The 115,343-nt window shown below is 40.4% G+C and carries 89 protein-coding genes, 6 tRNA genes and 1 pseudogene (1 of these 96 running past the window's edge); 32 read left to right on the top strand and 64 right to left on the bottom strand.

The features are described from left to right. Positions 1–346: 346 nt before the first annotated feature. From PAUR_RS07980 to PAUR_RS07970, 3 genes are all read left to right on the top strand, one after another. Positions 347–1,633 (top strand): citrate synthase, encoded by a 1,287-nt coding sequence (locus PAUR_RS07980; RefSeq protein ID WP_192507245.1) that lies wholly within the window; start codon positions 347–349, stop codon positions 1,631–1,633. A 102-nt stretch (positions 1,634–1,735) separates the two neighbouring features. Further along, on the top strand, positions 1,736–2,953 hold the full coding sequence (locus tag PAUR_RS07975; RefSeq protein WP_192507244.1) for an aminotransferase class V-fold PLP-dependent enzyme: 1,218 nt from the start codon (positions 1,736–1,738) through the stop codon (positions 2,951–2,953). Between the two features lie 3 nt (positions 2,954–2,956). Beyond that, the gene (locus PAUR_RS07970) at positions 2,957–3,361 is read left to right on the top strand and encodes a SufE family protein (RefSeq protein WP_192507243.1); all 405 of its coding nucleotides are present in this window, start codon (positions 2,957–2,959) and stop codon (positions 3,359–3,361) included. A 21-nt stretch (positions 3,362–3,382) separates the two neighbouring features. Here the strand turns inward: PAUR_RS07970 and tcdA are convergent, their stop codons facing one another. The 7 genes from tcdA to PAUR_RS07935 form a co-directional block, all read right to left on the bottom strand. Next, positions 3,383–4,183: a tRNA cyclic N6-threonylcarbamoyladenosine(37) synthase TcdA gene (gene tcdA / locus PAUR_RS07965; RefSeq protein WP_192507242.1), complete on the bottom strand. Its 801-nt coding sequence runs from the start codon at positions 4,181–4,183 to the stop codon at positions 3,383–3,385. A 1-nt stretch (position 4,184) separates the two neighbouring features. After that, positions 4,185–4,850, bottom strand: coding sequence for a TIGR01621 family pseudouridine synthase (locus tag PAUR_RS07960; RefSeq protein ID WP_192507241.1), 666 nt, complete (start codon positions 4,848–4,850; stop codon positions 4,185–4,187). Beyond that, positions 4,843–5,598, bottom strand: coding sequence for a 3-deoxy-manno-octulosonate cytidylyltransferase (kdsB, locus tag PAUR_RS07955; RefSeq protein WP_192507240.1), 756 nt, complete (start codon positions 5,596–5,598; stop codon positions 4,843–4,845). The genes PAUR_RS07960 and kdsB overlap by 8 nt, the downstream gene beginning before the upstream one ends. After that, a complete protein-coding gene (locus PAUR_RS07950) occupies positions 5,586–5,783 on the bottom strand; it encodes a Trm112 family protein (protein WP_192507239.1) in 198 nt (65 codons plus the stop codon). The genes kdsB and PAUR_RS07950 overlap by 13 nt, the downstream gene beginning before the upstream one ends. Next, the gene (lpxK, locus tag PAUR_RS07945) at positions 5,773–6,753 is read right to left on the bottom strand and encodes a tetraacyldisaccharide 4'-kinase (protein ID WP_192507238.1); all 981 of its coding nucleotides are present in this window, start codon (positions 6,751–6,753) and stop codon (positions 5,773–5,775) included. Before lpxK ends, PAUR_RS07950 begins: the two co-directional genes overlap by 11 nt. Before the next feature lie 3 nt (positions 6,754–6,756). After that, the gene (gene msbA, locus PAUR_RS07940) at positions 6,757–8,493 is read right to left on the bottom strand and encodes a lipid A export permease/ATP-binding protein MsbA (protein WP_192507237.1); all 1,737 of its coding nucleotides are present in this window, start codon (positions 8,491–8,493) and stop codon (positions 6,757–6,759) included. 115 nt (positions 8,494–8,608) lie between these two features. Then, a complete protein-coding gene (locus PAUR_RS07935) occupies positions 8,609–10,834 on the bottom strand; it encodes a DNA internalization-related competence protein ComEC/Rec2 (RefSeq protein ID WP_192507236.1) in 2,226 nt (741 codons plus the stop codon). A gap of 63 nt (positions 10,835–10,897) precedes the next feature. On the opposite strand from PAUR_RS07935, the gene PAUR_RS07930 reads away from it, so the two are divergent. Further along, on the top strand, positions 10,898–11,404 hold the full coding sequence (locus PAUR_RS07930) for a DUF2062 domain-containing protein (RefSeq protein ID WP_192507235.1): 507 nt from the start codon (positions 10,898–10,900) through the stop codon (positions 11,402–11,404). Between the two features lie 80 nt (positions 11,405–11,484). On the opposite strand, the gene PAUR_RS07925 is transcribed toward PAUR_RS07930, so the two are convergent. The 23 genes from PAUR_RS07925 to PAUR_RS07815 all read right to left on the bottom strand — a co-directional run bounded on the left by PAUR_RS07925 (position 11,485) and on the right by PAUR_RS07815 (position 40,631). Further along, complete coding sequence (locus tag PAUR_RS07925; protein ID WP_192507234.1) at positions 11,485–13,242, bottom strand: DUF3466 family protein; 1,758 nt, start codon at positions 13,240–13,242, stop codon at positions 11,485–11,487. Between the two features lie 11 nt (positions 13,243–13,253). Further along, positions 13,254–15,179 carry an ATP-binding cassette ATPase Uup gene (uup, locus tag PAUR_RS07920; RefSeq protein ID WP_192507233.1) on the bottom strand — a complete coding sequence of 642 codons (1,926 nt, stop codon included), beginning with the start codon at positions 15,177–15,179 and terminating at the stop codon, positions 13,254–13,256. 1 nt (position 15,180) lies between these two features. Next, positions 15,181–15,411: a glutaredoxin family protein gene (locus PAUR_RS07915; protein ID WP_192507232.1), complete on the bottom strand. Its 231-nt coding sequence runs from the start codon at positions 15,409–15,411 to the stop codon at positions 15,181–15,183. Continuing rightward, positions 15,404–17,515 (bottom strand): bifunctional 23S rRNA (guanine(2069)-N(7))-methyltransferase RlmK/23S rRNA (guanine(2445)-N(2))-methyltransferase RlmL, encoded by a 2,112-nt coding sequence (gene rlmKL, locus PAUR_RS07910; protein WP_192507231.1) that lies wholly within the window; start codon positions 17,513–17,515, stop codon positions 15,404–15,406. Before rlmKL ends, PAUR_RS07915 begins: the two co-directional genes overlap by 8 nt. Positions 17,516–17,583: 68 nt before the next feature. Then, positions 17,584–18,114, bottom strand: coding sequence for a cell division protein ZapC domain-containing protein (locus tag PAUR_RS07905; protein WP_192508534.1), 531 nt, complete (start codon positions 18,112–18,114; stop codon positions 17,584–17,586). A gap of 122 nt (positions 18,115–18,236) precedes the next feature. Next, positions 18,237–19,247, bottom strand: coding sequence for a quinone-dependent dihydroorotate dehydrogenase (pyrD, locus tag PAUR_RS07900; protein WP_192507230.1), 1,011 nt, complete (start codon positions 19,245–19,247; stop codon positions 18,237–18,239). A 98-nt stretch (positions 19,248–19,345) separates the two neighbouring features. Continuing rightward, on the bottom strand, positions 19,346–24,184 hold the full coding sequence (locus tag PAUR_RS07895) for an NAD-glutamate dehydrogenase (RefSeq protein WP_192507229.1): 4,839 nt from the start codon (positions 24,182–24,184) through the stop codon (positions 19,346–19,348). 202 nt (positions 24,185–24,386) lie between these two features. Next, the gene (locus tag PAUR_RS07890; protein WP_192507228.1) at positions 24,387–26,717 is read right to left on the bottom strand and encodes an efflux RND transporter permease subunit; all 2,331 of its coding nucleotides are present in this window, start codon (positions 26,715–26,717) and stop codon (positions 24,387–24,389) included. Then, positions 26,717–27,712, bottom strand: a complete 996-nt coding sequence (locus tag PAUR_RS07885) for a WD40/YVTN/BNR-like repeat-containing protein (protein ID WP_192507227.1) — start codon at positions 27,710–27,712, stop codon at positions 26,717–26,719. The genes PAUR_RS07890 and PAUR_RS07885 overlap by 1 nt, the downstream gene beginning before the upstream one ends. A 96-nt stretch (positions 27,713–27,808) precedes the next feature. Continuing rightward, positions 27,809–29,176, bottom strand: a complete 1,368-nt coding sequence (locus tag PAUR_RS07880; protein ID WP_192507226.1) for a DUF1329 domain-containing protein — start codon at positions 29,174–29,176, stop codon at positions 27,809–27,811. 11 nt (positions 29,177–29,187) lie between these two features. Beyond that, positions 29,188–31,305: a DUF1302 domain-containing protein gene (locus PAUR_RS07875; protein WP_192507225.1), complete on the bottom strand. Its 2,118-nt coding sequence runs from the start codon at positions 31,303–31,305 to the stop codon at positions 29,188–29,190. Between the two features lie 237 nt (positions 31,306–31,542). Beyond that, positions 31,543–31,764, bottom strand: a complete 222-nt coding sequence (locus tag PAUR_RS07870; RefSeq protein WP_192507224.1) for a DUF2835 family protein — start codon at positions 31,762–31,764, stop codon at positions 31,543–31,545. Positions 31,765–31,769: 5 nt separating this feature from the next. Beyond that, positions 31,770–34,364 (bottom strand): aminopeptidase N, encoded by a 2,595-nt coding sequence (gene pepN / locus PAUR_RS07865; protein ID WP_192507223.1) that lies wholly within the window; start codon positions 34,362–34,364, stop codon positions 31,770–31,772. A 52-nt stretch (positions 34,365–34,416) separates the two neighbouring features. After that, complete coding sequence (gene nhaC, locus PAUR_RS07860) at positions 34,417–35,865, bottom strand: Na+/H+ antiporter NhaC (RefSeq protein WP_192507222.1); 1,449 nt, start codon at positions 35,863–35,865, stop codon at positions 34,417–34,419. A 179-nt stretch (positions 35,866–36,044) separates the two neighbouring features. Beyond that, entirely contained in the window at positions 36,045–38,075 is a 2,031-nt protein-coding gene (gene prc / locus PAUR_RS07855; RefSeq protein ID WP_192507221.1) for a carboxy terminal-processing peptidase, read from the bottom strand. Between the two features lie 10 nt (positions 38,076–38,085). Continuing rightward, the gene (gene proQ / locus PAUR_RS07850) at positions 38,086–38,736 is read right to left on the bottom strand and encodes an RNA chaperone ProQ (RefSeq protein WP_192507220.1); all 651 of its coding nucleotides are present in this window, start codon (positions 38,734–38,736) and stop codon (positions 38,086–38,088) included. Positions 38,737–38,751: 15 nt separating this feature from the next. Further along, the gene (locus tag PAUR_RS07845; protein ID WP_010363951.1) at positions 38,752–39,030 is read right to left on the bottom strand and encodes a hypothetical protein; all 279 of its coding nucleotides are present in this window, start codon (positions 39,028–39,030) and stop codon (positions 38,752–38,754) included. After that, complete coding sequence (locus tag PAUR_RS07840; RefSeq protein ID WP_192507219.1) at positions 39,027–39,488, bottom strand: GAF domain-containing protein; 462 nt, start codon at positions 39,486–39,488, stop codon at positions 39,027–39,029. The genes PAUR_RS07845 and PAUR_RS07840 overlap by 4 nt, the downstream gene beginning before the upstream one ends. Before the next feature lie 133 nt (positions 39,489–39,621). Beyond that, the gene (locus PAUR_RS07835) at positions 39,622–39,996 is read right to left on the bottom strand and encodes a hypothetical protein (protein ID WP_192507218.1); all 375 of its coding nucleotides are present in this window, start codon (positions 39,994–39,996) and stop codon (positions 39,622–39,624) included. A gap of 145 nt (positions 39,997–40,141) precedes the next feature. Continuing rightward, positions 40,142–40,232, bottom strand: a tRNA-Ser gene (locus PAUR_RS07830). A 35-nt stretch (positions 40,233–40,267) separates the two neighbouring features. Continuing rightward, positions 40,268–40,358 (bottom strand) — tRNA-Ser (locus PAUR_RS07825). Positions 40,359–40,393: 35 nt separating this feature from the next. Then, a tRNA-Ser gene (locus PAUR_RS07820) sits at positions 40,394–40,484 on the bottom strand. Positions 40,485–40,540: 56 nt separating this feature from the next. Continuing rightward, positions 40,541–40,631 (bottom strand) — tRNA-Ser (locus PAUR_RS07815). Between the two features lie 238 nt (positions 40,632–40,869). On the opposite strand from PAUR_RS07815, the gene PAUR_RS07810 reads away from it, so the two are divergent. The 5 genes from PAUR_RS07810 to PAUR_RS07790 are packed head-to-tail and all read left to right on the top strand — an operon-like array spanning position 40,870 to position 42,898. Continuing rightward, positions 40,870–41,535 (top strand): Bax inhibitor-1/YccA family protein, encoded by a 666-nt coding sequence (locus PAUR_RS07810; RefSeq protein WP_192507217.1) that lies wholly within the window; start codon positions 40,870–40,872, stop codon positions 41,533–41,535. Positions 41,536–41,590: 55 nt separating this feature from the next. Next, on the top strand, positions 41,591–41,944 hold the full coding sequence (tusD, locus tag PAUR_RS07805; protein ID WP_192507216.1) for a sulfurtransferase complex subunit TusD: 354 nt from the start codon (positions 41,591–41,593) through the stop codon (positions 41,942–41,944). Beyond that, positions 41,941–42,297, top strand: a complete 357-nt coding sequence (tusC, locus tag PAUR_RS07800) for a sulfurtransferase complex subunit TusC (RefSeq protein WP_192507215.1) — start codon at positions 41,941–41,943, stop codon at positions 42,295–42,297. Before tusD ends, tusC begins: the two co-directional genes overlap by 4 nt. Then, a complete protein-coding gene (locus PAUR_RS07795; RefSeq protein WP_192507214.1) occupies positions 42,297–42,566 on the top strand; it encodes a hypothetical protein in 270 nt (89 codons plus the stop codon). Before tusC ends, PAUR_RS07795 begins: the two co-directional genes overlap by 1 nt. Before the next feature lie 2 nt (positions 42,567–42,568). Then, positions 42,569–42,898 (top strand): TusE/DsrC/DsvC family sulfur relay protein, encoded by a 330-nt coding sequence (locus PAUR_RS07790; RefSeq protein ID WP_192507213.1) that lies wholly within the window; start codon positions 42,569–42,571, stop codon positions 42,896–42,898. A 118-nt stretch (positions 42,899–43,016) separates the two neighbouring features. Here PAUR_RS07790 and PAUR_RS07785 read toward each other — a convergent pair whose 3' ends face one another. From PAUR_RS07785 to PAUR_RS07775, 3 genes are all read right to left on the bottom strand, one after another. Continuing rightward, entirely contained in the window at positions 43,017–44,252 is a 1,236-nt protein-coding gene (locus PAUR_RS07785; RefSeq protein ID WP_192507212.1) for an amidohydrolase family protein, read from the bottom strand. 11 nt (positions 44,253–44,263) lie between these two features. Continuing rightward, the gene (locus tag PAUR_RS07780; RefSeq protein ID WP_192507211.1) at positions 44,264–45,646 is read right to left on the bottom strand and encodes an amidohydrolase; all 1,383 of its coding nucleotides are present in this window, start codon (positions 45,644–45,646) and stop codon (positions 44,264–44,266) included. 101 nt (positions 45,647–45,747) lie between these two features. Continuing rightward, a complete protein-coding gene (locus tag PAUR_RS07775; protein ID WP_192507210.1) occupies positions 45,748–46,551 on the bottom strand; it encodes a hypothetical protein in 804 nt (267 codons plus the stop codon). A gap of 269 nt (positions 46,552–46,820) precedes the next feature. Between PAUR_RS07775 and PAUR_RS07770 the strand changes: the two genes are divergently transcribed. Next, positions 46,821–47,177: a DUF3718 domain-containing protein gene (locus tag PAUR_RS07770; RefSeq protein ID WP_192507209.1), complete on the top strand. Its 357-nt coding sequence runs from the start codon at positions 46,821–46,823 to the stop codon at positions 47,175–47,177. A 69-nt stretch (positions 47,178–47,246) separates the two neighbouring features. Here PAUR_RS07770 and PAUR_RS07765 read toward each other — a convergent pair whose 3' ends face one another. After that, complete coding sequence (locus PAUR_RS07765) at positions 47,247–47,945, bottom strand: DUF445 domain-containing protein (RefSeq protein ID WP_192507208.1); 699 nt, start codon at positions 47,943–47,945, stop codon at positions 47,247–47,249. A gap of 221 nt (positions 47,946–48,166) precedes the next feature. On the opposite strand from PAUR_RS07765, the gene PAUR_RS07760 reads away from it, so the two are divergent. Both PAUR_RS07760 and PAUR_RS07755 read left to right on the top strand, forming a co-directional pair. Next, positions 48,167–49,021, top strand: coding sequence for a fructosamine kinase family protein (locus PAUR_RS07760; RefSeq protein ID WP_192507207.1), 855 nt, complete (start codon positions 48,167–48,169; stop codon positions 49,019–49,021). A gap of 85 nt (positions 49,022–49,106) precedes the next feature. Further along, positions 49,107–49,310, top strand: coding sequence for a CPXCG motif-containing cysteine-rich protein (locus tag PAUR_RS07755; RefSeq protein WP_119860407.1), 204 nt, complete (start codon positions 49,107–49,109; stop codon positions 49,308–49,310). Positions 49,311–49,336: 26 nt separating this feature from the next. Here the strand turns inward: PAUR_RS07755 and PAUR_RS07750 are convergent, their stop codons facing one another. After that, entirely contained in the window at positions 49,337–49,975 is a 639-nt protein-coding gene (locus PAUR_RS07750; RefSeq protein WP_192507206.1) for a riboflavin synthase subunit alpha, read from the bottom strand. A gap of 381 nt (positions 49,976–50,356) precedes the next feature. On the opposite strand from PAUR_RS07750, the gene PAUR_RS07745 reads away from it, so the two are divergent. The 6 genes from PAUR_RS07745 (at position 50,357) to PAUR_RS07720 (ending at position 55,405) form a co-directional block, all read left to right on the top strand. Then, the gene (locus PAUR_RS07745) at positions 50,357–51,706 is read left to right on the top strand and encodes an MATE family efflux transporter (RefSeq protein ID WP_192507205.1); all 1,350 of its coding nucleotides are present in this window, start codon (positions 50,357–50,359) and stop codon (positions 51,704–51,706) included. Further along, a complete protein-coding gene (locus tag PAUR_RS07740; RefSeq protein WP_192507204.1) occupies positions 51,684–52,694 on the top strand; it encodes a DUF3080 family protein in 1,011 nt (336 codons plus the stop codon). The genes PAUR_RS07745 and PAUR_RS07740 overlap by 23 nt, the downstream gene beginning before the upstream one ends. 114 nt (positions 52,695–52,808) lie before the next feature. Further along, positions 52,809–52,885: transfer RNA gene (locus tag PAUR_RS07735), tRNA-Val, on the top strand. 27 nt (positions 52,886–52,912) lie between these two features. Continuing rightward, positions 52,913–52,989 (top strand) — tRNA-Val (locus PAUR_RS07730). Between the two features lie 441 nt (positions 52,990–53,430). After that, on the top strand, positions 53,431–53,886 hold the full coding sequence (locus tag PAUR_RS07725; protein WP_192507203.1) for a hypothetical protein: 456 nt from the start codon (positions 53,431–53,433) through the stop codon (positions 53,884–53,886). A 343-nt stretch (positions 53,887–54,229) separates the two neighbouring features. Next, positions 54,230–55,405, top strand: a complete 1,176-nt coding sequence (locus PAUR_RS07720) for an aspartyl protease family protein (protein WP_192507202.1) — start codon at positions 54,230–54,232, stop codon at positions 55,403–55,405. Positions 55,406–55,495: 90 nt separating this feature from the next. Here the strand turns inward: PAUR_RS07720 and PAUR_RS07715 are convergent, their stop codons facing one another. After that, positions 55,496–57,172: a nucleoside recognition domain-containing protein gene (locus PAUR_RS07715; protein ID WP_192507201.1), complete on the bottom strand. Its 1,677-nt coding sequence runs from the start codon at positions 57,170–57,172 to the stop codon at positions 55,496–55,498. Next, positions 57,169–58,290 (bottom strand): NAD(P)/FAD-dependent oxidoreductase, encoded by a 1,122-nt coding sequence (locus PAUR_RS07710; RefSeq protein ID WP_192507200.1) that lies wholly within the window; start codon positions 58,288–58,290, stop codon positions 57,169–57,171. The genes PAUR_RS07715 and PAUR_RS07710 overlap by 4 nt, the downstream gene beginning before the upstream one ends. A 1,122-nt stretch (positions 58,291–59,412) precedes the next feature. Between PAUR_RS07710 and PAUR_RS07705 the strand changes: the two genes are divergently transcribed. From PAUR_RS07705 to PAUR_RS07695, 3 genes are all read left to right on the top strand, one after another. Then, positions 59,413–60,795 carry a zinc metalloprotease gene (locus PAUR_RS07705; protein WP_192507199.1) on the top strand — a complete coding sequence of 461 codons (1,383 nt, stop codon included), beginning with the start codon at positions 59,413–59,415 and terminating at the stop codon, positions 60,793–60,795. A gap of 394 nt (positions 60,796–61,189) precedes the next feature. Beyond that, entirely contained in the window at positions 61,190–64,597 is a 3,408-nt protein-coding gene (locus PAUR_RS07700) for a hypothetical protein (protein WP_192507198.1), read from the top strand. 14 nt (positions 64,598–64,611) lie between these two features. Next, positions 64,612–65,544, top strand: a complete 933-nt coding sequence (locus tag PAUR_RS07695; RefSeq protein WP_192507197.1) for an ADP-ribosyltransferase — start codon at positions 64,612–64,614, stop codon at positions 65,542–65,544. Positions 65,545–65,730: 186 nt separating this feature from the next. On the opposite strand, the gene PAUR_RS07690 is transcribed toward PAUR_RS07695, so the two are convergent. Both PAUR_RS07690 and PAUR_RS07685 read right to left on the bottom strand, forming a co-directional pair. Next, positions 65,731–66,597 (bottom strand): hypothetical protein, encoded by an 867-nt coding sequence (locus PAUR_RS07690; RefSeq protein WP_192507196.1) that lies wholly within the window; start codon positions 66,595–66,597, stop codon positions 65,731–65,733. Positions 66,598–66,762: 165 nt separating this feature from the next. Further along, positions 66,763–67,653, bottom strand: a complete 891-nt coding sequence (locus PAUR_RS07685; RefSeq protein WP_192507195.1) for a PD40 domain-containing protein — start codon at positions 67,651–67,653, stop codon at positions 66,763–66,765. 589 nt (positions 67,654–68,242) lie between these two features. Here PAUR_RS07685 and PAUR_RS07680 point away from each other — a divergent pair. From PAUR_RS07680 to PAUR_RS07670, 3 genes are all read left to right on the top strand, one after another. Further along, positions 68,243–68,743 carry a hypothetical protein gene (locus PAUR_RS07680; protein WP_192507194.1) on the top strand — a complete coding sequence of 167 codons (501 nt, stop codon included), beginning with the start codon at positions 68,243–68,245 and terminating at the stop codon, positions 68,741–68,743. Beyond that, positions 68,736–68,957 (top strand): helix-turn-helix transcriptional regulator, encoded by a 222-nt coding sequence (locus tag PAUR_RS07675; protein WP_192507193.1) that lies wholly within the window; start codon positions 68,736–68,738, stop codon positions 68,955–68,957. The genes PAUR_RS07680 and PAUR_RS07675 overlap by 8 nt, the downstream gene beginning before the upstream one ends. 664 nt (positions 68,958–69,621) lie before the next feature. After that, a complete protein-coding gene (locus PAUR_RS07670) occupies positions 69,622–69,963 on the top strand; it encodes a hypothetical protein (protein ID WP_192507192.1) in 342 nt (113 codons plus the stop codon). A 387-nt stretch (positions 69,964–70,350) separates the two neighbouring features. Here PAUR_RS07670 and PAUR_RS07665 read toward each other — a convergent pair whose 3' ends face one another. After that, positions 70,351–71,184 carry a DUF6279 family lipoprotein gene (locus PAUR_RS07665; RefSeq protein ID WP_192507191.1) on the bottom strand — a complete coding sequence of 278 codons (834 nt, stop codon included), beginning with the start codon at positions 71,182–71,184 and terminating at the stop codon, positions 70,351–70,353. A 340-nt stretch (positions 71,185–71,524) separates the two neighbouring features. On the opposite strand from PAUR_RS07665, the gene PAUR_RS07660 reads away from it, so the two are divergent. After that, positions 71,525–72,385: a hypothetical protein gene (locus PAUR_RS07660; RefSeq protein WP_192507190.1), complete on the top strand. Its 861-nt coding sequence runs from the start codon at positions 71,525–71,527 to the stop codon at positions 72,383–72,385. 121 nt (positions 72,386–72,506) lie between these two features. On the opposite strand, the gene PAUR_RS07655 is transcribed toward PAUR_RS07660, so the two are convergent. The 18 genes and pseudogenes from PAUR_RS07655 to PAUR_RS07575 form a co-directional block, all read right to left on the bottom strand. After that, on the bottom strand, positions 72,507–72,971 hold the full coding sequence (locus PAUR_RS07655; protein ID WP_192507189.1) for a hypothetical protein: 465 nt from the start codon (positions 72,969–72,971) through the stop codon (positions 72,507–72,509). A 222-nt stretch (positions 72,972–73,193) separates the two neighbouring features. Beyond that, positions 73,194–74,465, bottom strand: coding sequence for an amidohydrolase family protein (locus tag PAUR_RS07650; RefSeq protein ID WP_192507188.1), 1,272 nt, complete (start codon positions 74,463–74,465; stop codon positions 73,194–73,196). 378 nt (positions 74,466–74,843) lie between these two features. Next, entirely contained in the window at positions 74,844–76,904 is a 2,061-nt protein-coding gene (locus tag PAUR_RS07645) for an ATP-binding protein (protein WP_192507187.1), read from the bottom strand. Between the two features lie 840 nt (positions 76,905–77,744). Beyond that, positions 77,745–78,152, bottom strand: a complete 408-nt coding sequence (locus PAUR_RS07640) for a VOC family protein (protein WP_192507186.1) — start codon at positions 78,150–78,152, stop codon at positions 77,745–77,747. A 70-nt stretch (positions 78,153–78,222) separates the two neighbouring features. Next, positions 78,223–78,642, bottom strand: a complete 420-nt coding sequence (locus tag PAUR_RS07635; protein ID WP_192507185.1) for a helix-turn-helix domain-containing protein — start codon at positions 78,640–78,642, stop codon at positions 78,223–78,225. A gap of 436 nt (positions 78,643–79,078) precedes the next feature. After that, entirely contained in the window at positions 79,079–79,465 is a 387-nt protein-coding gene (locus PAUR_RS07630) for a hypothetical protein (protein WP_192507184.1), read from the bottom strand. Positions 79,466–79,591: 126 nt separating this feature from the next. Continuing rightward, the gene (locus PAUR_RS07625; RefSeq protein ID WP_192507183.1) at positions 79,592–80,377 is read right to left on the bottom strand and encodes a DUF2071 domain-containing protein; all 786 of its coding nucleotides are present in this window, start codon (positions 80,375–80,377) and stop codon (positions 79,592–79,594) included. 678 nt (positions 80,378–81,055) lie between these two features. After that, entirely contained in the window at positions 81,056–81,433 is a 378-nt protein-coding gene (locus PAUR_RS07620; protein ID WP_192507182.1) for a hypothetical protein, read from the bottom strand. 336 nt (positions 81,434–81,769) lie between these two features. Then, positions 81,770–81,898 (bottom strand): annotated as a pseudogene (locus PAUR_RS24025) (IS91 family transposase); the annotation flags it as partial. Between the two features lie 146 nt (positions 81,899–82,044). Then, a complete protein-coding gene (locus tag PAUR_RS07615; RefSeq protein WP_192507181.1) occupies positions 82,045–82,326 on the bottom strand; it encodes a hypothetical protein in 282 nt (93 codons plus the stop codon). Between the two features lie 436 nt (positions 82,327–82,762). Then, positions 82,763–84,721, bottom strand: coding sequence for a M6 family metalloprotease domain-containing protein (locus PAUR_RS07610; RefSeq protein ID WP_192507180.1), 1,959 nt, complete (start codon positions 84,719–84,721; stop codon positions 82,763–82,765). 85 nt (positions 84,722–84,806) lie between these two features. Then, entirely contained in the window at positions 84,807–85,847 is a 1,041-nt protein-coding gene (locus tag PAUR_RS07605; RefSeq protein ID WP_192507179.1) for a cupin-like domain-containing protein, read from the bottom strand. A gap of 9 nt (positions 85,848–85,856) precedes the next feature. After that, on the bottom strand, positions 85,857–86,606 hold the full coding sequence (locus PAUR_RS07600) for a SapC family protein (RefSeq protein ID WP_192507178.1): 750 nt from the start codon (positions 86,604–86,606) through the stop codon (positions 85,857–85,859). A 12-nt stretch (positions 86,607–86,618) separates the two neighbouring features. Further along, positions 86,619–88,238, bottom strand: coding sequence for a tryptophan halogenase family protein (locus tag PAUR_RS07595; protein WP_225738312.1), 1,620 nt, complete (start codon positions 88,236–88,238; stop codon positions 86,619–86,621). Positions 88,239–88,378: 140 nt separating this feature from the next. Continuing rightward, positions 88,379–91,336: a TonB-dependent receptor gene (locus PAUR_RS07590; RefSeq protein WP_192507177.1), complete on the bottom strand. Its 2,958-nt coding sequence runs from the start codon at positions 91,334–91,336 to the stop codon at positions 88,379–88,381. Between the two features lie 276 nt (positions 91,337–91,612). After that, entirely contained in the window at positions 91,613–92,614 is a 1,002-nt protein-coding gene (locus tag PAUR_RS07585; protein ID WP_192507176.1) for a LacI family DNA-binding transcriptional regulator, read from the bottom strand. A gap of 58 nt (positions 92,615–92,672) precedes the next feature. Beyond that, positions 92,673–94,004, bottom strand: coding sequence for a glycoside-pentoside-hexuronide (GPH):cation symporter (locus PAUR_RS07580; protein ID WP_192508532.1), 1,332 nt, complete (start codon positions 94,002–94,004; stop codon positions 92,673–92,675). A gap of 25 nt (positions 94,005–94,029) precedes the next feature. Beyond that, positions 94,030–95,361 (bottom strand): GH1 family beta-glucosidase, encoded by a 1,332-nt coding sequence (locus PAUR_RS07575; RefSeq protein WP_192507175.1) that lies wholly within the window; start codon positions 95,359–95,361, stop codon positions 94,030–94,032. A gap of 225 nt (positions 95,362–95,586) precedes the next feature. Here PAUR_RS07575 and PAUR_RS07570 point away from each other — a divergent pair, with 225 nt between their 5' ends. From PAUR_RS07570 to PAUR_RS07555, 4 genes are all read left to right on the top strand, one after another. Then, positions 95,587–96,870: a sugar MFS transporter gene (locus PAUR_RS07570; protein WP_404821693.1), complete on the top strand. Its 1,284-nt coding sequence runs from the start codon at positions 95,587–95,589 to the stop codon at positions 96,868–96,870. Positions 96,871–96,875: 5 nt separating this feature from the next. Continuing rightward, on the top strand, positions 96,876–99,395 hold the full coding sequence (locus tag PAUR_RS07565) for a glycoside hydrolase family 3 protein (RefSeq protein ID WP_404821678.1): 2,520 nt from the start codon (positions 96,876–96,878) through the stop codon (positions 99,393–99,395). Positions 99,396–99,574: 179 nt separating this feature from the next. Next, positions 99,575–102,463, top strand: coding sequence for a family 16 glycosylhydrolase (locus tag PAUR_RS07560; protein ID WP_192507172.1), 2,889 nt, complete (start codon positions 99,575–99,577; stop codon positions 102,461–102,463). Positions 102,464–102,821: 358 nt separating this feature from the next. Next, positions 102,822–104,381, top strand: coding sequence for a basic secretory protein-like protein (locus PAUR_RS07555; RefSeq protein WP_225738310.1), 1,560 nt, complete (start codon positions 102,822–102,824; stop codon positions 104,379–104,381). A 145-nt stretch (positions 104,382–104,526) separates the two neighbouring features. On the opposite strand, the gene PAUR_RS23780 is transcribed toward PAUR_RS07555, so the two are convergent. Next, positions 104,527–106,689, bottom strand: coding sequence for a winged helix-turn-helix domain-containing protein (locus PAUR_RS23780; protein WP_192507171.1), 2,163 nt, complete (start codon positions 106,687–106,689; stop codon positions 104,527–104,529). Positions 106,690–107,191: 502 nt separating this feature from the next. Between PAUR_RS23780 and PAUR_RS07545 the strand changes: the two genes are divergently transcribed. Continuing rightward, positions 107,192–108,547 carry a zinc metalloprotease gene (locus PAUR_RS07545; protein WP_192507170.1) on the top strand — a complete coding sequence of 452 codons (1,356 nt, stop codon included), beginning with the start codon at positions 107,192–107,194 and terminating at the stop codon, positions 108,545–108,547. 205 nt (positions 108,548–108,752) lie between these two features. Here the strand turns inward: PAUR_RS07545 and PAUR_RS07540 are convergent, their stop codons facing one another. Further along, positions 108,753–109,181: an organic hydroperoxide resistance protein gene (locus tag PAUR_RS07540; RefSeq protein WP_192507169.1), complete on the bottom strand. Its 429-nt coding sequence runs from the start codon at positions 109,179–109,181 to the stop codon at positions 108,753–108,755. Positions 109,182–109,311: 130 nt separating this feature from the next. Between PAUR_RS07540 and PAUR_RS07535 the strand changes: the two genes are divergently transcribed. Then, positions 109,312–109,743, top strand: coding sequence for a MarR family winged helix-turn-helix transcriptional regulator (locus PAUR_RS07535; RefSeq protein ID WP_192507168.1), 432 nt, complete (start codon positions 109,312–109,314; stop codon positions 109,741–109,743). A 191-nt stretch (positions 109,744–109,934) separates the two neighbouring features. Here the strand turns inward: PAUR_RS07535 and PAUR_RS07530 are convergent, their stop codons facing one another. Then, a complete protein-coding gene (locus PAUR_RS07530) occupies positions 109,935–110,333 on the bottom strand; it encodes a hypothetical protein (protein ID WP_192507167.1) in 399 nt (132 codons plus the stop codon). A gap of 176 nt (positions 110,334–110,509) precedes the next feature. After that, positions 110,510–111,499, bottom strand: a complete 990-nt coding sequence (locus PAUR_RS07525) for a hypothetical protein (protein WP_192507166.1) — start codon at positions 111,497–111,499, stop codon at positions 110,510–110,512. A gap of 327 nt (positions 111,500–111,826) precedes the next feature. On the opposite strand from PAUR_RS07525, the gene PAUR_RS07520 reads away from it, so the two are divergent. Next, on the top strand, positions 111,827–113,440 hold the full coding sequence (locus PAUR_RS07520; protein ID WP_192507165.1) for an ABC-F family ATPase: 1,614 nt from the start codon (positions 111,827–111,829) through the stop codon (positions 113,438–113,440). A gap of 129 nt (positions 113,441–113,569) precedes the next feature. Here PAUR_RS07520 and PAUR_RS07515 read toward each other — a convergent pair whose 3' ends face one another. Continuing rightward, positions 113,570–114,448 carry an ABC transporter six-transmembrane domain-containing protein gene (locus PAUR_RS07515; protein WP_192507164.1) on the bottom strand — a complete coding sequence of 293 codons (879 nt, stop codon included), beginning with the start codon at positions 114,446–114,448 and terminating at the stop codon, positions 113,570–113,572. A gap of 80 nt (positions 114,449–114,528) precedes the next feature. Next, a protein-coding gene (locus PAUR_RS07510; protein ID WP_192507163.1) for an efflux RND transporter permease subunit crosses the window boundary here: on the bottom strand, positions 114,529–115,343 show its final stretch. Its footprint extends 2,311 nt past the window's final position; the window shows 815 of its 3,126 coding nt (coding positions 2,312–3,126); its start codon lies beyond the right edge, outside the window; it ends in the stop codon at positions 114,529–114,531.

The raw sequence follows: 115,343 nt of genomic DNA, 5'->3' as shown, positions 1-115,343 counted from the left end.
GACATGCACAAATGGCACACTCTAGGTATACCTGCTTTTTCAACGAACCGATCTTAATTCATTCTGTTTGTTGTAAAAAAAGGTTTACCCACAGACGATACGGTGTAAAACCTATCACAGTATATAAGGCCGTGCGCGCTTTTACAATTCTTGTTTAGATTGAGACGCTTGCGAATTAGCCAATGGTATAATATTTAATCTCTACAGAATATTTATTATACATCTTTGCATAATTACAAGAAAAATTGACTTTATACCCTAGTTTTACGTTAAAATGATCTGAATTTGCTTAACATTAGTATCACAACATAACAATCAGAATTGTTATTCCATAGGAGATAAATAGATGGCAGATAAAAAAGCCACTGTCCATATTGATGGTCACGACCCAATCGAGCTACCAATTTATTCGGGTACCGCTGGTCAAGATGTAATTGATGTTCGTACTTTAGGTGCTCACGGCCACTTCACTTATGACCCAGGTTTTATGTCTACCGGTTCTTGTGAATCATCTATCACCTACATCGACGGTGGAAAAGGTGTACTGCTACACCGCGGTTACCCAATTGAGCAGTTAGCTGAGCATTCAAATTACATTGAATTATGTTATTTATTGCTAAACGGTGAGTTACCGACAGCTGAGCAACATGCTGAATTTTCAGATGAAATCACACGTAACACCATGATGCACGAGAAAATCGCTGCATTCTTCCAAGGTTTTCGCGTTGACTCTCACCCAATGGCTATGCTTTGTGGTGTTGTTGGTGCATTATCATCGTTCTATCATGATGATTTAGATATCTCAGATGCAGACCAACGTCAGCGCAGTGCTATCAAATTAGTTGCTAAGTTGCCTACCATTGCGGCAATGGCGTACAAATATAACGTTGGTCAACCATTCGTTTACCCACGCAACGATTTAAGCTATGCAGAAAACTTTTTGCATATGATGTTCTCTGTCCCAGCTGAGGATTACACGGTTAACCCTGTTGTAGCTAAAGCTATGGATCGTATTTTTATGCTGCACGCTGATCACGAACAAAATGCTTCAACGTCTACAGTACGTTTAGCGGGTTCATCAGGTGCTAATCCTTACGCATGTATTGCTGCTGGTATCGCCTCACTGTGGGGACCTGCTCATGGTGGTGCAAACGAAGCTTGTCTTAACATGCTTGAAGAGATTGGTTCGCTCGACCGTATCGACGAGTATGTAGCAAAAGCAAAAGATAAGAGCGATCCATTCCGTTTAATGGGCTTTGGTCACCGCGTATACAAAAACTTCGACCCGCGTGCTACAGTAATGCGTCAGACATGTCATGAAGTTTTGAAAGAGTTAAACATTCAAGATCCACTACTCGACGTTGCTATGCGTTTAGAGCAAATCGCGCTTGAAGACCCATACTTCATCGAGAAAAAGCTATATCCGAATGTAGATTTTTACTCAGGTATCATCTTGAAAGCAATTGGTATTCCAACGAGTATGTTCACTGTTATCTTCGCAATGTCACGTACTGTTGGTTGGATCTCGCATTGGGATGAAATGCTATCTCAAGCAGGACACAAAATTGGTCGTCCGCGTCAGCTTTATACTGGCTACGCACAACGCGACTATGCAGACTCTTCAAAACGATAACGTAAAGTCTTAAAAAAAGGCCGCTATTAGCGGCCTTTTTTATTGCATCTTACACAGATCAAATTACAATCCCTTCGTTATATTTGCCGGAATAATATTGAAATGAACATAATTGCTGAGTTGCGCCATGACTTTCCTGTACTCTCTCAATCTATTGAAGGTCAGCCTTTAATCTACCTTGACTCTGGTGCGACCAGCCAAAAGCCTCAGTGTGTGATCGATGAGATAAACGATTTTTATAGTAAAAACAACTCAAACGTACATAGAGGTTTACACTCACTCAGTGAAAATGCAACATCGAAATACGAATATGTGCGGACACAACTGGCTAAATTTTTATCCGTTAATTCCAAAGAAGTGGTTTGGACCAGTGGTGCAACTGAAAGCCTTAACATTATTGCTTCTGGTGTAACATGTGATCTAAATTCACAGGATATTATTCTAATTAGTGCATTAGAGCACCATGCTAATATTGTTCCATGGCAACAAGCAGCGCAAGAAAGCGGTGCAAAAATAGCTATCATGCCCATAAATAAACAAGGGATTTTGGATATACCAGCTGCAATCGCTATGATTGAAGACTTAAAACCCAAAGTTATGGCATGCACACATGCATCTAATACGCTTGGTAATATTAATCCCATCGCCAAGCTAATTGATGCAGCGAAGAAAGTTAATGCCATAACCGTAATTGACGGCGCACAAGCTTTTCTTCATTTAAGGCCTAATCTGTCACAGTTAGATTGCGATTTCTATGTTGGCTCTGCCCACAAAGCATTAGGTCCTACAGGGCTTGGATTCTTATATGGGAAATTTGACAAGCTCAACGCACTAAGCGTTTTCAAAACAGGCGGCGAAATGATTGACAAGGTAACATACGAATCGTCAAGTTACCGAGAGGCCCCAGCTAAATTTGAACCAGGGACACCAAACATATCAGGTGTATTAGGGTTTGGAGCAGCCATCAATTATTTAAATAAGCTTGACCCTATCGTACTTCATCAATATGAACAAACCTTATATTCGTACTGTCTTAATCAATTACAAGCAATCGATGGCATCATTATTTATGGCGACACGCAAAATAATATAGGTACAATTAGCTTTAATTATCGCGACGAGCACCATTATGACATTGCAATGTTACTCAATAGCTATGGCATTGCTTTGCGAAGCGGCCACCATTGTACGCAACCACTTATTGCTGAACTAGGTATTCAGGGTACATTAAGAGTAAGCCTCGCCTTTTATAATTCACACAATGACATAGATACATTTATTACTGCTCTAAAAAGCAGTATTAAATTAATTGCAGGATAAGATTTGAACTATCAAGAAATACAAAACCAATTAAAAAAGACCCAAAGTTGGCAACAATGTTATCGAGAAATAATGCTATTTGGCAAACAACTGCCCGTTATACCCGACTGCTTAAAGAGTGATGATGCCCTTATACAAGGCTGTGAGAGCAAAGTCTGGTTGCATATTGATTTAGATGAAAGCCGGGGAACAATTCTATTAATTGGTGACTCTGACACCCGTATCGTCAAAGGGCTATTCGCGATTATTTCAAGTATGTATAACGACATAACCCTTACCGAAGCTAAAAATATTGATGCTTACGCTGAGTTTGAGTCTCTCGGACTAATAAAGCACCTGAGCCCGTCACGCGGTAATGGCATTCAAGCCATTATTAAGGCCATACAAGAAAAGCTTTCTCAGTGGTAAATCAGCGAGAAAGTTTCATACTCATTGGTTTTCAGCTTTGAGTTTTTTTTGTAAATACTTTTTAATTGCTCGTGAAGCCGCGAAAAAACCAAAGGTGCCTGTCACCATGGTGACAGAACCAAACCCAGTTGCGCAGTCCATGTTTTTTGCTCCCTCAGCTTGCTGCTTAGCTAGGCAAACTTCACCACTGGCTGTTGGATAAACAAGTTGCTCAGTTGAATAAACACAATCAACAGCAAATTTACGCTTTGGATTTGAGGAAAAATTATAGTTCTTACGCAATAAATAACGTACTTTCGCAAGTAAAGGGTCTTGTGTTGTTTTCGCAACATCGCCAAATAAAATTTGACTGGGATCTGTCTGTCCACCAGCACCACCGGTGGCAATGATTGGGATTTTTCGACGTTTGCAATGCGCAATTAGCGCGGCCTTTTCTTTGACCGCATCAATACAGTCAATGACATAGTCATAATTAATGATATATTCTGCAATGTTATCGACGGTGATAAAGTCATCGATCAAATTCACTGTACAATACGGGTTTATATCTAATAAACGCGCTTTCATTGCTTCAATTTTTTGCTCACCTACACTACTTGATAACGCATGAATTTGACGGTTGATATTTGTAACACAAATATCATCTAAGTCGATCAATGTTATATGGCCTACACCCGTTCGTACTAACGCTTCCGCCACCCAGCTGCCAACGCCACCAATACCAACTACACAAAAATTTGCTTGCTGCAACCACGTATGCTGCTGTGTACCATAAAGGCGTGAAATACCGCCAAATCTCAATTCAGTTTGCTGCTCAGTCATGTTACCACTCTAACTGCCAAGGGTTTCGCCAATTAGCAAAATCCTCATGATTAATTAATTTTATAAATTCATCACCATCTTTTGGTGTTGCATAATAGCATTGCTGCTGTCCATCCCAAGAAAACCTTAGTGCATAAGCATGCAAATATACCCGTGCTGCTGGCACTCCCCCGTACAATTCATCTCCCACTATTGCCGCGGATAAACTTTTCATAGCAACTCTTAATTGATGTGTTTTACCTGTAAAAGGCTTCAAAATTACACCACGTAATCCAGCAGCAATACTTTTTGAATAAAAGCGGGTAACGGCAGGGCTTTCTTGTGATTTGAGTAGCTTGTGTGCCCCCCGTCGGGATTTGACCATATCACCTTTGATCCACCCTTGCTTTTTATTGGGCTTTTTCGAAATTAACGCCAAATAAATTTTCTCTACCTCTCTTCCTACAAACTTCTGAGTAAAGAGGTTGGCTGCTTTACTTGACTTCGCTAAGATTAATAGTCCCGAAGTGACTTTGTCTAAACGATGAACCGAGAATAATTTATAGCCAACTTGTTTCTCTAATTGAACAACAAACCCAGCCCCGTCTTCGCTATGAAAACTCACTCCTGCAGGTTTTAATGCGATAATATAATCAACTTCGTCTGCGATCACTTCAAATTCACGCATTTAACAACTCAACTACTCGCGCTAAATCCTCTGGTGTATCGACCCCCGCATGGACGGGCATTATCGCCTTAGCTATCTTAATTTGCTTACCATGATACAAAACTCTCAGTTGTTCAAGTGATTCTTGCACTTCTAATGGCGATACTGGTAACTCTAAGTATTCTTGAATAAACCCTGCGCGGTAGGCGTAAATGCCAACATGGCGTTGAAAATTATGTAAAGGAATTGAGTTTTTATCTAGCGTTAACATGCTATTTCGTTGAAATGGAATTGAAGCGCGAGAAAAGTATAGAGCGTTGTTATGTGCATCTTGTACTACTTTAACCGCATTAGGGTTTAGCACTTCTTCAACATTCTCTATATCCACACTAAGGGTCGCCATAGGGGCACTTGAATTAGCCAACAACTGAGCAACTTGATCTATATTTTCAGGTTCTAGCAATGGCTCATCACCTTGTACATTAACCACAATTGTTTCAGCACCTAAATTTAGCTTTTCTACCACTTCCGCGAGCCGTTCAGTGCCTGATTGATGGTCAATTCTGGTCATGAGAACATTTTTTGTAAAGCCCATCGCGACATCAAAGACAGCTTGATGATCAGTCGCAATATAAACAGCATTCGCTCCTGAGCGAGACGCTTGCTCAAAAACATGTTGAATCATCGGTTTTCCGCAGATATCCGCAAGCGGTTTACCCGGTAAACGACTCGACGCATAGCGTGCTGGAATAACAACTACGAATGCCACTGTTCAACCTCTTCTAAACTCAACTCTCGCGCCTCGTTTTCCAGTAGTACAGGAATATCATCTCTAATTGGATACGCCAATTTTGCCGCTGTACTAATAAGCTCACTTTGTTCTTTATCGTACTGCAGCTTACCTTTACACACAGGGCAAGCTAAGATTTCTAATAATTTTTTATCAAAGGCCATGATAGATCTCTTTTTTCTTTAAAATATTCAATAACCGCTCAATCAACATCTTGCTTGGTTGAGCGTCAACTCGTAAGTAGTACCAATTTTCTAACGCAAAGCTCTTACATTTTACCGCATCTTTTTCCGTCATAAAAACGGCTGTGTGACCAAATCTATCAAAATCACCGTTTTGATAAGCATGATGATCTCGAAAGTGTGCGGTCTCTATAATATCGATCCCTAACTCACTCAATGATTTCTCAAACCGAGCAGGGTTTCCTATTGCACTTACGGCGATGCCCATATCTGGATATGATTCACATTTTTCGCCACTTCCAACACGATATATACCGGTGCTTTCGAGTTGATAATTGCAAGGTGCGCCAATACCATTTGTAACAACTAGATCCACACTGCGAAGTCGACTCGGCAACTCCCTTAATGGTCCAGCCGGCAGGAGACACCCATTTCCAAACCCACGAGTACTATCTACAATACAAAACTCAACAGCACGATTCATTTTATAATGTTGTAAACCGTCATCTGAAATAATCAAATCGACATTGTATTCACGCTTGATATACTCACAACTAGCCTGACGGTCTGGGCCGATAACAACTGGACATTGCAAACGTGAATGAAGTAAAAAAGGTTCATCTCCGGCCTCTAATACCGAGCTACTGGTCGTCACTTCATAAGGGTAATGGGGTGCATTTGATCCATATCCTCGACTGATCACTGCGACTTTTAACCCAATATTTTGTAGGTAGTTAACTAGCCATAATGCAAATGGCGTTTTACCATTACCGCCTATACTAATATTACCTATAACCAATATGGGGACATGTGCATTAAAACGTTTAATAAACCCCAATGAAAAAAGTATCCGTCTTACTATCGCAGCACACCAAAATATAGCACTGAGCGGCAGTAGTAAGTAAGTTATGAAGGATTTTGGTCTATACCAGCTATTTTCTATACTTTTCAATGTCTAATCACCATACTGCATTTTACATAAAGCAGCATAAGCCCCATGCTGTTCTAACAAGGTTGTATGTGTTCCTTGCTCAACTATTCTACCCTGCTCTAATACATATATTCGGTCTGATTTTTCTATTGTCGATAACCTATGTGCAATCACTATCGAAGTCTTGTCTTTCATCAAATTATCTAGCGCTTGCTGTATCAACCTTTCTGACTCCGTATCCAATGCGGAGGTTGCCTCGTCTAAAATCAGTATCGGCGCATCTTTTACAATCGCTCTTGCAATGGCCAAACGTTGCCGTTGTCCACCTGACAACATTACCCCATTTTCACCCACCATAGTATGTAAGCCATCAGGTAATCCCTCTATGAACTCCCAAGCATGTGCTTGTTTTGTAACTGCAATTAAAGCGTCATCTGATAACGGCGTTTCCAGCCCATACATAATATTATTCGCTATAGTATCGTTAAACAAAACCACTTGCTGTGAAACAACCGCAAATTGCCGTCTCAAGTCCTGCAAAGAGTATTCCTGAATATTGACGCCATCGAGCTCGATGCTACCATGTTGAATATCATAAAATCTTGGCAGTAAATTTGATAATGTCGACTTACCAGATCCAGAGCGGCCAACCAGCGCGATGCTCTCGCCTGCATTAACCTTTAAATCAAGTGATTGAATTACTGGGTTTTCTTTAGTCGGATAGCAAAATGTAACCGATTTAACACTTATTAACCCTTTCGCTGTCACTAACGGCGTGGTGCCTTGGTCCCCTTCTTTCTCTGTATCTAATATTGCAAATATACTTTGCGCAGCCGAAATACCTCTTTGCAGATCACTATTTACATTTGCTAACTGCTTTAATGGTCGCAACATCATCATCATTGATGTCAATAGCGCTACAAACGCACCTGAAGTAATCGTATTTATCATAGAAGGCATGGCTATAATTGCCAATATTAACGCCATCGCACTGGCGGCTAAAATTTGAATCACGGATACACTTAATGCCCGAGTCGCATCCATTTTGACCCGTTGCTGCCTATTCTTATTATTGACTGTTGCAAACTTGTCGATTTCTCTTTGTTGACCACCAAAGTTATGAATTACTTTATGCCCCGCAAGCATTTGTTCAGAACCACGGGTCACTTCCCCCATCGCATCTTGAATATTTTTCGAAATCTTACGAAACCGTTTTGATACCACTGAAACGATCAGCGCGACAATAGGAATAATAATTAAAAATACCGAGGACAACTGCCAACTCGCACCAAACATAACAAATAATAAAAAAACAACAAACGCACCTTCACGCACTATGACTTGTAATGCTCGGGTAATGGCTTGCTGCACTTGTTCTGTATCAAAAGTAATTTTAGAGATCATTTCACCATTCGAATGTTTGTCATGAAATGAGACGGGTAAAAATAACATGTGCTCAAACAGCTCTTGCCGTAATGCCCTAACAACTTGGGATCCAACATATGTCAGACAATATGATGCCATATAATTGAAGACACCACGCCCTATCACTAATACAATAACCACAATAGGGGCCCACGACAAAACATCGACGTTTCTGTCGTTTAACCCATCATCAATAAACGGTTGCATTAAGCGCACAAACAGCGCATCCATCGCTGCGTAACCTAACATACCAATGACGGCACATATCGCAACGCCCCGGTAATCTAATGTATAAGCTAGTAAACGTTTGTATATCTGCTTCGCGCTCATTTGCATGTACTTTCTCTTCCACTAACCCATTCTAAAAAAACAGTGTATTGTACTTGCCATACCTATAAAACAAAATGGGCTACTTTAAATTAATCAAACGAAAACCAAATAACTCCCCCCTTTATTGGGGTAAAAACCAATATTTCATTACTTCTCTCGCCTTTTCAGTGATTAGTCCATCAGGTGTTACTTTTATCCTAATATGACCATCTAGTGCCGTATCTAATTGTAACGTGCCCAATCGGGTGAATCGCTCTCGAACATCGGTATGAGGAAGTCCCCATTGTGATGCATAATTACGCGAATATATCGCGATGTCGGCATTTACAGCTTGTAAAAAAGCCATTGTTGACGATGTTTTACTGCCATGATGTGGGACCAATAATATATCATTCTTTAATTGTTCAGCTGAGAGTACATTTACCAACTGCCGTTCTGCATGAGCTTCTATATCCCCCGTTAATAAAGCTGAGTAATTGCCTCCACTGACTTTCACAACACAAGAATTGTTGTTTTTAGAGGCTCGCCCAGCTCGAGGCCACAGTGTTTCAATAGTGACTTCACCCATCTTGACTGTTCGCAAATTACAATCACTATTTGGTATGCCATTATGAAACGATTTAAAGGACTGTATTCCATCAAATGCAAGCAATTCCTTAACTCCACCAACATGGTCTTTATCTTGATGACTTAAAATTGTGTGTGTTAATACGATATGATTATCCTCTATGTAGGGTTGTACAACATGCTCAAATAGGGAATATCGGTTAAAATATTTAGCTCCAAGGTCATACAATATAGCTTCTCGGTTACTCGATATAAGCACTGCGGTTCCGTGCCCTACATCCAAAACATCCAATTGCCATAATACCTCCTCACTCGACAGCCTATGCACCGCATAAATCGCGGCTGGAAGCCAAACCAGTTTTCTAAAAGGCGCTAACACTATAAATAGTAGAGAGAGATATATAAACATGGTTATTGATAAAGATGAAGAACCCGTATGCAACCAGCCGTGATCAGCACTGATCATTGAGGCTCCTTGCAATAGGAAATGAAAGCAACCGTCTAGACTCGTGAGTACAAAACTAGCTCCCCATGATGCATAGCCTATTACAAAACTCAATGTGAGCGCCAATATCATAAATGGGAAAACAATCATGCTTAACACCGGAATAGCCAGTAAATTTATCAATAATCCAGCTAAGCTAACTCCTTTAAAGAAATAAATACTGAGTGGCGCCAAGCAAACGAAAAGACAAATTTGTATCTTTATCAATAAAATAATCTTAAAAAGGAAGTTTATTTTGTAACTATGCTGTGTGTGCTCAGAGCTCATTACAAAAAATATCACTGCAACAGCTATAAATGAAAAATATAGCCCCGGATTAAGTAATAAGAAAGGATCAAGAAGTAAAATAAGGCTCAGTGCGGTGACCAATATTCTCACGCTACTTACCTTTTTACATGCAATGTACGCGGTAATCGCAAGTAATAACATGCTATATGCTCTTAGCGCTGATACACTAAAACCGCTTAGATAAACATATATAAATGCGATTATTCCCGAGAGACACATATAAAATGTCGTTAAATTGTACTTTTGAAAGCGAGGGTTGGTATGCAATAGCAAATAAGCTGATACAACCGCTTTAACAAACCAATATGAAATCCCAAATATAATACCGATATGTAACCCAGAAATAGCCATAATATGGCTTAATCCAAGCCTACGCATCATGATACGGGTATCATGACTTATCTGGCTTGTATCTCCCGTCATTAAAGTATGATAGAGCCAGCCTAACTTTAAACCTCCAAACACTTGCCATGAAAATTGTCTATATGGTTCATAATATGCGTCATTTTGCTGGGCCGCGATGGTAGCCTCTAGAACACGCCCTTTATATGCAATTTGATTTCTAAATGCATAAAGCTCACTATCAAAACCGGAAAAGTTTTTTCGCCCTCTAAATGGACGAATTTTGGCCATACCCGTAATGATACTACCAGCCTTTATCTTTAATCCATTCTGAGAAATAGCCAAGTTCGCTTTGGGGTTCATCCAAGGTAAATAGGTATGTTCACCAACATCACTGAGGCTCACCTGAAAATAATCTGCTGGCTCTTCTCCAAATACCTTTACAACTTGACCTCTGAAATAAATTTCATCGTCAAATTGTGGGTTTTCTATACTAAATGAATAAAACAAATGATATTGAGTGATAACGACAAAAATAGCGAAAATAAAACCTAACAATACAGGTCGAAACGGCTTAAAATAGGGGAACAAAATAGTGAGGAAGAAAAGACTGCTATAGAACTGCCAAGTTTTGAATAAAAACACGGTAATGATACAGCCGAATAGAAATCCCCAACATATAAAAATTGAAGTAAACGGTTGCATGCTATGGCTAAAAAAACGATTCAACGCTTTTTACCCGATCACAATAAAATAAAACAGCAAAAGTCTTTAAAAATTTTTGGCCGATGGTTGCATGATGCCAACCTGTGGCACCTAAACCGCCGTTCTGCGCGTGGCGCTTTTTCAGTTGGTTTGTTCTTTGCTTTCATCCCAGTTCCTTTTCAGATGATATTAGCTGCCGCATTTGCGATTCCGTTTCGCGTAAACTTACCTTTATCAGTGGCTTTGGTGTGGTTAACAAACCCACTAACTATGCCACCTATTTTTTACTGTTCTTATTTAGTTGGTGTGCTTGCTTTAGGCCAAGAAACACAACCTTTTCATTTCGAAGCCAGTTGGGAGTGGCTCGTTCAAAGTATTACCACAATCGGTCCTGCGTTTATGATTGGCTCACTAATTTGTGCATCGTTCGCCGCTATTATTGGGTACTTTGGGGTTGATTACTTATGGCGACGTTCGGTAAATAAAGCATGGCATGCGCGCAATAAATAATACTTCCTCTATATTATAGATAATAAAAAAGCCCTTAAGGGCTTTTTTATTATCACGTCAAAATGCAACAACTTAGGTGCTTAAGCAATCTTTAATTTTCGACGTCTTAACCAAACCAATGGTAACGTAAGAAGTGCAAACACAGAAAAGCTGCCTGATTGACGTTCATACGTTTCAACCTCTGGCGCAGCACACTGCTCTACTTCACCATTCGTTGGTGTTAACAGTACAGGTAAAGAAGCTGATTCATACTCAATCTCACCTTTGCTGTTTTTCTCTACTACACCAAGTCTGTCTCTACGCTCTACCGTTTTTACCGCAATAGCGTAAATCTTATTCGATTCAGTGATTTTTACAGCTTCTGCAATTGTATAAGGGAATGCCTGACCACTGGCATCTTTACAAGGTAATAAAGAATTAATATTAACGATGTTTTCATCTCCTAGCTTATAGATGAAACCTTCTCTACGTTTGTTGTTACCGTTCTTCTCAATTTCACCTTGCCCGACAACATATCCCGCATCATTAATATCATTAATGACCATTTCAGAACCATTAAAGTAGGTGGGAATATCTGCGAATTTGTCAGCATTAATATCGTAATAAAACCCCACGGCTTTTTGTATAGTGCTCCGGCTTACTTCTGCTCGGTGGCCCACAACAACATTATTGTTATTAATATCGACGGCTTTACCTGTTTTGTACCATGCATCACGCTCTCCAATTTCACTAAATTGACCATCTTTAAAGTACCCAGGTACAACACGTGCATTAATATCATTGTCAAATCGAGTTATTGAATACCCAGCCGCAATATCTGAGTTATTTATGGCCATTGCAGCACTATAAATAGTATTATCTTCATTGTCTTTTCTGACAGCTCCGACACCTAATTCTTTTGCACTTACCACAGCAAAATTATCATCTAAGGTCCATTGATATGCGCGTAGGTCATAAAACGTTGGTAGTCCATCTAAGTTAGCCACTCGGCGCTCTTCCAACCACACACATGCTTGTAATGGTCTATCTTCACCTTTACAACGATCATCATAACCTTCTTGGCGCTGTGTCGTAATACCAACACTGGCATAACCAACTACAACATAGCCACCTGTTTCTAAACGCTCAATGTCAGTTGCAATACTGGCGCCACCATGTTCGGTAAATGCGGGTTCAAGAGTAAACTTTTCACCCGCTGTATTAATTACAATACCCCGATAATTCCAATCTCTTACAAAGAAGGTCTTTGCTTCATTTTCGTCTTTAGGTGTAAATTCTGTTTTTGAAAAAGGTGCTGAACCCCAGCCAACCATCACCCCATCATCACTGATTGCTGCCAAGTTATTTCCCACGGAGCGGGTCAATGAATTGAGCTCTGAGCTCTGTACATCAAATAAGACTTTTTCATCCGCAAATGTGGGACTAACTGTCAAAGCAATGCGATCTGTCAACTTTTGATATTCAGCTGAATTACTTTGACGACTCAAAAAACCTAACATGAAGTTGTTAGCATCTGCATTTGTCGACGCCGCACCGTTTTTTACATCTTCAAGCGTAAATGTAATCGTTTCATCAATCAGTTCATATCTACTTTTTTCTTGATCATATGCTGCTTTTATCGCTGTACCATCTTTATCAAAGTCGATATAGCTAACATCTATCGGCAAATTAAAAAGACGAGTCGCAGCCCCAATGATCTGACCATTTTCATTCGCATCCGAGACAATTGAATGAACTGCACCTTCGTGTCTTGGTAACTCTGTAAGTTGATATGTGGCGGCCAAAGCCTGGCCACTCAAGCCAGCAAAAATACTCGCTGCAATTAAAGTATGCTTCATTTTATTCCTTACTACTGATTCTGTAACGCTTCTAATTCTTCCCAACGCTCAAATGAGGTTTCAAGCTTCGACTCAAGGTCCGCCAAATGGTTCAACGCTGCTTGAGTAGTCTCTGCATCTTGTTTAAAGAAGTCTGCCGCATTCACGATTTCTTGTTGAGCCTCTAATGCAAGCTCTAGTGCCTCTACTTTACTTGGCAGTTCTTCTAATTCAAGTTTTAATTTGTAACTTAACTTAGTACTTTTGTTATTGGCCTGAGTAACTTGTTTCGGAGTTTGTTTATCCGATTTCTGTGTTTTTTGCTTGTCTACCTTTTCAAGTGCTTTAGCTTGAGCCACTCTATGAGCAACATACTGTTCATAGTCAGTATATCCACCCACAATCTCCGTGACCAAGCCTTCTCCTTCAAAAGCCCAAACGCTATTACATGTATTATCAATAAATTCTCTATCGTGACTTACGATCAAGATAGTTCCTTGATATTGATTAATTATTTCTTCTAATAGTTCAAGGGTTTCAATATCTAAGTCATTGGTTGGCTCATCCAACACCAAGATGTTTGAAGGTTTTAAGAAAAGTTTTGCTAGAAGTAACCTATTTTTCTCACCTCCTGACAAAGCTTTAACAGGGGTTCTCGCTCTGGCTGGTGGAAACAAAAAGTCCTGTAAATAACCTAATACGTGGCGACTGCGACCACCCATCATAACTTCTTGCTTTCCTTCTGCCACATTATCTTGAACTGTGGCATTTTCATCTAACTTTTCTCGGTATTGGTCAAAATACGCAACTTCTAAGTTAACTCCTTGTTTGATCTTACCCACATCTGCATCCAGATTACCAAAAAGCAGTTTGAGAAGTGTGGTTTTGCCTACTCCATTTGGACCAACAAGCCCAACTCTATCGCCCCTCATTACTAGGGTAGAGAAATCTTTTGTGATCACTTTGTCTTTAAACGCATGGTTAACATGTTGCGCTTCAAATACTAATTTACCTGAGCGATCGGCGGTTTCAATATTAAAGTCTGTTTTACCAACCTGCTCTACACGTTGCTTTCGTTCATTGCGTAAAGACTTCAGCGCTCTCACTCGGCCTTCATTACGCGTTCTTCGTGCTTTAATACCTTGCCTGATCCACGCTTCTTCTTCTGCTAATTTCTTATCAAAAAGTGCATTTTGCGTTTCTTCAACTTTTAAGTCATGTGCTTTTTGTTCAAGATACGTCGCATAATCTCCTGGGTATGAGATCAACTGTCCACGATCTAAATCTAAAATTCGCGTAGCAACGGCGCGAATGAATGCTCTATCATGTGAAATAAAGACTATACCGCCTTTAAACTCCTTTAAGAACTGCTCTAACCAAATAACGCTGTTCATATCTAAATGGTTCGTTGGCTCATCTAAAAGCAGTAAATCAGGTTCACTTACTAGTGCTTTTGCTAACGCGACTTTACGCAGCCAACCTCCTGATAACTTCTCCAAGCGCATATCTGCCGTTAATTCTAACTGGCTTAATACTGTTTGAATTCGACTTTCAAATCGCCATGCATCGGCGGCTTCTATTTGAGTCGATAATCGTTCAAGTTTATTTAACTGTGCCTGTGATTGGTCAGTTTGTAGCGCCTCATTAACATGATTAAATTCAATTAATAAATTGGCTATATCAGGTAACCCACTTGCGACGTAATCAAATACAGCACCTTCAACCCCCTTAGGAGGGTCTTGTTCTAGTCTCGATATTTTAAGCTCGCCAACGCGATTAATCTCTCCGTCATCAAGTAATACTTCACCATCAAGTACCTTTAGCAGTGTCGATTTGCCAGCCCCATTACGGCCGACAATACATACTCTTTCGCCTGCCTCGATAATTGCATCTGCGTTATCAAGCAAAGGGTGAGTTCCAAACGCAAGCTGCGCTTTAGCTATTCTAATTAGATCCATATTATTCTACGAGTTGTTGAATTTGTGTTAGTCCAAATGGCCACGTTAATTGTTGGTGGTCACTTTTACGCTCTAATACTGGAATGGTCGTTTGAAAGCGCTGCATTAGCTCTTCGCTACCAGTGATATCAACGTGCTTAATATCGCTGGCGTGAATCGCGTGCAACGCAAGTTCGTAAGCCTGTTCGCAAAGGTGGCACCCATCCGTATGATATAAAACATATTTAGCCATGTGTTATTAACCAACTATTATGTATTTGCTTATTTCTCTTAAAATCAGGAGAGAGTGTTTTGTCAGAAATATTTTCAGCTTTAAGTCCTAATCCAATAAGCGCAACTTCATCTATTTTAAAGCCACGCTTATTATTTGAGAAAAACAAGGTACCATTAGGGCTCAAAATCCTCTTTATCCAAGTCAATAATTGAATATGATCACGTTGTACATCAAATGCTTCTTTCATACGTTTTGAGTTAGAAAACGTTGGCGGATCTAAGAAGATAAGATCATATTGACCTTGAGCATGCTCTAGCCATTTTAAACAATCAGCTTGTTCAAACCTGAAGCGAGTATTTTTCAACTCATTAAGCGCAAAGTTTTCTTCTGCCCATTTTAAATACGTTTTTGACATATCAACAGTTGTGACCGCTTTAGCACCACCCAAAGCAGCATGAACCGACACAGAGCCGGTATATGCAAATAAGTTAAGCACACGTTTACTATTAGCGTTTTCTTGAATATAACGACGTGCTAAGCGATGATCTAAAAATAATCCAGTATCAAGGTAATCAAACAAGTTTACTTTAAATTTTGCACCAAACTCCTCAATGGTTTCAAAGCGATTTTGCTTATCCATTGAAGTATATTGAGATTCACCTTTTTGTCTTTTTCTTACTTTTACTGCAATATTTTCAGGATCGATTTCTAGCTGCTGCGCAGTCAATGTAATAACATCTTGCAAACGCTTCTGTGCGACATCATCTTCGATTTCTTTTGGTGCCGCATATTCAAAAATAACAGCACAGTCGTTGTATATGTCTACCGCTACATTATATTCAGGAATATCAGCATCATATACTCGGTAAGCATTGATCTGCTCTTTCTTGACCCAAGATTTTAATGCGTGTTTATTCTTTTTCAAACGATTTGCAAACGCACTCGAGCCTTCATAATTCAAGCTTGTTGCACGTTCGTTTTGATTCACTTGACGTTCGTTTAATTCATATAAATTAAACTCAGCATCTAATGGACCATTCTTAAATTTATAACGTTTTTCTCGCGACAATTTCAATAGTTTAAACAAACTATCGTCTGTTCCTAATAAAGCCAGCTTCCAGTTAGGAAAGTACTTTTTAAATGCCACACCCATATTACGATGTAAACTCACCAGCTCTGCCATAGACCCAATACGTTCACCATAAGGTAAATTACTAATAACAACTCCAGGACGTTTTGCAATACTTTTAAGCTGGTTTGCGTCACCTTGCTTAAATTTTATCGTGCTTCCTACCCCAGCCCTATCAGCATTTTGCTCCGCAACCTCAACTAACTTTCGATCTATATCAGAGCCAATAAGCCATAAATTGTTATCTTGTTGCTGTTCTTTGAGCTCAGCTTTTACCATATCAAATTTTGCTTTTCGAAAGCTTGGTAAACGCTTAAACGCAAATTCCCGCTCTGTATTTGTTGGTGCGTTATTTGCCATGCCAGCCGCTTCAATAAGCAAAGTACCTGAACCGCAACAAGGATCAAACAATGGCTGAGTAATATCGTCTAACCAACCGCTACGCTTTACAAGTGCTGCTGCTAAATGCTCTCGGATAGGTGCTTTACCCTGTTTAGTTCTGTAACCTCGATCTGATAATCTAGGTCCTGAGTAATCAATATACAACGCACATTTATCGCGGTTCAACTTTGCTATTATGCGAATGTTTGGTTCTGATTTATCAACATTAGGACGCTGCTCATACAAGTCATTAAAATAATCTACGACGCCATCTTTTATCACTAAGCCTGAAAACTGAGTATTTTTCAACTCAGTATTTGTTCCGTTGAATTCAATTGCAAACGTTTGAGTTGGGCCAAACCAATCTTGCCACGCTTGGAAGCGTGCGAATTTATAGAGCGCATCTTTATTGGTAATTTCTTCACTTTCATCAATTAAAAGCATGATACGCGTCGCAAAACGCGTCATCATACATATGCGTTGTGCTGTGCTGTTATCCGTTTCAAATCGGACCGAACCGACACTTTGTTTACCCAGTGTCACGCCTGCTTGTTCTAGTTCTTCAGCTAATAAGTGTTCTATGCCGATAGATGTAAGTGCGATAAATTGCAATGTGCTAACCCTATGTATTCAATTGAAGGCGAGTATACCATAGGTTCGGCTGAGGAGGTGTAGCGGGATTAAGCTGATTTGATAATTTTATCGGCAATAACCAGAGGATGAATACGATCATTGAGTACTTTGATTGCTTGAAACTGTTCAAGTGTTAAATGGTCATCAAGCTTAAAACTGTCAGTTAAATTAATGCAGAGTGACGACTCGGCACAATATTCAACAATAAAAAACTCACCGACTTGATTTTTTGAATGCAAACTAATGATGGCTTCTGTACAAGGCTCACCACCTACATATGTTTGAAAGAACCAACTTTTAGCCTGTACTGGTAATAAATAAAATTTTGCAGCGGTTGCATTCAGTGCAATTTGGCAACATTGCGCTTCACTCCACACAGCAAATTTGCATAGGTAGGCAAACACGTTTTGGTAATAGCCAGCTTCATTTAGGCTAAAGTTTGGGCTGTAAGTAATATCTTGAGTTAGCTGTCGCTGTCTGAATGGGGTACATAAACTAAGATCTTCACCAAGGTCTACGAGCAAGCGATTTCGTTGGCTACATAACTGCCATTGCCATTCTTTAGATGCCTGCACAATACTACTCCCATCAACTATTTATAATTATTTAATAGTAGATGGGAGTATAACTAAAAAACCTAAACTGTAAAATTTTTTATAATAACAATTTATTTAGGATCATTTTGTTATATAACGGATCCTTATAACCCGTCAACGATCCTTTTTACCAGCCCTGGGCCTTCGTATATAAAGCCCGTATATACTTGAACCAAGTCTGCACCAGCAGAAAGTTTCTCTTTTGCAGATTCTGCTGAATCAATGCCACCAACGCCAATTATTGGTAATTTACCATCAGTAATACGTCTCAACTCATCAACAACAAACGTCGACTTTTCTCGAACTGGACGACCTGATAACCCACCAGCTTCTTCGGCATACTGCATACCTTGAACAGCTGTGCGTTCCAGTGTCGTATTGGTCGCAATCACACCATCGATGCGATTTTTTGTAAGTGATTCAGCGATTTGAGCAACTTGGACCGCGTCAATATCAGGCGCTATTTTAACAAGCATAGGCACTGATTTATTATGCTTTGCAATAAGATCCATTTGCTCGCATTTTAAACTTTCTAACAAATCATCCAAAGCATCACCATACTGAAGATCACGTAACCCAGGTGTATTCGGTGAAGAAATATTCACTGTAATATAAGACGCATATTCAAACACTTTACGCATACTATGAATATAATCGTCTTTGCCTTGTTCATTCGGAGTATCTTTATTTTTACCAATATTGATCCCCAAGATCCCAGAATAGCGAGATGCTTTAACATTACTTACTAAGTTATCTACACCTTTATTGTTGAACCCCATACGGTTGATAACCGCATGTGCATCAGGAAGACGAAAAATACGTGGTTTGTCATTTCCTGCTTGCGGTCTAGGTGTCACAGTACCGACTTCAATAAAACCAAAACCCATTTGTGCAAATGCATCTATACATTCCGCATTTTTGTCTAATCCTGCTGCAAGTCCAACAGGGTTTTTAAAATCAAGTCCTAAGAAGTTCACAGGCTTGTCTGCCACTGTTTGAGACCACGCTGCACTCAGTGGTGTATTTGCAAAACGACGTAAATTATTTAATGCAAAGTCGTGGGCCCATTCTGCATCGCGGCTAAACATATAACGTCGTGCAATATCGTAAAACATGAAAACTCCTAAAAGATCCTAAGTAACACACATCTACTGAATAAACAGCAGATAAAAAAATACCCCAGCAAGGCCGGGGTATTTTAACGAATTATAATTTATTTGGAAGTATCACAGTTATGACTTAATAACATCAATTCTCGTAATGCAACCGAGAACTTCGCAAAATCATGACTTTGCGAAGTCTTAAACTCTAATAACATCTGTTGCCAGCGGTGTAACAACGATGATTGACTATCCATCCACTGCTCCACTAAAGCATTTACATCATGATCATCACCTTCGAAGCTATTTAATACAACTTCTGATAACGAACGCTGCTGCCAATCGAGTTCTTCACGATACGAAGCACGAGCAAGTGCTTGCCAATGGTTCGCAACTGGCTGAGCCGTAATTTGGTCTAAGAACCAATGAAGACCCATGCTTGAACCAAGCTTGAAGTAGGTATTTGATACCACCTCAATCTTACGTTTAGAGTTATCCGCTACTTCAGCTAAATCCATAACCGAGAATAGACTAGATAATGACACAATACGTAATGCAATATCTGCCGGTACGCCTTGCGCTTCGAGCTCAGCAGCCTTAGCTGAAATAGTATCTTTCTCTTCTTCAATCATGTAGCTGTTTAAGTTGACACTCACATCTTTAAACGTCGGAGTGAAGAACTCTATTGTTTGCTCAATGGTCATTGCTTTATTACGATGACGTAAGAACCAACGTGTTGCTCTGCGAACCGTTCTACGTAATTGATACAGCATCTCAGTTTGAACCGCAGCTGGGATCTTATTATCCAGCGCCGCAATTGACGACCAAGTTGTACTCATTTCAAAGATAGCACTAGCAATTGAGTAACATAACGCGATTTCGCTATCTGTTGCGCCAGTTTCTTCATTCATACGTACCATAAAGTTCAGGCCCATATCATTGACGATATTATTGGCCAACTTTGTTGCAATAATTTCTTTGCGTAGTGGATGGTTATCCATTGCAGCATTAAATTTATCACGAAGTGGTGCCGGGAACGAAGTTACTAGCAACTGACGGTAATATGGATTTTCCGATACTTCATCAACGACTAATGACTCTTTAAGTACCATTTTTGAATAAGAAACCAACACAGACAATTCTGGACGCGTCAGGTCTTTACCAGCTGCTGCACGCTCAGCTAACTCTTCATCCGTCGGTAAGAATTCAATGTTACGGTCAAGCTTACCATCTTTTTCTAACGCATGAATAAAGCGTACTTTTTCTTTCAGCGTTGCCGGGCCTTTAGACTTAGTAATAGACAACGTATGAGTTTGGCGATAACAATCTGCAAGCACCAACTCAGACACTTCATCGGTCATTGAATAAAGTAATTCATCACGTTGTTTCTGGGTTAAATCACCTTCAGCAACCAAGCCATTCAGTAAAATTTTAATGTTTACTTCGTTATCTGAACACGCAACACCACCTACGTTATCAATAAAGTCCGTATTAATACGGCCGCCTTTTGCTGCAAACTCAATACGCCCAAGTTGCGTCGCACCTAAGTTACCACCCTCACCAAATACTTTAGTACCAAGTTCAGAGCCATTAATGCGAAGTGCGTCATTGGCACGGTCACCTACGTCAGCGCTTGTTTCGCTGGTGTGCTTAATGTAAGTACCAATACCACCATTCCAAAGTAGATCTGATGGCATCATTAGCAATGCTTTGATCAGTTCATTTGGTGTCATACTGGCTTTTTTCGTGCCCACCATTTTCTTCATTTCTGGTGTTAACGTAATTGACTTTGCCGCACGAGAGAAAATACCACCACCAGCAGAAATTAACGATTTATCATAATCTTCCCAAGAAGATCGTGGTAGTGCAAACAATCGCTCACGTTCTATATATGAAGATGCGGCATCCGGTGTTGGGTCAATAAAGATATGCATATGGTTAAATGCGGCTTGTAAACGAATGTGCTTTGAAGCAAGCATACCATTACCGAATACATCACCCGCCATATCACCAATTGCTACCGCTGTGAAATCGGTTGTTTGACAATCTATCCCCATTTCACGGAAGTGGCGTTTTACTGACTCCCATGCACCTTTGGCTGTGATCCCCATTTTCTTGTGGTCATAACCAATTGAGCCACCAGAGGCAAAGGCATCTCCTAGCCAGAAGTTATAATCATCGGCAATTCCATTAGCAATATCAGAGAATGTCGCTGTGCCTTTATCAGCTGCAACCACCAAATATGGGTCATCTTCATCATGACGTACAACATCAGCCGGTGGCACAATATCACCATGAATAATGTTATCGGTAATATCTAATAAACCACGGATAAAGATTTTGTAACAAGCTTGCCCTTCTTTGAAGAATGCTTCACGTTCACTTGGTAGTTGCTTACAAACAAAACCACCTTTCGAACCAACTGGAACAATCACTGTATTTTTAACTTGTTGCGCTTTTACCAAACCAAGTACTTCGGTACGGAAGTCTTCACGGCGGTCAGACCAACGTAAGCCACCACGCGCAACTTTTCCACCGCGTAAGTGAACACCTTCAATACGTGGTGAGTATACAAAAATCTCAAACGCAGGAAGTGGCAAAGGCATATCAGGAATACCACTTGACTTGATCTTGAATGATACATACGACTTATTTACACCATTCGCTTCTTTTTGGAAGAAGTTAGTACGTAACGTGGCATTGATCATGTCGACGTACAAACGAATGATTCTGTCATCATCTAAGTTAGCAACGTTTTCCAGTTCTTCATAAATACCCGCAATCAGTTTATCGAGGGTTTTTTCTGCTGCTGGTTTTACAGGTGTGAACTTTTTAGTAAAGAGTTCTACAATTTTTGCCGCAATATTTGGGTAATTATCAAATGTGCTTTCAATATATGTTTGTGAGAATGTAACACCAATCTGACGCATATACTTTGCGTAGGCTCTTAAAATTGACGCTTCACGACCTGTTAAACCACCTAATAAAACTAAACGGTTAAAGCCATCATTTTCAAGGGTATTGTTCCACACATTTGTAAGCGCAGCTCTAAAGCGCGCTGATACTTTATCAAACTCAGCAATACCTTTGCTGTCTAACAACATTGAAAAATCCATGATCCAATTGACGCGACCATCGTTCGTCTTCACTGCATATGGTGTTTCACCAATAACACGTAAGCCAAAGTTTTCCAGCATTGGCATTACATCAGAAAGATGAATAGGCTCGTCTTTATGGAACAAACTTAAACGGACTATTTGTGAGTTAGCTTCTTCTTGCGGACGATAGAACAGCATTTCTAGCTTATGTTCTTCGTCTAACTGCTCTAGTTTTTCGATATCTACAACAGCTGCACTTGGTAAAACCTGATCTTTATAGGCATGTGGAAAAGCACTTGCATATTTACGATTCAGTTCATTACCCCGAGACTCACCGGCACTTTCTAATAGTGCACCTTGTAGTTTGTCTTCCCAGGTACGAGCGGCTTCAACTAAGTTATTTTCGATGTCTTTCACGTTATATTCAATGTTGTTGTCAGCTACGCGCACGGTGTAATGCGTTCGTGCAAGCGTAGATTCGGAGAAATAAGTTGTGAACTCAACTTTTTCAGAAGACTGAAACGCATTTGCTAACAATTGCTGAGTTTCACGACGAAGCGCAGTGTTATACCGCTCACGAGGAACGTATACCATGCAAGACAAGAAGCGACCGTAAATGTCCTTACGAACAAACAAACGACACATGTCACGCTCTTGAATTTGTAACACACCCATCGCGACTTCTAGCAATTCTGCTTCGCGAGCCTGCACAAGCTCATCACGAGGGTACGTTTCCAAAATATTTAAAACTGCTTTATACGCATGCGTGCCTTGGGCAAAGTCACACATTTGCATAATGCGATTTATCTTAGATTTTAAAACAGGAACATCTGCGGCACTATTATTATAGAAACTTGACGAGAACAAGCCAATGAAACGATCTTCACCAACCACATTGCCTTTGTCGTCAAATCGCTTGATGCCGACATAATCAACATAGGCTGGGCGGTGAACACGTGATAATGAATTCGTTTTTGTTAGAATCAATAAATTTTTACTACGCGCTTCTTTACGCGCAACTTCTGGCAATTCAGATAGAAGACGACTGCCTTCTGAAGAAGAGTTCTTCATCAATCCCAGACTTGTTCCTGCAACTGGTTTTAATTCATGGTCCCCTTGCACTGGGCATAAATCATATTGGCGATAACCCATAAAAGTAAAATTATCACTAACTAACCAATCTAGAAACTCAACCGTTTCATTAATTTCAGCCTTGCTGCAATCAGAATCTCGAGTTGGCAGCTCTTTGCTAACTGAAACTAGTCTATCTCTAATTGCCAACCAATCTGCAACAGCAACAGATACATCTTTCAATACAGATTCTAACTCTGTCTTAAAAGATTCAATAATTGCTTCATCAGTTTGATGATCTATTTCTATAAAGAAAACGGTTTTAGTTGACGTAAGTTCTTGTTCTGTTTTTAAATTCGTAAGGTCGCTGATTTGACCATTTTCACTGCGTTTAATTTTTAATGGGCAATGCAGTAAAAGGTGAGATGCAATGTTTTCGCGACTCAATGCCATTCGCACTGAGTCAACTAAAAATGGCATATCTTTGGCGATGATCTCGACTATCGTGTGAGACGACTGCCATCCATCTTTTGCGACTTCTGGATTAAAAACACGAATGACAGCATCATCCGAAGTATTTTGTTCTAGAGAGTTCCAAAGACTAAGCGCCGCACCGTATAGGTCACTGTCGTTACGATTGGCCAAATCCTCTTTAGACATATTGCTGTACAAGGCTTTGGCGAATGTTTCAACGAGTGACACGTTTTCGGCATGAACTTTCTTATGAATCAACTTGCAGACGTTATCGAGAATAACTGATGCTGAACCTTCATTTTGTGTCATTATGTGTTCCTTAATCTATACCACCTTTGAACGGTAGATTATTTGTACAGCCATTTATTAGCGTGGAGTCAAATGAATTTTAACCTTTCTGGCGCTAATAAACAGCTTTTTCGATGAAAACATTTTAAGCTTTTCAGCTATTTGCTCATCTATTCACAAAATATAGATATAAATGGCCAATCATGGCCATTCTAAAGCACATTTATTCACAGTTTTTTTTCTGGTCGGTCCACAGTAGCGTGCCTATAGCAGGTAACAACAGTACTGCACCCAGCATATTCACTAAAAACATAAACGTTAAGAGTATGCCCATATCAACTTGAAACTTCAGCGCAGAGAATATCCAGGTACTTACACCAATTGCCAAGGTTATTCCGGTAAACAGTACAGCACTTCCGCGCTCTGCTAATGCATTACGATACGCCGCCGATAAAGGGACTCCTTGCTTCAGTTGCCCCATCATCGAAGACAAAATATAAATGCCGTAATCCACACCAATACCGACACCTAACGCAATAACGGGTAATGTGGAAACGGTTAATCCAATCTCCAATTTCACCATTAATGCTTGAGCTAATGTCGACACAATATACAGAGGTAATACAACTGCAATCGTTGCTTTAACACTTCTGAAGCTGATTAAGCACAAGATAATTACCGCACCATAAACGTAAATCATCATTGGTAATTGTGCTGACGATACCGATTCATTGGTCGCTGCCATAACGCCAATTGGCCCTGATGCCAATTTAAATGCAACTTTATCTGTACCCTCATCATCTGCAAATTGTTTTATATTTGAAATGACATGATCTATTGTTTCTGCTTTATGATCCTTCATAAATATAATGACAGGCATAACAGAGCAATCACCATTGAGTAAGCCTGTACTGGTTTCAACTCGTGATGTGGCTTGTACCAAAGATGCACTATTTCTTGGTAGTGTTTGCCATTTTAAATTGCCTTCGTTATAGCCAGCATTAACTGCTTGGGCAACCGACGATAGCGACACCACCGACTGTACACCTGTTAAATTTTCTACTCGCCATTGAAAACGACTGATCCGCTCCATTGTGTCGTGTTCTGTACATGCAGCGGGGTATGCTTCAACGATAACCTTCAAAATATCAGATGAAATCGCATAACGATCTGAAATCAAGAATGTATCTAGGTTATACCTTGCATCTTGGTGTAACGCTGGTGCGCCAGCATGCAAGTCGCCTATTCGCATACTTTGTGATTGCCAATAACCAAACGCAAATAAAATAGCGGACACCAACAATATAATCCGTGCCCACTTCTTATCTGTTGCTTTTACCAACCCTTCTCTGACTTTTGTGAATACTGTATTTGAGGAACTATTTCCATCATCTAAGCGTCTAATTTTACTTGAGCTAAAATACGATGCCAAAATAGGCAACAAGACCAAGTTCGTAAATATAATAACGGCAACACCTAAACTGGCCGTAATTGCTAGTTCACGAATAATACCGATATCGATCGCCAATAATGTCAGAAAACCCACGGTATCAGATAATAATGCAATACCACCAGGGATTAATAGCGCTTTAAAACTGGCTTGAGCCGCGACTTTACTTGAGACTCCCTCAGCGACTTTCTTCCCAATCGCATTGATCATTTGCACCCCATGGCTTACACCAATCGCAAAAACCAAAAACGGTACCAAAATTGACATCGGATCGAGACCAAAACCCAAGCTTGATAGTAGTCCTAGTTGCCATACAACAGCAATAAAGGAACAAGCTATTGGCAATAGTGTCAACTTAAAACTTTTGCAAAATAGCCAAACCATGATGAAAGTAAATCCGATTGCCAATGCAAAAAAGAACACCACGCCTTTTGCACCATCTGCTATATCACCAGCCATCTTTGCAAAACCAATAATATGGATAGTAACAGTATCGGTACTTAATGGTGTTCTGATTTCTTTCTCTAATTTGTCTGCAAAAGCAAGCGTATCTAACTTTTCTTGGGTTTGCGGATCTATTTCCATTAACTGTGCAGAGACCATTGCACAACTATAATCACTGGCGATCATGCGCCCCACAACATTCGCTTTTTCTATATTCTGTTTGACAGTAGCCAAACCTTGCGTTGTTGGCGCAAAATTGGCGGGAATAATTGGTCCGCCAGCAAATCCATCTTCAACAACTTCAACAAATCGTGCACTTGGAGAAAAAATTGAATTCACTAACGGCCGATTCACACCAGGAATAAAGTAAAGCTGATCATGCACCGCTTTTAATTGAGCAAAAAAATCAGCATTAAAAATATCACCGCTTTCATCACAGACTGATAGTAGTATGCTATTTGCTCCTCCAAATTGCTTTTCATGCTTTAAATACAGTTGCATGTACTCATGTTGCAGAGGAATATTCTTATTAAAAGAGGCATCTAACTGTATCTGTGTTGCTTTATAACCAAGTGCAACCGTCAATAGGCTAAATAGTACAACGACCATCATCCTATGACGAAATACCATATATTCAAGTTTACTCAATATAGCTTGCATTACTTATTAACCTCCCAAGCTATCAAACCTTTCTCTGTCGCCATAATCAACTTACCCTTAAATGAAACGGCCGCTAATACCGAATATCCAGTCTCAAGTTGTGATTGCGTCAATGTATTATTATATTTAAAAATGAAACCACTATTAGCCAACATATATGCTTGCTCTTGATGGGTTACAATCGAGTTAATTGTTGCTGTCGTTGAGATATTTAACCTTCTAAACTTCAGTTGGTTCATGTCTGCTATAAATGCGTTCCCTCTCAGCCCAGCTACAATTAGCTGATCAGAGCCATACGCCGCCACAGTAAAAAACGATCCTGGGTAAAATTCATCAAGTCTCGTCCATGACTCCCCCGAATTTTCGCTTAACGCAACAAGCCCCATTTCTCCAACTAAAATATGTCTGTTTCCTTTTATCAACAGTCGATTAAAATGTGGGAGAATGAATTGAGTTTCCTCTTCATAGGCGACAATGTCTTCTTCTTTTAATTCAGCCAAATATGCTTTGTCGTCTGGGTGCACAAAATCGTCGATAAATTTATTCTGCCAAGTTTTTCCACCATCAACTGTTACGTAGTACATACCATATGCGCCAATTGCATATCCATGTTCGGTATCAGTAAATTCAATGTCTAAACAAGGCTTTCCTACTTCAGGCAAATACTGCTGTAACTGCCAGTTTTTACCATCATCTTTACTAAACAGAATAGTACCGTCATGACCACATGCCCATGAAGCACTTGGGCTCAAAGAAGTAATAGCCGTCAATAGTACCTGTGCCGGAACTTGTGCTTGTGACCAAGTAACACCATCCGTACTGGTTACAATCGTGCCGTGTTTCCCCACCGCGATTAAAGAGCTGCCATTATATGTAATGTCTGTGAACAGTGTTCTTTCTGGTGTTGCCACTTGTAATGCAGCGTTTGGCATCGCGAAACTATTTGCAGAAATTACAAACAGCATAAATATACTAGCAATGGTTTTTTTAATCATGCTGACTACTCAAAATGCTATATGAATGGCGAGAGTTCGCCTAGATATGAATTGCCAATAGCCCGATGGCTATTGGCAAATGGGATAAGCGTAATATTAACGCTTGCCTTCTCGACGCAATGCGCTTTGTGTAAATTCATTGTCTTGGAAAGATTTACTAAAGTCGTACATGCTTTCTTCATTATCTAACCCGATAGCAAGATAACGACGTGAGTTCAAATCATGGTAAACATCAAGTGTACTCCAATGAGTGGGTACGTCGTAATAATTTAAACCATGCGCCATTGCTACCCTGTACATTTGGTCTCTATTGTCATACAGGTCAGCGATATGAATTTGCCAACTATCTTCATCAATATAGAAAACACGCTTTTTATAAATATGGCGAGTACCTTCTTTTAAATTAGCTTCTACAACCCATACACGGTGTTTTTCATATCTAACATGCTCAGGGTTAACATGCCCGGCCATCAAAATATCATCATACTTAAGTTTATCGCTATGCAATTTGTAACTATTGTATGGGATATATAACTCTTGTTTACCTTTGAGCGTCCAATTGTAACGATTTGGTGAACCATTGAACATATCAAAGTCATCCGTCGTTCTTAAACTATCAGATGCTGTACCTGGTGCATCATAAGCCACATTTGGTGCTCTACGAACGCGTCGCTGGCCAGTATTATATGTCCATGCTTGGCGTGGCGTTAAAATCTGATCCATGGTTTCATGTACCAGTAGAGCGGTACCTGCTAAACGTGCAGGTTCTGTGACTTTTTGTTTAAACTTAAACAACACATTTGACTCTTTAAGCTCTTCTGGTGTCACATCTGGATCCGAATACTTCACCAATAGCTTTTCATCAAAACCAATTATATTGTAAGACCCAGACTCAGTTGGCATCGCCTGACCGCCAAAACGTGCTATCGATAGCCCTCGATAACGAAGTAAGTGGTTCCAAATTGCTTCTAAACCATCTTTTGGCACTGGGAAAGGAATACCAATTGCTGTATTTTTAATACCATTCCCACCTTCAATCAGCTCCGCTGTAGATGCATATTTTTTTGTCGCGTCATAAACAAACTGAGGGTATGCCGCCGTTCGGCGTGTCTGATAGATATTCATCTTAAACGTTTCTGGATACGTTTCAAACAATGAGATTTGGCCTGGGCTTAATAACGATTTGTACTTATCAAGATTACTTTTATCTATTGTTAAAATGATTTTATCATCAGCAAATGGGTCTGGGTGATGCATTCCCGATTTAAAACTCGCTGGTGGTTTAGTTATTCCACCAGTCCACGCAGGAATAGAGCCATCTGCATTACCCGCAGTCTCTGCGCCAATTGGTGTCAAATCTGCACCTAAACGTGCAACGTCTTCTGCCGACATTTTTGCTATTGCACTCGGTGCAGATAGCATCGCTATTATTGTCGCGGCAACAAATGTAGGTTTTCTAAACATACTGAAAGCCCTTAAATTGAATACTTAATATTAAAAGATACAAAATCACGGTCTGCAAATGTATTGGTAGCACCGCCACCCCAGAACGTGTTGTAACCAAAATCAAATGACCAAGCATTTTGATAGCTAAAGTTCATAGTTACACCCAATGACTTACGATCTTCCACAAACAAAAACATTGGATCAGGAGTGATACCATTCACATCATGAGAGAAAACAAATCGTGGCGAGAAATTAACGCCGGCGAATAAGTTGTTATATTCACCTTTCGCAATAAGTCGATAACCCCATGCAGATGCTGTTGGAAATGGGTTGACCTCAGGACCGTTAGACACGGCTTGGTGTATTAAATCATAACTGCGACCCGATAAACCTTCCACAGTACCGCTTCGGCCTGTACCTGCAACGTTAAGTCGCAGCTCATCATAGCTAGGCATGTCTTTAATTGTAACCCCACCGACTTCGCCCACAACCGCCCAACTATCAGCTCCTAAGCTCGGACCGAATAAATGTGTCGCAGTAAACTGCAATTGCATCGTGTCTTTTAATACAAAGCCTTGTGCAATTTCACCTGGATTCACATAGCTAACAGCATCACCTTGACTCAATTGAGAAAAACCAGCGAAATCATCTCGTCGACCCGCGTAAGCAAGCTGCTCGACCATGCCTGCGTATAACAATTCAACATCATCTATTTGCAGCGGTTCATCTTGACGATAGGTAAACTCACCTGCAAACGCTGTTTCACCTATGGCGGTATTAAAACTTAACCCATATAGTTTAATATCTTCTGGGTACGCTATTTGCCCCTGAGTAAATGCATTCAAGTTAGTAATATTATCTTCAGTGATTGTATTTTGCGAAATATACTGAAGATCAGCACCAACCGCAGCATTGGTAAAGTTCGAAGCTTTACCTGATATCAATGGACGCCGGCTATGATAATTGATGTAGTAAAGCGCAAATTCAGTGTCATTCAGCTCGGGGGAATAAATACCTAAACGCAAACCGAATTGACCGGAGTCTTTAGGTTCTACTTTGCCAGCATCCCCTTTTCCCTTTAAAGCAACCTTTGTCGGGTATTGCAAATACATACTCGCCAGTAAAGTTTGGGCTGAGGCACTAGTTAAAACACTCGTGTCAGTTGTATCTAAACCCTGAGCCGCTAATGCGCCAAGCCAGTTTGCTTGCAAGCCGTTAAGAGAATCGGTTAGATGCATTAAATCTATGTCAGGATTTGATGTGAAACCAAGCTGGACATTTTGACTATAACCATTCTCAGAAGCAAAATCATTGGTTGAAAAATAGCTACCCGAGGCAGGTAAGCGCGTTTCATGCCATTGATACTGATAAAAACCTTCTAAAGTGATATTTTCAGTGATCCCTAATGATGCCCAAAGCATGCCAACAGGAATGAATGCTTCTTTAAGCTCCGAACCTGGTGCTTTCAGCCGATCAATATCAACCGGGTTAACATTTATTCCGTGAGAAATAAGAGTACTTTCCCCCCAGTTCACAACTTGCTGGCCCAGACGAACAGACAATGGGTTATTGCCACCATTTAAGTCAAAGTCAGCCCACACAAATGCATCAAGAAGGCGTACATCAGAACAAACTTGCTTTTTCGTCTCATCATCAGCACACGGATCGACTTTATTACCTGACACGGGATTTCGATAAGCAAAGTCGCCATCTTCCATTGCAAAATCATAGAAATACATAAAGCGAGAAAAGAAACCAAAGTTATCTTTACTTATGCCAAAGTCATGGGTCCCTTTCACCAACTGAGAAAATGTGTCTCCAGAATCAAAGTTTAAATTCCCAGCATCGCCATTATTTGAGTACGCACCAGCATTAGCCCATACATCTGCAGACGTGTAAACAGTATTGCCAGTCAAGGCATTGTAGCCATCCCAATTAAAACGAGGGTGGTTACTTTTACCTATGTACTGAAAATCACGATCTTCTACTCGTATACTTTGACCATAGGAAAATGTTGAGTCGAATGTGATTTCAAAATCACCAACTTGGAAGTTTGCAGCAAGTAAAGGTGCACTACTTAGCGTTAACGCCGCAGCACTAAGACCGAGCATTATTTTGTTTTTAACAAAGAGCGATCTTTTTATCATTATTTCTCCCCCTTAAAGCGGGTTTTTATAATCGAGTTATTGTTTTTTGTTGTCGTAACGATAGAAGCGATCAATTCAAATTACAAATAGAACGCGTCCAATCGGTGCTTTTTTAACGTTTTAGGCTCTATATTACTCATGGTAAGACGTCCTACCAGATAATATATAACACGTAATTTAAGTTTATAACAAACTCATTTAACAAAAATACAATAATAGTTATAAGAAAAAGTCTCATTAAGCGATTTTCTCGAGTGAAATAAACGCACTCTGTGCATCTAAACATAACCGAAAACGGCCCCTAATCCCTATCGATGAGACAAACTTTCTTACATGAATGGCAGGAAAGCGGATCCGCTTTCCTTGGTCTTCTACGACTTGAACAAACTTTATACTTCCATCATAAAAGTCTAAACATTGCTCATAGTCCAAATACATCGTGAAAAAGTATTCTTGCATACAAATTAGCTCAGCGCTTTTTCGACTTTTTCATATAAATCATCACTTAAATTCGTTAAGTCAGCTAATCTTTGTAATTGTGCTTTCATCAGTTCTTGGCGTGTTTTATCAAACTTTTTCCATGACATAAACGGAGTCACCATCCTAGATGCATTTTGCGGATTTAGGCCATTAAGCTCAATCAGCAGATCACCTAGCAGCTTATAACCTGCTCCATCCTCTCGATGGAACTGAGCTGGATTACTTCTAGCAAAGCTCCCTACTAATGCCCTCACCCTATTTGGATTTGATTTATCGAAGCACGGATGGTTATAAAGTCCATAAAGATTATCAATCGTAGAATTTGAATCAATTGTTGCCTGTAAAGAAAACCACTTATCCATGACGAGTAAGTCATGGCGCCAAGCTGCATCAAAATTTTCCATCAACGCACCCGTGCAGGAAAGATCTGCAGCAGTAGCTGCTTTCAGCGCCCCTAACTTTAAAGTCATATTTTCGCTCAGGCTTTGAGTTTCCACCCAACCTTCAATATCCTCATCAGCTACATACGCTAAATAATATAAACAGGTATTTTTCAGTGCCCGAGCAGATACACCATCATGAGATAATTCTCCCTGCTCTTTAGCGCTTACATAAGCTGTCTTGAGCGCGTCAGTAAGACTAACAGCAATATCATGCTTAAAGTCCTTAATCACTTTTACAAGCGCATTGACAGGCACTTGCGTAAATCCTGCTGATAATGCATCAAAGTTAGGTAATGACATCAGTTCCGCAATAAGCGCAATATCACCATTACGTTCTGTCAATAATTGCTTCAACACAGCCATTAACTTAGGATTTAATGTATGTGTGATATGTCCATCAAACTTGTTTACTTCTGCAAAGACTTCTTGTGAAAAGGCCTGCTGCATCGCCTCCCAACGCGCATAATCACTACTGGCATACTGAATAATATGGATCAACTGCTCCAACTTATAATTGTATTGGATAATACATGGGGCTGAAAAGTCTTCAAGTAATACAGGTACAGGCTCCTGCTCAAAACCTTCAAAAACAAATTGGTGGTGTTCATTCGTGACATTTAATATTTTCGAAACTTCCCGGGAGTCGCATATTAATGGAAGTATTTCTCCATCAGGTCCTAACAACTCAAGTGCAAACGGGATATGTAACGGCTCGACCACTGGGTCATTGGTTGCTCTATGTTGAGTCAATTCAATTATGAACGTTTGCTTTGTCGGATCAAAGGATGTGACCACCTCAATTGTTGGTGTGCCAACTTGCTCATACCATCTTTTAAATTGAGTTAACTCAACACCACTGGCATCTTGCATCGCATTCACAAAGTCATCACATGTCACAGCTTGACCATCATGTCGGTCAACATATAATTTCATGCCTTTTTGGAACCCCTGCTCTCCAAGCAAGCTATGCATCATCCTAATGACTTCTGCACCTTTATTATAAACGGTAACAGTATAAAAGTTATTCATCTCAATAACTTTTTGAGGTCGAATTGAATGTGCCATTGGCCCTGCATCTTCGGTAAACTGGTGCGCCCTCATCGCCATCACTGCATCTATTCTATTAAGCCCCCTAGAACCGAGATCACTACTAAATTCCTGATCTCTAAATACAGTCAAACCTTCTTTTAATGACAACTGAAACCAGTCTCTACAGGTCACTCTATTGCCAGTCCAGTTATGAAAATACTCATGACCAACTATCGACTCAATCGTGTGATAATCCCTATCGGTTGCCGTTTGTTGATTCGCTAATACACATGCACTATTAAAAACATTGAGGCCTTTATTTTCCATGGCGCCCATATTGAAAAAATCAACGGCAACAATCATGTATATATCTAAGTCGTACTCTAGATTAAAACGACTTTCATCCCATGCCATTGCCCGTTTTAACGACTCCACCGCATGTGGAGCTTTGTCGAGGTTACCCTTGTCAACAAATAAGGCTAGCTCAACCGCCCGGCCAGACTGAGTGATGAATTCATCCTTTAAAACATCAAAGTCACCAGCGACTAATGCGAATAAGTAACTCGGTTTTTTAAATGGATCTTGCCACTTTGCATAATGGCGCCCGTCTTCAGTTACCCCGTCTTCAATTTTATTGCCATTTGATAGCAAGTATGGGATAGACTTGTCAGCAACAATCTTCACATCGTAGGTAGTCAAGACATCTGGTCTATCCAAAAAATATGTGATTTTACGAAAGCCTTCAGCTTCACACTGAGTACAATAAGCACCAGCTGACTGATACAAACCTTCCAAAGAAGTATTGGTACTTGGAGATATCTCTGTGCTTATCTCCAAATCAAAAGAGCTTGGCAACTCTGTCAATAATAAATGGCTTTGTGACTGTTCATACTGCGTATGTGCTTTGCCATTTACCTTTAAAGTTAACAATTTTAAATCAATGCCATCCAGTCGTAAATCGGTAGTGTCGCTTATCGCATCATAGTGAGCGATAGAAATTACTTTGGTATTGGTTGGTTGTAAATCAAACGATAAATCCAAGTGCGAGACGGTGTGTGAGGGAGGTTGGTAATCTTTTAGGTACTTCGCTTGAGGTTTTTCTTGCATATTTATATCCTTGCATAAGTGCCCGAATTGAGTTCGGACACTTAGTCTACGTTTATTCTGAACTTTGTGGTTTAATTCTAAGTATTTTCACACCTAAGTAGGCATAAACCACAGCCAATAATGGATTGATTAAATTAAAGAACGCATATATAGCATAGTCAAATGGGTTAATAAGTAATACGCTTTGCATGTAAGCACCACATGTATTCCACGGAATCAATGGACTCGTTATCGTACCACCATCTTCTAGCGTTCGAGATAAATTAACACTACGCAAACCTCGTTTTTTATATTCATCTTTGAACATTCTGCCAGGCACAACGATTGCGATATATTGATCGGCTGCAACAATATTTGTTCCTACGCAGGTCGCAATAGTCGACGCGATCAACGAGCCAGTACTTTTAGCGATTTTTAAAATACTGCGAACAAATATTTCAAGTAGACCTGTTTTTTCCATAATCGCACCAAACATCAATGCAGTCATGATAAGCCAAGTTGTTGTCAGCATACTCGCCATGCCTCCGCCACTTAACAAATCATCCATTTTAGTGTCACCAGTCGTAATACTAAAACCTTGATAGAAAGTTGCCCAAACTAATTTAATATAGCCAACTAATTCACCTTGTGAACCATCTAGCTGGCTTTGAATTAGATCCCCTTGGAACAAAATGGCCCAAACAGCCCCCACGACTGCACCAATAGAAATAGCGGGAAATGCTGGCATCTTTTTAAACGCCAAGACCAATAGTACCAGTAACGGTACAAGCATCATCAAATTAATATTAAAATTGCCTTTTAAAATACCAACAATTTCATCGATTCGACCAACGTCACTACTAGCATCGGCATTAAAGCCCATAAAAATAAATATAATTAGCGCTATGACAAAGCTCGGTACTGTTGTCCAAAGCATATGATGAATATGTTCAAATAGATCGGCTCCAGCCACGGCAGGTGCTAAGTTTGTTGTTTCTGATAATGGGCTCAGTTTGTCACCAAAGTAAGCACCTGAGATAACGGCTCCGGCTGTAACAACTTGATCTAGTCCAAGACCTGTCGCCACTCCTAACAAAGCCACACCGATTGTTGCCGCTGTGGTCCAAGAGCTTCCAATACTCATCGCAACTATGCCGCAAATTAAGCAGCTTGCTGCATAAAACCAACTTGGATTAATAACCTGTAAACCATAATAAATTAAAGTTGGTACGGTACCTGACAATAACCAAGTGCCGATCAAAGCACCAACCATCAGTAAAATTAGGATCGCCCCAAGAGAAATGGTGATCCCTTTTATCATTGCTTCTTCTAAGGTTTTCCATGTATACCCATTTTTCAATCCCACCAAAGCTGCCGTAAAAGTAGCAAAAAGCAATGCAATTTGATTCGGGCCAGAAGACGAGTTATCACCGTATAAATAAACCGCGCCACCTAAAAGACTGACAAGGACAACTATTGGGATCAACGCATCCAATAGTGAGGGTAGTTTTTGTTGTTTCAAATTGAGTACTCCTCTGCATAACGACGCTATGCTTATTCTTATTTTTACTAAGGCCTATTTCAGGCTTATTATTACTGTGTGAATCCACAGCCTATTAATTGCAGGTATAGTAGCAAATTCATAGATAAAATCGTAACAAAAAAGGCGCCTAAGCGCCTTTGTGTCTATATAGGGTTCATTTATAGGTCATTTTTTGCCAACCGACCAAATGAAATTAAATCTTGTGTAATTAACGCTGCCTCTTCTAAATACGGGTCGAGCTCGCCAATCACATCTGGCACATCATCTAAGTCTGTAACTGCTTCTAAACCTAAGCGCTTCAAACGAGTATTAGTACGGGCAAGCGCGCGCTGTTCCGAATCATCACGCTCCTTTAATCGCTCAGACTCCACCAGTGATATTTTCTTGTCATCTTTTTGCGCTTTGTATCGTGCAATATCATCAAATACATAGTTAAATTCAGGTTCTCCTTGGATACGAGAATTATGTTTTGCATCAACATACTTAATGACCGGCGTTAAGTTATCTAAACTACTATAAGTTGCACGCTTAATACTGTCCCATGGTAACGCGTTGTCTTCTTGGCTCTCCCCCCACTCTTGTGGCTCTATTGCTGAAGGCAACATAATGTCTGGTACTACCCCTTTATGTTGCGTACTGCCCCCATTTATGCGATAGAACTTAGCAATGGTATATGTAATGCTACCAAGTGGATTGCTGAATAAATCGTAATTTTTTCCAAGTCCACGATGCTGCTGTACAGTACCTTTACCGAAAGTCTGCTCGCCAATAACAACACCACGACCATAATCTTGTATTGCGGCAGCAAATATTTCAGAAGCCGAAGCGCTATACCTATCAACAAGTACCGTCATAGGTCCATCATAAAATGTAATGCCATCACGATCTTTTTGCGCTTCAACACGATTATAAAGTGTATGAATTTGCACCACTGGACCTTGATCAATAAATAGTCCCGTTAATTGAGTCGCTTCATATAAAGAACCTCCGCCATTTTGACGTAGGTCAATTACAATCCCATCGACCTTCTGTTCCTTTAACTTCGCAAGTTCGACCTTAACATCTTTTGATAAGTTATTGTAAAAACTTGGTATTTCAATAACACCAATTTTGCTAGAGAGTTCAGAGTATTTCGCCTCAAACACTTCTGACTTAACGGCTCTATCTTCTAGCCGAATTTTATCGCGCGTTATCTCAACAACTTTAGGAGTGCCATGTGCATCAGACCCTTTTAAATATTGAAGTCTTACTTTGGTTCCTTTCGGACCTTTTATGAGATCAACAACGTCATCAAGACGCCAGCCAATCACATCAACAAATTCTTTGCCATCTTGCGCTACACCAACAATTTTATCATCTGCTTTAATACGCTCTGATTTATCAGCCGGACCTCCGGGCACTAATGAACGTATGACAGTGTAATCTTCGTCATACCCTAAAACAGCCCCGATGCCTTCGAGCTCAAGCTCCATATCCATTTTAAATTGTTCAGCACGTCTCGGAGACAAATATGATGTATGCGCTTCAACGCTTCTGGCGAATGCGTTCATCATTACTTGAAAAGCATCTTCACTATTAGTTTGGACTAACCGCTTTAACGTGTTCTTATATCTTTTAGTGAGAACTTCTTGAATTCCGTCCCAATCTTTACCTGTGAGCTTTAAGCGCAACGCATCCGATTTGACTCTTTGACGCCAATATTCATTTAGCTCTTGTTCTGTTTTAGCAAAAGGCAAGTCTTCACGGTCATAATGAAAAGCGTCAGGTTTATCAAACTTAATTTCAGTTTCTAACAAGCTAATAGCATATTGAAAACGCTCAAACCGACGTTTCATACTCATATTAAACATGCCAAAAGCAAACTCAAGCTTGCCCGCTTTCAAAGCATCATCAAATTGTAAGCGGTGTTTTTTATAAGCATCAATGTCGCTTTGCAAAAATACCGACTTAGTAAAATCTAATGACTCTACATAACGATCAAATATTTCTTGTGACAAAGCGTCATCGAGCTTAAAACGTTTATAGTGCTGGCGAGTAAATAAGTTGGTCACTCGTTTGCTTGCCGTTGTATGTTGGATTTCCGGTTTTAACGTCGGTATGTCTTTTTCTGTCACCGAATCCGGTGATGCAATCGAAACGCTTGATAACAGCGCTGCTACAACGGGAATGAGTGTCAACTTTTTACTCATACACAACTCCTTAAACTATGTACAGACTATCTACTTTGGTTTTAACTTGCATACCAGTCACTAATTCTACGTGAACGTCATCTTTGTTCACTTCAGTAATTGTAGCATTAACCAAAGCTTGCCCTAATTTAACTTTAACTTTGTTATTAACCTTGACCTCATTAGCTGGTAATGGTTCAACTTTACCTGGGTTTCTTTTAGCTTGCTGAGGAGCTGGCTTTTTGTTAACCCGAGTATTTTTGTCTCCATTACGTGCATGAGCAGGACCTTTTTTCTTGTAAGGCTTCGCATCACCGTCCTGACGTGGACGCTGCGTTTTCTTACGTTTAGCCATTTTCGCGCGACTCTCTTCAAGGGCTTTTTGCGCGTGCTCAATGTGCTCTTGTTCAACTTTTTCAGCATCGTTGCCATCAAGATCAATACGGAATACGTTTTTAGTAACCGCTTCTAAATAGCGCCAGTTCGACGTGTATTTACGTAACGCTTGACGTACTTGCGTCTTACTGACTTTCTCTGAGCCTTCAATTCGCTCGGCAATATCTTTAAAGATACCGACCTTAAGCGGCTTGATGCCATCTTTTTGTTTAAAACACTGAGGAAACTCTGAATATAGAAAATCCAGTACCTCATTAATATCTTTTAGCTTGTTTGTGGCTTCCATTTTTGAACCTATTTGTTATACCTTTTCATCTAACGATGAATGGATATAGTGTATTACCCAGTCAGTTAACTCTTCAAACTCAACTTCAATCAAAGCTAAATCTCCACGAAGATGTTCCCAAATACCGTTGATTATATTGTCGATGGTCTCACAGTCGAGATCATCTGGTAAAAGTTGCCAAGCAAAATGAATTAACTCATTTAAAGTCTCGGTAACTTGCTCTTCTTCCCCTTCCCAATCGCCCACATCAGCAATTGCAAAAAGGTAATCTTGTACATTGACTAAATCTTTCATTGTAACGTTGCCTCAAAACAACGTACGAGCGCTTCAAGGCCAGCCTTATCTAATTCGTCAAACCTTGCCAAGCTTGGGCTGTCTATATCTAACACAGCGAACAGCGCACCATCTTTCATTATTGGAATAACAATTTCAGAATTAGATGCAGCATCACATGCTATATGTCCAGCAAATGCATGAACATCATCTACCAATTGAGTTGAGTTCGTTTGTGCTGCTGTACCACACACGCCTTTGCCAAGCGGAATACGAATACAGGCAGGGTTACCTTGAAAAGGTCCAAGCACCAACTCTTGAGGTGTGTCGATAAGATAAAATCCCGCCCAATTTATGTCTTCCAAAGAAGTAAATAAAAGGGCACTGATATTCGCCATATTTGCAATAATATTTTGTTCATCGCAAATTAAAGAATTAGCTTGGTTTACAAGTGTCTGATAAAAATCTTGCTTGTGCATCTACTCAATATCACAGTTACGTCATACAAAAGCTTAAGGTACTCTTTCGAGCTATTAAATGAAACCTTTTCTGACGAAAAAGTATTAAATATCTGTAAATATTAACTTACTTGATTAATTTACAAGCAGGGATTTACGCAAAGCGTCTTAAGCCATAAAGAAACAACCCTGAAGCTAAGGCTGCCATGCACGTATTAACAATAAATCCCATTCCAGATGTAGCCGCAAGAACATAACTAAAAAATGCACCTCCTATCATACCCAAGGCTAACACTGCTGAATATTGCACTTTACTATACTTATGCATAAGCAAATATCCAGGCACAACAAACACCGCCATGGCTAAACCAGCGATATGCGCGTTAGAAAATGCACTTATCAATATACCAAAAAATATCTGGATACCTGGCTGATTAAGCGTAAAGGTGTAATAGCCCCCTAGCACAACTCCGATTAACAATGGTGACAAAAGGGACATAGCAATACTTTTAGCTAGCAGCTGCTTCATAATAAATACTCTGATTTTTAAACAATCATCATTAAAGTATTCGCTGTAAAACACCAGTCAACTTTAGTCGCATTTACTTACCCTAATAAATTTTTGGCAAAAAAAAGCCGCTATATAAGCGGCTTTTACATTCATTTAAGAATAATGGCGGAGAGATAGGGATTTGAACCCTAGAAGGGCTACAAACCCTTGCCGGTTTTCAAGACCGGTGCTTTCGACCACTCAGCCATCTCTCCGGATAATGCGCTAACTGTTTAAAGTTAGAAATAAATGGCGGAGAGATAGGGATTTGAACCCTAGAAGGGCTACAAACCCTTGCCGGTTTTCAAGACCGGTGCTTTCGACCACTCAGCCATCTCTCCGAATAATGCGCTAACTGTTTAAAGTTAGAAATAAATGGCGGAGAGATAGGGATTTGAACCCTAGAAGGGCTACAAACCCTTGCCGGTTTTCAAGACCGGTGCTTTCGACCACTCAGCCATCTCTCCGAAATTTCTTACTGCTAAGACTTGTAATATCCCTCACAAGCCTTATATAAAATTAGTGGCGGAGAGATAGGGATTTGAACCCTAGAAGGGCTACAAACCCTTGCCGGTTTTCAAGACCGGTGCTTTCGACCACTCAGCCATCTCTCCGCAGCGGGGCGAATATTAGTGAATCCCTTGGAGAATGTGAAGCTTTTTTTTAAAAAAACCGCTCAACTGATTAAAAAACAGTACATTTGTATAAACATACGGCAACAGCCACAAATAATTGGAACTTTTTGATTTTTACAGACTCTATTTGATCGACAAAGTTTGCCCAACCATATAACTCTTGGTAATCTTAATACAGTTTAATTATCGGAACATTGTTTCACTTAAGGAGTTTAACATGGCGTTTAATCACTCATATGGCACAGCTCAACCAGCTATGTCGACAATCGAAACTAATAAGGTACTTAAAAACACGTACTTTCTATTAGCTATGACGCTTGCTTTTAGCGCAGTCACTGCAGCTATTTCAATGACGATGGCTCTACCTCGTTTTACAGGTATAGTTTGTTCATTGATTGGCTTTGGTCTTATATTTCTGATCCAGAAAAAAGCGAACTCATCTTCTGCGATAAGTTTAGTATTCTTATTTACAGGTATTATGGGTTTCGGTTTAGGACCATTACTTAATCATTATGCTGCAATGCCTAACGGTACACTGTTAATAATGCAGGCTCTCGGCTCCACAGCTCTCATCTTTTTTGGCTTATCTGCTTACGCTTTAACAACCAAGAAAGACTTCTCATTCATGGGTGGATTTTTAACCGTCGGCTTAATTGTCGTTATTATTTCTAGCATTGTTAATATTTTCATCGGTAGCAGCATCGCATTCATGGCTATCAATGCCGCGGTGGTATTATTGATGTCTGGTTTAATCCTTTATGATACAAGCCGTATCGTAAATGGTGGTGAGACTAATTATGTTATGGCAACTGTTAGTCTATACTTAAATATCTATAACTTATTCACGTCATTACTTGCACTTTTAGGTGCAAATGATGACTAACCAGTTTGTTCTGGTAAACTAAGCCCCATATTGGGGCTTTTTTTATGGGCTAGCTTTGAGTAAATTTGTACTTTCTTTGCATTCAAGCGTATCTGATCACGCAACTCTGAATAACTTATCCCGCTTTGCACATGCAGCACTAGACGACGGCCATCATATTCCGTGCATCTTTTTGTATCAAGATGGTGTCTATCATGCGTCGCAGCATGTTGAGCTAGCCAGTGATGAATTAGATATTTCGGCTATTTGGCAAGCATTAACAGATAGAGGTATTACACTCATGCTTTGTGTAACCGCAGCGGAAAAGCGCGGTATTGATACTACAAATACAGGTATATTTAAAGTTGCAGGTCTTGCAGAGTTTGCCATGCTCAGCGCAACATCAGACAAATGGATACAATTCAAATGAAGAATATTATGATTATTAGTGATCACAGTCCATTTGATGGTATGCATATACGTGATGCGTTAGATATGACCTTGATTTTTGCCGCAATAGACCAAAATGTGAGTTGGTTATTCCAAGGCTCGGCCGTCATGGCCTTAAAACCTAAACAGTCGCCGCAACAACTTGGTATTAAAGATTTCTTTAAATCAATTAAAACGCTTGAAATATATGATGTAGAAAATATATATGTATGTGAAACCGCACTAAAGCAATTTAAGCTAGATCCCGACCAATTAAGTATTGATGTGACCGTAATCAGTCAAGAACAGCAGCGCCAACTCTTGGACCAACAAGATCAGGTGGTAACACTATAATGATAAATACCGTTCACATTTTCTCTAGACCGTTGAGTCGCTACAATACACATTCTATTTCTATGCTGCTCAGTGACACCGATAGGATCCTATTAATTGCTGATGCATGTTATGATCAAACAAGTTTTAAGAACTTAACCGATAATGGTTATATATTGTCTCAATGCCTTTCAACAAGAGGTGTTGAATTGCAAGCACCCTTCTCAGCTATTAGCGATATTGAATGGGTTCAACTCATCGATGGCGCAAAGAAAACGATTACTTGGTAACTATGCTAGAAATTAATCATCGAACTATTGATACTGATAAACAGGGCTATTTGATTGACCATACTCAATGGTCACCTGAATTAGCGCCTATCATTGCAGAAAAAGAAAATATTGAATTAAGTGACGCACACTGGGAAGTCATTCACTTTGTGCGTGGTTTTTATGAAGAGTATAGTACGAGTCCAGCGATTAGAATGCTGGTCAAAGCTATGGCTAAAGCACTCGGTGAAGACAAGGGGAATAGTATGTATTTATATAAGCTATTTCCAAAAGGTCCTGCTAAGCAAGCAACTAAAATTGCTGGATTACCTAAACCTGCCCGTTGCATATAAACTCAAACTCTACACCATTTCCACTTGTTTATTGTGTGAATTAATTCGTAAAAAAGGCGCTAAATAGCGCCTTTTTATTCACAAGCAAGCCCATCTTTAGACCTGTCATACTTAAAACTTACTTAGTGTAAGCTCTCGGTAATTTAGACTCAGTTGTATAGCGGTCTCTTAATTTGTCATGGCGAGACTCTGTCGTGACTTCTGTACCATTGATCCACATCTTTTGTACATGAGTACTGATCTCAAATGGATCCGCACTCCAAAGTACTAAATCGGCTCTTTCACCTTTTGCTATTTTACCGCCTTCAATACCAAAACTTTCTGCAACATTGGCTGTCAGCGCTTTAATTGCCCCTTCATGGCTCATGCCATTAGACACCGCAATACCAGCATCAAAGCGCAATTGGTACACATTATGACTACCGTCACCACCGATTGACAATATAACCTTCACCCCAGCTTTTTCAAGCGCTCCAGCCGTTTCTAAGCTCGCATGAAGCGAATCAAAGCTAGTGGGAAGGTTCGAAACGGCACTAATGATCACCGGTACTTTTGCTTTCGCCAATTGAGATTTCACTAGCTGCGCATCGTCTGCGCCCCATATGATCAAATTAATACCAAATTGTTCTTTGATTTTAATAATTTCAAGAATATCTGAAGCGCGAGTTAAATGCGTTACCAATGGCATTTGGCCATTCAGAACTTGCGTTAATACTGTCTCTTCTACCGAAGGCTTCTTATCTTTATCTTTCTTGTCATCTTTTTTAGCCAAAGCTTGCTGACGCTCTTCAAGCTTATCAACTAGTTGCTTATATGATAGAGCGCGTGAGCCTTTACTTTTGGCCCCCAAATGCACCACGAGCGCAGTATGCTTGTCTGTTACACTGTCAAATTCACCACTTAAATCAGCAACAAAGCCTAGCCCTGCAAAAATGCTGTCCCCGCCGTATGGCACAGCGACGTTTTGCGTAACTCCCCCTTTACGTGCATAAGGGATTAATGATGAGCGAGGATTAAATGCGCTGCTGGTATCGAAGTCAACTCCCGCTTTGTCATCTCCTGCATCACGAGAGCCCGCAACTGCACCAACTTCAACTAACCCCAACTGATTCATAGACCCGATAAAACCTGGTGTTAGGATTCGATCATTCGCATCAATTGTGATATCAGCATTAACATTACTAGGATTAATTGCGGTAATTTTACCACCTTCAATCACCACAGTAGCATCTTTTAAAATACCCTGCTCTGTTGATGTATGCACTGTGGCATTGGTAATTGCAGTAACCTGTGCAAATGCTGAAGAGCTAGCAAGTAAGGCACCGGTAATTAACGATAATTTAAATTTTGTCATGGTGTGCACTCCTATCTCTGACCAAGCATGAAATCACTAACCGCCTGATATTTATCATCATTCCGATCATAAACCTTTGCGCCGTCAACATAAACAGTCTCTGCTTTTGCATATACACTAAACGGGTTTTTATCCCAAATAACCACATCTGCTTGCTTACCTTGGCTCAATGACCCAGTTTCTTTTTCAACACCAAGCGATTTGGCCGCATTGTAAGTGATCCACTTAATTGCATCCTGCTCTTTCAAGTCAAAGCCTTTACGATTAGCTGTGTGCATAACCTTCGAAGCCTCATGATTTAGACGTTGAATCGTAGTATCTGAATCAGAGTGCACAACGGCACAAGAGTTTTTCACCGCATCTACGATCGCAACATTTTCTTGTACCATATCATAAGCTTCCATTTTGAAGCCCCACCAATCTGGCCAAAGTGCAGCACAATTGCCGTTATCAGCTAATAAATCAGCAACTTTATAAGCTTCTATACCATGATGGAACGTACCAGCATGATAATTAAACTCTTTACCTAAGTCGATCATCATGGCCATTTCTTCAGCTTTATAGCAATGGTTATGTATCATAATTTCGCCGTCTAAAACGCCGCGCAATGTATCATATTTAATGTCACGCTTCGGCGCATCAGGGTTTAACCCTGCTGCATGGGCTGCATCATACTGCTCCCACGCTAATTTGTATTCTGTTGCTTCAATCCAAGCTTGACGATACCCAGCCATGTTACCCATACGTGTTTGCGGCGCTATCTTATTTGAGCCATATACACGTTTTGGATTTTCACCACACGCCATTTTTAAGCCGTAGGGTGCGTCTGGAAATTTCATTCCTTGCATTGTGTGTGCAGGAACATTTTTCAGTGTAACACCTCGCCCACCGAATAAATTCGCTGAACCAGGTAAAATTTGTAATGTGGTGATTCCACCTTCTCTCGCTCGATTAAAGCCCGGATCTTGAGGCCAAACCGAATGCTCAACCCATACCTCTGCAGTATTTGGGCTAGTCATCTCATTGCCATCTTGGTGAGATTCAACAGATGGACTAGGATATGCGCCTAAATGAGAATGAACGTCAATGATGCCAGGCGTAACCCACTTACCTTGCGCATCAACAGTATTATCAGCGCTAACATTTAGGTCTTTGCCTACTTGGCTAATTTTACCATCAACAATGTAAACATCAGCTGCATCTAATCTTTCACCTGTACCGGTTAGTACCGTCGCATTCGTGATCAAAGTCGAACTGCTGTCAGAGACAGCATAAGTACTTGGATATGGGTTTTTGTTTATTTTAACGTGGTCTTTTTGCGGGCCTTGGTCTTGACAGCCCGCCAGCGCAGCACCAAGTGCTAACACTAATACGGAGGGAGCAAATTTTTGCATTGTTGTCATCTCTTCTGTTTTTTTTCACTGTAACTAATTCATCGTGAAAAGGCGATTTAAATACCTTGAAACGCAATAATTCACGATGAGTTTTATCGATTTTAATTACGCTTTGGTGCTATATAGTCTTCATATAACTTAGCAAGTGCACCCTCTAGGTCAAGTTCAGCATGTCGTTTTAGCAACTGTTCGCTCGCTCTTGCAACAAAATCTGAGTTTTGTTTATGCTCTTTCGCAAACTGTTTAATTAGATCGGACGTCTGTGCTGTTTTAGCTGGTTTCTTATGCCTATGCATATATTTACTAATGGCTTTATTAAAATCACCTGCACATTCGCCCACCAACAAATCATAAAATTGGCTTTTTTGTAACGTGTAATTCGCATAGCAAAACGCTAATGCACTTTTAAAATCATCAAAATATTGTTCACCAACACAAAACTCCACTTTAGCTGTTGGTACTTTCACTTCAGCACCCGATATTTCCAATATATAACTTGGGAAATCTAGCCGTATTTGCGTTTCTTTGCCCAAACGCATACCGGCCTCAATACTAGTATGAAACTCAGGACTCATCTGCGCGAGTTCATCGTGTTCCCACACATTATAAACGCGTACTGCCTGAGCATACTTTTTCGCTAAGCTACTTTTAAGTGCTTTGATTCGTTCATTCAGTGTGAGCAACCTTTGACCCAGTAGTAAGCCATGGCATTCATAACAACTGGGCACAGTAATAAAGTCAGCGGTTTCTGAAAACTCAATGACGAGCTCGCAGTGCTGCAATGGAGGGCAATAGTCAATGTGCGTCGCCTCACAGCCGCAATAATAACAACACTGGTTAAACTCAACCGATTTTGCTAACCCATTTTGGTAATATTTTGATAAAGCTTCGAAGTTTTTTGACATAAATTTACATAATTAGTTTTAAATTTTAAAGAACTGCTAGCGTAAAGAAAAATTGCTGATAACAAAGTGTAAACATGTTTTTTTTTGAAAAAAAAATGAAAAAATTTGTCAATGAATGAACAGTTTTTCTACTTAAAAACAACCACTTACAAGCCACCATTCACACTAACACACTTAGTTACACTCTGACGAAATTGCTTTACAGCATTCATTTTTAAACCCGCAATACTTAGTGGTGTCTACAGACCAAAATCAAATGGAGCACACCCATGAATGTAATAACAGTACTAAGCAGCGCAGCAATCTTATTGGCATCGTCTTCATCTCTAGCAAATGAATTTATTGCCGCTGACAATACACCTGCAACACAATTGTGTATGGCTGTTGCATCAAATCATAAATTAACGTTACGCAAAGAAATTCGAGAGCACAACATTAGCCGCCCGGTCCTCACTAACCGTTTAGCTTGTAACAACATGTCTATTGATACTTTTGCGACACTTTACAACCTAGAAAACTCAGCTAATTTTCTAAATATTGACATGACAACCAGTACACATATCAGAGATTTATCAGCATCAATTAACAACACACAAACAACACTTGTTATATCTGGTTCGAAATAGATGGATTACAAACATAAATTAGTGCGTTTAACGGATGTTTCACGCATTAATTTTTCTGCTTTTTATTAACTAAGAGATATTAATGATTGCCGCAACTAAACCAAATAGCCCACCAAAAACACCACCCCATACGACCAACCACCCTAAGTGCGTTTTAATCATATTTTGAATAATGTCTTTTACCATTGTGGGTGTCAGCTCATCTAAACGCTCATCGACTGCTTGTTCAATAGTATCGTGTACTGATGTCGTATTTCCGCCCAGTAATTCAGTGACAAGTAACGATTTAAATTGCGGTTCTTCCGTTATTTCTACCAATGTTTCTTTCATTTTTTCAACAAATGTACTGCGCATTGGCTGTAGCGCTTCACTTCCCCCAAACATCGTGAGCATTGGACCAAACTGAGACGACTCAATTACAGTTATTAAGGTGTCAAAAGCAGGGTCCAAATCGACCTTCTTAATAACTGGCTCAAGATCAATATTATCCTGTTGATTCTGCAAAACATTGGATACTTTCTCTTTATCAAAAAACTCTTCGAGGATCAAACGTCTAATTGACTGTTTAAATTCTTTAAACTTCAACGTTATAACGCCAGATCCATAAAGCAAAGGCACTTTTTCAAATAGCATATGAATAGCAAGTAAGTTGGTAACAGCCCCTGAAAGCGCAAAAATACCGATAGTAAACACGATTGAGTGGCCAGTAAGGTATCCGAGAGCAACACATATTGCCGTAACGATATTTGTTATTAAGCTTTTATTCATTTGTGCACCTTATATTTATTACCGCGGCATTCTATACATTTGTCAAAAAAAAATATACGCCTCATCTTATTTTTAGTTTTTTGCAGTTATTGACCCATTATCGTGTAAGTTGATTCCCTAATTGGTGGTAGTTATGAAAAAAGTGCTCTATTCATTTGAGTTCTTTTCGTTTTCAACCATAGTTTGAGTTAACCAGTTGTCGTTTTCAGGTAATATCTCAAATGTGGAATATGGTTAATCAACAAATCTCTGACGCACTTCATACATCATTTGAATTTACGCATAAGGCACTACTTACGTCTCCCAGCGCCGAAAAGCTGTACAGAATTTCAAATGACAAACATACCTTTTTAGTGAAAGTTGATCGACTGACAGCTTTAGAGCGATTTGAATCAGAAGCCAGCGCACTCGAACTTATGACTCGGGATAGTGATTTTCTTATCTGTGATCCCATTACCATAGGTACCAGCTTAGATTTTAGCTTTATCGTATTAGAGTGGTTAGATACCAGTGATAGCATGGATAACTGGCACGAATGCGGTGCGTTACTTGCAAAAATGCATCAGCGTCATGAACAAAAAATGTTTGGCTTAGAACAAGATAATTACATTCAACAAGTACTTCAACCTAATCAATGGCATAAAAAATGGGAAACTTTCTTTGCAGAAGATCGAATTGGTTGGCAACTGCAACTCCTGGCTGAAAAAGGTATCATGCTTGTTAATATTGATGAATTTGTTGCGACCATCAAAACCTTATTGCCTCATCACATCACGCCATCTCTCATTCATGGCCAGCTGTCACACAACAACATTGCATTTAGTCATGGTAAACCCTGCTTATTTAATCCAGCGTGCTACTATGGAGACAGCGAGGTAGATTTAGCTATGGCAGAGCTGTGCTCCGCCCTGCCTGATGAGTTCTATCAAGGCTACTACGCATTTCAAAACAAACTTTCTGACGATAACCGCCGCAAAGAAATTTATCAATTATACCCTATCTTACTCAAAGCCAACCTGTTTGCCGGTAGCTACCTGCATCAAGCTAAACAGCACATCCACGACATATTAAAATAACAGCAATAAAGCTGTCATATTGGCATTAGCTGCTATATTTAAATTAGCGCAATAATTAGGTTAATAAGACCTAATGGAGAGCCAAATGAAAACTGTTTATGACCAACGTATTAGTTGCCCACATTGCGGCCATCATATCTTTGTTAGCCTTGATACCAGTGAAGGTGATCAAGATTTTTATGAAGACTGTGCAGCTTGTTGCAACCCGATCCATTTAAATATGCATATTGATCGAGCTTTTAATAAACTTGAATTACATGTTGATAGTGATGATGAACAAATATTCTAATATGAGGCAGAAGGAATACTGCGGCTCTACTGCGCAATTTGTGTGCTTTTACGTAAATAATTTTCTACTGTATTAACAATCGTATAAGTTTGTTGGTCGACTTCTATATTCAAGAAGTCACCTTCAACTGCACGCCCCAAATTAGTAATGCTCAATGTCTCCGGAATTAAATGCAGCCAAAAGCCAGTGGCATTCACTTCACCTACCGTCAAGCTCGCACCATTAATGGTTATAAAGCCCTTATATAATACAAATTTAAGCCACTCGTTTGGGAGACTCAATTGCACTCGATAATTATCATGATCTTTCACAATGGCTTTTATCTTTGCCATACAATGGATATGACCAGATACAATATGACCACCGAGCTCAGTACCAAAGGTCAATGAACGCTCAAAATTTACTTTTAAGCCTCGCTGTAAAAACCCTAAATTCGTCAGTTTCAGTGACTCATCTATTACGTCAAAATAGACCTGCCCTACCACATCTTGAGGGCTAACCTCATAACGTACAACCGTTAAGCAACAGCCATTAATCGCGATACTCGCTCCAATATCTAAGTGATTAAGGTAATTACTGGAGACTGATAATACCAGCCTCAAAACCCCCCCTGATTTATTACACGAAATAACCGTAGCTTGAGTTTGTACAATACCTGTAAACATAGAATACCTTAGCGAGACGTTTAAGAAAGTAATGATACCTTATTGTGGCAATTGGCTAAAGGCATCTTAAGGGCATGTTTATATTTCAAGATTACATGGCAGCATGCCGAAGTCGAGTTTAAACGAAACGGTCGTATATAAAATGATTACCACACCAAAAACAACGTATAACAAGCCACAAAGCCTAACCGGCGGACTTTAAGTTCTTCTTAAACAGCAATTACCCGTTTTTCCACTCCGTTCTATTTAGTCGGCAGACACCATAAAATTAAACAAATCTACACCCTGAACATCTAAAAATTCTAAGTCATTTCATCTAATTGTCTGGCTTTTTCATGCTTTCTAACGCTAATATTGTATTTTTGTGAATGCAGTATCATTATGAAGTTCAGTTATTGGGAAGCTAAACGCTTACTCCAGCTCGCCACCCCTGTTTTTTTAGCTCAGATAATGCTGGTATTAATGTCGGTTGTTGACACAATAATGGCAGGTCAAGTGAGCACTAATGATTTAGCTGCACTGTCAATCGCGACAGGTATTTGGAATCCATTAGTATTTTCTTTACAAGGTATTCTACTGGCTTTAACAAGTATTGTTGCACACTGCTTTGGTGCCAAAGATCAAAAAGGCATTAAACACTACTTCCAACAAAGCATATACTTGTGCTTAATTCTTTCCACATTTGGCTTTATATTGGCCAACTTTACGCCATTGGTATTCGACAATTTAGGTACAACCACGGAGATCACCACATTAGCACAAAGTTACATCGACTTTGTAAAATGGGGCATTTTGGGGTTTTTACTATTTTCTGTTTATAGGAATGTCACAGAAGGAGTTGGCCTGACGAAACCTGCTTTTTACATTAGCATTGTTGGCTTATGCATAAATGTCGTGGCTAACTATGTCTTCATTTATGGCAAGTTAGGAATGCCAGCACTTGGAAGTGCTGGATGTGGTCTCGCCACAGCCTTAGTATTTTGGGTGATGGCCTTGGCTCAATTCATATATAGTTTCAACAGTAAAAAGCTCAAAGGAAAATGGCTACTCCATCGATTTGACCCCCCTAAAATTAAAACTCTGAGTTACATAACCAAGCTTGGTTTACCTATTTGTTTAGCTACTTTTTTTGAGGTGACGTTATTTGCATGCATCCCCCTGTTTATTGCTGATTTAGGTGCTACTGCGGTGTCTGGCCATCAAATTGCTGCAAGTGTCAGTGTTATATTATTTATGATGCCATTGAGCCTATCAATGGCCATAGCTATTCGAATTGGTAATCTATCAGGCCAACAAGCCCATACTCAGCTTAAATCAGCCATCAACACCAGCTTATTACTGGCGGTAATGATTGCGTTCTTTGTTGCCTTTATTACTTTCATAGCCAGAGATGCCATTGTCATTCTGTACACAAAAGACGAGAATGTTGCATTACTTGCTTCCAGCATCATTATTTTAGCTTGCATCTATCAGTTACCTGATGCTTTGCAAGTTGCAGCAAATGGTGTATTACGAGGTTTAAAGCATACCCAGCCCATTGCCGCGATCACATTTTTATCATATTGGGTTATCGGTTTTACACTCGGTTACGTATTAACTAAAACAGACCTTTTAGTTACCGCGATGGGCCCCAGAGGATTCTGGATAGGTATCATTGTTGGTTTAAGTATTGCCGCAGTTTTACTCTTATTGAGTGTAAGGAGTCGACTTGTTAAAATTAGCACTGATTAGCTTAAGCATATTTACTCTCACTGGCTGCTCACCCCAGCCCAGTGAGATTTATCATGAGTATCAAAACAGACTTAGCACTGCACTCAATAGCACAACGCCAGACATACCGGACTCTCGGTCATTACATCATCCAAACGTAACTAGACCCACATCAACACTAAGCATTTCTATTATTGAACTGGCCAATATTAACCATTGTCGGCTCAGCCAAACTATTGCAAAAAGAAACAATCAATTAGGTAAAGTACAACTGCCAAGTGAAGCGCTTAAATACAGTATTCAGTTTGTACAACAAGCCAATGAATGTATAAATAGCGGGCAAACAAACAACCCATTAATTAAGGATAAGCTACTTGAAGCCCGAAGAGAAAAACAACAGCAACTTAACCTATTTTTCGAGCACATGCTTTTTTCAGAACGAGAGCTCAAGCAGTTTACCCATTTAGCTGCAACTGAGGTATCCTTCGATAGACACTCAGAATTACAAAACCAAACACTGGAAGCGCTCGCGCAACTTGTGCAACTCAAACAGCTGCTTAGTCAAAAAGATAAAATAGAAAACCTAGAGGCAACTGAAATTACGACAGTACTTAAAAAACTTCATAAAAATGCATTTGTTCAGCGCGTTATTACTTCAGCGCGGCAACAAGTTTTATTGAACCAGGCTACCTCTGCCTGGTTACACACAGTAGATATAGAGAACACAGTTTGCCCGTCCGGAAAAAACAAACAAAAAGCGCACATCCTAAATAATATTTTTTCAAAATATTATTTAGGTCAATTACAGGGCTATCAAGCCCAACTGACAAGTATGCTTCAAAAAGTATCGCCTTTTTTGGCCGCGCTATGGCAGAATCACCCTGAGTTAGTGCAATGGGTTGATGAAAATGACCCACAGTCTTTACTTACACAGTTAAAATCGAGTGCAATATCACACGTCAAATGGTGGCAAACTTTCTACAAAACGTGCAAAATTCGTCCTCAATGAATAAAAAAAGTGCAAACAAACAAAAATATGGAAAACTCGCTTGATCAAAACGCTGAGTCGCTATATATTAGCCGCCGTTGCAACGTAATATTCATTACATAACAACACTATAGTACGACCGTAGCTCAGTTGGTTAGAGCACCACCTTGACATGGTGGGGGTCGGTGGTTCGAATCCACTCGGTCGTACCAACTCTTTCTAAAGAGAATATGTATAATACAACCGTAGCTCAGTTGGTTAGAGCACTACCTTGACATGGTAGGGGTCGGTGGTTCGAATCCACTCGGTTGTACCACTCTCTTATGTAAAACACTCTTAATTTGATTCAATAATCATAGAAACTGCTTGGCAACTATCACTATCAAAACAAGTTGAAAAAGACAGATATTACCTCATTAAAATTAGGTGTAACTGCCTTATTTATTTCTGATAATTATTCTGTAATTCCACGTTAACGTATCTGATACTGGCGCTTCTCCATGGTTCCCAAGCCATGCAATCTTATTGTGAAGGCTTTTCAATTCCGATAATCACCGGATGATAATACAACCTATGTAAGCCTGCAGTTTCCTATATTTGATAGCCAAGGTTTGTGCTGTGGGCATATCCTATCCATTGCTTTGACGCCTCTGAAAGAGCGACGTAACACAGCTGTATTATTTATAAAATATTAATAACACAAAGACCCTTTAGTATTATTTTTGTTCAATTAACTTAAATAAAAAAAGGAATGATCATGTTAAAAAACACACTCGCAATGAGTCTTGCTACAGCCCTACTTTCAACCGGCGCTTTAGCTGCACCAAAAGATCGCGCACCCGAGATCTGTTGGTACGAAAACCAGCAAGTACAAGTACATACGGTTGAATGTGAGTACGAAGTTGCTTTTGAGTATTATGGTTTACCGTACTTTCACTTTAATAGTAACCCAAGCCGTAATTGCCCGACTAAGTACTGGCGTAAAGTGTCTTTAGAGAAAGACTTAAGAATAAAAAGAACATTTACGCAAGAAGGAAGCATGCCTAGCTGCGGAACGCGGTGGATGTCACATACATGGGAAAGCTATTACCCAGTAAACGGTGAACAGTGCGAGTATTGGTGGCGTGAAGGTAAGAATGTAACAGGCGATGTTGATACCCATACAGTAAAAACTGAAACTCGTCGTGTTCGTGTATGTGAGCCAGCGTACTAAGCAAGAAATAAATAACGTATTCGCGCAACGATTTCAATCGTTATAAAAAGTTGATCCGCTGACATTTTGCGGATCTTTTTTGTCAATCACAATCACTTCAATACTCCCTCCTTAAACATACATTCAAAGTCTATCACCTATTGGTCAACCACGGTAATCGCAGCGCTGGAGCATTAGAGAGAGTATACCTTTGAAATGCTGCTCTTCCATGCTTTCACATTCTCTTCACACCTTACTCCCTAACATTGTGTGCTCGACGTATTCTAGGGGTATAAATGTGATAACCAATTATCAAAGACTGGTCATAATAACTTTACTATTTATTTCACTCAATGGCTGCAGTGTGATCAACATTTTAAAGTTACGCCGCGCAAATGATGATGTAGTGCCAACCTGGCACGCACAATTGAGCCAGATTGATATCAAAACTGATTATATTGGCGAAAAAACGTATGTTTACGGCAGTATCAATGGCGTTGATAATTTCAAGTTTATGGTAGACACAGGCGCTTCATTTACAGTGCTGTTTGATACGCCAAAAGTTCGCAGTTTGAACTTACCAAGAGGCTACGATTTAGAATTAAGCGGCTGGGGTGACCAAGAAGATAGCAAAAGTTATCAAACGACTATGCGATCTTTAAGGTTTGCCGATATCGAAGTTCAGGGTTTTCAAGGAGCATTTATCAAACCAAGCAAGACTCAGTATTTTCAACGTGAGGATGAGCTAATTTTTGATGGCGTTATTGGGCATGATTTAATGCGTCATTTTGCTTGGACATTTAACAAAGAAGCGAAGCAAGTCACCGTATCAAACAGCCCTGTAGTTGCAGCTAAAAACGCATATTCTATCCCGTTCGATATTTTCATGAGTAAGCTATACGTGGAAGGTAAAATTGATTTTGGTCAGGGTCATATCGCTAAAAATGACGTCATTATTGATACCGGAAGCCGACATTACTTCAAACTTAGTGCACAATACCCTATCAATAATGATTTAACACTTCCCAACGCCCAAGTAACTGGAGCAGATATCGGTCTCAGCGGAAAAGCCGAGCATCAACGCGTTACACTCCCTAGCGTGAGTTTTGGTACGTTGACTTTGCCAAACGTCAAAACAAATTTAATTGAACATGTGGATGAAGAAGACTATTGGGTCATTGGTAATGGCATATTTAATCAGTTCATTACAACCGTTGACTACTTCACTGAAACGTTATTTTTAACTCCTTTAGATAGTCGCCCTATCACGTCACGTTATAACCTAATGGGGTTAGAAGTACGAAAGTTACTCTCGGGTGAATTTTTGGTACGCTACGTTATGCCTAATTTACCTGGGCAATATGCGGGGATAAAAGTAGGTGATGTTATTACCCACTTAAATAAAGTGGCTACAAAACAGATTTCAAAAGATCAATGGCTGACTTATAGTGCAACCCCAGCAGCATATATGGTGTGTATAAAACATAAGCAATGTGTCAATCTTACAAGTCGTCACATTACTGGGTATTCGATACCGTAAATTGAATTAATAAATGACCGCAGGAATATCTAGACAAGTCATCACTGATGTAATGTATGACTTGTCCAGATAAGTTGCGGTTAGCTATTCCTATCCCCACCCCCAGCTCAGTACTGCAGTAAAAACAATAGCGCATGCCATTTGACGCAGCGCCATTTTTATCGCGAAATGCCAACGCATTTCTCGAACAATCGTCAGCAAAGATACAATGCACGGCAACATCACGCCAGCAAGGTAGACCGCAGACAATAGCTGAACATCTGACATCCCAAACACTTTTAAGCTTTGTGATGCACTATCAATTAAACCAATGGCCAAACCATCTTTTCGGACTGCCCCTAAAATCACAGCAATTGCCGCACCTTCAGGTAAATTAACCAACGCCATCAGTGGCGCAATAACCTCTGTTAGAAATCCGAAAAAACCCAACCAAGATAAAAACCCTGCGGCTAAACAAATACCAATAAATAGCGGAAAAGCGGTAGTAAAGAACTCTTTTATAACACCAAGCATTTCAGATATCGCAAACTGCAAATTAGGCGGTTGTAAAAACCCTCGATTTAATAAGTTTGCAGATACGGCTGATCTGCGCAGACGTTTCGATGTCGTCAGTAATAAATATAGGCAAGTGGTTGTTGCAAGTACTGCCAAATAAGGTAAAGCTAAATACGGTTTACCTGCTGCTGAAAATACCGCAATTGTTGCTGGAAGTTGATAAGAACATGCCGATCCAAAAGAGATTGCTGAGACACATGTTCCCCGAGTACAACATGAACAATGACGAGTTTGAATAATTGCAGGCACATTGCACCCAAATCCCATAATCACTCGTACAAGATCTCGTCCACTTAGCCCGAGCTTCTGCATAAATGGATCTAAACTAAACGAGAGTCTATCAACCAACCCAGTTGTTTTATACAAAGCAATAATGGCAGAAAAAACTAATACCGTTGGTAGTGCATATAATAAAAGAAAAGGCAGCATCGACACAACGCCATAGTCCCCGAGCAACATATGGTTAAGTATATCGGGTAATGTACCAGTACGTATTTTTAACCAATTAGCGCCACTTTCAATGAAGGGGTAAAGCCAATCGGCAAATGCGTTTGCATTCACCACAGACACCCAAGTAGGAAGAACAAGTAGCATGAAACACAGTAACGGCCCTATTAACGGTAATTCAAAAAATGCCCTTCCTGGTATGACTGACCAATTTGCCGTTAAATGAGGTGGTTGCTTCGGAAACTTAGCAGCCCCTTTTAGTGCCGCTGCAAGTTCGAGTAATTGATGAGGTGAAACACGACGATTATCTACTGTGATCCACTGAAGCTGCGTAACCGCTTTTAACCGTGCTATTTCTTGGCATACATCGGGGCGGTGCCTCACTTTATCCCAATAAGTAACAACAATGATACCAACCCGACCCTGTATTAATGGCCATAGGTCGGTTAGGTCACTCAGTAAATCAGTTGATTTTACCATCAAAATAACTTGCTTGCTGGTATGTAACTTTTGTAATACTTGAGAGGTTACCACACTGTCCATACGGGTTTGAATGCCCGGCGTATCTATTATCGTTTGCGCGTTCCAATCATAATTTTGGCAGAATAAAGAGCTTCCTTGTAAATTACTGCTGGTCGACTTTTTACCGACTAAGCTCTCAATAAATGCGGTTTTTCCAACACTCTCTTTACCTATCAATAACCAATTACTGTCTAGTTTTTTTTCCGGATAATAGGTTTCAACATCAATCCGTTGGGTCTTCAACAGAAACACTCCTGTTCGACACAACAATTTAGATCATTTAATATCATCCCCGCTTTTTTGTAGTGTCGAAATATACTCATATCTAAAGCCAGTTCTTCACCAATAACACTGCATGGTGCAAAAAATCGGCCTCTGAATTTATAGATAAAACATAACAGCGTGGGATCGTGATACAAACGTGAACCCGCTAAAAACAAATTTCTCACTTTACTTGATTCATCAAATTTATTGACTAATGGATACCCGTTTACCTGATAGTCAAAAAGCTCTGCAACAGGCCCCAAATTAATATCAAATCCAGTGCAATTGATAGGTGGGAAACGGGAGGTTAGCACTTTACCGCAGGTGGAAGTAACCACATACTGGTCAGCTTTTTTTTGTACCGAGGCAACCTTAAACTCCTCATCTAGCTCAACCTGACCCAATAAGCTTAAATTAGCTAAACGCTCTGCCGTATAAGGTGACAAAACCATACTTGGGTCGTATGAATCTGAATTATTACCTATAAAATCCAATACCGTTACTTTATTCCCCTCATTTGCTAAGTTGTATGCTGCATCAACCCCACTCTCATATCCACCAATGACGATGTATGCTCCCTGCTCCTTCTCATTCCATCGTTGTATCTCACTATTATGTATACATAATGACGCACCACTAAATGCGTTTACGTTCGGTGTATGAAACTCACCACCAGCCCAAACAATGAAATTACAACGGATGCTGAGTGAGTCAGTTTCCAGTAAAAACCCCTCTTCATCGGTTAAATTTACAACGGACTTCAAACGTGTTTGTGTATTAACTTTAATGTCGTAGTGCTGAGTAACCAAATTTAAATATTGCGCGTACTCTTCCCCATTTAGGTGCTCTTTACCGGTACTAAAGGCGGGTGATGTGTCAGGTGTAATGGCGTTCAAATCAGTTTGATGGTATCCATTAGAAGGAAAAGAAGGCGTAATGAAGCGCATACTTTCAGGCCACTTTAAGAAAGTTTCCCCTATTTCCCCCTGCTCTAAAACAATTAACTCCCCCTCCTCTATGCCCATTTGCTTAAGTAACGCCGCGCAGCCTAAGCCTGCAGGTCCAGCACCAACAATGACAACTTCAGTTTTTATCATAGTGATCTTCTCCTAAAAACAACAAACGTTATAACATAACAATATATACTGATAAGAATGAGAATTCATCTCTTTTAAGATACAAGGTCAAATAAGCGTATAAAATGTATCGAGGCAACGAGCCGTTATAAATTTAAACCTTACCGTGCTAAAACACCGCAATGTTCAGATATAGGTCATTATCCAAACCGCCGATACCTCAACCTCAAATTCATATAAAAGCTTCTATGGCAGTGAAGCAACTCTCACTAATTAACCTCAAGTTTGGATAAGGGTTTTGGAATAGAAAATGTTTTGAAAACAAACTTACGTACAATCCAACCAATGATGATATTTTATTCAATATTTAGGCGCTTTTATGCAGTAATAGCCGGCTATTACAAATGAAAGCAACGCCGAGAGTGAGAAAAATAGCTTTAATTGGGCAAATTCGCTTATCCAGAGCTGAGGTTTATTACAATAACGTAGTTGAACAAAACACACTAAAATATAGGAAAAACCACTAAATAACTATCACCCTGAGTACCCCAACATTAATCAACCTATTCGTGCCTAAAGTGCTGAATAACTCAGTCCTTACACCTCATTACGGTCAAAATAGTTGTAAAAAATGCAGTATATGTACTTATGAGTCAAAGTAACCTTAATGCTTTATAGATGATGCCGAATACATCCATTTTGAATGAATACTATCGTGCCCTCCCTCTCGATGTACTGCCATTCCTAATGCTCTAAAACATCAACTAAGAGCTCATACCAGATAGAAATAACAAAATAATATACAACGATAAAATGTTAAGTTTGTAAATTACTTAAATAACACGTTATAGGTAATCTCTTTGACTTATTCTGTTGTTGTATTTAGTACATTTTCAACTCCCCCGTTACACGGTTAAAAATTGAAAAATATAAGCTTATTTTTCAAAAGCCTAATAAGAAAAAATTATATTTAAAATATATTCAAATAATTACTAAGAACAAGAAAGAACATGTTTTTTCAATCAGTGATAAGTTCATCGCAATTCATATTTAGCGCGAAAAGCAAACAACACGCTTATTGTGTTAAAAGCGCTTGAGCGCAAACATTTTTAAACTCACTTATTTAATAAAAAGAGAAAAAACATGACTCAATTACACTTCTCATTGGCAAGCTTGGCCCTCGCAAGCTTACTGGGTGGATGTTCCGGCAGCTCTGAAAACACGGTTACCTCTGCTAGCCCTGAAAATAAAGGGATCAGTAAACAACTGCCACAAACCGATAGCTCGCTCGCATCAAAGTCAACTATTTCTCTCAAATACAATCCACTCGCTTTAAACTCAACGCCCTCGAGTTTAATGCTTACTAAAGACCAAAATGGTTCCTTTGCAATCAAGGTCATGGCTGGGTTTAAGGTTGAGCAAGTATCAGGGTGTAATGCAAAATTAAGCGCTCAAAAAAACGCAATTACACTTAATGGTACAAACCAAGATTGTACCATTACCATTTTAGACAAAAAAATAGTCAATAAAGTCGCAATTACTAGCACAGTAACTGGGTTAGGCGAACTTATTGGTTTACCTGAATCAATCGCAACAGGCAGCGCCTTTACATTCAATTCTCAAGCTCGCTCAGGTCATCATATCGGAAGCCTCTCTGGGTGTGGCGTAACAAGAACAAACAAAAATGCTTGGATAGTAAAAAACGCCATAGCTCCGTGCCATATTACTGCGAAATTTGAGTCTCAATTTCAAGCACCCGACGCATTACTAGAAGTCATTAAGCTACCTATTGTTGTACACGCATTAGACAGTGCAACCACCGTTATTACTGATTCTCAAATTCGCGCCCAACTTGTTCAGCTGAATAGAAATTTTAGAGCACAAAGCGCGAGTCAGGCAATTTCAACATTTGGCGCAAAGAAGCTATCACACGGCATGAAAGACAGTGGCATTCAATTCTACTTAGCATCTAAAACGCCCTCAGGTGAAGTAACTTCAGGTATCAACCGTGTCGCTCACTCGACGACAATTGAGCCGTTCAGTAGCAACAAACCAGTGTGGGATACATCCCGTTACGTTAATGTCTGGGTAGGTGACCTTGATACTGAAACTGGTTTTAAACTAAGTAAAACTATCAAAACGCAAGCTGGCTCTGATAAAAAAACGGGCATTATCATCGACAGCAGTGTATTCAATACCCAAAAAGCAAAACCTGAAAAACACAGCCCCACGATAGAGCAAAAAACACCGTTACACGCTGCGCCCAAAACAGTATTAACCCATGAAGTAGGTCACTTCCTAGGATTGCATGGTTTTGTTGTTGATAGTCCAATTGCGCCGCCTTGTGATATGCCGACCAGTTTCCGTGACACCTGTGCAAATGAACAATTGTACTTTAATTTTATGCGCGAGAGTGCTTCAGATGAGCACAGAAAAACATTCACGCAAAGCCAAATACAACGCATGAGAGATACGCTCACTCAAGGCAACCTCAAGTCTTTATACGATAACTCATTAGCGCTTTAACCCACATCGCGTTTTCACTTATCACTGAACATTAGGTATTGAAATGAAAATTAAGAATGACGATCACTTGTTCTACGGAGCCTTACTTTTGGTTCTTATGTGCATATATGTCATGTATGACGCTCACTCAGCATTTAGTTGTTCGGTTGGCTCGTGCTTTTAAGCGTAAGCGTCATCGCCAAGCGTGGCTTTCAAAGTTAAAGCCAAACCACACAGTGAAGTATTGACTTCACTGTGCATGCGCTTTGTAAAACACGATTATTACTGTTTGCTGCAAAGAGAAACATTCAGAAAACACATTTTATTTATTAAACACTTAAAGAAAAGCCATATGTTCATTCTAGTATGCAATGAACAACGTTTAAGCGGCTTTTGTTTCCAAATAGAGGTTAGAATGAAACATAAAAAACCATGTCAGTTTGTACTGTCTACACAAAGCTTACTTTTGCTTAGCTTAAGTGCTGTCAGCCAATATACACAAGCTGATGAGCTTATTTTATCACCGAGCTTGTCCTTACAAACTGGTGATACTATTGTACTTAAACCAAAAAATGCACAGTCAACCGACTTTGTATGTCTTGGACGTGAGAGCAACGGGTTGGTCACGATTGCAGTACCAGATCACAGTGGGCTTCCCTCAAACTTGCGAGGTTTTTACAACCCTTGGTGTAAATTCAACGTAGAAATAGTGGATGCACAACGTGGTACCCTCAATCTGAAGGTACATCAAAATACCACATCTCAATATGCTGGCCGTTATTTGAAACGGTATTACCAAGATAAACAGTACGTCTCAATTACGCCAGGTTGGACACCCGATGCTTTTTCAACATTTACAGTCACTTCTAAAGGCAGTGACTTAATTGAGATGCAGGCTGAAAATGGGCATTACGTTACCGCTTCAGGCCGTGCTATTAGTGTGGCGAACACAGATGAACGCCAATTTCATTTATATACTTCAGCCGTCGATGTTATCGATGGTGCCCCTGTTGAAGATGAGACTATAGCTCCTGACATCTCCCAGTCGCACGCTCGAACTTACATGGCCAGTACGCTCGAGGGATACCCAAAGTACAGCAACAAAGATGGGTATGGAGAATATCAGCTCATTAATGAGCAAAATAAAGAAACGCTCAGTATTTTGTCTTTTAAACGCCAGCTGATACCTAACCAAACAGGGGCAACACTTGCCTTTGAATATAACAGCTGTAATGCCGATGGTAAGCCGAGCATGACCTCTATGCAAATGTCATCATTTGGCATACGTCTTGGTGCAACTACGCCGAAAAGCCTCGAAATTAAGCCTCAATCAACCATTGGCCCTGTTCACAGTGACAGTGCAAATGGTATTGAGATTTTCTTCAGAGATACCTTCGGCCGTATGATAGGTGTATGGGGGCATAATCCAAGCGTCGATATCCGTAACTATGTTGATACTGATCTGCAATACACCAATTGCCAATTTCAAGAAGTCACTCTGCACATTAATACCAACAACGCACTTTCACTCAACATAGGCAAGCACAGTATTTTAGACAAAGTGCAACTCACTGATGAACAAGTTGCGAATATATACTCGCACCCTGTCACCTTTTTCGCGGGCAGCCAAGCTGGTCTGCCACAACAAAGCAATAGCTATACGATTCGCAATGTTCGTTATGAGGGCATTGACGCTGTTTTTACCTCAAATTCTGACCACAATAGTCCATCGCACACTCGTAATAACAAGCAAAACCCCAGTGAATTTGCATTATTAACCACCTCAGACGATGCGCCGACAACCAGCAGCCTTTTTTTACCGCCTTTAGAACACGCCGAATTTGGCTTTGAATTTGATTATCGTATCTGTCCTGCACACAATACAGTCCAAACTGAAGTCGGTTTAGCATTGAGCCTTAACCAAATAGACATCATTGCAGCCTATGAACAAACCGATATAAACGCCCTTACTCCTGAATCATATGGCCTGCTAGATGCCAATAAAGCACAGGGCGTTGCGCTACATGTTGGGGTAAATACCAGCGCTAAACTAATTGATACCAATGATTATAGTGTCATGAACTCAGGCGCAAATCAGACCCTTATTGGTGATTGTACTTGGCATTCAGCGCTCATAGGGACCAAAAGAGTCACTGACGATGTATCTGATACCTTTGCATTTGGTTTGTATTTATCTGCAAACGACGCTGATAGCGCATACGGTAAAGCAAACCCTGATTATGCTCTATCTGTCATGCATAATTTAAGTGCTGATACGGTGTATGAATTTTTATCTCAACCCATCGGCTTGCATGCTGGTAGTAAACACTTTTCTGGTAGTGTCGATATTCGCAACCTAAACTATACACAAAACTTGCGTATAGATGAGCCTCACGAGAATCTTACCACAACGCAAACAATATTAAACGTTGCTGAAGTCTCGTTCAAAGAAGACACCGATGCAGACAAAGTCGCTAATTGGTTTGAAGACTCACGCTTTAACATCAACACGGAGCCAACTCTGCAAGGCACCAACATTGATAGTTTTAAAGGCAATTTACAAGCGACTGCAAAGGGGCTATTTACGCATTTCAATCAATATCTCACGCCAGATCAAAAAGCGATGTACGTTTACTACCCGCAGTTTGTAAAGATGTTTCAAGGATTACAATATAATACCAAGCAAGCCACACGACAGCTTGGCGGTCACCCTAAAAGCCGAGGAAACTTATGGGTCAATGCGGTCGGCACTTATTTAAAAAAGCTAAAAGCACATCGGCTTGATAATGACAGTATGGCGAACCTCTCCAAGCAAGAAAGCCTTGGACAAACTATTTACTTAAAAACAATTACGCCCTATATAAACATGTCTGTTGATATGCACACAGGTGGTATAACGCTTGCTAATGTACTCACTCGTGACATCATTGATAACTACTTTAGCGGTCCCTTCTTGGCTTATTCTGGGTTTGGTAAAGTATCCGATAGCGCTAAACATATTTTGCAATTCACACGCTTTAACGACATCGCGGCGCGCCAGTATGGGGCTGGCAATTTTCCAATACCAACAGTTAAAAATCCAGATAACGATTGGCAAAATGAACAAAACTGGCGACTTTTCCACCGTGCTGAAGTACCTGCAATGTGGGCTTTCTCTGCTGTTGGATTAGATGTTTATAGCTACAGTAGTAGAGCGAGTGGTACCACATATCTCGAGTTTCTAGAAGCCAAAGACGCCGCACTAGAGCAAACTGTGGCGTTTTACAAACTCAACGGTCATAACGGCGATAAGTTATATGCAGCAGCTCAGCGTGCTATTGCTCAGTATCAACAAGCGTATTTACCTGGTGCAATGAATGCTTATGATCCACTTGTTAGAGCAGCGCACTATGTGCGAAACGCGTACAAAAAAGAGCTACTTGATCATGTTGATGGGCAACTTGCTTCCGCATGTGCAGCCAGCCAATTTGATTATGAGCTCGTCAAGAATTGTTTCTATCCGCAACTACAAGCTGATTTAAATAAGGTAGCGCGCATTCGTCAACAAGCAATTAGCGACTTTATTACTCAAAAAGGCAGCAAAGGCTATTTTGGTCAATTTGCCGATTGGTTAATGGTTCTACTGCCCGTTGTTGAAGAAATTCGCGCCATGGATTTAGTCAGTACACTCAGTGCTGCGCTTGAAGAAGAAGGTATGTCAATGAGCTCTTTTGCTGAGGAAGGCATTGCCACTTTGGAAGAAGAAAGTGCAAGTTTAGAAAGCTCACTTATCGGTAGTGAAGCCACACAAGAGATCAATTTTGCCGCCTTTTGCCCTATTTAAACCGGAGAACAATCATGATTAAAGCAATGCTTACGGTATCCATGTTGATAATTTGCTCAGCGAGTACCTATGCCCAAAACACACAAACTCATATCATTGATGGTAAATCATTTACGTATGCGTCAGATTTAAGTGAAGAAGCAAAAACAGCGCTGTTTGAGCGCTTTGCAAATACCACGGCAAATGTTGAGAAAAGCACCGCAAATACGGCTTATATTAATGATGTATTCGCTTATGAAGACTCAGGTGCAGCACTAACAACACTTGCAGAGTATGAAAACTCATTCCCAGAAGCGAGTAGACTTTTTGGTCGCCTCATTGCTCAATCTAAATCAGCAATTGCCAGATATACACAAGACTTTAAAGCCATTAACAACTATGCCCGTACGGGGGTCCCTACAGGCCCCAATGGTGTAGCGGCGGACCTTGCTGACACTCAAATGTTTATGAATAACTTAGATACAGGGCTACAACATTTACCTAAGTATACGGGTACAAGCTATCGCTATACGCAAGACTTGGGGATTGGCAATAAACTCGTCAGTGGCGAAATCAAGATCGGTGATGTAGTGGCAGACAAAGCCTATCAATCCACCTCTAGCAATCTAAACTTTATGAATGCACCTCAAGCTGAGCAATTTTATGGTAATGCAGATGATCTTGTTTTTTACGAAATAGAAGGCCAAAACGGTCGGTTTTTACCAACCAACTTCACCTCTGGTGGCGTTGCTAAAAATCAATTTGAAGTACTGTTTCCAAGAAACACGGCATTTAAAATTGACGGCTATTCACAATTTAGAAAAACCATGACCTCCGGCGGTATCGCTAAAGAGCGTAATGTCACATATGTAAAAGTCTCTGAAATAGAGTCTAACCCTGAAATTATGGAAGGTGCACTGGCAAGCCACAGTGGTGAATTAATAAATGCGCCGAGCTGTGTAGAATAAGCAAGTAAAGTCGCAGCTGGATAACTTACCCAGCTGCGCATTAAAACCTGACTTCAGTTACATCCAGATTATGTTAGTCAATGAAAGCATGCTTAGTCTTCCATACCGAAATCTCACCATTGATAATTTGGATTGATTAGCAACACACATTGAAAAGCCAAATTTTACATTTCGAGTATATTTGGATTATTTTTGTAATCGCAGCGATTCTATAACTTTGGCATCGACCCAGTAAATATCTGCTTTCTCACCGCGAGATCCATACGAACGGTGAAAGAAAAAATATTTGCCATCAGGTGTCACACTACCATACGAATCTTGATGTTTTGAATTTATCTTATCTCCTAAGTTTATCGCAGCGCCCCAGGTACCATCTGATTGTTTGAAAGAAACATATAAATCATTATCACCATAGCCTTCTTCTCTTTCACTGTCCCAAATAATATACGACTCATCTGAAGCAATGAATGGATGTGCTGTCCATTTACCGGTATTTATTTCTTTACTCACAGATTGAGGTAACGTTCGTTTGCCATCGACCAGCCGAGAATAGCGGATATTCCCTATTTCAGTTGCCTCATCGAAATAAAACGTGCCTTTAGATGACGCCGTCAGACGCATGATAGGCATATCATCAAAAGGAGCCCCTAAGCTTTTCACTTCAGACCAACCAGACCCAACTCGCTCTCTGTACGTTTTCCCCAAATGTAAAACTTGACCATCTGTAGAAATAAATGGTTGTCCAGCTCGGGGCGGTAAAACAGACTCCACCCACTGATCATCTTTATACTGAATGAAAACCAATGTATTCTTTTTATACTCTCCTCCTCTTCTTCTAAAGTAAAACTCTTTTAAATCAGGAGAAAATGCAGCAGCGGCTGCTCTGAAGCCCTTTTTTATCAGGTTCGGAGCAAAAATTTTAGGCGTTAAACCTGGTGGCTTTTGCCCAAGATAGATGTTTTCTCTAACAGGGGCATTATTCTTACTGTAACTATGACTACTCACCACAATGGCAGAAACCAATAACACCAATGAAATATAACTATGTTTCATAATGTACCTTTAATTTGTAACCAGTAAATTCTCTAATTTCTAAATAACGGCCGTATTAAGCTTCAGCGTTTTATACTCGCCGCAATAATTGACTGATAGCTTTAAACAGTCACTATAACGGGATCATTATTTTTAATTTTGATGTTGCCGAGATTGCTATATAAACTACGGTTTAGGCCTTAAACGCTCAATCACTTGGGCATCTACCCAGTAACTTTTTCCAACCCAATTGGTACTGCCGTCTTTTCGAGTTTGCCACTCTCCTCTAGAGAAAAATAAATACTTTCCATCATGAGTCACGCGTGGTGAGCTTTCTTGTAGCTTAGTATTGATTTGAGGGCCCATATTCATTGCTGGTAACCAAGACCCGTCTTCGTTTTTAAAGCTGATGTAGATGTCTGCTTGGCCATAGCCATCCTTTCTCACTACATCCCACATCAGATAAGATTCGTCCGGTGCGATATAAGGGTGTGCAATCCATTCTCCCGTATTTATCTCTGCGCCCAATTTTACGGGGGAGTTATATTTCCCATCGATTAGGCGTGAATAACCCAGATAGCCATGTCCTTTGCCTTCTTTTTTGAAAAAAGCAAAATAGTAGGTCCCGTTAGAAGACAGTGAGATGCCATGAGCTTGATTTTTTAAGAACACACCTTGCTTTTTAGCAGCCGACCACCCCGTGTCTGTCCGTTCTCTGTATTCCCTCCCACCATATAAGAGAGTGCCATCAGCAGAGAATTGTGGCCATCTGATATCGGTTTCAACTTCAGGCCCCCAGCGATTGTTTATATATTGGGTAACAAAAAAGGTGCGCTTTTTATATTTCCCATTTTTGCGAGTGAAATAAAACTCAGTCATATCAGGTGTAAACGTCCCGCCTTCGAATCGCCCTTGTGGTGATACTATTTTAGGGTCAAAGAGTTTTGGGACCAAACCCGGTGCCGATTCACCAAAATAGCGCTCTTTTAAGTCCAGTGGTGTGTCTTTACCATAGCTAAGGCTACTCACTGCCATAATTGAAGGTAATAAAATAGCGAATATGCCTATACGTTTCATAATACTTCCCCTAACTTGAAACCAGTGTATTTTAGCGACCATCTGGAAATGGCTTTTATTAATATCATGCTCAATATGATTGCATCGATGCTCAAATTACGCTGGTCAATATCAAAACACTTGACGTCCTAATGACTTTTACGTGATTTCACTTAGTCAACACCAAACAAAACTTTTCGCCACCAAGAAATTACACATAAGCCCTTGTTATAAATACTTTAATTTTAATGTTCTGAGTGCCAATTCAACTATACTGAGCAACATAGTTTAAATTTCGCAGGTTCCATACACTTTGAAAACACACCATTGAACCATCTCGATCCCAGATAAAGTAACGGTATTAAGCCTAAAGACCACTCAGCTGTAAGCTAAAACAACCTCACTTTTATACCGAAAATATGTATCGTAGTTCATTTCAAGTAACGTTATTATTTATCGATTAAAGGGCTTAGTTTGACTGAACATGACAGTCTAAATATCACGATAGATATATAAAACTTAACTTCAGGTAAAAAATATTTGACATCAACAAGTCAAGTAATCTACGCTATACCTATGTTAAATATTTTTGACTTCAGGTATAAAATACATGACTAGATCAGCCGCTTTAAAAGAATTTTTGCAAAGTATCAGTTTTAGAGAGGTTACATTGAGTATTGACTTATTAGTCAGTACTTACATTGGCTATTTCTATCTAAAAAACGTGTTTTCAGCTAGCTCAGAACAACTTGCATCACCGGTTTGGCTATCTGAGCTGTTACTGCAAGTAATTATTTACAGTATTGTACTCATGGTGATCAGTTATATCGTGCTGGCTTTCATCAGCGATGATGAGCTTGAACAACCACTTGATGTGCGCGAAAAACAAATAAGCTTAGTTGGATATAAATACACCACGTATATATTACAAACAGGGATATGCATTGCAATCTTTCAATATCAAGCGCATGCGCAAGGGTTTGGACCATCTATAGAATACAACATACCTTTTTTGCCATTACATATCATGGTTTGCGCCTTTTTATTGGCGGAAATAACCAACTACGCGACACAACTCTACAAAGGACGAACCGGAGCTATTTATGGCTAGTGGCGTTATTACCAATTCAATTCGAACTCTGCGCTTTTTAAATAATGAAATGACGCAAAAGCAACTGGCTCAGGAGATTGGCGTAACACGTCAAACCGTCATGGCGATTGAGGCCAATAAATACTCTCCATCGCTTGAAGTAGCATTTAAAATTGCGACGGTATTTAAGTTACCACTAGAAGAGATATTTCAATATCAACACTCTAGTGACTAATGTTTTTGTAAGCTCTGAAACGGTTGTATGTGAAAATAATCATCTAGGCAGCTCAGCTGCTGTTATGAACACATGACTTCTCTCTCAATTGATTACCTCAATAGAGCATAAAATGTAGGAGATGAGATATTCGTTATTCATAATGCCATCAGTCGCTAGTTTTATTGATAATACATACTGAGTAGCTTTACCCACACAACTACCACTCATTCTCGTAGTTCAATTATTTGTTATTAGCGCTATTCGTTTGATGTTTGATGCTTACCACTTCCAAATAGCAAAAACATCATAACATATACAATGTACTATTAAGTGGCAGTCATGCATTGCTCAAAAATCTGCCTATTCATTCTCTGTACTCACCATATTTATCACGCACATAGTTTGTGATATATAAACAGTAATTAACACATTCATTGATATTATAAATTGATAGTTTTTTATTTATAATGCTAAGCCATTAGAAGTAGGGAAAACCGAAATAAAGTAAAAATCAAATACATTATTTTAAACTAACAATGGAATAAGTGTATTTATGGTTACTGTTGTTCACAACAATTCAAACCAAAATAAATTAATTTCATGATGCATTTTTCAGCAATCATGTTAAATTACTTCAGCCGCGATGATAGTGGCTTTTAATTAGAATTGTTTAAGGATAAAAATGAAAGCTAAAAATATACTTACTTTAATAACTTGCTCTTTTTTATTTAGTTCAGCTTTTTTAAATAAAGCAGCAGCCTCTCAAAAGATAACTTATTATTCGAAAGAGTGTAATTATACAAACTCAGGAATAACACAAAAGAATGGAACTCTTTATTCTTTTTCGGCAGGTGAAACTCGATATACATCTTGGTTCAGCGCTCCAGAACAGGCAGTTTGCCCTGAGCCAAGATCCGTTATGGGCGAGTTTAAGAGCTTGATCTGGCCAGCGCCTGTTATATACGACCTAGTATATGTGCCACTTAGCTCAGTTAAAGTACTTACTCGGGTTGTAACTGAATAGTTCTTTTAGCGCTATATAGCTGTTGCTTTTACAAACGGCTATATATTGTAAAGTTTACAATGCTACATCCATATTTCATCAAAAACTCAAATAAAAAACCTGCACTGCACATCTAAAATAACATGACGTAATAAACATTGCATAAATATAAAGATTCTTATCATTACTTTAAAAACAGTACGATTCATTCTCTCTTTCATAGTATTACGATGCAAACAAAGAATTAGCGCTTTTGAACTTTCTCCATGACAATAGTTAAAAGCAAACTAAATGTTTGTTACCTCCTAATTATCCACTATATGTATGACTTAACATTGCTCAGTAGTTTAATGAAATAAACTGATAAATAGGCACCTATTTTTAAGTTTTCAGCCGCTGCTGTATTCATTATTTTTTTAATGAGGTAAAGTCATCAATCAGTTCTTCTAACTCTTTTATTAAATGACGATGTTGCTTCTCAGACAAACTCTGATAAACCTCAGCTAAAAACTGATTACGTTGATGTCTATTGTGGGCAATGCGCTCAGCTAACTCCGCACTTCTAAACTGTTCAGGCTCTTTGAGTAACTTTACCAAACCAGTTTCAAATTGTTTATCTGTACTAGGCTTTGCCAATAGGGCCTTGAGTTGAGCTTGATAATTGGTTCGGTATTCAGCTCTCAAGTCAGCAGTCGTCTGCTGTTTGTCGTACAATGCGACTATCAAGTCTTCTTGCCTGTCATTGAGGTTACCTAACCAACGTTCTAAATTATTTTCTTGGTCATTCAGCCACCGTTTTTTACGTTTTTGTACCGAGCGCTTTTGACGCTTTTTTATCGACTCTAATTCTGATTCAGCCAACTCAGAAAAAAGCGTGTTCACTTGCTCTTGAGTTAACATGGGTGCCATTGCAGCCAAATCAGGCGCTACTGTATCTCTGACTCGATACCAATGCGCGCGCAATCTGTTTTGGTGAAACTCTATGCGCTGCACAGACATGTTATCGGCTTCAACATCTGCTTTTATTTCATTAAAGTGAGCAATATATTTATCAAGTTCCTCGGCTTTGTGCCAACTTAACCAAAGTTGTAAACGTTCGTCAAAACGCGCTTCTTGATCATCCGTCAATGAAATATAGTCATCTAAATACCAATAGGTGAGCCAACTTGCATTTCGGTATGCGAATTTAGTAGAACACCCCGCAACTGTTAATAGCGCAAGTAATATAATTATTTTTCTCATTGTTAAGCCACTCAAAGCATTTTATGACTTCAGTTTATACGCCTACTTAGCAAAAACAGATTAAAAAAGTGTTTAAAAGTATTACAAAATATTTATGAATAAAGCATTGTGACTACAATAGTTTCATTGTAGCGCTTCAGTAGTATGCTCAGAACAAGAAAACCAATCAATGAATCTACAAGCACAAAGTACAGCTTTAATTCAAAAGGCATCCCTTTGGTCGTCAATTTTAGTTGGCTAAAAACGGCTCAATTTCTACTTGACCCTCTCATAAAGCAAGCTAAAGTTAATTTTGTGCACACTGATGTGCCACTTAATCTTCAATTTATAAGGAAATACCATGAAGAAATTATTTTCAACTGTCGTTGCCGTCTCGTTTGCTGTAAGCAGCACCCTTCTTAGTTCGTTTAGTTTTGCCAGTGATATGATTGCTGTCTGTAATGCATGTTCTGAACAACAAATGCAAAACCGTGCAATTCAATATGCTCCCAATGGTGGTAAAGTACACGTTATTGATATACATAATAATAAAGTGAGCGCTTATCAAACTGAGCGTGAAGAAGGCTTGGTCATGTATTGGGCTATTCCTGTAAAAGAGTCTATTAGAGCGGGTGTAACACATGTTCGAAACGCCAAAAATACAATTGAAGACTTAGCTCAAGGTAGCGTAAACATCGAGCATTTACGACCATTCTTAGGGGCATATTCAGATATTAATACGGCTCATACGGTTGCTAAGTATGCACCACAAAAGGCAGCGATTAAAACAGCACTGAGTGACTACTTTACAGGTAATATAGCCGGTGCCATTACGTCTGCATCAGTCAGTTTAGGCACCGCTATAGTAAATCAAGCGCTTACAGTTAACCTCGCGGTTAATGTACACTTTCCTAGCGATGGCACGACTTATGCCTTTATGTTTAAAGGTATAATAAAAAACTTAAATGGTGACGTGTCTGTCATGTTTGAACCCATTATTGATTCAGGGCGAGATAAAGGGATCCGCTTACACGAATCACATAACTATACCGGCTACAGAGCCAGAGGTGCAAGCGATGCATTGCAACGTATTCTCAACCACATGCTCGCATCAGGAGTTGCCGTAACCCTAAATGGTAACCCGCTTCCAACGGGCACAGTCACCATCACCGATGTTGTATGTAGCAATGAACCTGGTAAAGGTTGTAATGCGACAGAATAAACTCGGTGTGAACTTCACTCGATAACGTAAGTGGTCAGCTAAGCTGGCTACTTACTCATAGTGCGCATTTTATGGCAAGTAACTTTCAGCTGATAATAAAATGTAATTAAAGAGTTCTGTTTTACCTGTTATGCTTAAAAGTGCTATGCCCTATGGGGCTTCTTGCCTTTAATACCGCAATTATTTGCGCGCTTTGGTCTGAGTTAAACATGTAATACCCTATTAAAAATTCAATCCCTTGGTTATTTTTTACAGTAATATTTTTCGGTATTCCACCAATGCTAAACCCCGTATAGTCACGCCATAACAACGACTTGCTTTCTCCAAATTTTGTTAGGAAAATACCGCTTTTATTGAGTTCGATAGAATACGCGTCTATTTTTGATTCTCCGGTATTAAATATCAGTAACCACATAGACACAAGTAAGGCCGCCGCAAGTAAAAAACACAAATATTGAATAGCAAACGTTTCCTCCCCATTTGCTATTGAAAGAATAAACGGAACGAGTGTAGGGAGTGCTAGCTTCATAACATAAGTATAAATTCTAAACTTAATTCCTTGTGTATTGGATTGTACAAATTTCAATATAGCTCCTTAAGTATTAACAACATACTTTTACCTATTTTCCAATATTATAATACACCACGGTGCTCAGCATGACGTATTAGTAAATAACCTTCTTAAGTAAAATCAATATAAACAATGATCACTATCGTCGATAAACGCTCATTAAATAGTATTATGAAGGCAGTGGCCTGAACCCTACTTTATAACCTGAAACAGTTCATCAATTGAGGGTAATAGGCCTTAATTGATTAGCTTACCTCGGTGTATCACAGCAAAAATATCTTGACTATTTTTTATATCTTCAATAGGGGAGCTATTTAAAATAACCAGACTTGCCTCCCCATTTTTATTTAAGCCTGTTGGCCTATTTAAAAACTCACGCGCGTAGCTTGTTGCACTCGCTAGGGCAAGCCAAGGCGATTGACCCGCGCTAACAAACTTCTCAAGTTCACGGTGCATTGTAAATCCTTGCAAAGTACCATAATTACCAGAGTCTGACCCTGCTAACAACTTTACATCTGCTGCAATTAAGTTTGCTAAGGATTGGTAATACATATTAGTTCTTCGCTTAATTTTATGTTTACTTTTCATCGTCATATTGCTTGCAGACACTGCATAAGCGCCTAAAATCCGTGAAGCAGCGACTTTTTTAGCCAACGGTGACTCTAGCACATTAGAAAACAAAAACTCATAATAATCTGTATCAACTGAGGTGGTAGGAATAACTGCAATACCATTTTCGGCTAAGGTTTTTGCAAGATCTATAGGCAAAACCGTATCATCAGGTAAATGAGTGATTGCATCTGCCTTTGCTTTAATTGCGTTTTCAATATCTGCAAGAGTATGAATATGCACAATCGTTTTAATACCGTACTTTTTAGCTTCTTTAATTGTGTATTCAAGCTTATGCGCCGTTAGTGATGGTAATTTTCCCTCTAAAGTACTCACAAGCTTTATCACGTCAGCTTGCTTTTTCGCAAGCTCAGCAATGTGCCGAGTAGCTTCTTGTTCATTAGAAATAGTGCGTGTTTTGCCGAACTGAGAACAATGTCCACCAGGGGCTGTTAAACACGATAAACTCGCATAAATATCTGCTCCCGTAATTAATTTTGCGTGTTGGAGCCTCCTGTGCTCAAACAACCTTTGCTCGTTACCAAATAAGTCCACAAAACCAGTTACACCAGCATGTAAAACTACTTGAGCGGTCGTACTTGGACCCATCGTTTCTGTTTTGGTGTTTGGCGCTCTATTGCCAAATGCGTGGGTGTGCATATCAATTAAACCTGGGATCACATATTTCCCAGCTATATCAATTTGTTTCCCCATAAAGTTATTTGGAATACGCTCTAGTCGACTAATAATCCGATCACCATCAAGCAAGAGGTGTTGTTTAATTACTGATTGAGTGCTTGGCTCTAATAACGTACCGTTAGTAAGTAGTATCGGCTCAGCGTGTGCAAACGGTCCAAGCACGCAGCTGAAAATCATGAAAATAGTGGTTCTTTTTATCATTGCAATCATATCTTTAATATTAAAAATAAGTTAGTCGCAGAAATAACTTAAATGGTTTAAATCAAAGTTATTGATTTGGCCTGAAACATAAGCAAAGTGATCTGACCGGTTCTTTTGAGGCAAAAAAATAAAAGAGCAAACTTAAAAAAACCATAAATAAATCAGGTTAAATATCTAAATCAGCACTAAATTTAAGATCGATAGGGGCTAATGCTATAAACACTCTGCCGCAGTATTCGAGGAATTATGAAACGCAAGCATAGTTATCTTAAAAAGTGACGCACGTAGGACTTAAACCTGCGCTGGTATCAAAGCTTTTTGCCTACCCTGTTTATCTACCCTTTTTATCTAGTTTCTGGCGATAGAACCCGAAGCCAACTACTCAGCCTCTTTTATAACTTGGCTAAACTCCATCACAAACTTAGCCCCTTGCTCTGTAGGTTGCGCAGACACTTCACCTCCCATCAACACGGCAATTGAGTTATAAACAATATTCAGACCAATCCCCAAGTTACCATCTTGAATACTGGAGGTATAAAACGGCGTGAATATTTGACTTAACTGATCATTTTCTATGCCTACCCCGTTATCTTCGTACGTTATTGTTACCCAACCCTCTTTTACGTCGATGGTTATGTTAATTTGGTTGTCACTTCTTTGCGAAAACCCGTGATGAACTGAATTATCAACGAGTTGATCCAAGGCATTTAATAATAATTCTGGGTACCCCTCGATGTGCACGGTGTCACCCTCAATATTTGTCGTTACTCCACACTTATATTTACCTAATAGTCCAGCAAGCTTATCATTAATAAACGCACGTAAATCAATCGATGTTGATTCCATCCCTGTTAATGTTGTTGCAATTAATTTAAATTTCTCAACTAAACCTGCTGCCTTGCTACTGTTGTTTCTTACCAAGATCAACGCGTCTGCAGATTGTTCAATAAAGTCAGAAAGCATCTTTTGCGTTAACTTTTTCTCGTTTATTGCACATTTAATGTATTGCAGTCGTTCGGTCACTATAGACGTTGAAGTCACCACAATACCAAGGGGGGTATTCAGTTGATGTGCCATCCCAGACACTATGATTGTCAATGCAGAGAGCTTTTCCGCTTCAATTAATTGCTGCTGGGTTTCTTTAAGTTTTTTGAGTGTTTTCGCCTGTAACTGATTTTTCCCACGAATTCTATGAAGAAAGAAAACCAATAACCCAGCAATTACCACTGCGGCCACAACAAAAAGTATAAACTGACGCTTTATGGCTTTATTGCTCAACTCTCGAATGACATTTTCTTTAGTTAAATTAGCTATATCGAGTTCTTTACTGGTTACATCGACTTCAGCAAGGTAGTAAGCAACACTCACTTTAGACTGCCATTCAGAAAGCGTTACTTTCACATCAGCATATTGTTTGGTTGCCTTTAACGCCAAATCAAACTGCTGCAACTGTGTATAAATTGACGCTTGCAGTAAATAGGCTTCAGCTAACGATTTATGACGCTTAAATTTAATCGCCATACTAATTGATTGCTTAACATCTTTCAGTGCTTGTTCATATCGTTCTAGATCCAACAGAAGACGTGCTTTTCCTATTATGGGCGCGATACTGTAAGACAAGCTATCTGACTCTTTGGCGATATTTATTGCGGTGTTCAAATGGGTAAGCGCATTATTTACTTGCCCGCGTTGTCGATATATTTTACCTAGGTAATAATGTGACTCTGACGAAAAGTAATTAAAGTTGATGGCTTTTTGTGTTTCAAGCGCGCCCTGAAAGTGCCTGTAGGCTAGCTCAGTATTTCCTCTTACAAAAGCAAGTTTACCTAAATTGGTTAACGCAAGACTACTCATCGGGTCGTCTTTTCGCTCAAGTGCATCTTGATAAAACAAATCAAAATAATGCTCAGCTTGCTGCAAATGTCCCATCGCTAGATAAACAGTACCAATATTGTTCTCTGCTAATCTAATATCAACGTCTCGTTCATTCTCAATTGAAATACGATAGCCATCAAGATAATGCTCAAGGGCAAGCTCATACATTTCTATTCGGTTGAAAATAGTGGCAGTTAATCCGTAATAAAAAAACAATAAGGACTCTTCTAATTCTGCATCCAAAACTTTGCACTGTGCAAGTTCTCTCAATGCCTCTTCAAGGCGGTCAACCAAAACTAATGCCCATGTTTTAGCGTATTTCAATCTGATACGCTGCCTCAGAGTTAGCTTATTTCCTTCTTCCTTTTTTATTCTTTCGATTTCCGCTATCGCTTTAAGTGGGGAGTCGCCATTAAGATAGTGGATATGTTGACTAATCTGGCTAAATTCCGGTTCAGAAAACGGCGTAGAGGCAACACAAGTAGTACAAAAAAATACAATAAAGAAGCACCATATCTTATACAAAGCCAACACCATAGAATAAGCCTCACCCTTTGTAAGCATAGCAAAAGCTCACATAAAGTTTTTGCTAGCTAACTCGGTGTGATTTCCCCCAAAATAAAGGCGCGGCTCATTCCTCCCACCGACACTATGTTTCGGTCACTCAACATTGAAACTCGTTGACAGAGTTTAGTTTAGTACGTGGGCGAAGTATTCACCGTAGTAAAACACCCCACTACAACTCATCATCGACACGGCCTGTATGGCGGCATACAAACTTTGCCACCTCCGTCGTCCTGAGCTAATGCCAATCTTCGTCTCCCTGAACTGGTTTCAATCTCTGCCGCTCTGAACTGGTTTCAACCTCTGCCGCCCTGAGTTTGTTTCAACCTCCGTCGCCCTGAACTGGTTTCAATCTCAGTCGCCCTGAACTGGTTTCAATCTCAGTCGCACTGAGCTGGTTTCAATCTCAGTCGCCCTGAACTGGTTTCAATCTCAGTCGCCCTGAACTGGTTTCAATCTCAATCGCCCTGAACTGGTTTCAATCTCAGTCGCACTGAGCTGGTTTCAATCTCAGTCGCTATGATCTAGTGTCAACCTCCGTCGCTATGATCTAGTGTCAACCTCCGTCGCCCTGAACTGGTTTCAGGGTCCATGATTTGACCCAATAAACAATACAAAGGCGCACACATAAGATCCCTGTATTTTATATCTGCCCTTTTTATTTACTTATAAAAGTGAGTGCAAGCAAAGCGTTTGACGTCATTTTGATTAATTTGTTCATTCACGTTTTGTGACCAGCACGCCTTGAAGCTGTGTGCATAAATTTGACAATAGGCGACCATACCAATGCCTAAAGCAAGATGCCGTTAACGGCACCAAGCTGACTTTACTTGTTGTATTTTATCGTTGAACCAAACTAAACCAGTTACCTGAGTTGTCTATGCCCATAGCTTCCACGCCATAAAGCTGCTCTGTCGGTGGCTGCATAAACTCCACTCCTTTAGCCACAAGCTCTTCGTACGTCTTTTGGCAATTTTCAGTTTCGAAAACACCCGCCCCAAATGCCCCCTCTTCGATCAAACTTCGTATCTTTTCGGCAGAATCTTTAGTGAACATTGGTCCCTCTTTTGGCTCTGCCAATACCAACTGAAGCTGTGAATTAGATTTCGGATATACCGTTAGCCATCGGAAATCGCCCTCTACTTTCATGTCATCACCGACTTCGAACCCGAGCTTATTTTTATAAAAATCAAGTGCTTCATCCTGATTCAGTACATATATTGTGGTGTGTGCTATGGATGTGATCATCTCAATACTCCTTGTTTTAATGTCTCTTTATTCTATAGAAATAATCACAATGATATTTCTCCAATATTGCTCAATTAGTCGATTTCCCTAAAAAATTATACGCATAACATGCCGGTATAGCCTGTGATGGAAAGCGATACGATTCTGCAGACAAAGCCCAAAGCTTACGACGATACACCGTGGGCGCCATACCCACTTGTTTTAAAAATAATGAAGAAAAACTACCAAGGCTTGTATAACCCACTTTCTCGCAAATTTCTGAGACACTAAAGTTTTCAGTAATAAGCATCTTCTTAGCTTGCTCAACTCTAAGACGAATCAAGAATTCGTTAGGCGTTTCTCCATAAGTGTTCTTGAAAACACGCAAAAAATGGTAAGGGGACATATATGAATATGTTGCCATACCAGATAAGCTAAGCGGAGCGTCATAGTTATCAGCAATATAATCTCTGCCAGCATTCAGTCTTTCAAATTTATAGTTTGTAGCCATAAAATATACTCATTAATCTACATAAAATATAACAACTTTTTTGCTGGGTACTCTCTTCATTCTCTAGCGTTAAAATTAAGCAAGCACTCCGTTTCATACTGTCAAATTAATATAAAGTAAAAATAAATACAAATACTCATTTTACGGGAACAGGATAATCCCCCAATAGAACATGTGCTGTTGTCGATTTGCAAAAGTCATTATCCAACGACCGTTTACTTCAACATGCATTTAGATGTAATTATAGAGGAATTCCGATAAGAAGTTCACCACTCATAGTTACGGGAGACAAACTTTTAAGGCAGAAAGTGTTATTGCTTGATAACGAGGAGATCATATAGCTTATTCAGTGGCGGATAATAATTTTCTAAAATGTATAGCGAAGCGAAAGCCCTGTAAACTAATAGCTGTACCGCTTTAAATCCTTGTTATGTATTTATGACACCATAATTAAAGGTGACTTTTTATAAAATTTGAATTCTATTAAATTACCTGCAGGATCATTGATAATAAATTTACCTGATTCGCTATTATCATCATTGGTTTTTTCGTTAGGTGGAAGAACAAATGGTAAAGTATCAACTTCAACCTTTTGAATAATAGACAACCATTCTGCTTTTTCTAAAATGACACCAAAATGGTCTATAGATTGAGCTTTCATAGTTTCTGTTTCTTGATGAAGAGTTAATTGGTGGCCGAAAAAGATAATATCTATCCATTTTCCTGTATCCCTGCCTTTTTTACAGCCGAGAAAGTTGACATAAAACTCTTCTGATAAACGTAACTCAGGAACAACAAATGATAAATGAAATGGATTGCTCAATTTGACTCCTCAACGTGAAAAATACTTAGCGCCGCCTTAAGCGGTGAATAATAGTTGGCTAAAATGTGAAGCGAAGCGGAACCGAGCAAACTGTAAAAAGTTCCGCTTTAATTGCTTGATATATTTCTATTTCACCACTTTTGGCGGTAAATAAATAGTAAATTCATTAATCGGTTCAATTAGTACACTATGAGGGGTTTGTTGTTCCTCTTGAGTGACTAAACCTAAGCGAGATAGTAAACCAAAACTAGCAAACTTAAGGTTTGCAGAAGATACTTCTAATTGCTTGTGCCACACCCTATACGTACCTAATTTACCATCTCGACGATGATAAAAACCAGCTAAAGGGTGCGTTAGGTATACTAGACCCGTTTCTGTATCAGGGAAGCCTGACAATTCAATTTTGGAGTCTTTGGTTTGTGTTAATTCAACATTAGCTGGAGCCCAAGTGGCTTCTGTCGTCATTTTGTATTTACGGTATCTTTGTTGTGGTTCATCATATTCACATTCAAATTTAACTTCACCACTATACCAAGGTAAGTTCCAACAAAGTCTTGGTACTGCAAGTGTCCATGAATCTAAAGTTGTACCAAGAAACCAAACGCATCGCTCATTTGTTTCTTGATCGATAATATAAATTCGATAGTTTGTTTGTCCCATTGTGAACTTAGGAAATGGCATAACCGCAGATGTAAAATCTACATCGATAAAAGGAACTACGGAAATTAAAGCTTTTTCTTCACCATTAATTTTTAAAGTATCTAGTTTAAAACGCTCAGGAAAAAGCCCATCAAACCTTGAAGGATCAACTGCATAGGTGATAATCGCAAAATGTTGTAATTTACAGAGAACATCAATCCATTTAGGAGAAGGTCTTGGGTGAAGAAAATCGTTTAATTTTAATGAATCCAACGCCGAGCCATCCTTGAAATATAACGAGCCTGTAGAATTACTCGTTTTAACTTATTTTTTTATTGATGCCTCAACCATAGCCGAGTTCCTATTTTGATTCAATCGTTTAGTGGCTTTCCACTTCGATTTTCAAGATGCTCAGTACGCGTGCACGAATACAATATGCAAAGTTGCTTACACCTGACTTGAGCCTGAAACTAACTGGATCACAATAATGAAACCAGCCGCCTTGAATAGTGCCATGATGAGGTTAACCGATGAATGTCTCGGCTCTGGCATCCTGCTTCGCTCTACTGCCTAAATCCATTTAAGCATAGTGTTCCTGCGAATCCATAAGGAAGTGGACAAAAGTAGGCAGCAATAAGAGAGCCTCACTATGTGTTTGCCGCAAGCAACTTGCTTAACAGCCACATCGACCGATGAAATAAACGAATTTGATTATTGATTTAGAGTTGGCCGTCACTGTATAAAAACGGCCAAAAAGAACACTAGTGCCTATTGACAGAGTTAAGGCTCATATGTGTTATACGTATTTATTTCCGAACGACGAGGTCTCCGGATGAAAACCATATTTGCCTGTTATTAAATAATTTTAGAGTTGGCCGTCATTGTATAAAAACGGCTAAAAAGAACATTAGTGCCTATTGACAGAGTTAAGGCTCATATGTGTTAAGTGTTTCATGCTACAGCGACAACAATTGGAAGTGTGCCATCTGCAACATAATCAGTACCACAAGCTTCATCCCAGTGGTAATGACAGCCAGCTTCAGTATCTTCTTCAAAATCAAAGAATGAAGAAAATACCTCTAGATTCTTAAGACTTCCTGAAACTACGATCCCCATTCCTTTCTCATACACAGCAATGGCTGGGCCTTCTCCAGCCCTTACAATCATTGATTTTTCAAGAAACTTATAAGGTTCAGAACTCGCGTCAGTATCAAAAGTAAATTCGATTTCTTCTTTTTCTTTGATACGTTCAATTTTCAAGCGCATGTCTTTTAGTTCAGCAACATCACCAGAAACTGATACTTCATCTTCAGACCGATATAGTTTCATTTATATATTCCTGACACTTAACTATTTAGTATTTATGCAGCACGTTGTTTGTGCTGCATAATCGCTTGTTGGACTGAGCCGCTACCTGCTCGGTGTGTCAGAGTTGGTGTTATTTATGCTATGGGAATTTGCTTTTAGTGGCGTAACTTGTCTCGAGCCTATTTTATTGGCTTGTCTTTCGTGATTAAGCCATCCCTGCATTACTCAGTACGTTTTATCCTGCCATTAGAGCTAATTTTCGCTGATTTATCAATGATATTTTCACCGCGCACGCACTTTTCTAGCCTGAACACTTAAGCAGGTTAACCCGTTGATTTAATTCAGCAAGCTCTGCTGCTAGCTCGTTCGTGCTAATTTCATGACCTCTTCACTTGAATTAACTATTTCGTTAAATCGTAAGACCCCGATTTTGCATACTTCACAAGGCTAATCAGGGGATGATGCTGCTTTAGACTTTTTCTTTTTATCAATAAGTGACATCTATTCAAAAGTTAATGCTGGTCATCGTGTCACAATCAATTTACGTTGGGTGTCTTCTAAAATGTTACAGGCTAAAATTAGCGACGAAGGAGCGCAAGCCTGCTGTTTTGCGTCCGTGGTTTAGGCACTTGTTAGGTATACTTTAACCTTCTAAGCTCATTGGCGTTTGGAAGTGGCTTTTCTGGCCTGTTTAAGCAATATCTGCAATTTGAGTCACCACACTTTTTCTCTAACCACTTATTACAGTACGCACAAATATATGCGTCATAATCGTCGTAATAAATAACTTCCGAATTACAGTAAGCACATTTTGTAATGTCAGCATCCATTATTTGCCCATTTATTTGATAGCACCCTGCAATTGTTACAGTGCCATCTTTCGGGTTTTCGACTATGTACTCTGAATCTTCCATGTATACCCAACAGCGTTTTAGCGTGAATGCCGATAAACACTCTGCCCTTATTTCATGCAGAGGAAATCAGAACCGCTAATTAATTTAATATATATTAATAACTTAACACTTTTCCTTCACCACAACAATCACCTTTCCACACCGGATGAACCCGATAATTGACTTAACCGAGAATGAATTTGACTCGTTATGTAAAATCCAAAAAGTAAAAAACACTATAAATTCATGACTATAAAGATTTCACTTTGAGTTAACCGAGCGTAAATCTCACTTTACATAGCGAGAAGGAAAGCTGTACTTGCTGAATAACCCACCCCTTTCAGACCTCAAAAAATCACAGAGTAATTGCTTACCCTGTGATCGCCGTTTTGAGCCCAGAGCTGGATACATATATAAAAGTTCAGCTCTGCTTACTCATGTGATTTATTTACTCACGCTATTTATTAACCGTTAACTGATAACTCCCTGCGCCTGAATACGAATACACCAATATGCGGTAATAACCGCTAGCTGCATTGTAATTAATTGATTCCTGCGAAGACGGTGTTTCAGATATCGCGACTTGCTGCCAGCTGCCATTGGTCCACTTTTCAAGTTTTAAATCAAAGTCGGCATTGCTTGGGCCGGCAAGTTGTAAGCCAATGGTGCCACCCGCGTATTGAAACCAGCGACCATCTGGGTGAACGTGCTGTTCTTTGTTCGCCAGCGTGCCAGTATACACATCACCCGTTGGGGGCGGTGTGCCGGTGACAAGCTCAAATGACATTGTGGCTGCAGCGTCTGAAATATTCTTAATCGACAAGCCTGAATCTTGGCCATTCCACCACAGTGCATTGGTGCCTTTATTGGTTAATGCATTGGGTAAAGTACTTGAAAACTCTCCTGCGGCTTTAAATAAGTCGCTATTGTCACCGCGGTTAATGTTGTTTTCTGGATCTCGATTCGCGTCGGCGTGTTCCATTTGAATATACGGTCGCCACTCATTCGAGTTACTACCTGCATTGTCTACGTGCCAAATTGCAAGCCCCGAGTCTAACTGCTCTGAATTTTGTCCTGCACGATGAACCGCTTCAATGTAAAACGCTTCGTTTCGGTTGGCTGGGTTAGTCCACTTATATGACGTGTTACTTGCCGACGTATGCGTTAACACCCCTTTAGGTGCATTGCTATTTATGGCGGGGTTTAGCTCTGTGACTGCATCCCACCCAGCAAGATTTCGAAAGTGTGCCACTGGAGGCGTAGGTTTAAACTTATTGGTCGTGCCAATTGCACCATAGCCCATCACGCCAAAGCTTGCGACAGAGCCTTCTGAGCTGCCATCATAGTCATATAAGTCTGGCCAATTGGTGATCAAGTGCCCTGATTCATGTACAAAGGTACCAATGGCTAAGCTATCACGCATATCGGTGATCTGGTATCGGTCGGTACATACGCCGTCAGCACAAAATTGGGGGCTCAACCGAGCCATGTGTGGCCATAGCCCTTTTGACCAACTGCTATCAGAATTACCCGCATAAAAAATGTTTAGGCCTTTTATTTGCTTACTGCTGTTGGTTGATAACGTCGAAAAGTCAAAGCCTTGCTGTACTTCAAGCCAATCTAAGGCTTCTTTTATCAGCTCCTGTGAGCGCACCGTAGAGCTATAACGGCTGTCGGCATAGTACGATTTGTTCTTTTTCGCGGTGTAGTACTGAGTTACCGTATTGGTATAATCTAACTTCCCCCCTGAGACCGACCTAAAGTACCCGCGTACCGACTGCGCATTACCAAATTCGGTGTAATTTATATCATTTAGAAAAGACTCAATTTGGCTTTTATTGATGGTGCCGCGCTGATCAGGAAAATCAATAATAATGGTAAGGCCTTTTACATTACCCGCGGCCTCTTCAAGTGTAGTGACTTGATGTACATCGTGCGTTACATGAGGTTGGGTTTGATTGTTAACTACAATATGGCTGTGTAATTGCTCGGTACTTAACAACATGGCTTGTTGCGCTTGTGCTACTTTTGCGCTGACAGCGGCGGGTGTTAATGTTTTCACATTTTGCACATGTTGTTGTAACATGCCTTTTTGTGAAGCCCGATGGTCAGCTGCATCTTGCTGCGAGTTATTCGCGGTGTCCGCCTTGGCTAACACCCCAGTCGAAATAAGCTCAGCCCCATCACTTGATACCTCAGCATAAGCTAAGCCATTTAATTGATTATCAAATACAACCAATCGTCCGTCGCTCGTACGCTGATAAGCAAAGTAATCGTTCCCGTCTAGGGAGATGGAGAGTACCTCTCCATTTGGCTGCGTATAATGATACTGTGCATTGTCATAGGGGATTGCCGCATTGGCAATCGTGCTCACTAAGGCTAATTTAGCCAAAAGTAATGTGTTAAACCGATACATGTTTGTTCCTTAAATAAGCTCAAGAAACATACAATTAACATTTAATGTATAAATAAGCAACAAGTTACTATTTGCGTCAATGGGTTCATTTATTCAGTAAATTGATCAGCTCAGCGCGCAGGGCCATTGATTGTGCGGGGTTCATGGCTGCCAGCCGGCCTTTAGCATCATTTGGAATATGGGTATGCTTATCTTCACTATTAAAAATATAGTGATCAAATATGCTTTGCCAAGCCGCTTTTTCGTGTGCAGGTAACTGGGCTAATGATAATAACGCATGGGTTAATACGTCACTGGGCATACCTAAATGGCGCGGCGCATCTCGCCACCAATAGTTGATCAACGCATTGACATGACTCTTACCTTCAACATGATGCCACCATAGGCTAGGGATATAGAGCATATCACCGGGATACACATCGCATACAAAGGCGTGAGTTTGCGCCTCTTTATATCGCGGAAAACGCATTAAATCGGGGTCGGTTATATCGACTAAACTCACCACCTGCCCTGCAGGCGTTACATCTATGGGGCCTGGGTATAAGTTTTTAATTTGCTCAGGAGCAAACAGGGTAAACTGGCGCTTGCCGGCCACCACACAGGCTAAGTTATCTGGTACGTCATAATGGGCTGCAATTTTAGTTTTGCCCCCTAGCCACAAACTGGTTAATGCGCTGTCGTGTTTATGGCTGTCTGCATGTGCAAAATTAAATGGGGTCTGTGCAGTTAAGCCGGGCAAGCAATACTCTAACGTGGTAGAGCCCATATACACGGTATCTGTCGCTTGAGTTGTTTCTTGAACCGAGGTCTGATTTTTTAAATAACGAATAATCTCAGCCAATGTGGTTTTACTTTGTGTGAAGTTCTTGTTGGTTAAGCTGTCATCGTAAAAAAATCGGCCGTTATACTTTGCCGCCAGCCAGCAGGCAAATACTGGCACGTTTGCATCAAATTGAGCTATGTAATCAAAAAATGCCTCATCAGAGTGCATTGCCGCTTGAACAATAGGCCAGCTGTGCCCAGCCCCTTTAAATAAAATAGGTTGGCTTTGCTGTTGTGTTACCTCAGTAATTAACGACGAAATTTGCGTTTGGTCAGGCAGATCAAAAGTAAGTACGCGGTTCATTTAATGCCCTTAAGCTTCACTTTGCGATGGGCTTTGGCGCTCGCTTTGTTGCTGGTTTTGGTTCAACTTTACATTGACCAAGTTTTTTAACTGCCCAAGAGACGCCATCACCATATAAATATGCTGTAAATAACCTACTTGGTGCAGCGCTTCAAGGGCACTTGCGTCTAACTGACGTAAGTTATCTTCATTGATGGTGTACAAGCCAGTTAAGGTATCTGATCCTACTTTAAGGGTGGCACTTTCCAACAATTCATATTTAAGTAAGCTTTGCATAAAGGCTTCGTCGTCAGCATGTCCATGATGAATGGCCTGTAAAACACTGTTTATTTGTGTCAAATATTCACTATTGCCGCCATGCTCTAAAAATAGCGGCTCACCACGTTCATGGTTTACTCTGGGATGTGCCACATCAATGTGCACTGCCGCGACTTGCTCGGGCACACCGTTGTTTATGTGCTCTGTAAACCCAATTAAAAACGGCGCACGTAATATCGACAGTGGCATGTACTCGGCCATCCAATTATCGCTTTCTAAATATAAATTTTCTCTCTCAACAAACCCCAATAAAACCACCGAGTGAAACAGCCCTGTTTGTGCGTTCTTTTTGAAAAAAATCACATACTCATTTTGCAATTGCACAAACTCGCTGGGGAATACTCCCGTAATACTCACATCATCGCCAAGTTGGCTACTACGATGGGTCATTACTTTAATTTTATGATGGTCTTTATTATTAACTAGCTCAACTTTGCTCATTGTCACCTCTGTTTATATTTTTGGTATGCCATGGGTCTTAATATTCAAAAGCAATGCTCGGTTTGTGGGTAAGGTCTGTTTACCCTGCTCAGCAAAGCGATTTACGCTGAGCTGAATGTCTTTAAAAAGTGTCTTTGACTGCGCCGATAAAACCGATTGTGTTATGGCTGTTTCAAACCCCATGCCATATAAAATATATTGGTAACTTGCCACCGAAAATATATCGTTTTTGTGGGGTAAGTCTTGATGCTTAGGCACTTGATAACGCCACAATGCCAATAGTTCACTCAAGTTTTTCGGTATGCCTTGTGAGCGCATAGTTTGCCAATATTCACTGTCAGCCCGATTGCTCAGCACATAATGCAATTTTAAAAATGCCACCGCACTTTGCCAATGATGGCTAAACTCTCGGTTAAAACGTGCTGCGACCGTTTCCATATGCACGTGGTTTTGCGGTAAGTTTTCAGCAATATACGCCGCACTTAACTCAATCATAACCAACGCAGATGCCTCTAAAGGCTCTAAAAACCCGGCAGACATACCCACTGCAACACAGTTTTTATACCAAAGCGTTTGCCTATACCCGGGGTTAAACTTAATTGTGCGAATAGCCTCAGCATCAGGTTTGCTTAACCCTTGTTTTTTAATATAGTTTAACAACGCAGCCTTGGCGATGTGCTCACCGGTAAACTCACTGGCAAACGTATAGCCAATACCACGGCGTGTGGGCAAAGCAATGTCCCATATCCACCCCTCAGTTTGTGCGGTAGAAAGTGTGCAAGAATTTATATCGCACTCACTGCTCTTGTGAGGCACTTGCACCGCGATCGCTGAGTCATTTTTTAACACCTGCTGTTGACTCAGCCAGGGTACTTTATAGTGTTTATCAATTAGTAGTGCCGCGCCGCCACTACAATCAATAAATAGCTCTCCCACCACGTTACCGTATGTTTTCGTGATCACAGCCTCTATGTTATCGGTGCATTGTCCACTAACCCCTATCACCTCATCCACAATATGCGCGACGTGTAATTGCTCAGTGCAATGCTTTTTTAAAAGTTTTGCAAATTTATCTGCATCTAAGTGGTAGCCATAATTACCTTGGCCTGCAAATTCTTTGTCGCTACCGAGTTTGGGCGCTAATTTGGCGTCACACCATATTGCTTGTGGGCACAACATCTGGGCAAAACTAAGATCTGAACTTCTAGGAACATGTGCTGAATGACCTTGCGCATACCCTGCGGGTAATGAAAACGGGTGGTAATAATTGTCAGGCACCTGACTCGACCCCCAATTGATAAACTGAGAGCCTTGCTTAAATGATGCGTCACAACTGCGCATAAAGTCTGTTTCACTTATGCCTATTTTTTGCAGTGTATCTCGCATCGTAGGCCATGTGCCTTCACCTACACCAATGGTTTTAATATTCGCGGATTCGATGAGCGTAACGTGCACCTGCTCACCATGATGGGCGGCAATAACGCCCGCGGTTAACCACCCTGCACTTCCTCCACCAATGATGACAATGCGTGTCACTGTACTATTTGATGTACTGTTTTCTGATGCACTACTTTCTGATGTACTGTTCTTTGATGTGTTAGCCGTCGTATTGTGACCCATATTCTCAACCATACTTTCAACCGCGCTATTAACCGACTTTTCAACCTTAACTTAACCAAGCTGGTTGTCGCTGTGTTGCGTGCTTTATCGTATAAACGGCTGCATCACAGATACAGCCGTTTATTTTTAAACACACTATTCAAATCAATTATTTAAAAAGTATAGCGGGCCCCAATATTATAGCGAGCACCATATTGCGCCCCATTTAAAAACTGCTCTGGGTAGCGCACATATACACGTTGCGTTTGTTCAGTAATATTTAACCCTTCAAAAAACACCACTAGTTGATCGGTCACTTGATAGTTCACATTTAAATCCACCTGCGAGTATGCTTCAGTAAATACTGGTGATGAATGCTGATCAAAACCCGATAAAAACTCATCACGCCAGTTATACGAAAGCCTGACCGATAAGCCGTCTTTATCGTATATTGCCGAAAAGTTAGCTGAATCACTCATACCCACTAACGCAAATTGTGGGTCAACCACATCTCGGTCGACTTCAACATCGCCGCTGACTTTCGTGGCATTGGCTTGTAAACCAAACCCAGATTCACCAAACATATGCTGAACGGCAAACTCCCACCCATACAAGCGCGAGGCACGTAAGTTTACATCTCGAGATACCGCAAAACTTGCTAACGGATCATCAGTATTACCCGCTATTCGCGTTCCTGCATCACGGCCCATATTTTGGTTAATCCGGTCATGAATAGCCTGATCTGATGGCTGAATACCCTCTGCAATCAGCTCTTGTCGTGCTTGCTCGGCGCGAGGGCCAATAAACGCATCGGTTAGCCCTGCAACGGTTTCGTTGGTGGTCACATTCACTAAAAAGTTATCTACTTTTTTATTAAAATACCCGATCGAGACGTAACTACCTTCTTCATAATAATACTCAGCCGATAGGTCATAGTTATCCGCTACATATGGTTTTAACTGTGGGTTGCCGACTTCTACTTTGCGTTGCCCCACTTTTGGGTTGCCAATGAAGTTTTTGGTAGAGCCTAGCGCCTCAATTGATGGGCGTGTCAACGAACGCGAGTAAGATGCACGTAAAATCACATCATCAACAATTTCATAGTCAATATCGACACTGGGTAGTAACTCTTCGGTTTCACCTTCACCTTGCGAAAAGCTCTGATCGGTGGCGTACACATACTCCCACTCATTACCATTCACCCACTCCATCGACACCGCAGGGCGCTCCAAACCCGCAGAGGTGACCTCAGTTTTTTCATAGCGCAAGCCAACAAGTACATTTAACGGCATGTCATCCACATCAAACGTCATGCTCACTTGGGTATACAGCGCAGTTGTTACTTCTTCAACCCGGCTGTCGTTATCTATGGGGCCTGATTGAAACTTGCCATTTACATCAGTTGGCCAGCCTGAATTGTAGATGTCTGGTGCAATGGTATCTTCAATGGTTTCAAACAAATGCAACACCGAATCAAAATCCGCCGTGACATAGTAATCTATGGCTTTATTATTGCCGTTAGAGAAGCCATCAAGGAGTGAGTTTATCCCCACTCGTTCAAACATATCATCAGGGAAATGTACCGCAGACCAGTTCCACCAGCCGGCTGGTAAGTTTTGCGAAAAAGCTTTGGTTTGCCTAAATTCCATTTTTGTATGTGCGCCACCAAAACTCACTTTATTCACAAAGCCATCATTTTGATTTACCCACTCACCTTTTAACTGAAACTGCTGCATATCATTTTCACTGGTGTCGTTCGTGACAGCACCAAACAATGAACCAATATCAGCACCTGTAAGCTCAGCTTGAGGCTGGCCCTGCCCATCAATTAAATCAAGCCCCCATAATGGGATCCCGCTACCATCGACGGTATTAGATTTAACATTAATGTTTGCGGTATTTGGGCCAAACTCTGGCCCAGAGTCTGCACAAAAACCACAAAACGTATTACCTATAATTAAAAACGCATCAGAGCCCAACCCTGCTCCGCCGTTGGTGGCCGATGAGTCATGCACATCTAATTGCAGCTCTAGGGCGTCACTTGCTTGCCAAGTTAGGTTGAAACCCAAAGACTTGTTTTCATTTTCATACTGAGCACGGCTTAGATTTGTTGCATAATCGCCGCCAATTTCAGCTACATCGGTATAAGTGCCATTTTCGTTAATGGTGGCGCTTTTTACATTACCACCATTGTTAAACCACACGCCAAACCCATTTCGATTTGACTCAAACTCGAGTTTTGAATAGGTGTAGTCAACCGTTGCTTCAATGTCATCGTTGATGGCATATTGTAAAACCAGCTGACCATTAACACGGGTACGTTCGTTGTCGTTAATCGAGTAGCCTGAATTTTGCGGATACCAAGTCGCACCATCCGCACGCTGATTATTGTCGGTTAATGCCAAATTAGGAGATGCGGCAAGGTTTACATTGGGGATCCAATTATCAATTGCTGCTTTTTGTTCACGATTATTACGGTCTTGATATGAACCCGACAACAAAACGCCTAGCCTGTCTTCCATAAAAGTATTACTAAAAATACCCGAAATTTCTGGGGTAATGTCATCGCCTGTTTCGTTCGAGGTTTCGAGTACCCCTTTTAACCCCAACGACGCTTTTAAGCCCGACGAGGTAAGCGGCTTAGCCGTGATCATATTCACTGTTGCGCCAATGCCCCCACTGGGTAAATCGGCTTTCGTGGTTTTATAGACTTCAACCGCGCTGACACCTTCTGTCGCAATATTTGCAAAATCAAACGAACGACCCCCAACAGTTGGCATTTGGCGACCGTTTAAAGTAACGAGGTTAAATTCAGGGCCCATACCCCTTACCGTTATTTTACTTCCTTCGTTATTACTTCTATCAATAGATACCCCCGTAATACGTTGCAAAGATTCTGCAAGGTTTGCATCTGGGAACTTACCAATATCTTCAGCAGTGATGGCATCTACCACACCCGTTGCACTGCGCTTTACATCCATTGACTTGATTAAACTGCCTTTTATTCCTGTGACTTCAATCACTTCTATTTTTTCTTCTTCGGCAGCATTAGCCAACGATACTAAATTACCGCCAAGGATGAGCGATAAACTCGTTGCTAACACCGATTTATTGAATTGCTTGGTTTTCATAGAATGTCCCCAGACCACACCATATGTTTAGTGCTTATGTGTAAAAGTAGCTCAAAAACTACTTTTGCAAATAAAGCACTGAGTTATACGCCCAATTACGTTATTGTGTTTTATTAAATGTAAGCGCTTACATTTAAAGTTAGAATATTATATTTCTTCCGTCAACTATTTATTAACTAAACCACAACTAAATTATTAATTTTGTGTCATTGCTCACTGTTAACCAACGTATTCAAAGCACTTTAAACATCAGTTTAATTACTTAATTTCAAAGAATTAACTGAGTAATTGACTTGAATTTCTAACTTCAAGTTTTGGCACAAAAACGTCTCGAAGTACCAAACCAGATTTATCATATGTTTTTGCTAAAATGTAGTTCGCAGCCATTTTTCCCATTTGAAAAATAGGATAATCCACCGTTGTTAACGTGGGGTACAAATAGCGGGCATATATAATATTATCAAACCCTACAATGGATAATTGATCAGGAATAGTTAGATTAAGCTCACGCGCACGGCTCATCACGCCCGATGCCATTTCATCATTGGCACAAATAATGGCACTGAACGCTTTGCCTGTGCCCAACAAGGCATCTAACCCAGCACTGCCTGACTGTTGCTGATAATCACCTTCAAACACCAGTTCGCTATCAAATGCAATATCGGCGTCTTGTAATGCCAATTTGTGCCCGTTTAGTCTGGCTTGTGCATCCTGCTTCCAACTTGGGCCGCTGATATAGGCCACCTGAGCGTGCTGCAAATCTAGTACATGCTGCGTAGCAAGATAACCGCCCTGCTGATTATCTAAACAAATACAATGGGTTGAGATTTGCTCTATGTAGCGATTGATTAATACAAAAGACACGCCCTTTGCCGCTAAGTCGATTAAATACCCGTCAGAGACCGCTTCAACATGCAATATTAAAGCGTCGCACTTACGGCCAATTAAAAACTCAATACTGGCTTGCTCTGTGTCGGCATTTGAGTGACCCGATGCGATAATGGCATGTTTACCTTCACTACGCAGTGTTTGCTCTATGGCGCTCATCATATCGCCAAAAAACGGACCATGTAGCTCCGACACCAGTACGCCCACACTATTGGAACAATTCGACGCCAAAGATTGAGCGATGGCATTGGGTTGATAACCCAACTCTGCCATTGCACTGAGTACTTTTTCTTTGGTTTTATCGCTCACGCGTGCGTTGTTATTCATCACCCGAGAAACCGTTGCCAACGACACCCCTGCAAGTTCAGATACCTGATAAATTGTCGCCATTAAACACCCTCGTTCTGCTTCGCTCTCAGCTTAGTGAATTGCTAAACTACGCTTTTTATTATGCTGTTTTACACAACTGACTTTGCACCTGTGCCATTTCACCCGCGTTTAATTTATAGCGCGTCATGATCATCGCAACCACCAACGAGCCAATCGCCGGTAAGAGGGTGAAGCTCAGTACTATACCTTGCTGGGTATCTGATGACTGCACCATATCTGCTTGATATCCATAATAACTTAATTGCCACCCTGCAATCGCGCCTCCCAATGCAATACCCAGTTTAATAAAAAACACCACCGATGAATAGACCATACCGGTGATCCTTCGTGACGTTTTAAGCTGCCCATAGTCAATAGTATCAGCCATCATTGCCCACAAAATTGGCGTTGCCATTTGCAAAGAGAAGCTCCACATTGCAAACATCACAAACGCCCACTGCCACTGCTCTTTGGGTACCCAATAAGCCAGTGCACATAACAGTGCGCTGATCAATTGCAGTGCGACATAGGCTTTTACTTTACACAGTCTATTAGCCAGCCAACTGGAACACGCACACCCTAAAATACTCATTATCATGCCAAGGGTAACAAAATGCGTGACCAAATCGGGCAACTCTAAATAATACTTCACAAAATAAACGGCCAATGACGCCTTTAGAACCTGGCCTGTTAACAAACACAGGCCCGCGAATGATAACAACTGCCACTGATCGTTTTTAGCCAGTAATTTAAAATCCGAAAAAACAGAGGCCTTAGCCACTCTTTTTTGATGAGGTAACACCCGTTCGGTCGTACCTAAAAAGCACAGTAAAAACAAAACTAACCCCAACACACTCATCACAGCCATTGTGTATTGATACCCTTTTTGTTGATCACCTTCCCCGAGTAACTCCACCAAAGGCATGGTGCCAGCCGCAATGATCAGTCCGCCTATCATGCCACAGACAAATCGATACGATTGCAAAGATACGCGCTCTTTCGGGTCAACCGTTAATACCCCCCCCAAAGCGGAGTAAGGGATATTAATTGCGGTATAAACCAGCATGAGTAATGCGTAAGTTACGAATGCATAAGCGACTTTTAATTCATAAGGCCAATCTGGTGTGGTAAATGCCAGTACACAGATCACAGAAAAAGGTAGCGCTAACCACAATAGATAGGGCCGATACTGGCCATATTTAGTATGTGTTCTATCGGCTAGCGCACCCATCAGCGGATCAGTAACAGCATCAAATATCCTCACCACTAAGAATAAAGTGCCGACCAATGCGGCATCAATTCCCATTACATCGGTGTAAAATATTAATAAGAACATCATCACTGTTTGGAAAATAAGATTACTTGCTGTATCACCTAACCCGTACGCTATCTTTTCTTTTTTTGTTAGTATCATGCGTCACCTCGCGAATGCATTATTATCTGTTGAGCAGCATATTCCTGTATTGTTTTGCGCTTTCTTTTAAAGTGCGTTGTTGTGTTTGGTAATCGACATAAACGATACCAAAGCGTTTCTCATAACCTTCGGCCCATTCAAAATTATCCATTAGGCTCCATGCAAAGTACCCCCTAACATCTACACCTTGCTTCATCGCGGTGTCTACCGCCGCAAGGTGCGTGTTAAAGTAAGCAACTCTGTCTAAATCAATTATTTGCCCCTGCATCGGCTCGTCATTCATGGCGGCCCCATTCTCTGTGATATAAACAGGGGGTAAAGTGTAGTGGTGATTTAAATCAATCAACAATTTACTTAAACCCTGAGGGTAAATTTCCCATCCCATTTGAGTTACACTGAACGTTGCAGGAGCCACTAATTCAAAGCCTTCTTGTTCGCAACTACGATATACCGAACGACTGTAGTAGTTCACGCCCAAAAAATCTAAATTAGCAGCAATAATATCCATATCACCGACTTTGATATCTGGCTGATGATCAGAGCTTAGCGAGTCAATAATATCTGGGTATTTACCCTCAAGCAGAGGTTTAATATACCAATGATTAAAATGCTGATCGGCGAGCCTTGCTGCGTCTATATCGGCTTGATTGGTGCTCGCAGCAAAACAAGGACTAAAATTGAGCACAATACCATTTTGACTTTCAGGGCTGTTTTTTTGCAATACTTGCATGGCGAGACCATGGGCTAGCAATAAGTGATGTGCTGCTTTTTTACCGTATTGCTTTCCTGATATACCCGGCGCGTGAATACCTATCTCATACCCTAAATACGCGCTGCACCAAGGTTCATTTAATGTTGCGTATGAATATACTTTACCTTTAAACGCTTTGCTTACCACATCAACATACTGCTCAAACGCATAGGCCGTCTCTCTGTTTAACCACCCTCCATTGTTTTCTAGCGCTTGTGGCAAGTCCCAGTGATATAAGGTAACAAAGGCTTTTATGTCGCGTTTTTCAAGCTCAGTTAATAAATCAAGATAAAACTGCATCCCTTTGGTATTAACTGACCCATCATGATTTAGCACCCTGCCCCACGATACCGAAAACCGATAGGCACCAACTCGTAAGCTATCAATTAACGATACATCATCACGCCAATGGGTCAGATGATCGCAGGCAACGTCCCCATTCGATCCATCCACAATGGCACCAGATTTATGACAGAATGTGTCCCAAATGGTGGATTGTCTTGTACTTGATTGACCTTCAATTTGAAAAGCAGACGTTGCCACACCAAAAATAAACTGCCAGTCGTTCATCATAGAATTGTCTGGAATAGTTAACTGCGTCATTGTGCCGTCCTATCTGTTTTGAGCTGTCTATTTAGCGCAATTTTTTACGTTTACATCACACAATGTAGCAGGTGTTTTTTTAAAACTAGGTTGCTTTAGTTAATTGGTGTGCTATAAATGAAAGCGCTTACATTTATACTAAAGTTAATCGTTAAGCATCATTTGGTCAAGAAATTTAAAACGAGAATAACAAATCAACAGCACGAAACAGGTTGTATAGGAGTCATTATGGCAGGCATACCGATCAGCACACACTCAGAGCATCATGCGCAAAGTGGCAGTCAAAACACCCGCTTTGCGTTAGGGTCATTAACCACACTTTTTTTCATGTGGGGGTTTATTACCTGCCTCAATGACATTTTGATCCCCTATTTAAAAGCCATGTTCTCCTTAAGTTATACTCAAGCGATGCTGATACAATTTTGCTTTTTTAGCGCGTATTTCATTGTCTCTTTGCCTGCTGGCAAGCTGATCAGCAAACTCGGTTTTCAAAGAGGTATTGTGCTAGGCCTTATCATTGCCAGTATAGGCTGTACTTTGTTCTACCCCGCAGCCGCATTAAAACAATATAGCCTGTTTTTAGGGGCGTTATTTGTATTAGCCTCAGGGATCACCATTTTACAAGTATCAGCCAACCCTTTTGTCAGTATTTTAGGTGACAGCAAAACAGCCTCGTCACGATTAACCATGACACAAGCATTTAATTCACTTGGGACAACCGTCGCGCCTTTGTTCGGCAGCACCATGATTTTATCCGCAGGGATCGCTGCAAGCGATGGCAAAGCAGACCAAAGCTCTGTGCAAACGGCCTATTTAATACTTGCGGGCACGTTATTTATTCTTGCGGTGATATTTTCGTTACTTAAATTGCCCACATTAAATGCAGCGCAGCCAAACACAAACACTGTGGACCCTGCGCACACTCACCGATTTGAAGCACTCCAATATAAGCACTTATCGCTCGGTGCCATTGCGCTCTTTTTGTACGTTGGTGCAGAAGTCAGTATTGGCAGTTTTCTGATCAACTATATTGGATTAGATAATATTGCAGCACTTGAGGAAGCAGAAGCCGCCCACCTGATAGCCTATTTTTGGGGTGGTGCTATGGTAGGTCGGTTCATTGGCGCAGCAGTCATGCAAAAAGTCAACGCAGCACACGTGCTGGTATTCAATGCATTGGCAGGTTCAGCGTTACTGTTATTTGCCATGCTCGGTAATGGTAAAAGTGCAATGTGGGCTATGCTGCTGATTGGTCTGTGTAACTCTATTATGTTTCCTACTATTTTTAGCCTCGCAATCAACTCTTTAAAGCAACTCACCAGTCAAGGCTCTGGCATTCTGTGCTTAGCCATTGTAGGTGGCGCTATTTTACCTTTATTACAGGGTGTTTTAGCCGATGCGATTGGATTACAGCACTCTTTCATATTGCCACTATTGTGCTTTTTATACATAGCCTACTACGGTTTAAAGGGTACGACGGCACAGAAATTCTCTCGATTTACTAAGTAATTGGAATGAAAATGACAACACCACTTCACTATATCAGTGTGCTTTTCATGTCGCTGTCAACACTGAGTTGTACACAACATGAATCTCAAACAACCACAAAACCCAGTGTGTGGCCAACTTTGCACTATAAACTTGCTACAAACTCTGACGTTGAACAGCAGGTTGAATCTATACTCGCCCAGATGACGTTAGAGCAAAAAGTCGCACAGATGATCCAACCAGAAATTCGCGATATCACCGTTGAAGATATGCGCCGGTATGGGTTTGGTTCATACCTCAACGGGGGTGGTGCTTTTCCCAATAACAACAAACACGCCAGTGCAGCTGATTGGGTTAATCTGGCTGAGCAAATGTACCAAGCTTCTATAGACGATAGCTTAGATGGCAGTAAAATCCCGACTATGTGGGGAACCGACGCCGTTCACGGCCATAATAATGTAATTGGCGCCACTTTATTTCCTCATAATATCGGCCTCGGCGCTGCGAATAATCCCGATTTAATTGAAAAAATTGCCCAAATTACCGCAAAAGAAGTGATGGCAACCGGAATTGACTGGGTCTTTGCCCCCACGGTTGCCGTAGTGCGTGACGACCGTTGGGGCAGAACCTATGAAGGGTATTCTGAAGATCCGGTTATTGTGGGCCAATATGCATCAGCCATTGTCACGGGCTTACAAGGCAAACCAAATAGCAATTTTTTAGGTGATGAACAGGTTATTAGTACTGTAAAGCACTTTTTGGGTGACGGCGGCACTGTTGGCGGTGACGACCAAGGTAATAATATCGACAGCGAACAAACCTTATTTGATATTCATGCCCAAGGCTATGTTCATGGCCTAAGTGCTGGCGCGCAAACCGTCATGGCGTCATTCAATAGCTGGCATGGTGATAAAATTCACGGCAATAAATATTTGCTCACCGATGTATTAAAGCAACAAATGGGCTTTGATGGCTTTGTGGTTGGTGACTGGAACGGCCACGGGCAAGTTAAAGGGTGCAGCAATGAAAGTTGTAGCCAAAGTATCAATGCAGGCCTAGATATGTTTATGGTGCCGACCAAAGCATGGAAGCCCCTGCTCCAAAACACCCTTGCGCAAGTACAGCAGGGGGAAATTGCATTATCACGTATTGACGATGCTGTATCGCGAATTTTAAGAGTAAAAATACGTGCCGGTTTATTCACAAAACCAAGTCCTGCTAAACGTATGTTAGCGGGTAAACAGCAGCTAATCGGCCATGCTGAACACCGAGAAGTCGCCAAGCAAGCTGTACGCGAAAGCTTAGTACTGCTTAAAAATAACCAACGGGTACTCCCACTTGCTCCACACAGCCACGTACTCCTAGCCGGTGATGGTGCTGACAACATCGCAAAACAATCTGGCGGCTGGTCAATCACATGGCAAGGTACGGGCAATACCAATGATGACTTTCCTGGTGGAAGTTCCATTTATGATGGCGTGCTGAAGCACGTGAATGCAGCGGGTGGAAAAGTAACATTAAGCCCTAACGGGCAATTTAGCACTCGCCCAGATGTGGTGATCATGGTGTTTGGTGAAAACCCTTACGCAGAAGGCAACGGCGACTTAAATAGCCTTGAATATCAAAAGGCCAATAAACGAGATCTCGCTTTGTTGAAAAAGTTTAAACTACAAGGGTTACCCGTTGTGTCTGTATTTTTGTCAGGTCGACCGTTGTGGGTAAACCCTGAACTGAATCATTCAGATGCATTTGTTGCCGCGTGGCTACCGGGCACTGAGGGGGATGCCGTTGCCGATGTGCTATTTAAGAATCATGCAGACAAAATCAATTATGATTTTTCAGGTAAACTCTCTTTCTCTTGGCCTGCAAACGCAACCGACCATCTACTGAATGTGCATGACAAAGATTACATCCCATTGTTTGCTTATGGGTATGGCTTAACATATCGCGATAATATAGAAGTACCTCAGCTAAATACTGCGATAGCAAACACGTCATTAGACCCCAAAGTCCATGTTATTTTACAAGGGACAGTCAAAAACCCATGGTCGCTTAATATTGTCAGCCAAGCGCAGCAAAAACAAATGCGCAGCAATGCCGTTGAACTTGGCGATATTAAAGTAAGAACCATTGACAAAAATATTCAAGAAGATGCGCGTCAAATTACTTTTTCGCATACTCAACCCGCTAAGGTTGCCATTAGTCATGTTTTTCCTGAAGATTTGCGAGACTTTACCGCGCCAAATAGTGCATTAATGTTTGACATTAAAGTATCAAATAAAGCGGGATTTAGCGCCAAACTCGGCGTTAACTGCGACGTAAACTGTAGCCGAGGTATTCCCCTTGCAAACGTCGTAAATACTGAACTAATCGAACAATGGCAAAGTACGGCAATAAGTACCAAATGCTTTAGTCATGTTACCGCGTTTGCCAGCGTGTTTAGCCCATTTACGATTGCCGCAGAGGTCGACACGACCATTAGTCTCGCCAATATTCGTTTAGTACACACGCGACCAAAAGCGCACCCAATGCATCATTGCCCGTAATACAACTGCCCGACAAATACGGGAGTAATTAATAACGTGTTGCTAGCCTTTGGCTCGCAACACTTCACCTTAAACATTGTGCATATAACAGTGCATACAATCATTTAATTCATATTCAAGGAATGAGTTAAAACCATATGTAAGCGGTTACACCATTTAGACTGAAAAGAGATTGAACTATGAATACAATAAATCGAACTCAGCGGTTATGCGCCTATTCTCTACTCGTTTCAACCATGATTTTTGCATCTGGTTGCTCCGACTCAAGTGGAGAGTCGTCTAGAGAGCAGCTTAGCTTTAACACGGCGCCTACGTTCTCAAGTACAGCCAATACCAGTGCGTCGGCACAGCAACCTTATAGTTATACCCCGACAGGCGAAGACATTGATGGCGACTCGCTCAGCTATCAAGCACACACTCTCCCGAGCTGGCTTTCGTTTGAAAATAATATGCTCGCTGGCACGCCCAGCACTACACATATTGGTGATCACGACGTCGTGCTCGTCGTATCTGATGGTAAGCTCAGTACCACACAGAGCTTTACAGTGACGGTTGCATTAGCAAGCAATGCAAAAGCATGGACCATGACATGGTCTGACGAATTTAACGGCACCTCCTTAGACTCACAGCACTGGCAAGTTGAAACAGGTGATGGCTCGCAATACGGATTAATTGGGTGGGGCAACAACGAGCTACAGTGGTATCAAGAAGAAAATATCACCGTTGCAGATGGTAAACTTATTATTACCGCACAAGAACAACAAGCTAATAATTACAATTACACCTCTGGGCGCATGAAGTCTGAAGCAAAAGTCGACGTAACGTATGGCCGGATTGAAGCCAGCGTAAAAGCACCATATGGTCAAGGCTTATGGTCAGCATTTTGGATGTTGCCAACAAACAGTCAGTATGGCGGTTGGGCGTCGGGAGGCGAAATCGACATTATGGAGCTGTTTAGTCTCACCACAGATCAAAAAGTGTTGGGAACAATTCACTATGCCATGGCGTGGCCGCTTAATCGCAGTGCTGGCGGACAACATAGCCTCAATGTGACAGACGCATTTCATTTATATGCCGTAGAATGGGAACAAGATGAAATTCGCTGGTACGTAGATGACGTGCACTATGCGACCGTTTCCTCAGATACTTGGTGGAGTTATTACTACGAAAATTCTGAACTAGGGTACGTATCAAAACCAGCTGCGCCTTTTGATCAAGACTTTCATTTATTACTCAATCTAGCCGTTGGCGGTAATTTACCAGGCTCACCCGATGCACAAACACAATTTCCTGCAGTCATGGAAGTGGATTATGTCAGAGTGTATCAATGTGACTCTACTTCACAAACTGGTGTGGGTTGTGTCACTAACGTCAATGCAGCCGCTACAATTGCAGCGCCAAGTAGCGTACATATAGCCAGTTACCCTTTATTTATAGATAAAGCGCAAGACATGACGTGGCACATAAATGATGAGACGGTTTCTCGCGGCTTAACCGCGGCAATCGCATGGGACAACGACGGTGCAATTAGTTTAAGCGAAGTTGATATTGGTGGCGAGCACAATACGGTGCTTGAGATCAGCACTAGCAATATGGGCAATATGGCGATCAGCGCCACAGACAAAGAGGCATTTGCCTTATTTGGTATGGGTAGCTCTGCTGAGCCTTGGAAACTGCATGCTGGCGAGCTGAAATTTGATCTGTTTATCAATAGCGCAAATACCACTGCCGACAGTAATATCCTGATTAAAATGGACAGTGGTTGGCCTGCACTAGGAGAAAAGGTGATCCCTGTTAATACACTGAAAATGGATCAGTGGAACAGAGTCTCGGTGCCTATAAATGACTTATTAGCAACGCCCGGTCAACAGCCTCTTGACATGAACGCCGTTGTGAATTTATTTGTTATTGAATTCAGCGGTGCCGCACATGTGCAGCTAGATAACATCGCACTAGAGTGTGGTCACAAAGACAGCGGCGGGTGCGGCATCAATCCACCCAAAGTTGAGATTGAGGGAGAACAAATCACGGTATTCGATGATGCGGTTAACGCCAATATTTGGACAAATGGAATTGGTGCATGGGACACCATTACTGGCGCAGATTACTTTGATGGTCAAAGCGATAACCATGTAACTTGGTCCACCGTTGACAGTGATGATGTTGATCGCGGCAAAGTACTCGAAATTGGGTTTTCTGGTAACGGTGCCGATGGCCTACTGTATTTTCAATCTGCACAGCCCATTGATGTGAGTGACTACCAAAACGGGGCATTAATTTTTGATATCAAGGTGCTTGATTATGCGCAAACAACCAGTGGCATAAGCTACAAAATAGACTGTATATTTCCATGTACAACAGGTGATCAAGTCCTCGGTGTTATAGCCGATAACCAGTGGCAAACCATCACTGTGCCAGTCACTGATTTAGCTAATTTTGGTTTAAACCCTAAATCGGTTAATACGGGGCTGGTGATCTATCCTACTTGGGGTGATCAGCAAGGTGTGACATTACAAATTGACAACGTTCGCTGGGAAAAATCAACTTCAACAGACACGCCCCCCCCCTCCTCAAGTAATGGTCTGATGATCTACGATGGTACGATTGCACCAACCTGGGAGTTGTGGGATTGTTGTGGCGGTGCCACTGTAGAGCAAGTTCAGTCTGACGATAGTAATTACGCAACCGTTGCCCAATATACTTTCAACAGTACGCCCACCGTGGCAGGCATTATGAGTAGTGCTAGTTTCGACGCAAGTACACTGAGCAATGGCACCCTTGAGTTTGACCTAAAAGTGTTATCACAGCCAACCGACACTAGCGGAGATTGGCTCATCAAAGTGGAAGGCATTACTAATCAGGTATTTGCCGAGCTAAAACTGTCACAAAGCCAAGAAGGGATCGCGCCGCAACAGGACCAATGGCAGCATTACACATTCTCGTTATCTGAACTCGAAGCCGCTGGGCTTAATTTATCCGCAGTGAAAATAATCATGATATTCCCAACCTGGGGCACCGGAGATGGGGCCGTATACCAATTGGACAATGTACGCATCGTCTCACCATAACATGCACTGACGGCGCATAAATATGCGCCGTCAAATTAATGCTATCAATTAGTTACGAAAAAACCTAACTCATAACGGCAATATGATACGCATCATATATTTCAAAATTGAATAGAATATAACTAAAAACACCAATTAAATAATCTAGATAGAATAATCATCTACTTAACCCTACTTTGACACAATCTTATATTAATTTTTCATGACTGAATATTTGACTTAAATTTAAATACCATTGATATTTAGATCGTTCCAAAAGCAAACAATAAATAATCTACTTTATATTTTTATCGGTTACTAGCGTAGCCAAATATATCAAAAAATAAAAAGTGGAACGATACAACAAGTAAAGGGTATTATGATGATAAAACTTCACCAAGGTTATAAAAAGAAATACTTATTCTTAGCTATGTTAACTTGCACGAGCACAGGCTCATTCGCAACCACAGCTGCTAATGAAGACATTACACAACCCAATGCTGCAGCTATTACAGCATCGGCCCAAAATGGTACATATGAGTCGGCATATCATGCTTTTGATAACGATCAATATAGTAAATGGCTTACTTTTGACCCTCAGGGTTGGCTCAAATATACATTTTCAAAGGGTATGGTCATACAAGGTTACAGTATTACGTCAGCCAATGATGTACCAAGTAGAGACCCAAAAAGCTGGGTATTACAAGGCTCGAATGATGGGGTTAATTGGACATCTTTGAATACCCAAAATGGTCAGAGTTTTAGTAGCCGCCATCAAACAAAAGAGTATAACTTCTTTAATAGTCAGCCATTTAACCAAATACGCTTAAATATTCAAAATAATAATGGTGCAGCTATTTTGCAATTAGCCGAGGTTCAGTTATTTGGCTACGCAAGTGGTGACAATGGTACAAACCCTCTGCCGGTCAATGAGCAACACAGGCTAACAACCGGACAATGGCAGCATTTTGGTCCGTATAATGTGGCCAATGAAGTCATCGCAACCACCTCAGGTACTGGCGATGCTGACTTATATTTAAATGTCGGTGCAGTCGCGACAACGAGTCAGCATATCTGCCAAAGTACTTCTCCTACAGCAAATGAACAATGCAGCGCCACCAGCAACGACTTATATGTTTCAGTGTATGGGTATTCAAATACGCAATTTAATATCACCATTGCAGAAAATGTGCCGACCGATCCGGGTAACGGACAATGGAAAAAGCCAGTGGTCGATTTTGTCGACCTAAACCCTGAAACGCAAGGATCGCAATTGCTTAAACGCATCATTCAAGACCCTGCGGCACATATGGCACAACGTTGCATCGACGTTGCAAAAGTTTTATATAAAGACGCGATAGAATCTAACCGCTTTAAAAAGCTCCGCTTTGAATTGCGTGCTAAAGATCATTGGGGCAAAGAATTCGTTGCGTATAAAATGGGGGAAGATGGATCAGGTGAGATGACCATTGTAGTGAGTACCACACATTTAGAAAAACTCTATCGTGAAGGCGGCAACTCAGATGCGGCTATTGCTGATGAAATTGATGGCATTTTATTTCATGAGGTGACCCATGGCTATAACAACTCCCCTTTAACACATGATTCTTATGGTGATGGTCAAGCCTATTGGGCATTTACTGAAGGCTTAGCGGATGGTGTCCGCATTGGTGCTGGATTTCATAAAACCCGCCAACCTAATGTGAATGACCCCAAAAAATGGCTTGGTGGCTACACCACTACTGGCTTCTTTTTCCATTACGTGCAAAGCCGCCTCGATAATCAATTTATCTACAAATTTAACAAAGCCGCGAAAGACATGGGTAACTATACATGGTCATTTGACGCAGCATTCAGACAGACACTAGGTCGCGGAGTTGAAGATGTATGGAATGAATACGTTACATTCATAAATAACGGCGGACAACTAGAGTATTAGTCAGTGTAAATAACGGCGCAATAAAGCGAGTGTATTACGCTCGCTTTACGCAACGCCCTTACATTCATTGACTGCCGCTCTCATTTGAAATCAATAAAAATCAATCAAGTACAAATACACTCAAAGCCGTAAAGAAAAAACCACATTACCGACACACCTGAAACAGCTGCTGATTGAAATCTTCCAAAGCCGGTTGTGCAGCGCTAATCACATGTTTCGCATTTTTAATCGTGAGTTGTGTGCTCGTTGTGTTCACAACCGCTGAAAAAATGGGAAGTGTTCCCCAGCGCTCACATAACGCGGGGCTTTTTTTACAACCCTGCACCAGTGCGCGCTCTGCTTTGTTTATATCGTCATTAAGCATAAAGTAACTGCCAAGGATCAAATCTGATAATGCAATTTCATCATTAGGCAGTGCCAGCGCCAAAGGTTCATACTTGAGCAAATATTGTATGCGCTCATCTTGGTTATCAAAGGCTAATTGTGATTCAATCACGGCATTGGCTAACTTTATCACTGCATCTTGACTGAAGCTTGATGTCGCCTTAGTCATCAAGGATTGCGCTTGTTCTGCGTGATGTTTTTGTCCTATTGAGAGTTCAATGACCGCACTTAAAAATAGTGGTTCAAATAAACCGTTGTTTCCCAGCACACTAGAAGCATACCCTTGATACCAATTCGAATAAGTCGCTAATGTGTCAGCTGTCGCATAGTTTGCAAATGTCAGCCACGGAATACGCCAATCTCTCGCATTCACTTCATTTAACTGTGTCATCCAGCGCTCACTCCAGCGTACATCCCCTAAGGCGGAGTTCAGCATTGCTGCTGAACCGGTGAGATCATCATTGCAAGTGAGTTGATCTTGAAAACGAGTGAGTAGTGACATAGCGAGTTCAAATTTGCCATGCATGACATACCAATTGAAAAAGATGTAATCGATATTGTTTGATAAATAACTTTTACTTTCTAACCACCCACTATACTGCCTCATTTGTGTATTTTGTTTGCTATACAATAGTTCTTGAAAATAAAAATAAGCATTATCTTCAAAACTTTGCTCGTGTTTAAAGACTTTTTCAAAATGGTGTAATGCGCGTTTATCTTCCCCTAACTCAAGATGAAATAGGCCTTGAATATACGTGAGAAAATGATCTTGCTCTAACTTTTCAACAAGCTGAAATGCAATATTTATTGCGCCTTGCTCAGCCAAATATAGCGCCGCGGATATGATCGAATAATTGCTTTGATGATACCGTGCAAGTAGGTAATTTACGCCGGATAACAGGCGTTCATTATCAAAGTGATCTATTTGATAAAATGCCAGCAAGGTGTCGATAAACGCAAGCTTTGCTCTTTTTTGTTGCTCGTTTAAGCTATTCACTTCAATTTCATCAAACAGTTTTTGTTTCGCCATTTCTAGCTGCTCACTGTTAGACAAAGATGCCAATGCTTTTAACTGTGTATTAGCCCTAACAAGTTCTGCAATGCCTGAATTACCCTGCTTCAACATCGGTGTCGTAACACGGCTTACTAAATTTGAAACAACTGCCTGATCAAGCTTCTCTAATGGTTTCATTTCAATATGAACTAAACGGGATGGTAACCCCATAAAAACCAGCCCCAACATCGCGTTTTTATCAGATATATACTCCAACACAATTTTTGTATCGCTACCGAGGCCGTTGATAGTCTCCAGCATATTACTATGTTCAGCGCGCTGAACTTGTGTGATGTGCAACGTTTTAGATAGATTGTCTACAAACTGACTAAACACCTCATTATTTTGTCCAGAAAACGGGTTAATAACCACTAAGTGTGCCGGTGTGTTCACCTTGAGTGCAATTTGGCTTTGGGTCTGATTAAAGTATAACCATGTATAACGTGTCAGCACCATCACCGCCAAAAGCGTTACTAAAATCCCACCTATCAACACAAATCGATTTTTTTCTCGCTCAGTTCTCGGTGCGACCGAGCGTGATACTTGTTTGCTGTCATGTTGGGTTACCGGTGCAATAAGTTGATAGCCAAATCGAGGAACTGTTTTAATGTAGTCTTGTTCGTTTCCATCTTCAAGTGCCAGCCGAAGGTTACGAATGGTTTGATAAACCAAGTTATCAGTGGTAAATTCCGTTTGCCAAACCTGTTCCTTAATAGTCGCAATAGAGACCACTTTATCTTCATGTGAAATAAATAACTGTAAAAGCTTAAATGCTGTTGGACTTAACTCAACGTGTTTATCATTATTTCGAATACAGAATGTCCGTTCGTCTAACACCCATTGTCCAACCTTGAATTGCAAACTTTGCATCCTCTATTCCATTTTCTATATTCTTGCCACTAAAGCCTGTAGCCAATTATAGCTGTGTCTTCTGGCCTGCAACATAAACCTTTTAAATTTGAGCTAAGGTTTATAACACAACTTTTTTTGACTATACACCTCTGCACGACAGTCTGAGTACTACTCAGACCAGCATATAAAATAGCAAGCTAAAGGAAACCGTAAATGCCGTAGTGAAGGTTACAAAAACCTCGCTAATTTCTCGTAAAAAAAACCAACTTAAAAAGTCAACCCCTTTATTTACACAACCGTAATAATCTCGTTCATAAAAATTATAAATATATACTTCAATAAATTAAAAAACGTAAACCAATATTAAAAGGCGTAAAAATAACTACTAAGAACTATTCAGAGTAAACAAAGCCAATACAATGATAGTGTGCCCTCTTCTCAATAGCGGATTGCTTACAGTCAGGTGTTTACTATCAGGTAATACCATCAAGCAACGCCACATGTTAGGAGTTTATACGAAATGATCAGTTCTCGCGTTTTATCTATTGCTTTACTCAGTTTAGTCAATATAGGCTGCTCTGGTGATAATGACACAACGCCAACCCAAGACAGTGGTTCAATCGCCGCGCTCGTGCAAAATAGTGAAAATACACAAACCAATAAATTCAACATTAATATTGAATTCGACAATGACGCTATATCCGCTGCCCCAAAATCACTCAGCTTGAGTATAGGAGAGGTAGGTGACTTTACACTGAATGCGCAATCTGGATATCGAGTCACCGATATCAAGGGCTGTGATGCCTCGTTTGACAAAAATACACAAAAAATCCAAGTGATTGGTGGTACTAAAGTTTGTACAATTTACGTCACGAGCAAAACAAATAGCATCTTGCTACCGATCACAAGCTCAGTAGAAGGGTATGGAAGGTTTATATCATTACCAAAGAGAGCCGAGCAAGGTAGCGACTTTAATATTGTAACCGAACCCCATACTGACCAAGTCCTCGACAGTATTCAAGGGTGCGGTGTCAAAAAAACATCTGGTGTATGGTCTGTAAAAAATGCCCAATCTCCCTGTCATATTACTGCTAAATTTAAATCTCAGTTCGACACTCCCAAAGCATTTTCCCACACCATTAGATTACCTATCGTGGTTCATGTTCTAGAAAATGAGAATTTCACTATCGATGATATTCAAATTGAAACCCAAATTGAATTGCTTAACTTACATTTCAGATCATCAGATTTGCTCGAAACTCTAAATATGTTAAGTGGTACAGCGAGGGTCGCTGTTGAGCATATACCTTATATTGCAGATGTGGGCATTCAGTTTTACTTAGCGACACAGCAACCCAGTGGCGAAACATTTACGGGAATAAATCGTATAGCCGATCAGGGACATATAAGCACCGCAAGCATGCTAGGCTCGCTGTACCACCCGCATAAATACATCAATATTTGGGTTGGAGAAAAACCGCCTGAGCAGTCTCAGTACAGTATCACGTACCCCGCTGGAACATCAGTCGCCCCTGGGATCAGTCTTGATTATCGTGCTGTTGCAGACTATTCAAGTCGTACTTATGATCCTAAGCTAAATAAAACACTGCCCCATCAACTTGGACATTTTCTAGGCTTAGTTGGCCACATAGCCGATGGCCCCAAAGGGAGTCACCATACACTACCGTGCGACGGCGTGATAAAACAAAGTCCAAGCTGCATTAACCAAGATCTACTCTTCAACTATATGCGTCACAACACTATAGCTGATGAGGACAAAAGGATGTTTTCATTGAGCCAAGCGCAAGTAATGCGCAACTGGGTAACATCAGGCCCACTAAAACCACTCTATGACAATAATATTGACCAACAGTGATCCCATTTAGCCCTTGTTTTGCGAGGGCTCAATATGTTACATGAGGTGTAAAAACAAATACATTGCTATCCAATATAACTGTAAATAGTATTGATGTTTCTATATTCAATACAGTCAGTCTATTGTAAATTTTTATATATCTTATACTGTTCAGGTTCATCAACATTGTCATAAATAAGGGAGCAATGCACTCCCTAGGTTGAGCTTATATCACAGACAACTCTACAACAATATTACCACGTGTTGCGTTTGAATAAGGGCACACTTGGTGGGCTTGCTCTACCAAAGCCTCAGCATCACTTTTATCCATATTCGGAATAGATACTGCAAGCTTAGCTGCGATACCAAAGCCACCTTCAATAGGGCCAATACTAACTTGTGCGTCAATACTCGTGTCAGCGGGTAAACTTACTTTACTTTGCCCAGCCACAAACTTAAGGGCACCAATAAAACAGGCTGCATAGCCTGCTGCAAATAACTGCTCAGGGTTTGTGCCTGCACCATCATCACCACCTAACCCTTTTGGAGTAGACAGTTTTACCTCTAAACGACCATCATCAGAGTGCGCACTTCCTTCACGTCCACCCGTAGCAGTAGCATTTGCTGTATAAGCAACAGTTTGTAATGTATTCATATTCATTCTCCGGTTATTAAACTATGTTTTTTACGTAGCAATTTAGCTTGCATGCAAACTAATATACCAATAAATTTCCTGATTGCAAATATTTTGTGTGCAAAGTAAAATAATAACCAAGGAGAGTACTATGAGCTACGAGCAATTAAAGTTAAAAAATCAGTTATGCCATCGTTTATATATGGCGTCGAATAGTGTCACAAGGCGCTATCGTCCTCATTTAGACGCGTTAGATCTAACCTACCCGCAGTATGTGGTTATGATGGCATTATGGGAACAAGACAATGTAACCATTGCACAATTAAGAGAATTAACCGCCATTGATGGTGGCGCTTTAACGCTGATTTTAAAAAAGATGACGACTAAGTCTCTCATTCGCATTGTGTCAAATGAATATGATAAACGAAAAAAGCATGTAAAGCTGCTTGCCGGTGGTCTTGACCTTAAAGTGCAAGCTCAACATATTCCAGAGCAAATAAAGTGTAATTTTTCAAATGTAAACGAAGAAGAAGTCAATGATCTTATTGCACTATTAGATAAAGTGCTTGTAAATTTAGACTAACAGGGCACTGCTTAACTGCATTCGAGAGAAGTAAATTTTCATGCAAAATGCATTTGGTAGTGCGCTACTATTAGCTAAGCCACTACCAAAATATTATTTATAAAAACTGCGCTGAATAGGCAAGTAATAAGCGTTCAATTCACGCGATAACTTGCTCTGTCGTGAACGTCGCCAATAAAAAAGCAACCTTTTTAATACTTTTTAGGTTTATTTTTTAGCCACGCAACAGCCGTCATTCCCGTTAGTATTACGCTAAGCACGTTAATCCCCACACTCACTTCATCTACATTGAATGCAACAGATATCATCACGCCAAAACTCAAACCTAGGCTCAAATCACCATAGTTGATGTTAACCAACTGCACAGCAAAATAAAGTATCGCTAATGCGAGCATCTTCTGATCACCCTCTCGGATATGCTTTACTAGAAAAAAGCCAATCCCACCCCCAATCAAATTCTCAATGAACTCCCCTACGTTCATTGCCAATAATATTGGCATTAATATCGCTAAGCCCACAACGAGCAAGGCATAAGCAAACACGCATTGGGAAACAAGAATATTAAAACGGGTTTGTTGCTGAATTTCCATACTGAAAACGCTGTATTACATTAATTTGCTTAGCATTATCTACTATTTTATAAGTAACTATCAATTGTACTAAAGGAGGGTTTATCTCAATCAAAAAACTAAAAAAGGATACTATCGCACTCGAATGCATAGGGCTACTAACTAAGTGCTATTAATAGCCCTGTAATTTACCAAACCTAAGGCAACATAGGTAACGCAAACATCATATAACTGGTGTTTGAATCCTTCACTTTCAAATACCCGCGTTTAAACTCCATTTCTAGGCGAATGCTGTCTCCTGCGCGACGATTATCCAATTCACGTATTGGTACAATACTTTGAGAGATAAATTTAACATTGTGCTTTATAACTTCTTTTACCTCTATGCTCATATCAACCCCAACAAATTCGAATACATCAATGACCATACGACTAAACTCAGTGTATAGCTGGTTGAAAATTTCAGGCGTTAGATCATTGATCAAATCAATGATCCAAGGTAAATCTACCTCTGTTTTCACATCCGGTCTGAAATTAGATAATTGCGGGTTTAGTACCATTTGTTGCGTATGAACATTATACTTACCGGTAATTCTCACATCTGCATACTTTATCTCTACATGAAGATATATACGTAGTCCCAATTGCGTTTTTCGCAGTTTACTTTTTGCAATAACATCAAAGCCTTCTATCGATACAGGGACATTTCCTTGGGCATCAACTTGACCATTAATTTTCAATGTCATCGAATCTTCAATATACGCACTATGACTTCGAATACTCATGTCAGATTGCGCTGCAATATTGTTTACAATATCGGTGGAGACTTCTTTAAAATTATGTTCAACCGTTGCAAATTGCCTGCGGATAATGTCGCTCACTTCGTCATACATCACTTTAGGCGCATCGGTTGACGTTGTGCGACCGGCAGCCCAACAATTTCCTCCTGTGTAAATGACCGGTACTGCAACGGGGGTTAAATGTTCGGTGCCCGGATGTCTGTGAAATATCATCGACCGAATTGTTCGACAAGAAGCTGAATTGGCGCGATACCAATCAAAATCTCCAGTGATCGCTTGAGGTGAGTTGTTTATTGCTAAATCATTGTTTTTATAGTTACTTTCATTAGATTCTAAAGCAAACACGTTAATGCTCAATGCGAGTAGCCATACAGCGGTAAATTTCATACTAAATCCTTTCATTTATGTAAGCGGCTAATATAGTAAAAATGACCGTTTTTTGAAGTTACATTTGTCATAAGTTCACTATTTGTACAACCACAACATACTGCGTATAGACATCCAAGCTAAATAAATTCACCCCTATTCACTATAATTACGCCTCAATTGATCACAAAATGTGGTTATTTACAGTTTAAGTAAAGCTTTACTCGACAGCCTGTCTCTCATATCTGTATAATTCGCGACCTTGTTTAGATAGACCAACCCTGACGCTTATTGCAAACGACACAACAGATCGTTTGACTGTGGGCTCACCTTGCTTAGGAATTCATCTTGATCTCAACCGCGAATATCACCATGCAGTTTGGTGCAGAACCTTTGTTCGAAAATATTTCTGCTAAATTTGGTAACGGAAATCGTTATGGCCTAATTGGCGCTAACGGCTGCGGAAAATCAACCTTCATGAAAATTTTAAGTGGTGCGCTCACCCCTACTTCTGGCAATGTGTCTATCACACCGGGCCTTAAAGTTGGTAACTTAAGTCAAGACCAGTTTGCTTTCGAAGCATACTCGGTTGTTGATGCTGTCATTATGGGTGACACAGAACTGTGGAAAATAAAACAAGAGCGTGATCGCATATACTCATTACCAGAAATGAGTGAAGAAGATGGAATGAAAGTTGCTGAACTTGAAAGCTTATTTGCGGAAATGGATGGTTATAGCGCAGAAAGCCGTGCAGGTGATATTTTGCTTAAAGCGGGTATTGAAGAAGAGTTCCATTTTGGTTTGATGTCTCAAGTTGCGCCAGGCTGGAAACTGCGCGTGTTATTGGCACAAGCATTATTTGCCAATCCAGATATATTGTTACTGGATGAACCAACTAACAACCTTGATATTCATACTATTGGTTGGTTAGAAAACGAATTAAATCAGCGTAAGTGCACCATGATCATTATCTCGCACGATAGGCACTTTTTAAATGCCGTCTGTACGCATATGGCCGACATAGACTACGGTGAGCTACGTATCTATCCTGGTAACTATGAAAAGTTTGTTGAAGCATCTTCACTTATCAGGGAGCAGCTTTTAGCTGGCAATGCCAAAAAACAATCAGAAATTGATGAGTTACAAGACTTTGTCAACCGTTTTGGTGCAAACGCCTCCAAAGCTAAGCAAGCAAGCTCTCGCGCGAAGCGAATGGACAAAATTAGCTTAGACGAAGTAAAAAGTTCAAGCCGTATTGCACCGAGCTTACGCTTCGATGAAGGTAAAAAAATGCATCGCCAAGCGCTTATTCTAGAAAACTTTGGCCATGGGTTTGAAGACGAAGTGCTGTTTGAAAAAGGAGAGCTCATTTTAGAGTCAAACGCAAAGCTTGCCATTATCGGTGAAAACGGAGTAGGTAAAACCACCTTCATACGTTGCTTAATGAACGAGCTTCAAGCCAATGAAGGTGTCGTGAAGTGGTCTGAAAACGCATCAATTGGTTACTGCCCACAAGATAGCTCTAAAGACTTTGATAATGATTTATCACTTTTTGATTGGATGTCGCAATGGCGTACAGCCAAGCATAACGATTTAATGGTACGCGGCATGTTAGGTCGGTTGCTCTTTACCGCTGATGACTCTAACAAAAAAGCCAAAAACTGCTCTGGTGGCGAGAAGAACCGATTGTTGTTTGGTAAACTCATGATGCAAGACGTGAACGTTTTAATTATGGATGAGCCCACTAACCACATGGATATGGAAGCCATTGAAGCGTTAAATAACGCCTTAAAAGAATACCAAGGTACATTGATTTTTGTTAGTCATGACCGTCAATTCGTATCGTCATTGGCAACTCGAATTATCGATATAAAAGATAAGAAAGTTGAAAACTTCCACGGTACATTCGACGAATACCTTGCCAGCCAAGCCGAACAAGAAGCGTTGTTAGGCGTAAGATAATACCGTGACACACGCAAAGGTTGATACAAATAAGTTATCAACCTTTGCTATACACTCTTTACAGCATCATAGTTCGAACTATTAAACCTCCCGTTTTCAAGCAATATTAAAATACCTTCGAAAAATAAACTAATCCGTTATATCTTTTATATGTACTATGTCTGTTGAGTTAATTCTATTTGTAATTTCTGTCAACCTCGACCAGCTTTGCAGCGTCATTGGCAAAACAATTGCGGCTTCAACAAACTCAAACGAATAACTCACAATAGAAAATATGACACCTGCACTCATCGCGCCATGCAATGTTGCGTACCATAAGTTAAACACAACCATACTTAACAAGACCATAAACACACTGCCATACAGTATCGCTTCTCGGTCTGAAAGCTTAATTTCTAGTTCTTTTAAATAATTGAAATGACGAACAAGTTTATATACCGAGCCAGTATTTAAAATAGTAACTTGCCGCTCTGATTGCTTATTATACGCACCATTAAGTATATAGAAATTGCCATGAAACAAAGTATAAATAAGCAACATCATAACGCCACTACACAAAGCAGCTATGGCCAACATAGGATTAAGAAAATACAACACAACCAGAGAAACGATAAATTGAATCACCGCATTTAATATCTCTGGTACGCTTTCCTCTAAGAAGTCAACGAACTCGCGTACCATGTCTAATCGCGCATTCAGCACTGAGGTACTGAGTGAGGCGTTATTTTTAACAAACTCTGCTTGTACTTTGACTCTTATTTCCCCATACGCGCGAGTATCATAAAACCGTCTAATAACACTCATCACGATTAAACTAATCAAAATTGCTACTAAAACAAACATCTCTGTTGTCTCTTTTGCCAATAAGCCGTCAATAGCAAACCCTATAAACATGGGCACCAAAGCAGTCAACGTAATCTCTACAATGGTCAAAATAGCATTGATAGTCACCTTGGTTTTGTTTGCTGTAATGATCCGATATAAAGAGATTGGGGCTACGGATGTCATAACATTAACCCCTTACCTTAGCATAAAGTAGATACATCATATGCCGGCCATCATCGTGTGTTTTCAAGGCGCTTTTACAATTATGCCGATGCATCATTCACTCTAACTGGTTTTTTAATTACAGCCTTTGCGTCTTCGGCAATTGCAATGAGCACAGGAATTAAGATCAAAGTGATCGCGGTGCCAAATATTTCACCATAGGCTAATGATATAGCAGCAGGTATCAAATATTGTGCTTGCTCTGACGTTTCCGACATCAGTGGTATCAACCCAGCAACCGTGGTCACTGTGGTCAAAAAAATCGCTTGGAAACGGCCGACACCTGAACTGATAAGCGCTGCAGATATGTCTAAGCCATTGGCGCGTTCATGATTAAAACGCGTCATCATGACCAAAGAGTCATTCACGATAATGCCAGTGAGTGCCAACATGCCAAAAAATGACAATAAGCTAAGCGGTACATCCATAATAAGATGGCCCGCTGCGGCACCAATAAAACCAAACGGCACAACGGCCATAATAATAAAAGGCTGAAAGTAAGATTTTAAAGGGATCGCGAGCAACACGTAGATCAGTACAGAAATGACAATTAATGCGCGACTCAAGCTGCCACTCAGTGCCTGTGCTTCTTGCAACTCACCGCCAACAACCACATTGATTGTTGGAAACATACCCTTGAGCTTTGGCACAATCACCTCTGTGATTTGCTGACCAACTTCCGTATTGGAAACAATTCCCTCATCTACTTGAGCTTGCACATTATTAACACGCTTACCATTTCGTCTTTCAATGTAGTCGCTGGCATAGCTCGAAGATATTTCAGCTATAGAGAGCAATGAATACCACTCCCCATTTTGGCTCCTTACTCTGGTCTGCATCAAATCTTCTAATGTGC

The organism is Pseudoalteromonas aurantia 208 (assembly GCF_014858725.1).
In the GTDB taxonomy this organism is placed as follows: Bacteria; Pseudomonadota; Gammaproteobacteria; order Enterobacterales; family Alteromonadaceae; genus Pseudoalteromonas; species Pseudoalteromonas aurantia.
This window is presented reverse-complemented; position numbering and strand designations above follow the sequence as displayed.

Coding starts and splice junctions, on each gene's coding strand:
- PAUR_RS07980 (WP_192507245.1), top strand. CDS start 347: ATGGCAGATAAAAAAGCCACTGTCCATATTGATGGTCACGACCCAATC.
- PAUR_RS07975 (WP_192507244.1), top strand. CDS start 1,736: ATGAACATAATTGCTGAGTTGCGCCATGACTTTCCTGTACTCTCTCAA.
- tcdA (WP_192507242.1), bottom strand. CDS start 4,183: ATGACTGAGCAGCAAACTGAATTGAGATTTGGCGGTATTTCACGCCTT.
- PAUR_RS07960 (WP_192507241.1), bottom strand. CDS start 4,850: ATGCGTGAATTTGAAGTGATCGCAGACGAAGTTGATTATATTATCGCA.
- PAUR_RS07950 (WP_192507239.1), bottom strand. CDS start 5,783: ATGGCCTTTGATAAAAAATTATTAGAAATCTTAGCTTGCCCTGTGTGT.
- msbA (WP_192507237.1), bottom strand. CDS start 8,493: ATGCAAATGAGCGCGAAGCAGATATACAAACGTTTACTAGCTTATACA.
- PAUR_RS07930 (WP_192507235.1), top strand. CDS start 10,898: ATGGCTAAAAAAACGATTCAACGCTTTTTACCCGATCACAATAAAATA.
- PAUR_RS07925 (WP_192507234.1), bottom strand. CDS start 13,242: ATGAAGCATACTTTAATTGCAGCGAGTATTTTTGCTGGCTTGAGTGGC.
- uup (WP_192507233.1), bottom strand. CDS start 15,179: ATGGATCTAATTAGAATAGCTAAAGCGCAGCTTGCGTTTGGAACTCAC.
- PAUR_RS07915 (WP_192507232.1), bottom strand. CDS start 15,411: ATGGCTAAATATGTTTTATATCATACGGATGGGTGCCACCTTTGCGAA.
- pyrD (WP_192507230.1), bottom strand. CDS start 19,247: ATGTTTTACGATATTGCACGACGTTATATGTTTAGCCGCGATGCAGAA.
- PAUR_RS07895 (WP_192507229.1), bottom strand. CDS start 24,184: ATGACACAAAATGAAGGTTCAGCATCAGTTATTCTCGATAACGTCTGC.
- PAUR_RS07890 (WP_192507228.1), bottom strand. CDS start 26,717: ATGCAAGCTATATTGAGTAAACTTGAATATATGGTATTTCGTCATAGG.
- PAUR_RS07885 (WP_192507227.1), bottom strand. CDS start 27,712: ATGATTAAAAAAACCATTGCTAGTATATTTATGCTGTTTGTAATTTCT.
- PAUR_RS07880 (WP_192507226.1), bottom strand. CDS start 29,176: ATGTTTAGAAAACCTACATTTGTTGCCGCGACAATAATAGCGATGCTA.
- PAUR_RS07875 (WP_192507225.1), bottom strand. CDS start 31,305: ATGATAAAAAGATCGCTCTTTGTTAAAAACAAAATAATGCTCGGTCTT.
- PAUR_RS07870 (WP_192507224.1), bottom strand. CDS start 31,764: ATGCAAGAATACTTTTTCACGATGTATTTGGACTATGAGCAATGTTTA.
- pepN (WP_192507223.1), bottom strand. CDS start 34,364: ATGCAAGAAAAACCTCAAGCGAAGTACCTAAAAGATTACCAACCTCCC.
- prc (WP_192507221.1), bottom strand. CDS start 38,075: ATGAGTAAAAAGTTGACACTCATTCCCGTTGTAGCAGCGCTGTTATCA.
- proQ (WP_192507220.1), bottom strand. CDS start 38,736: ATGGAAGCCACAAACAAGCTAAAAGATATTAATGAGGTACTGGATTTT.
- PAUR_RS07845 (WP_010363951.1), bottom strand. CDS start 39,030: ATGAAAGATTTAGTCAATGTACAAGATTACCTTTTTGCAATTGCTGAT.
- PAUR_RS07840 (WP_192507219.1), bottom strand. CDS start 39,488: ATGCACAAGCAAGATTTTTATCAGACACTTGTAAACCAAGCTAATTCT.
- PAUR_RS07835 (WP_192507218.1), bottom strand. CDS start 39,996: ATGAAGCAGCTGCTAGCTAAAAGTATTGCTATGTCCCTTTTGTCACCA.
- PAUR_RS07810 (WP_192507217.1), top strand. CDS start 40,870: ATGGCGTTTAATCACTCATATGGCACAGCTCAACCAGCTATGTCGACA.
- tusC (WP_192507215.1), top strand. CDS start 41,941: ATGAAGAATATTATGATTATTAGTGATCACAGTCCATTTGATGGTATG.
- PAUR_RS07795 (WP_192507214.1), top strand. CDS start 42,297: ATGATAAATACCGTTCACATTTTCTCTAGACCGTTGAGTCGCTACAAT.
- PAUR_RS07790 (WP_192507213.1), top strand. CDS start 42,569: ATGCTAGAAATTAATCATCGAACTATTGATACTGATAAACAGGGCTAT.
- PAUR_RS07785 (WP_192507212.1), bottom strand. CDS start 44,252: ATGACAAAATTTAAATTATCGTTAATTACCGGTGCCTTACTTGCTAGC.
- PAUR_RS07780 (WP_192507211.1), bottom strand. CDS start 45,646: ATGCAAAAATTTGCTCCCTCCGTATTAGTGTTAGCACTTGGTGCTGCG.
- PAUR_RS07775 (WP_192507210.1), bottom strand. CDS start 46,551: ATGTCAAAAAACTTCGAAGCTTTATCAAAATATTACCAAAATGGGTTA.
- PAUR_RS07770 (WP_192507209.1), top strand. CDS start 46,821: ATGAATGTAATAACAGTACTAAGCAGCGCAGCAATCTTATTGGCATCG.
- PAUR_RS07765 (WP_192507208.1), bottom strand. CDS start 47,945: ATGAATAAAAGCTTAATAACAAATATCGTTACGGCAATATGTGTTGCT.
- PAUR_RS07760 (WP_192507207.1), top strand. CDS start 48,167: ATGTGGAATATGGTTAATCAACAAATCTCTGACGCACTTCATACATCA.
- PAUR_RS07755 (WP_119860407.1), top strand. CDS start 49,107: ATGAAAACTGTTTATGACCAACGTATTAGTTGCCCACATTGCGGCCAT.
- PAUR_RS07750 (WP_192507206.1), bottom strand. CDS start 49,975: ATGTTTACAGGTATTGTACAAACTCAAGCTACGGTTATTTCGTGTAAT.
- PAUR_RS07745 (WP_192507205.1), top strand. CDS start 50,357: ATGAAGTTCAGTTATTGGGAAGCTAAACGCTTACTCCAGCTCGCCACC.
- PAUR_RS07725 (WP_192507203.1), top strand. CDS start 53,431: ATGTTAAAAAACACACTCGCAATGAGTCTTGCTACAGCCCTACTTTCA.
- PAUR_RS07710 (WP_192507200.1), bottom strand. CDS start 58,290: ATGATAAAAACTGAAGTTGTCATTGTTGGTGCTGGACCTGCAGGCTTA.
- PAUR_RS07705 (WP_192507199.1), top strand. CDS start 59,413: ATGACTCAATTACACTTCTCATTGGCAAGCTTGGCCCTCGCAAGCTTA.
- PAUR_RS07700 (WP_192507198.1), top strand. CDS start 61,190: ATGAAACATAAAAAACCATGTCAGTTTGTACTGTCTACACAAAGCTTA.
- PAUR_RS07695 (WP_192507197.1), top strand. CDS start 64,612: ATGATTAAAGCAATGCTTACGGTATCCATGTTGATAATTTGCTCAGCG.
- PAUR_RS07690 (WP_192507196.1), bottom strand. CDS start 66,597: ATGAAACATAGTTATATTTCATTGGTGTTATTGGTTTCTGCCATTGTG.
- PAUR_RS07685 (WP_192507195.1), bottom strand. CDS start 67,653: ATGAAACGTATAGGCATATTCGCTATTTTATTACCTTCAATTATGGCA.
- PAUR_RS07680 (WP_192507194.1), top strand. CDS start 68,243: ATGACTAGATCAGCCGCTTTAAAAGAATTTTTGCAAAGTATCAGTTTT.
- PAUR_RS07675 (WP_192507193.1), top strand. CDS start 68,736: ATGGCTAGTGGCGTTATTACCAATTCAATTCGAACTCTGCGCTTTTTA.
- PAUR_RS07670 (WP_192507192.1), top strand. CDS start 69,622: ATGAAAGCTAAAAATATACTTACTTTAATAACTTGCTCTTTTTTATTT.
- PAUR_RS07665 (WP_192507191.1), bottom strand. CDS start 71,184: ATGAGAAAAATAATTATATTACTTGCGCTATTAACAGTTGCGGGGTGT.
- PAUR_RS07660 (WP_192507190.1), top strand. CDS start 71,525: ATGAAGAAATTATTTTCAACTGTCGTTGCCGTCTCGTTTGCTGTAAGC.
- PAUR_RS07650 (WP_192507188.1), bottom strand. CDS start 74,465: ATGATAAAAAGAACCACTATTTTCATGATTTTCAGCTGCGTGCTTGGA.
- PAUR_RS07645 (WP_192507187.1), bottom strand. CDS start 76,904: ATGCTTACAAAGGGTGAGGCTTATTCTATGGTGTTGGCTTTGTATAAG.
- PAUR_RS07640 (WP_192507186.1), bottom strand. CDS start 78,152: ATGATCACATCCATAGCACACACCACAATATATGTACTGAATCAGGAT.
- PAUR_RS07635 (WP_192507185.1), bottom strand. CDS start 78,642: ATGGCTACAAACTATAAATTTGAAAGACTGAATGCTGGCAGAGATTAT.
- PAUR_RS07620 (WP_192507182.1), bottom strand. CDS start 81,433: ATGAAACTATATCGGTCTGAAGATGAAGTATCAGTTTCTGGTGATGTT.
- PAUR_RS07615 (WP_192507181.1), bottom strand. CDS start 82,326: ATGGAAGATTCAGAGTACATAGTCGAAAACCCGAAAGATGGCACTGTA.
- PAUR_RS07610 (WP_192507180.1), bottom strand. CDS start 84,721: ATGTATCGGTTTAACACATTACTTTTGGCTAAATTAGCCTTAGTGAGC.
- PAUR_RS07605 (WP_192507179.1), bottom strand. CDS start 85,847: ATGAACCGCGTACTTACTTTTGATCTGCCTGACCAAACGCAAATTTCG.
- PAUR_RS07600 (WP_192507178.1), bottom strand. CDS start 86,606: ATGAGCAAAGTTGAGCTAGTTAATAATAAAGACCATCATAAAATTAAA.
- PAUR_RS07595 (WP_225738312.1), bottom strand. CDS start 88,238: ATGGTTGAGAATATGGGTCACAATACGACGGCTAACACATCAAAGAAC.
- PAUR_RS07590 (WP_192507177.1), bottom strand. CDS start 91,336: ATGAAAACCAAGCAATTCAATAAATCGGTGTTAGCAACGAGTTTATCG.
- PAUR_RS07585 (WP_192507176.1), bottom strand. CDS start 92,614: ATGGCGACAATTTATCAGGTATCTGAACTTGCAGGGGTGTCGTTGGCA.
- PAUR_RS07575 (WP_192507175.1), bottom strand. CDS start 95,361: ATGACGCAGTTAACTATTCCAGACAATTCTATGATGAACGACTGGCAG.
- PAUR_RS07565 (WP_404821678.1), top strand. CDS start 96,876: ATGAAAATGACAACACCACTTCACTATATCAGTGTGCTTTTCATGTCG.
- PAUR_RS07560 (WP_192507172.1), top strand. CDS start 99,575: ATGAATACAATAAATCGAACTCAGCGGTTATGCGCCTATTCTCTACTC.
- PAUR_RS07555 (WP_225738310.1), top strand. CDS start 102,822: ATGATGATAAAACTTCACCAAGGTTATAAAAAGAAATACTTATTCTTA.
- PAUR_RS23780 (WP_192507171.1), bottom strand. CDS start 106,689: ATGCAAAGTTTGCAATTCAAGGTTGGACAATGGGTGTTAGACGAACGG.
- PAUR_RS07545 (WP_192507170.1), top strand. CDS start 107,192: ATGATCAGTTCTCGCGTTTTATCTATTGCTTTACTCAGTTTAGTCAAT.
- PAUR_RS07540 (WP_192507169.1), bottom strand. CDS start 109,181: ATGAATACATTACAAACTGTTGCTTATACAGCAAATGCTACTGCTACG.
- PAUR_RS07535 (WP_192507168.1), top strand. CDS start 109,312: ATGAGCTACGAGCAATTAAAGTTAAAAAATCAGTTATGCCATCGTTTA.
- PAUR_RS07530 (WP_192507167.1), bottom strand. CDS start 110,333: ATGGAAATTCAGCAACAAACCCGTTTTAATATTCTTGTTTCCCAATGC.
- PAUR_RS07525 (WP_192507166.1), bottom strand. CDS start 111,499: ATGAAATTTACCGCTGTATGGCTACTCGCATTGAGCATTAACGTGTTT.
- PAUR_RS07515 (WP_192507164.1), bottom strand. CDS start 114,448: ATGACATCCGTAGCCCCAATCTCTTTATATCGGATCATTACAGCAAAC.